The organism is Rhizobium sp. TH135 (assembly GCF_002855515.1).
Taxonomy (GTDB): Bacteria; Pseudomonadota; Alphaproteobacteria; order Rhizobiales; family Rhizobiaceae; genus Allorhizobium.
The window spans coordinates 1-112,445 of record NZ_PKRP01000003.1 but is presented as its reverse complement, the minus strand read 5'-3'; the positions used below and the strand labels follow the sequence as shown (position 1 = coordinate 112,445).

The 112,445-nt window shown below is 61.2% G+C and carries 105 protein-coding genes, 7 tRNA genes and 4 pseudogenes (1 of these 116 running past the window's edge); 42 read left to right on the top strand and 74 right to left on the bottom strand.

The window, feature by feature from the left end:
• From rpoB to C0V73_RS09355, 9 genes are all read right to left on the bottom strand, one after another.
• Positions 1-3,346 carry the 5' portion of a DNA-directed RNA polymerase subunit beta gene (rpoB, locus tag C0V73_RS09395; protein WP_102019760.1) on the bottom strand. 788 nt of this gene lie to the left of the window's left edge, so only the first 3,346 of its 4,134 coding nucleotides appear in the window; it begins with the start codon at positions 3,344-3,346; the stop codon falls past the left edge of the window.
• A gap of 248 nt (positions 3,347-3,594) precedes the next feature.
• Positions 3,595-3,972 carry a 50S ribosomal protein L7/L12 gene (gene rplL, locus C0V73_RS09390; protein ID WP_102019759.1) on the bottom strand — a complete coding sequence of 126 codons (378 nt, stop codon included), beginning with the start codon at positions 3,970-3,972 and terminating at the stop codon, positions 3,595-3,597.
• A gap of 68 nt (positions 3,973-4,040) precedes the next feature.
• Positions 4,041-4,559: a 50S ribosomal protein L10 gene (gene rplJ, locus C0V73_RS09385; RefSeq protein ID WP_076395901.1), complete on the bottom strand. Its 519-nt coding sequence runs from the start codon at positions 4,557-4,559 to the stop codon at positions 4,041-4,043.
• Between the two features lie 342 nt (positions 4,560-4,901).
• Positions 4,902-5,600 (bottom strand): 50S ribosomal protein L1, encoded by a 699-nt coding sequence (gene rplA, locus C0V73_RS09380; protein ID WP_102019758.1) that lies wholly within the window; start codon positions 5,598-5,600, stop codon positions 4,902-4,904.
• Between the two features lie 2 nt (positions 5,601-5,602).
• Positions 5,603-6,034: a 50S ribosomal protein L11 gene (gene rplK, locus C0V73_RS09375; RefSeq protein ID WP_006728786.1), complete on the bottom strand. Its 432-nt coding sequence runs from the start codon at positions 6,032-6,034 to the stop codon at positions 5,603-5,605.
• A 147-nt stretch (positions 6,035-6,181) separates the two neighbouring features.
• Positions 6,182-6,712, bottom strand: a complete 531-nt coding sequence (gene nusG / locus C0V73_RS09370; protein ID WP_102019757.1) for a transcription termination/antitermination protein NusG — start codon at positions 6,710-6,712, stop codon at positions 6,182-6,184.
• Between the two features lie 16 nt (positions 6,713-6,728).
• Positions 6,729-6,929 (bottom strand): preprotein translocase subunit SecE, encoded by a 201-nt coding sequence (secE, locus tag C0V73_RS09365; RefSeq protein WP_102019756.1) that lies wholly within the window; start codon positions 6,927-6,929, stop codon positions 6,729-6,731.
• Positions 6,930-7,109: 180 nt separating this feature from the next.
• Positions 7,110-7,185 (bottom strand) — tRNA-Trp (locus tag C0V73_RS09360).
• A gap of 118 nt (positions 7,186-7,303) precedes the next feature.
• A complete protein-coding gene (locus C0V73_RS09355) occupies positions 7,304-8,059 on the bottom strand; it encodes a hypothetical protein (RefSeq protein WP_143708326.1) in 756 nt (251 codons plus the stop codon).
• A 121-nt stretch (positions 8,060-8,180) separates the two neighbouring features.
• Between C0V73_RS09355 and C0V73_RS09350 the strand changes: the two genes are divergently transcribed.
• Positions 8,181-8,555, top strand: a complete 375-nt coding sequence (locus tag C0V73_RS09350) for a pentapeptide repeat-containing protein (protein WP_102019754.1) — start codon at positions 8,181-8,183, stop codon at positions 8,553-8,555.
• A gap of 266 nt (positions 8,556-8,821) precedes the next feature.
• Here C0V73_RS09350 and C0V73_RS09345 read toward each other — a convergent pair whose 3' ends face one another.
• The 4 genes from C0V73_RS09345 to C0V73_RS09330 form a co-directional block, all read right to left on the bottom strand.
• Positions 8,822-9,106, bottom strand: coding sequence for a hypothetical protein (locus C0V73_RS09345; RefSeq protein ID WP_143708325.1), 285 nt, complete (start codon positions 9,104-9,106; stop codon positions 8,822-8,824).
• 67 nt (positions 9,107-9,173) lie between these two features.
• Positions 9,174-10,349 carry an elongation factor Tu gene (gene tuf, locus C0V73_RS09340; protein ID WP_102019752.1) on the bottom strand — a complete coding sequence of 392 codons (1,176 nt, stop codon included), beginning with the start codon at positions 10,347-10,349 and terminating at the stop codon, positions 9,174-9,176.
• Between the two features lie 224 nt (positions 10,350-10,573).
• A tRNA-Gly gene (locus C0V73_RS09335) sits at positions 10,574-10,647 on the bottom strand.
• Positions 10,648-10,668: 21 nt separating this feature from the next.
• Positions 10,669-10,753: transfer RNA gene (locus C0V73_RS09330), tRNA-Tyr, on the bottom strand.
• A gap of 206 nt (positions 10,754-10,959) precedes the next feature.
• Here C0V73_RS09330 and rlmB point away from each other — a divergent pair.
• From rlmB to C0V73_RS09315, 3 genes are read left to right on the top strand one after another with little or no spacing between them, the layout of a single operon-like run.
• Positions 10,960-11,841: a 23S rRNA (guanosine(2251)-2'-O)-methyltransferase RlmB gene (gene rlmB, locus C0V73_RS09325; RefSeq protein ID WP_102019751.1), complete on the top strand. Its 882-nt coding sequence runs from the start codon at positions 10,960-10,962 to the stop codon at positions 11,839-11,841.
• Positions 11,841-12,632, top strand: coding sequence for an HAD-IIB family hydrolase (locus C0V73_RS09320; RefSeq protein ID WP_102019750.1), 792 nt, complete (start codon positions 11,841-11,843; stop codon positions 12,630-12,632). The genes rlmB and C0V73_RS09320 overlap by 1 nt, the downstream gene beginning before the upstream one ends.
• 38 nt (positions 12,633-12,670) lie before the next feature.
• A complete protein-coding gene (locus C0V73_RS09315) occupies positions 12,671-13,885 on the top strand; it encodes a glycosyl transferase (protein WP_102019749.1) in 1,215 nt (404 codons plus the stop codon).
• Positions 13,886-13,909: 24 nt separating this feature from the next.
• Here the strand turns inward: C0V73_RS09315 and C0V73_RS09310 are convergent, their stop codons facing one another.
• Together C0V73_RS09310 and C0V73_RS09305 are read right to left on the bottom strand one after the other, a co-directional pair.
• Complete coding sequence (locus tag C0V73_RS09310; RefSeq protein ID WP_102019748.1) at positions 13,910-14,884, bottom strand: MliC family protein; 975 nt, start codon at positions 14,882-14,884, stop codon at positions 13,910-13,912.
• A gap of 83 nt (positions 14,885-14,967) precedes the next feature.
• Positions 14,968-15,043, bottom strand: a tRNA-Thr gene (locus C0V73_RS09305).
• Positions 15,044-15,237: 194 nt separating this feature from the next.
• Between C0V73_RS09305 and C0V73_RS09300 the strand changes: the two genes are divergently transcribed.
• Both C0V73_RS09300 and C0V73_RS09295 read left to right on the top strand, forming a co-directional pair.
• On the top strand, positions 15,238-16,011 hold the full coding sequence (locus C0V73_RS09300) for an NAD kinase (protein WP_102019747.1): 774 nt from the start codon (positions 15,238-15,240) through the stop codon (positions 16,009-16,011).
• Between the two features lie 7 nt (positions 16,012-16,018).
• Positions 16,019-16,495, top strand: a complete 477-nt coding sequence (locus C0V73_RS09295) for a hypothetical protein (RefSeq protein WP_102019746.1) — start codon at positions 16,019-16,021, stop codon at positions 16,493-16,495.
• A gap of 82 nt (positions 16,496-16,577) precedes the next feature.
• Here the strand turns inward: C0V73_RS09295 and prfB are convergent.
• From prfB to C0V73_RS09280, 3 genes are all read right to left on the bottom strand, one after another.
• Positions 16,578-17,706 (bottom strand): peptide chain release factor 2 gene (gene prfB / locus C0V73_RS09290; protein WP_172450113.1). Its coding sequence is split into 2 segments (ribosomal slippage): positions 16,578-17,636 and positions 17,638-17,706, totalling 1,128 coding nucleotides; the frame shifts between segments, so codons are not numbered across the junction.
• A 106-nt stretch (positions 17,707-17,812) separates the two neighbouring features.
• Positions 17,813-20,266 (bottom strand): penicillin-binding protein 1A, encoded by a 2,454-nt coding sequence (locus C0V73_RS09285; RefSeq protein WP_102019744.1) that lies wholly within the window; start codon positions 20,264-20,266, stop codon positions 17,813-17,815.
• A 235-nt stretch (positions 20,267-20,501) separates the two neighbouring features.
• Positions 20,502-21,692, bottom strand: coding sequence for an N-acetylmuramoyl-L-alanine amidase (locus C0V73_RS09280; RefSeq protein WP_245407932.1), 1,191 nt, complete (start codon positions 21,690-21,692; stop codon positions 20,502-20,504).
• Between the two features lie 758 nt (positions 21,693-22,450).
• On the opposite strand from C0V73_RS09280, the gene C0V73_RS09275 reads away from it, so the two are divergent.
• Complete coding sequence (locus C0V73_RS09275; protein ID WP_102019742.1) at positions 22,451-25,363, top strand: ribonuclease E/G; 2,913 nt, start codon at positions 22,451-22,453, stop codon at positions 25,361-25,363.
• 77 nt (positions 25,364-25,440) lie between these two features.
• On the opposite strand, the gene C0V73_RS09270 is transcribed toward C0V73_RS09275, so the two are convergent.
• Together C0V73_RS09270 and C0V73_RS09265 are read right to left on the bottom strand one after the other, a co-directional pair.
• On the bottom strand, positions 25,441-25,998 hold the full coding sequence (locus C0V73_RS09270) for a GNAT family N-acetyltransferase (RefSeq protein WP_102020333.1): 558 nt from the start codon (positions 25,996-25,998) through the stop codon (positions 25,441-25,443).
• Between the two features lie 115 nt (positions 25,999-26,113).
• Complete coding sequence (locus tag C0V73_RS09265) at positions 26,114-27,280, bottom strand: pyridoxal phosphate-dependent aminotransferase (protein ID WP_102019741.1); 1,167 nt, start codon at positions 27,278-27,280, stop codon at positions 26,114-26,116.
• Between the two features lie 192 nt (positions 27,281-27,472).
• Here C0V73_RS09265 and C0V73_RS09260 point away from each other — a divergent pair, with 192 nt between their 5' ends.
• The 5 genes from C0V73_RS09260 (at position 27,473) to aat (ending at position 31,292) form a co-directional block, all read left to right on the top strand.
• Entirely contained in the window at positions 27,473-28,234 is a 762-nt protein-coding gene (locus tag C0V73_RS09260; protein ID WP_102019740.1) for a DsbA family protein, read from the top strand.
• A 141-nt stretch (positions 28,235-28,375) separates the two neighbouring features.
• Entirely contained in the window at positions 28,376-28,816 is a 441-nt protein-coding gene (gene aroQ / locus C0V73_RS09255) for a type II 3-dehydroquinate dehydratase (protein ID WP_102019739.1), read from the top strand.
• A 22-nt stretch (positions 28,817-28,838) separates the two neighbouring features.
• The gene (accB, locus tag C0V73_RS09250) at positions 28,839-29,315 is read left to right on the top strand and encodes an acetyl-CoA carboxylase biotin carboxyl carrier protein (RefSeq protein WP_102019738.1); all 477 of its coding nucleotides are present in this window, start codon (positions 28,839-28,841) and stop codon (positions 29,313-29,315) included.
• Positions 29,316-29,319: 4 nt separating this feature from the next.
• The gene (gene accC, locus C0V73_RS09245; RefSeq protein ID WP_102019737.1) at positions 29,320-30,672 is read left to right on the top strand and encodes an acetyl-CoA carboxylase biotin carboxylase subunit; all 1,353 of its coding nucleotides are present in this window, start codon (positions 29,320-29,322) and stop codon (positions 30,670-30,672) included.
• A gap of 5 nt (positions 30,673-30,677) precedes the next feature.
• Positions 30,678-31,292 carry a leucyl/phenylalanyl-tRNA--protein transferase gene (gene aat, locus C0V73_RS09240; protein WP_102019736.1) on the top strand — a complete coding sequence of 205 codons (615 nt, stop codon included), beginning with the start codon at positions 30,678-30,680 and terminating at the stop codon, positions 31,290-31,292.
• A gap of 41 nt (positions 31,293-31,333) precedes the next feature.
• Here aat and C0V73_RS09235 read toward each other — a convergent pair whose 3' ends face one another.
• Entirely contained in the window at positions 31,334-32,635 is a 1,302-nt protein-coding gene (locus C0V73_RS09235) for a hypothetical protein (protein WP_102019735.1), read from the bottom strand.
• 306 nt (positions 32,636-32,941) lie between these two features.
• Between C0V73_RS09235 and C0V73_RS09230 the strand changes: the two are divergent.
• Positions 32,942-33,252 (top strand): annotated as a pseudogene (locus tag C0V73_RS09230) (histidine kinase); the annotation flags it as partial.
• Here C0V73_RS09230 and C0V73_RS23250 read toward each other — a convergent pair.
• Both C0V73_RS23250 and C0V73_RS09225 read right to left on the bottom strand, forming a co-directional pair.
• A pseudogene (locus C0V73_RS23250) lies at positions 33,242-33,376 on the bottom strand (VOC family protein); the annotation flags it as partial. The pseudogenes C0V73_RS09230 and C0V73_RS23250 overlap by 11 nt on opposite strands.
• Positions 33,377-33,420: 44 nt before the next feature.
• Positions 33,421-34,905 (bottom strand): phospholipase D-like domain-containing protein, encoded by a 1,485-nt coding sequence (locus tag C0V73_RS09225; protein ID WP_102019734.1) that lies wholly within the window; start codon positions 34,903-34,905, stop codon positions 33,421-33,423.
• Positions 34,906-35,164: 259 nt separating this feature from the next.
• Here C0V73_RS09225 and C0V73_RS09220 point away from each other — a divergent pair, with 259 nt between their 5' ends.
• The 4 genes from C0V73_RS09220 (at position 35,165) to C0V73_RS09205 (ending at position 40,051) form a co-directional block, all read left to right on the top strand.
• Positions 35,165-36,247 carry a MerR family transcriptional regulator gene (locus C0V73_RS09220; protein ID WP_102019733.1) on the top strand — a complete coding sequence of 361 codons (1,083 nt, stop codon included), beginning with the start codon at positions 35,165-35,167 and terminating at the stop codon, positions 36,245-36,247.
• Between the two features lie 127 nt (positions 36,248-36,374).
• Entirely contained in the window at positions 36,375-38,654 is a 2,280-nt protein-coding gene (locus C0V73_RS09215) for an FdhF/YdeP family oxidoreductase (protein WP_102019732.1), read from the top strand.
• A gap of 153 nt (positions 38,655-38,807) precedes the next feature.
• Entirely contained in the window at positions 38,808-39,551 is a 744-nt protein-coding gene (locus C0V73_RS09210) for a cytochrome c oxidase assembly protein (protein ID WP_102019731.1), read from the top strand.
• Entirely contained in the window at positions 39,551-40,051 is a 501-nt protein-coding gene (locus C0V73_RS09205; RefSeq protein ID WP_102019730.1) for a CopD family protein, read from the top strand. Before C0V73_RS09210 ends, C0V73_RS09205 begins: the two co-directional genes overlap by 1 nt.
• Here C0V73_RS09205 and C0V73_RS09200 read toward each other — a convergent pair.
• Positions 40,029-40,535 carry a DUF2231 domain-containing protein gene (locus C0V73_RS09200; protein WP_102019729.1) on the bottom strand — a complete coding sequence of 169 codons (507 nt, stop codon included), beginning with the start codon at positions 40,533-40,535 and terminating at the stop codon, positions 40,029-40,031. The genes C0V73_RS09205 and C0V73_RS09200 overlap by 23 nt on opposite strands.
• A 42-nt stretch (positions 40,536-40,577) precedes the next feature.
• On the opposite strand from C0V73_RS09200, the gene coxB reads away from it, so the two are divergent.
• From coxB to C0V73_RS09185, 3 genes are read left to right on the top strand one after another with little or no spacing between them, the layout of a single operon-like run.
• Positions 40,578-41,276 carry a cytochrome c oxidase subunit II gene (coxB, locus tag C0V73_RS09195; protein ID WP_102019728.1) on the top strand — a complete coding sequence of 233 codons (699 nt, stop codon included), beginning with the start codon at positions 40,578-40,580 and terminating at the stop codon, positions 41,274-41,276.
• On the top strand, positions 41,273-43,798 hold the full coding sequence (gene ctaD / locus C0V73_RS09190; RefSeq protein WP_102019727.1) for a cytochrome c oxidase subunit I: 2,526 nt from the start codon (positions 41,273-41,275) through the stop codon (positions 43,796-43,798). The genes coxB and ctaD overlap by 4 nt, the downstream gene beginning before the upstream one ends.
• Before the next feature lies 1 nt (position 43,799).
• On the top strand, positions 43,800-44,135 hold the full coding sequence (locus C0V73_RS09185) for a hypothetical protein (RefSeq protein WP_102019726.1): 336 nt from the start codon (positions 43,800-43,802) through the stop codon (positions 44,133-44,135).
• A gap of 10 nt (positions 44,136-44,145) precedes the next feature.
• Here the strand turns inward: C0V73_RS09185 and C0V73_RS09180 are convergent, their stop codons facing one another.
• From C0V73_RS09180 to C0V73_RS09150, 6 genes and pseudogenes are all read right to left on the bottom strand, one after another.
• The gene (locus tag C0V73_RS09180; RefSeq protein ID WP_102020332.1) at positions 44,146-44,619 is read right to left on the bottom strand and encodes a VOC family protein; all 474 of its coding nucleotides are present in this window, start codon (positions 44,617-44,619) and stop codon (positions 44,146-44,148) included.
• Positions 44,620-44,711: 92 nt separating this feature from the next.
• Complete coding sequence (locus tag C0V73_RS09175) at positions 44,712-45,761, bottom strand: HWE histidine kinase domain-containing protein (protein WP_102019725.1); 1,050 nt, start codon at positions 45,759-45,761, stop codon at positions 44,712-44,714.
• 108 nt (positions 45,762-45,869) lie between these two features.
• Entirely contained in the window at positions 45,870-46,109 is a 240-nt protein-coding gene (locus tag C0V73_RS09170; protein ID WP_076395840.1) for a hypothetical protein, read from the bottom strand.
• A 510-nt stretch (positions 46,110-46,619) separates the two neighbouring features.
• Positions 46,620-47,054, bottom strand: a pseudogene (locus C0V73_RS23245) (DUF2155 domain-containing protein); the annotation flags it as partial.
• Between the two features lie 107 nt (positions 47,055-47,161).
• Entirely contained in the window at positions 47,162-47,560 is a 399-nt protein-coding gene (locus C0V73_RS09155; protein ID WP_102019722.1) for an NADH:ubiquinone oxidoreductase subunit NDUFA12, read from the bottom strand.
• 108 nt (positions 47,561-47,668) lie between these two features.
• Positions 47,669-48,136, bottom strand: coding sequence for a GNAT family N-acetyltransferase (locus C0V73_RS09150; RefSeq protein WP_102019721.1), 468 nt, complete (start codon positions 48,134-48,136; stop codon positions 47,669-47,671).
• 58 nt (positions 48,137-48,194) lie between these two features.
• Here C0V73_RS09150 and C0V73_RS09145 point away from each other — a divergent pair, with 58 nt between their 5' ends.
• The gene (locus C0V73_RS09145) at positions 48,195-48,629 is read left to right on the top strand and encodes a hypothetical protein (RefSeq protein WP_143708324.1); all 435 of its coding nucleotides are present in this window, start codon (positions 48,195-48,197) and stop codon (positions 48,627-48,629) included.
• A 27-nt stretch (positions 48,630-48,656) separates the two neighbouring features.
• On the opposite strand, the gene C0V73_RS09140 is transcribed toward C0V73_RS09145, so the two are convergent.
• Together C0V73_RS09140 and gatB are read right to left on the bottom strand one after the other, a co-directional pair.
• A complete protein-coding gene (locus C0V73_RS09140) occupies positions 48,657-49,154 on the bottom strand; it encodes a GNAT family N-acetyltransferase (protein WP_102019719.1) in 498 nt (165 codons plus the stop codon).
• A gap of 5 nt (positions 49,155-49,159) precedes the next feature.
• Complete coding sequence (gatB, locus tag C0V73_RS09135; RefSeq protein WP_102019718.1) at positions 49,160-50,665, bottom strand: Asp-tRNA(Asn)/Glu-tRNA(Gln) amidotransferase subunit GatB; 1,506 nt, start codon at positions 50,663-50,665, stop codon at positions 49,160-49,162.
• A gap of 148 nt (positions 50,666-50,813) precedes the next feature.
• Here gatB and C0V73_RS09130 point away from each other — a divergent pair, with 148 nt between their 5' ends.
• Complete coding sequence (locus C0V73_RS09130; RefSeq protein WP_245407931.1) at positions 50,814-51,125, top strand: DUF1294 domain-containing protein; 312 nt, start codon at positions 50,814-50,816, stop codon at positions 51,123-51,125.
• Here the strand turns inward: C0V73_RS09130 and C0V73_RS09125 are convergent.
• Entirely contained in the window at positions 51,107-51,616 is a 510-nt protein-coding gene (locus C0V73_RS09125; protein WP_102019717.1) for a GNAT family N-acetyltransferase, read from the bottom strand. The two genes, C0V73_RS09130 and C0V73_RS09125, sit on opposite strands and share 19 nt — an antisense overlap.
• A gap of 271 nt (positions 51,617-51,887) precedes the next feature.
• Between C0V73_RS09125 and C0V73_RS09120 the strand changes: the two genes are divergently transcribed.
• A complete protein-coding gene (locus C0V73_RS09120) occupies positions 51,888-52,145 on the top strand; it encodes a YjhX family toxin (RefSeq protein WP_054150665.1) in 258 nt (85 codons plus the stop codon).
• A gap of 260 nt (positions 52,146-52,405) precedes the next feature.
• Complete coding sequence (locus C0V73_RS09110) at positions 52,406-52,696, top strand: type II toxin-antitoxin system RelE/ParE family toxin (RefSeq protein WP_102019715.1); 291 nt, start codon at positions 52,406-52,408, stop codon at positions 52,694-52,696.
• Between the two features lie 24 nt (positions 52,697-52,720).
• Here the strand turns inward: C0V73_RS09110 and C0V73_RS09105 are convergent, their stop codons facing one another.
• The 4 genes from C0V73_RS09105 to C0V73_RS09090 form a co-directional block, all read right to left on the bottom strand.
• Entirely contained in the window at positions 52,721-53,176 is a 456-nt protein-coding gene (locus C0V73_RS09105; protein WP_143708323.1) for a GNAT family N-acetyltransferase, read from the bottom strand.
• Positions 53,177-53,196: 20 nt separating this feature from the next.
• Entirely contained in the window at positions 53,197-54,678 is a 1,482-nt protein-coding gene (gatA, locus tag C0V73_RS09100) for an Asp-tRNA(Asn)/Glu-tRNA(Gln) amidotransferase subunit GatA (RefSeq protein WP_102019713.1), read from the bottom strand.
• Between the two features lie 77 nt (positions 54,679-54,755).
• Complete coding sequence (gatC, locus tag C0V73_RS09095) at positions 54,756-55,043, bottom strand: Asp-tRNA(Asn)/Glu-tRNA(Gln) amidotransferase subunit GatC (RefSeq protein WP_102019712.1); 288 nt, start codon at positions 55,041-55,043, stop codon at positions 54,756-54,758.
• Positions 55,044-55,109: 66 nt separating this feature from the next.
• Complete coding sequence (locus C0V73_RS09090) at positions 55,110-55,814, bottom strand: metal-dependent hydrolase (protein ID WP_102019711.1); 705 nt, start codon at positions 55,812-55,814, stop codon at positions 55,110-55,112.
• Between the two features lie 146 nt (positions 55,815-55,960).
• Here C0V73_RS09090 and C0V73_RS09085 point away from each other — a divergent pair, with 146 nt between their 5' ends.
• Both C0V73_RS09085 and ruvX read left to right on the top strand, forming a co-directional pair.
• Positions 55,961-56,257 (top strand): alkylphosphonate utilization protein, encoded by a 297-nt coding sequence (locus C0V73_RS09085; RefSeq protein ID WP_102019710.1) that lies wholly within the window; start codon positions 55,961-55,963, stop codon positions 56,255-56,257.
• An 18-nt stretch (positions 56,258-56,275) separates the two neighbouring features.
• Positions 56,276-56,773 carry a Holliday junction resolvase RuvX gene (gene ruvX, locus C0V73_RS09080; protein WP_102019709.1) on the top strand — a complete coding sequence of 166 codons (498 nt, stop codon included), beginning with the start codon at positions 56,276-56,278 and terminating at the stop codon, positions 56,771-56,773.
• Here the strand turns inward: ruvX and C0V73_RS09075 are convergent.
• A complete protein-coding gene (locus C0V73_RS09075) occupies positions 56,707-57,042 on the bottom strand; it encodes a DUF6105 family protein (RefSeq protein ID WP_102019708.1) in 336 nt (111 codons plus the stop codon). The genes ruvX and C0V73_RS09075 overlap by 67 nt on opposite strands.
• Complete coding sequence (locus C0V73_RS09070; RefSeq protein ID WP_102019707.1) at positions 57,039-57,284, bottom strand: hypothetical protein; 246 nt, start codon at positions 57,282-57,284, stop codon at positions 57,039-57,041. The genes C0V73_RS09075 and C0V73_RS09070 overlap by 4 nt, the downstream gene beginning before the upstream one ends.
• A gap of 143 nt (positions 57,285-57,427) precedes the next feature.
• On the opposite strand from C0V73_RS09070, the gene C0V73_RS09065 reads away from it, so the two are divergent.
• A complete protein-coding gene (locus C0V73_RS09065; RefSeq protein ID WP_102019706.1) occupies positions 57,428-58,363 on the top strand; it encodes an AEC family transporter in 936 nt (311 codons plus the stop codon).
• Here the strand turns inward: C0V73_RS09065 and C0V73_RS09060 are convergent.
• Positions 58,345-59,988: an acyl-CoA dehydrogenase family protein gene (locus C0V73_RS09060; RefSeq protein ID WP_102019705.1), complete on the bottom strand. Its 1,644-nt coding sequence runs from the start codon at positions 59,986-59,988 to the stop codon at positions 58,345-58,347. The genes C0V73_RS09065 and C0V73_RS09060 overlap by 19 nt on opposite strands.
• Positions 59,989-60,207: 219 nt before the next feature.
• On the opposite strand from C0V73_RS09060, the gene C0V73_RS09055 reads away from it, so the two are divergent.
• From C0V73_RS09055 to dprA, 4 genes are read left to right on the top strand one after another with little or no spacing between them, the layout of a single operon-like run.
• Positions 60,208-61,164, top strand: coding sequence for an aspartate carbamoyltransferase catalytic subunit (locus C0V73_RS09055; RefSeq protein WP_102019704.1), 957 nt, complete (start codon positions 60,208-60,210; stop codon positions 61,162-61,164).
• Positions 61,161-62,453 carry a dihydroorotase gene (locus C0V73_RS09050; protein ID WP_102019703.1) on the top strand — a complete coding sequence of 431 codons (1,293 nt, stop codon included), beginning with the start codon at positions 61,161-61,163 and terminating at the stop codon, positions 62,451-62,453. Before C0V73_RS09055 ends, C0V73_RS09050 begins: the two co-directional genes overlap by 4 nt.
• Before the next feature lie 21 nt (positions 62,454-62,474).
• On the top strand, positions 62,475-63,086 hold the full coding sequence (gene plsY / locus C0V73_RS09045; protein WP_102019702.1) for a glycerol-3-phosphate 1-O-acyltransferase PlsY: 612 nt from the start codon (positions 62,475-62,477) through the stop codon (positions 63,084-63,086).
• A 9-nt stretch (positions 63,087-63,095) separates the two neighbouring features.
• Entirely contained in the window at positions 63,096-64,253 is a 1,158-nt protein-coding gene (dprA, locus tag C0V73_RS09040) for a DNA-processing protein DprA (RefSeq protein WP_102019701.1), read from the top strand.
• On the opposite strand, the gene C0V73_RS09035 is transcribed toward dprA, so the two are convergent.
• Positions 64,206-64,439, bottom strand: a complete 234-nt coding sequence (locus C0V73_RS09035; RefSeq protein ID WP_102019700.1) for a hypothetical protein — start codon at positions 64,437-64,439, stop codon at positions 64,206-64,208. The genes dprA and C0V73_RS09035 overlap by 48 nt on opposite strands.
• Positions 64,440-64,941: 502 nt before the next feature.
• On the opposite strand from C0V73_RS09035, the gene topA reads away from it, so the two are divergent.
• The 5 genes from topA (at position 64,942) to rpmG (ending at position 72,154) form a co-directional block, all read left to right on the top strand.
• On the top strand, positions 64,942-67,644 hold the full coding sequence (gene topA, locus C0V73_RS09030) for a type I DNA topoisomerase (RefSeq protein ID WP_102019699.1): 2,703 nt from the start codon (positions 64,942-64,944) through the stop codon (positions 67,642-67,644).
• A 101-nt stretch (positions 67,645-67,745) separates the two neighbouring features.
• Entirely contained in the window at positions 67,746-70,001 is a 2,256-nt protein-coding gene (gene rnr, locus C0V73_RS09025) for a ribonuclease R (RefSeq protein WP_280951003.1), read from the top strand.
• Between the two features lie 22 nt (positions 70,002-70,023).
• Positions 70,024-70,458: a DUF983 domain-containing protein gene (locus C0V73_RS09020; RefSeq protein WP_102019697.1), complete on the top strand. Its 435-nt coding sequence runs from the start codon at positions 70,024-70,026 to the stop codon at positions 70,456-70,458.
• A gap of 256 nt (positions 70,459-70,714) precedes the next feature.
• Positions 70,715-71,896: an MFS transporter gene (locus tag C0V73_RS09015; RefSeq protein ID WP_102019696.1), complete on the top strand. Its 1,182-nt coding sequence runs from the start codon at positions 70,715-70,717 to the stop codon at positions 71,894-71,896.
• A 90-nt stretch (positions 71,897-71,986) separates the two neighbouring features.
• Positions 71,987-72,154 (top strand): 50S ribosomal protein L33, encoded by a 168-nt coding sequence (gene rpmG, locus C0V73_RS09010; protein WP_003547442.1) that lies wholly within the window; start codon positions 71,987-71,989, stop codon positions 72,152-72,154.
• 757 nt (positions 72,155-72,911) lie between these two features.
• Here the strand turns inward: rpmG and C0V73_RS09005 are convergent.
• Together C0V73_RS09005 and C0V73_RS09000 are read right to left on the bottom strand one after the other, a co-directional pair.
• Positions 72,912-74,285, bottom strand: coding sequence for a PleD family two-component system response regulator (locus C0V73_RS09005; protein WP_102019695.1), 1,374 nt, complete (start codon positions 74,283-74,285; stop codon positions 72,912-72,914).
• 12 nt (positions 74,286-74,297) lie between these two features.
• The gene (locus C0V73_RS09000; RefSeq protein ID WP_102019694.1) at positions 74,298-74,669 is read right to left on the bottom strand and encodes a response regulator; all 372 of its coding nucleotides are present in this window, start codon (positions 74,667-74,669) and stop codon (positions 74,298-74,300) included.
• 139 nt (positions 74,670-74,808) lie between these two features.
• Here C0V73_RS09000 and C0V73_RS08995 point away from each other — a divergent pair, with 139 nt between their 5' ends.
• The 5 genes from C0V73_RS08995 to C0V73_RS08975 all read left to right on the top strand — a co-directional run bounded on the left by C0V73_RS08995 (position 74,809) and on the right by C0V73_RS08975 (position 79,288).
• Positions 74,809-75,102 (top strand): DUF3572 domain-containing protein, encoded by a 294-nt coding sequence (locus C0V73_RS08995; protein ID WP_102019693.1) that lies wholly within the window; start codon positions 74,809-74,811, stop codon positions 75,100-75,102.
• Complete coding sequence (locus tag C0V73_RS08990; protein WP_102019692.1) at positions 75,102-75,737, top strand: hypothetical protein; 636 nt, start codon at positions 75,102-75,104, stop codon at positions 75,735-75,737. Before C0V73_RS08995 ends, C0V73_RS08990 begins: the two co-directional genes overlap by 1 nt.
• 89 nt (positions 75,738-75,826) lie before the next feature.
• The gene (locus C0V73_RS08985) at positions 75,827-77,110 is read left to right on the top strand and encodes a DNA polymerase IV (protein ID WP_102019691.1); all 1,284 of its coding nucleotides are present in this window, start codon (positions 75,827-75,829) and stop codon (positions 77,108-77,110) included.
• A gap of 8 nt (positions 77,111-77,118) precedes the next feature.
• A complete protein-coding gene (locus C0V73_RS08980) occupies positions 77,119-77,916 on the top strand; it encodes a YoaK family protein (protein WP_245407930.1) in 798 nt (265 codons plus the stop codon).
• A gap of 139 nt (positions 77,917-78,055) precedes the next feature.
• Positions 78,056-79,288: a L,D-transpeptidase family protein gene (locus C0V73_RS08975; protein ID WP_102019690.1), complete on the top strand. Its 1,233-nt coding sequence runs from the start codon at positions 78,056-78,058 to the stop codon at positions 79,286-79,288.
• A gap of 3 nt (positions 79,289-79,291) precedes the next feature.
• On the opposite strand, the gene dnaE is transcribed toward C0V73_RS08975, so the two are convergent.
• The 26 genes from dnaE to C0V73_RS08845 all read right to left on the bottom strand — a co-directional run bounded on the left by dnaE (position 79,292) and on the right by C0V73_RS08845 (position 106,978).
• The gene (gene dnaE / locus C0V73_RS08970; RefSeq protein WP_102019689.1) at positions 79,292-82,792 is read right to left on the bottom strand and encodes a DNA polymerase III subunit alpha; all 3,501 of its coding nucleotides are present in this window, start codon (positions 82,790-82,792) and stop codon (positions 79,292-79,294) included.
• Between the two features lie 341 nt (positions 82,793-83,133).
• Positions 83,134-83,823, bottom strand: coding sequence for an ABC transporter ATP-binding protein (locus tag C0V73_RS08965; RefSeq protein ID WP_102019688.1), 690 nt, complete (start codon positions 83,821-83,823; stop codon positions 83,134-83,136).
• Between the two features lie 14 nt (positions 83,824-83,837).
• On the bottom strand, positions 83,838-85,145 hold the full coding sequence (locus tag C0V73_RS08960) for a lipoprotein-releasing ABC transporter permease subunit (protein ID WP_102019687.1): 1,308 nt from the start codon (positions 85,143-85,145) through the stop codon (positions 83,838-83,840).
• 63 nt (positions 85,146-85,208) lie between these two features.
• On the bottom strand, positions 85,209-86,531 hold the full coding sequence (gene proS / locus C0V73_RS08955) for a proline--tRNA ligase (RefSeq protein ID WP_102019686.1): 1,323 nt from the start codon (positions 86,529-86,531) through the stop codon (positions 85,209-85,211).
• Positions 86,532-87,041: 510 nt separating this feature from the next.
• Positions 87,042-87,314 carry a DUF1467 family protein gene (locus tag C0V73_RS08950; protein ID WP_102019685.1) on the bottom strand — a complete coding sequence of 91 codons (273 nt, stop codon included), beginning with the start codon at positions 87,312-87,314 and terminating at the stop codon, positions 87,042-87,044.
• A gap of 153 nt (positions 87,315-87,467) precedes the next feature.
• A complete protein-coding gene (mce, locus tag C0V73_RS08945) occupies positions 87,468-87,872 on the bottom strand; it encodes a methylmalonyl-CoA epimerase (RefSeq protein WP_102019684.1) in 405 nt (134 codons plus the stop codon).
• Positions 87,873-87,927: 55 nt separating this feature from the next.
• A complete protein-coding gene (locus tag C0V73_RS08940) occupies positions 87,928-89,595 on the bottom strand; it encodes a ribonuclease J (RefSeq protein ID WP_102019683.1) in 1,668 nt (555 codons plus the stop codon).
• Positions 89,596-89,613: 18 nt separating this feature from the next.
• Entirely contained in the window at positions 89,614-90,381 is a 768-nt protein-coding gene (locus tag C0V73_RS08935) for a biotin--[acetyl-CoA-carboxylase] ligase (protein ID WP_102019682.1), read from the bottom strand.
• A complete protein-coding gene (gene nuoN, locus C0V73_RS08930) occupies positions 90,378-91,823 on the bottom strand; it encodes an NADH-quinone oxidoreductase subunit NuoN (protein WP_102019681.1) in 1,446 nt (481 codons plus the stop codon). Before nuoN ends, C0V73_RS08935 begins: the two co-directional genes overlap by 4 nt.
• An 18-nt stretch (positions 91,824-91,841) precedes the next feature.
• The gene (locus tag C0V73_RS08925; protein ID WP_102019680.1) at positions 91,842-93,353 is read right to left on the bottom strand and encodes an NADH-quinone oxidoreductase subunit M; all 1,512 of its coding nucleotides are present in this window, start codon (positions 93,351-93,353) and stop codon (positions 91,842-91,844) included.
• The gene (gene nuoL / locus C0V73_RS08920; protein WP_102019679.1) at positions 93,353-95,347 is read right to left on the bottom strand and encodes an NADH-quinone oxidoreductase subunit L; all 1,995 of its coding nucleotides are present in this window, start codon (positions 95,345-95,347) and stop codon (positions 93,353-93,355) included. The genes C0V73_RS08925 and nuoL overlap by 1 nt, the downstream gene beginning before the upstream one ends.
• 7 nt (positions 95,348-95,354) lie before the next feature.
• The gene (gene nuoK, locus C0V73_RS08915) at positions 95,355-95,663 is read right to left on the bottom strand and encodes an NADH-quinone oxidoreductase subunit NuoK (RefSeq protein WP_102019678.1); all 309 of its coding nucleotides are present in this window, start codon (positions 95,661-95,663) and stop codon (positions 95,355-95,357) included.
• A gap of 28 nt (positions 95,664-95,691) precedes the next feature.
• The gene (locus tag C0V73_RS08910; RefSeq protein WP_102019677.1) at positions 95,692-96,306 is read right to left on the bottom strand and encodes an NADH-quinone oxidoreductase subunit J; all 615 of its coding nucleotides are present in this window, start codon (positions 96,304-96,306) and stop codon (positions 95,692-95,694) included.
• 153 nt (positions 96,307-96,459) lie between these two features.
• Positions 96,460-96,951, bottom strand: coding sequence for an NADH-quinone oxidoreductase subunit NuoI (gene nuoI / locus C0V73_RS08905; protein WP_102019676.1), 492 nt, complete (start codon positions 96,949-96,951; stop codon positions 96,460-96,462).
• A 39-nt stretch (positions 96,952-96,990) separates the two neighbouring features.
• Positions 96,991-98,034: an NADH-quinone oxidoreductase subunit NuoH gene (nuoH, locus tag C0V73_RS08900; protein WP_102019675.1), complete on the bottom strand. Its 1,044-nt coding sequence runs from the start codon at positions 98,032-98,034 to the stop codon at positions 96,991-96,993.
• 12 nt (positions 98,035-98,046) lie between these two features.
• Positions 98,047-100,128, bottom strand: a complete 2,082-nt coding sequence (nuoG, locus tag C0V73_RS08895; RefSeq protein ID WP_102019674.1) for an NADH-quinone oxidoreductase subunit NuoG — start codon at positions 100,126-100,128, stop codon at positions 98,047-98,049.
• Between the two features lie 143 nt (positions 100,129-100,271).
• Positions 100,272-101,018, bottom strand: coding sequence for a 5' DNA nuclease (locus C0V73_RS08890; protein ID WP_102019673.1), 747 nt, complete (start codon positions 101,016-101,018; stop codon positions 100,272-100,274).
• 12 nt (positions 101,019-101,030) lie between these two features.
• The gene (gene nuoF, locus C0V73_RS08885; RefSeq protein WP_006727574.1) at positions 101,031-102,335 is read right to left on the bottom strand and encodes an NADH-quinone oxidoreductase subunit NuoF; all 1,305 of its coding nucleotides are present in this window, start codon (positions 102,333-102,335) and stop codon (positions 101,031-101,033) included.
• A gap of 11 nt (positions 102,336-102,346) precedes the next feature.
• Positions 102,347-103,471 carry an NADH-quinone oxidoreductase subunit E gene (locus C0V73_RS08880; RefSeq protein ID WP_102019672.1) on the bottom strand — a complete coding sequence of 375 codons (1,125 nt, stop codon included), beginning with the start codon at positions 103,469-103,471 and terminating at the stop codon, positions 102,347-102,349.
• An 18-nt stretch (positions 103,472-103,489) separates the two neighbouring features.
• Positions 103,490-103,732 carry a hypothetical protein gene (locus C0V73_RS08875; RefSeq protein WP_102019671.1) on the bottom strand — a complete coding sequence of 81 codons (243 nt, stop codon included), beginning with the start codon at positions 103,730-103,732 and terminating at the stop codon, positions 103,490-103,492.
• On the bottom strand, positions 103,732-104,922 hold the full coding sequence (locus tag C0V73_RS08870) for an NADH-quinone oxidoreductase subunit D (RefSeq protein WP_102019670.1): 1,191 nt from the start codon (positions 104,920-104,922) through the stop codon (positions 103,732-103,734). The genes C0V73_RS08875 and C0V73_RS08870 overlap by 1 nt, the downstream gene beginning before the upstream one ends.
• Positions 104,923-104,939: 17 nt before the next feature.
• Positions 104,940-105,542, bottom strand: a complete 603-nt coding sequence (locus C0V73_RS08865) for an NADH-quinone oxidoreductase subunit C (protein ID WP_102019669.1) — start codon at positions 105,540-105,542, stop codon at positions 104,940-104,942.
• An 18-nt stretch (positions 105,543-105,560) separates the two neighbouring features.
• On the bottom strand, positions 105,561-106,142 hold the full coding sequence (locus C0V73_RS08860; RefSeq protein ID WP_054150616.1) for an NADH-quinone oxidoreductase subunit B: 582 nt from the start codon (positions 106,140-106,142) through the stop codon (positions 105,561-105,563).
• Complete coding sequence (locus tag C0V73_RS08855; protein WP_006727567.1) at positions 106,133-106,498, bottom strand: NADH-quinone oxidoreductase subunit A; 366 nt, start codon at positions 106,496-106,498, stop codon at positions 106,133-106,135. Before C0V73_RS08855 ends, C0V73_RS08860 begins: the two co-directional genes overlap by 10 nt.
• 262 nt (positions 106,499-106,760) lie before the next feature.
• Positions 106,761-106,837 (bottom strand) — tRNA-Asp (locus C0V73_RS08850).
• 64 nt (positions 106,838-106,901) lie between these two features.
• A tRNA-Asp gene (locus C0V73_RS08845) sits at positions 106,902-106,978 on the bottom strand.
• 337 nt (positions 106,979-107,315) lie between these two features.
• Between C0V73_RS08845 and C0V73_RS08840 the strand changes: the two genes are divergently transcribed.
• A tRNA-Val gene (locus C0V73_RS08840) sits at positions 107,316-107,391 on the top strand.
• Positions 107,392-107,419: 28 nt separating this feature from the next.
• On the opposite strand, the gene C0V73_RS08835 is transcribed toward C0V73_RS08840, so the two are convergent.
• The 5 genes and pseudogenes from C0V73_RS08835 to C0V73_RS08815 all read right to left on the bottom strand — a co-directional run.
• The gene (locus tag C0V73_RS08835) at positions 107,420-108,145 is read right to left on the bottom strand and encodes an NYN domain-containing protein (protein WP_102019668.1); all 726 of its coding nucleotides are present in this window, start codon (positions 108,143-108,145) and stop codon (positions 107,420-107,422) included.
• A 124-nt stretch (positions 108,146-108,269) separates the two neighbouring features.
• Positions 108,270-110,153, bottom strand: coding sequence for a hypothetical protein (locus C0V73_RS08830; protein ID WP_245407929.1), 1,884 nt, complete (start codon positions 110,151-110,153; stop codon positions 108,270-108,272).
• Positions 110,154-110,390: 237 nt separating this feature from the next.
• Positions 110,391-111,293 carry a dihydrodipicolinate synthase family protein gene (locus tag C0V73_RS08825; protein WP_102019667.1) on the bottom strand — a complete coding sequence of 301 codons (903 nt, stop codon included), beginning with the start codon at positions 111,291-111,293 and terminating at the stop codon, positions 110,391-110,393.
• A 98-nt stretch (positions 111,294-111,391) separates the two neighbouring features.
• Positions 111,392-112,090 (bottom strand): GntR family transcriptional regulator, encoded by a 699-nt coding sequence (locus C0V73_RS08820; RefSeq protein WP_102020328.1) that lies wholly within the window; start codon positions 112,088-112,090, stop codon positions 111,392-111,394.
• Between the two features lie 143 nt (positions 112,091-112,233).
• A pseudogene (locus C0V73_RS08815) lies at positions 112,234-112,445 on the bottom strand (UDP-glucuronate 5-epimerase); the annotation flags it as partial.

The following is a 112,445-nucleotide window of genomic DNA, read 5'->3' as shown; positions in this document are numbered from 1 at the left end:
CATGCGTGCCGTCTTCGAGGAACGGCATGTCCTCAGCCGGTACGATGCGCGACACGACGCCCTTGTTGCCGTGACGGCCGGCCATCTTGTCGCCTGGCTGGATCTTGCGCTTCACAGCGACGAAGACCTTGACCATCTTCATGACGCCCGGGGGCATTTCGTCGCCGCGCTGGACCTTCTCGACCTTGTCCATGAAGCGCTGTTCAAGGCGCGACTTGGATTCGTCGTACTGGCCACGGAGCGCTTCGAGTTCGCCCTGCACCTTTTCGTCTTCGACTGCAAACATCCACCACTGCGAGCGGGGATATTCGGAGACGACGGCGTTGGTGAGTTCGACGCCCTTCTTGAAGCCCTTCGGGCCTGCAATCGAGACCTGGCCACGCAGCATGTCGATCAGACGGCCGTAGACGTTACGGTCGAGGATCGCCTGCTCGTCGTCGCGGTCCTTGGCGAGGCGTTCGATTTCCTCGCGCTCGATCGCCATCGCACGTTCGTCCTTTTCAACGCCGTGGCGGTTGAAAACGCGAACTTCAACGACGGTGCCGAAGGTGCCCGGAGGCATGCGCATCGAGGTGTCGCGAACGTCGGAGGCCTTTTCACCGAAGATGGCGCGCAGAAGCTTTTCTTCCGGCGTCATCGGGCTTTCGCCCTTCGGGGTGATCTTGCCGACCAGGATGTCGCCAGGAGCAACTTCCGCACCGATGTAGACGATACCGGCTTCGTCGAGGTTCTTCAGAGCTTCTTCCGAAACGTTCGGAATGTCGCGCGTGATTTCTTCCGGACCAAGCTTGGTGTCGCGGGCCATGACTTCGAATTCCTCGATGTGGATCGAGGTGAAGACATCTTCCGAGACGATACGCTCCGACATGAGGATCGAGTCCTCATAGTTGTAGCCGTTCCAGGGCATGAACGCGACGAGCGCGTTGCGGCCGAGAGCCAGGTCGCCGAGGTCGGTCGACGGACCGTCCGCGATGATGTCGCCCTTGTTCAGGATGTCACCGACGGTGACCAGCGGACGCTGGTTGACGCAGGTGTTCTGGTTCGAACGCTGGAACTTCTGCAGGCGGTAGATATCGACGCCAGACTTCGACGGATCGAGATCTTCCGTGGCGCGGATAACGATACGCGTCGCATCGACCTGGTCGACCACGCCGCCGCGACGGGCACCGATGGCGGCGCCGGAGTCACGGGCCACGATCGGCTCCATGCCGGTTCCAACGAACGGGGCTTCGGCACGCAGAAGCGGCACGGCCTGACGCTGCATGTTCGAGCCCATGAGAGCGCGGTTGGCGTCGTCGTTTTCGAGGAACGGGATAAGAGCGGCCGCAACCGAAACCAGCTGCTTCGGCGAAACGTCCATCAGGTTGATGGTGTCGCGCGGGGACAGCATAACTTCGCCAGAGTGACGGCAGACGACGAACTCTTCAACGAACTGGCCATCGGCCGTCAGTTCAGAGTTCGCCTGGGCGACGTAGTACTTCGCTTCTTCCATAGCGGAGAGATAGACGACGTCCTTCGTCACCTTGCCGTCGATGATCTTGCGGTACGGGCTTTCGATGAAGCCGTACTTGTTGACCCGGGCAAAGGTTGCGAGCGAGTTGATCAGACCGATGTTCGGGCCTTCCGGCGTTTCAATCGGGCAGATACGTCCGTAGTGGGTCGGGTGAACGTCGCGGACTTCGAAGCCTGCACGCTCGCGGGTCAGACCACCCGGTCCAAGAGCCGAGAGACGGCGCTTGTGGGTGATTTCCGAAAGCGGGTTCACCTGGTCCATGAACTGCGACAGCTGCGAAGAGCCGAAGAATTCGCGGACGGCAGCAGCAGCCGGCTTGGCGTTGATCAGGTCCTGAGGCATGACGGTGTCGATTTCGATCGACGACATGCGTTCCTTGATCGCGCGCTCCATGCGGAGCAGGCCGAGACGGTACTGGTTTTCCATGAGCTCGCCGACGGAGCGAACACGACGGTTACCGAGGTTGTCGATGTCGTCGATCTCGCCCTTGCCGTCACGCAGTTCGACCAGCATCTTGACGACGGCGAGGATGTCGTCCTTGCGCAAAACGCGGACGGTATCCGGGCAATCGAGGTCGAGACGCATGTTCATCTTGACGCGACCAACGGCCGACAGGTCGTAGCGCTCGCTGTCGAAGAACAGCGACTGGAACATGGCTTCAGCCGAGTCCATGGTCGGCGGTTCACCCGGACGCATGACGCGGTAGATGTCGAACAGAGCGTCCTGACGGTTCTCGTTCTTGTCTGCCGACAGCGTGTTGCGGATGTAGGCGCCAACGTTGATGTGGTCGATGCCGAGGATCGGGATTTCCTCGAAGCCGGACTCAAGGATCTGCGGAAGCGACTTTTCGTCGATTTCCGCACCGGCTTCCATGTAGATTTCACCGGTCGACATGTTGACCAGGTCTTCAGCAAGGTAGTTGCCGAACAGGTCTTCGTCGGAGGCCTTCAGGAACTTGACGCCCTTGTCGGTCAGCTGACGCAGAAGACGCGGGGTGAGCTTCTTGCCACCTTCGACGACGACTTCGCCGCTATCGGCGTCGACGAGATCGGAAATGGCCTTCGCACCCTTGAGGGTCTCCGGGTTGAACGGGAAACGCCAGCCCTTGCCATCACGCTCGTAGACGGACTTCGAGTAGAAGGTGGACAGGATTTCTTCGCCGTCCATGCCAAGCGCCATCAGCAGCGAGGTCACGGGGATCTTGCGGCGACGGTCGATACGGGCGTGGACGATGTCCTTGGCGTCGAATTCGATATCGAGCCAGGAACCGCGATACGGGATGACGCGGGCAGCAAACAGAAGCTTGCCCGAGGAGTGGGACTTGCCCTTGTCGTGGTCGAAGAACACACCCGGCGAACGGTGCATCTGCGAGACGATAACGCGCTCGGTGCCGTTGACGATGAAGGTACCGTTGTTCGTCATGAGCGGCATGTCGCCCATGTAGACGGACTGTTCTTTGATGTCCTTGATCGAACGTGCGCCCGTATCCTCATCAATATCGAACACGATGAGGCGCAGCGTTACCTTCAGCGGTGCAGCGTAGGTCAGATCGCGCTGGCGGCATTCATCGACGTCGAACTTCGGCGGCTCGAATTCGTAGGATACGAATTCCAGCATGGATGCGCCGGAGAAATCGGTGATCGGGAATACAGATTTGAAAACGGATTGAAGCCCCTCTTCGGGACGGCCGCCCTGCGGCTCGTCGACCATGAGGAACTGGTCATAAGATGCCTTCTGAACCTCAATGAGGTTCGGCATTTCTGCGACTTCTGGAATTTTTCCGAAAAACTTGCGTACGCGCCTGCGACCGTTAAAGGTAAGGGTCTGAGCCATCGTCGCTCCTTGTCAGTTTGCACCCGGGCCTGCAACAGACGGTGACCGCTGGCCAGGCGGCTCCGTCAAAAAATGGATCGCTCAATCTCGTCTCGAGATCCGGGCGGCCGGCCGGTTTGCCGGGCACGCGGGTCAAGACCATCCTCTTGAGAACCCATTACCCAGGAACCGTTTTCATACGGTTCCTGGGTAATATGTTCGGAGGAAACCGGCGGGAGAAGGAAACCTTCCCCCGCCGCATTCCGATATTACTTAACGTCGACCTTAGCGCCGGCGTCTTCAAGCTTCTTCTTGAGGTCAGCAGCTTCAGCCTTGGAAACGGCTTCCTTGACAGCCTTCGGAGCGCCTTCGACGAGGTCCTTGGCTTCCTTGAGGCCGAGGCCGGTGATGCCACGAACTTCCTTGATGACGTTGATCTTGTTGGCGCCAGCGTCAACGAGGATAACGTCAAATTCGGTCTTTTCTTCTTCAGCCGGAGCAGCAGCAGCGCCACCGCCAGCAGCAGCAACGGCTACAGGAGCAGCAGCCGAAACGCCCCACTTTTCTTCCAGCAGCTTGGAAAGCTCAGCAGCTTCCAGAACGGTCAGAGAGGAGAGGTCTTCAACGATCTTTGCGAGATCAGCCATGTTACTATTTCCTTATAGATGTTCGGTTCGACACGAACGGGTTAGGGTATGAACAGCGAAAAACCGCCTTACGCGGCTTCGTCCTTCTTTGCATAGGCCGCAAACACGCGAGCAAGCTGAGCTGCCGGTGCTGCCACAACGCCTGCGATGCGGGTTGCCGGGGTCTGAATCATGCCCAGCAGCTTTGCACGCAGTTCGTCCAGCGAAGGCAGGGTCGCAAGCGACTTGACTGCATCTGCGGACAAGGTGGTTGTTCCCATGGCGCCACCGAGGACAACGATCTTGTCGTTGGTCTTGGCGAAATCCATGACGACCTTCGGAGCCACAATCGGATCAGCGCTGAATGCAATCAGCGTCTGGCCCTTGAAGAGATCAGTGATCCCTTCGGCTTCCGTGCCCTGAAGAGCGATCTTGGCCAGGCGGTTCTTCGCGACTTTGACGGTGCCGCCAGCAGCGCGCATCTTCGAACGAAAATCGTTCATCTGCGCAACCGTGACACCAGCATAGTGGGCCACAACAACCGAACCGGAAGCCTTGAAGACTTCGTTCAGTTCTGTGACGAATTCGCGTTTTTCCGCTCTTTCCACTGTCTGTCTCCAGTTGATGGGACCGCAATCCTGCAGGCCCCACCGGGTTTGCCTTTGCCTCAAGGGATCCATGTATCAGATCCCAAGCGACGCTTGAGGATCCTGTCCCCTCCGGCTGGACTTAACGTCCTGCCATAAGGCGAATAAGGCTCGAACCGAACTTCAAGACGTCATCAGACGTTTAAATACCGGATCTCACCCGTCTCATGCAGGCATATATTAAGGCCCTTCGGCCGCCCACAATCTCGGACAGGAGTGCCTGGTTTTGACACCAGGCATTTCCGGCCCCGAAAGGCCGGAAACTTGGTCAGGCCGGAGTTTGCACTCCGGCCGAATTCATGATCAGGCGACCGTAACGGTGGCCGGGTCAATCTTGACGCCCGGACCCATGGTCGAAGAGATGGCTACGCGCTTGACGTAGTTGCCCTTGGCGCCAGCCGGCTTTGCCTTGACGACGGCGTCAGCGAAAGCCTTGATGTTTTCTTCGAGCGCCTTGGCGTCGAAGGAAGCCTTGCCGATGCCAGCGTGGATGATACCAGCCTTCTCGACGCGGAACTCGACGGCACCGCCCTTGGAAGCCTTGACGGCGCCAGCGACGTCCATGGTGACCGTACCGACCTTCGGGTTCGGCATCATGCCACGCGGTCCGAGAACCTTACCGAGGCGACCGACGAGCGGCATCATGTCCGGGGTGGCGATGCAGCGATCGAAGTCGATCTTGCCGCCCTGGACGATTTCCAGCAGGTCTTCGGCGCCGACGATGTCAGCGCCTGCAGCCTTGGCTTCGTCAGCCTTGGCGCCACGTGCGAAGACGGCGACGCGAACGTCACGGCCGGTACCGTTCGGCAGGTTGACCACGCCGCGGACCATCTGGTCTGCATGACGCGGGTCGACGCCGAGGTTCATGGCGATTTCGATCGTTTCGTCGAACTTGGCGACGGCACGTTCCTTGACCATCGAGATGGCGTCGGACAGGGCGACCAGCTTGGTCGGGTCCACGCCTTCGCGGATCTTCTGAATACGCTTTGCTACCTTGGCCATGATCAACCTACCACTTCCAGGCCCATGGAGCGGGCAGAGCCCTCAACCATCAGCATTGCGCCTTCGATGTCGGCGGCGTTCAGATCCTTCATCTTGCCTTCGGCAATTGCGCGGACCTGCGCCTTGGTGATCGTACCGACCTTCGCACCCTTGCCCGGAGTCTTCGAGCCCGAGGTGATCTTTGCTTCCTTCTTCAGCCAGTAGGTGACCGGCGGCTGCTTCATTGCGAAGGTGAAGGACTTGTCCTGGTAGTAGGTGATGACGACCGGGATCGGCATACCCTTTTCCATTTCCTGCGTGGCGGCATTGAACGCCTTGCAGAATTCCATGATGTTAATGCCACGCTGACCAAGAGCCGGGCCGATCGGCGGGGACGGGTTAGCCGATCCTGCCTTGACCTGGAGCTTGAGCTGGCCTGCAACTTTCTTAGCCATTACTCTCTGCCTTTCATTTCAGACCGGTTGCCCGATCCCATATGCCAGCATTCGCTGGCGGCTGCGGTTGCGTGGTACGTCTGGACGGTCCGGCTTAGAGACCGCCATCCTCCCACGCGGGTCGGGGAGTTGCCTCCCCTTCTTCGATCAGACCTTTTCGACCTGACCGTATTCAAGTTCGACGGGTGTCGCGCGACCGAAGATCGAGACCTCGACCTTGAGGCGAGAGCGCTCTTCGTCCACATCCTGGACGATCCCGTTGAAGGAGGCGAAGGGACCGTCGGAGACGCGAACCTGTTCGCCGATTTCGAAGGACACGGAGGACTTCGGACGCTCTACGCCTTCCTGGACCTGACCCAGGATGCGCTCAGCCTCGAAATCCGGAATCGGAACCGGCTTGTTGTCGGAACCGAGGAAGCCCGTAACCTTCGGGGTATTCTTGATCAGGTGGTAGGCTTCGTCGGTCAGGTTTGCCCGCACCATGACGTAGCCTGGGAAGAACTTGCGTTCGCTATCCACCTTGCGGCCGCGACGAACCTCGACGACCTTTTCGGTCGGAACGAGGATCTTTTCGAAGAGATGATCAAGGCCCTTCTGCTTGGCCTTGTGCTCGATGTCTTCCGCGACCTTCTTTTCAAAATTCGAATACGCGTGGACGATATACCAACGTGCCGCCATGTTCGTTCCCGCCCGATTAATTGCCGACGCTCAGCACGAGGCTGAGCAACCAGCTGATCAGCTGGTCCGCGCCGAAGAAGAACAGCGCAGCGAAAAACACCATCGCCAGGACCATGAGCGTCGAAATCATGGTCTCGCGACGCGAGGGCCACGTCACCTTGGACGTCTCGGAGCGAACCTGCTGCAGAAACGCGAATGGATTACCCTTGGATGCCATTTAATGCCCACGCATTTACGGCGCGTAAAGCCGACCTTGGTCAGCCCCACGCACCGCGTGTCTGTTTGAACCCTACATAGAGACCGTTTCCCCTTTTCACAAGAGGAAATGTTCTCCAGCACTTTTTCGGCTTTGCCAGATCTTTACGCTCGTCGCGGCCCTAAAGCGCGCCGTGCGACTTGGCAGGGGCAGCCGGGCTTGAACCGACGACCTGCGGTTTTGGAGACCGCCGCTCTACCAACTGAGCTATACCCCTAAGCCTTACACCGGACAGAAACGCTCCCGTCCGAGGCATGACGCACCCTTTAAGGCGGGCGCGCCGGATTGGCAAGTGTCTTTTTTCGGCTTTTCACCACTGCCGTCAGTGACATTGCTTACCACTGTCGCTCGAAGCGCGCATTGACGCGGGCGTTGGGCTTGTGAGCCAGATCAGACAGGGTCGCATTGAGCCGGATACCGGGGCGAAGGTTCTTTTCCAGGCCGATCTCCGCGCGAAACGGCGCCTTGTTGTCCATAAGGATGCCGCCCGTCACGATGGTGTCGATATCAGTGAATGCCAGGCGCAGATCCTGCTTGGCCAAAAAGGCTGATTCTCCGTCGCTGCGGCGTCCGGCTTCGAAGGTCCGGTTGAGGGACAAGACCGCTGGCCCCTCGGCGGCGATGGTCCGTGACTGGCGCAGCGCCGCCCGGGCAGCGCCACTCACCAGATCAAGGCGGACACCGACGGACGCGGGCGCCACGTCGCTCTTTCTGACGTCTACCTCGCCCCACAGACGCAGCGGCGGCTGGACGGTCCCGGGTTGGCTTCCCGTTGAGAGGCGCAGATTTGATTCGGACCCGAATCGCGGACGCCCGGGCAAGTCGAGCGCAAGGCCGGTGCGAATGCCGAGATCCTCCGGCGAGCCCGAGGCGCTCCACACAAAGGGGCTCTCCTCCGCCTTCGCCGCAGTCAAATGGAGAGCGAGCGGCACGAGCAGGGAGATGCAGACAACGGTGACAGGTGATTTCAGGGCCATGTTTTGCGGGTCCACAGAATGGAGCGCGGACTTGGCACGCTCGCGAATCACGATCGTTTCAGTCGTAACCGCATACGCTACGGACCAGAAGGACCGCGGCTGCATGGGAGCCATGCGGCGGCTCCGTCAGGAATTTCCCGACACCGTGCCGGTTGAAAAATGGTCAGAGAGCCGCCGCTTGCCAGACTCTCCGCTTTGACTGATACTCGTTTGCGGCGCCCCGCGGAGGACAGACATGATCCGTATCAGCAATGCCGCCCTGCCCGGCTCGGAATTCGACGACAGTGACCTGACAGAAGCGCGCTTCACCGATGTCTCGCTGAAGGAGGCAGTGTTCAGCAATGTCGATCTCGGGCGCTGCCTGATCACCGATGCCAATGCCGACCAGATGGTCGTGCGCAACGTCGCCATGAACGCCGTGGTGATGGAGAATGTGGTGATGCATACCGCAAGCGTCACCCATGTGGATCTCAATGGCAGCACGATCCGCTTTGCGAGCCTTGCCGATACCTCGATCGCCGAATGCGATCTCACCGGCATGACGATCAATGGTTATCTGGTCACAGATCTGTTGCGGCTTGCGGAAGAGCAGCTCCTCGAACGGGCCTGAGCTCCCCTCACCCATCAGACGAGACGGCTCACCTCATAACCGCGCTCTCGGTAGCGGTCCCTCATTTTTGCAAACATGGGGTAGAGTAGAGCGCCACTCCTGAACCATGAAAGATAGGGTTCGGGATCGGCCAACCACCATCCAGGCTTCAACTGTCTGGACGCCTCTGCACGATCCCAGAAAACTTGATCAGGCACGCCTGTATAGGACACACCAGCCAGCCACGGGGTGATCAAGGGGTTATGTGCGGCAGTGAATTTCTGTCTCTATCTCAATGAGACATCGTCGCCCGTCGAGCAAACCGCGACATCTCGCCCCTCGCCGAACTGGTCGGCTGTGCCGTCTAAAATGACACCGTCATCAAGCATATTCCAAGAGTGGTAGAAGATCGGGCGGCCATCCGGCAATGCGTACACCCCATCAACCCGCCGCCAACCGAATTGATGCTCAATGAAGCAGGCCACCTCGTAACAGGCGCCCCAGCACCCGGCGCCCCTCATTTCGTGGCGAAAGCTCTGGATCGAATTAGTTTGCGCGGCGCTGATCTGCATCTTGATCCCCAACGAAAAAGGCCCCGCTGTTTCCAGCGGGGCCTTCATTATCCCTTGCGGGACACTATTACTCGATGATCGAGGCGACGATGCCGGCGCCGACGGTACGGCCGCCTTCGCGGATAGCGAAGCGCAGCTTTTCTTCCATCGCGATCGGAACGATCAGCTCAACAGCAACCGTGACGTTGTCGCCCGGCATAACCATTTCCGTGCCTTCCGGAAGCGACACGATACCGGTCACGTCCGTCGTACGGAAGTAGAACTGCGGACGGTAGTTCGTGAAGAACGGCGTATGACGGCCGCCTTCTTCCTTCGTCAGGATGTAGGCTTCTGCCATGAACTTCTTGTGCGGCTTGACCGAACCCGGCTTGCACAGAACCTGACCACGCTCGACGTCGTCACGCTGGATACCACGAACCAGTGCGCCGATGTTGTCGCCGGCCTGGCCCTGGTCGAGCAGCTTGCGGAACATTTCAACGCCGGTAACCGTCGTCTTCTTGGTGTCGCGGATGCCGACGAATTCGACTTCTTCGCCAACCTTGACGATACCACGCTCAACGCGGCCGGTCACAACCGTACCACGGCCGGAGATCGAGAACACGTCTTCGATCGGCATCAGGAAGGGCTGGTCAACCGGACGCTCAGGCGTCGGGATGTAGTCGTCAACAGCAGCCATCAGCGCGCGAACTGCGTCTTCGCCGATTTCCTTGTTGCTGTCGTTCAGAGCAGCCAGAGCCGAGCCCTTGACGAACGGGATGTCGTCGCCGGGGAAGTCGTAGGACGACAGGAGTTCGCGAACTTCGAGTTCGACGAGTTCCAGAAGTTCTGCGTCGTCGACCTGGTCAACCTTGTTGAGGAAGACAACGATCGCGGGAACGCCAACCTGACGGGCGAGCAGGATGTGCTCGCGGGTCTGCGGCATCGGGCCGTCGGCTGCCGAGCAAACCAGGATCGCGCCGTCCATCTGGGCAGCACCGGTGATCATGTTCTTGACGTAGTCGGCGTGGCCGGGGCAGTCGACGTGCGCGTAGTGACGGTTGGCCGTCTCATACTCGACGTGTGCCGTCGAGATGGTGATGCCGCGTGCCTTTTCTTCCGGAGCTGCGTCGATCTGGTCGTAGGCCTTGAACTCACCGAAGTACTTGGTGATCGCTGCCGTCAGAGACGTCTTGCCGTGGTCGACGTGGCCGATCGTGCCGATGTTGACGTGCGGCTTGTTGCGCTCAAACTTACTCTTTGCCATTTGAATGCTTCCTGTGAACGAAACGGGGTTGCCCCGGCGAACCGGTTTGGTCCCGCCGTTTAAGGCTTTCATGCGCAATGCGCAAGCGTTAAATGACAAGCCTTCCGGAGGCCGAAATGCAGGGTTTCCACAGCCGAATCCTGCCGCCGCGCAAAGCACTTCACGCAAGGAGAGGTAACGGTGGAAAACCGTTTGAAAATCGGATGTTAGGGTTGAAAGGTGTCTGGAGCGGGTAACGGGAATCGAACCCGTGTATTCAGCTTGGAAGGCTGCTGCTCTACCATTGAGCTATACCCGCATATTCAGATCCGAGGACGAATGGTGGAGAGAGTTGGATTTGAACCAACGTAGGCTGAGCCAACGGATTTACAGTCCGTCCCCTTTAACCACTCGGGCATCTCTCCATTCTTTCGTCCGGATCTGGCGACCAAGCTTTGTAGTCCAGACCAGAGTGCGTCGCCCCCTGATCTGCGGCGGGTATATGACGGCCCAACCGGCTCATGTCAACACGAAGTTTGATGAAAAATTCCGAAAAGTTTCATAGGCCCGACACACACGGGATTTTCCGCACAGGTCTATGCCCGCCCCTTGCCCATGGTTATAAGAGCGCATGGCCAAAGATCCGAAAATCGACAAAACCGCCCGTGACACCCATTATGCGACGCTGCGCCGACAGGTGCGCGATGCCAAGCGTGAGCGGGGCGAAATCCCCACTCCCGGGCCGCAGAAGCCACGCAAGAGCAATGCAGACTGGACGCCGCCGAAGCTCGCGCCGGAGCAGGTTTTGCTCTATGGCCTGCACACCGTGCGCGCTGCTCTCGACAATCCCGAACGCAAGCTGATCAAGCTTTCGGCGACGCAAAATGCATTGGTGCGGCTCGAGATTCCATCTGTGGAAAACCTTGGCATTCCCTTCGAGACGGTGACACCACAGGATCTCGACAAGATCCTTGGACCGGAAGCGATCCACCAGGGCGTCATGCTCGAGACGCGCCCCCTGCCCCCGCGCCGGCTTGAGGCACTGAAGGACAGCCCGCTGATCCTCGTGCTCGACCAGGTGACAGACCCGCACAATGTCGGCGCCATCATGCGCTCGGCAGTCGCCTTCGATGCAGGCGCAGTCATCACCACGCAACGGCACAGCCCGACGGAATCGGGCGTGCTGGCGAAATCTGCCTCGGGTGCGCTGGAACTGATCCCCTATATCCAGGTGACCAATCTCGCGGACGCGCTGAATGAACTGCACAAGCTCGGCTTCTTCTCGGTCGGCCTCGATTCGGAAGGGCCCGCGCCGATGGAAGGCACCCTCACCGGCGACCGCATTGCGCTGGTGCTGGGATCCGAGGGCAAGGGACTGAGGCAGAAGACACGGGAAACCGTCTCTGCCCTCGCCCGCCTCGACATGCCGGGCGCGATCAAGTCGCTCAACGTCTCGAACGCCGCGGCCATCGCGCTCTATGCGTCGCGCCAGCATCTGGCGACCAAGGGCTGATGAGGCTCGTCTTCACCGACCTCGACGGAACGCTGCTCGACCATGACAGCTATTCCTTCGAGGCGGCGCGGCCGGCGCTCGACCTTTTGGAGGCACGGGGCATTCCCGTGATCCTGGCGAGCAGCAAGACAGAAGCCGAGATGCGTCCGATCGCGGAAGCGATCGGGATTTCCTATTCTATGATCGTGGAAAACGGCGCTGGCGTTGTCGGTCTTGGCAAAGACGCTGCGCCTCCCGATCGGCATTCGTCGAGTCCTTACAACCACCTGAAGTCGCTTCTTAGGGAATTACCTAAGGAGCTTGGCGCCTGCTTCGAGGGCTTTGGCGACTGGGACGTTGCGCGGGTTTCCGAGGAGACCGGACTGCCACTCCCCGCGGCCGAACTTGCGCGCCAACGGCACTTTTCCGAGCCGGGGCGCTTTACCGGCACCGAAGCGCAGAAGCAGGCTTTCATCGCACTGCTCGATGCTCAGGGGTTCACCGCGGTCCAGGGCGGACGCTTCTTCACCCTGATGCCGAAGACCTCAAAGGCCGAGCGCATGGCGGAGGTGGTCGCGCATTATCAGCGGAGCGTCGAAGAACCTGTTCGGACCGTCGCGCTCGGCGATGCGCCGAATGATCTTGCGATGCTGGAAGCTGCCGATTGCGGCATCATCATTGCCAATCCCGCACACAAGGCCTTGCCCGTCACGGAACGGGAAAGACAGGGGGCGATCCTGCGCTCGGAACAATCCGGCCCACAAGGCTGGAACATCATGATCCATCAACTCGTTGCCACGGGGTTTCTCTGAGCCGGCCGCAACCGGCGTCATCACGAAAGGACTAGAACATGGCGGATTTTCACCAGAATGGCGTGGTTGCCACCCTGCACAATCTCAGGGAGCGCTCGCTGGAACGGATGGAGAAGGAGCTCTCGGTCTTTTCGGCATCGCGACCGATCACGCTGATTCTGCCGTCGCTCTATTCCGAGCTCGAGGCCCCGGCCCTCGAGAACATCGTTTCCGAACTTTCCCAGGCGCCTTACATCGCGGAAATAGTCATAGGCCTCGACCAGGCGGATGAGGACCAGTTCCGTCGCGCCAAACAGTATTTTTCACGCCTACCGCAGAAGCATACGATCCTCTGGCATGACGGGCCGCGGCTTCGCGCCGTCGACGAGAAGCTGAAGGCGGAGGATCTGTCGCCCGATCAGCCGGGCAAGGGGCGCAATGTCTGGTTCTGCATGGGCTATGTGCTGGCTTCCCGCCAGGCGGGTGTCGTGGCCCTGCATGACTGTGACATCACCACATATTCGCGCGACATGCTGGCACGGCTCGTCTATCCCGTCGCCAATCCGCGTTTTCCTTACGTCTTTTCCAAGGGCTACTACCCGAGGATTGCCGATCGCTCGCTGAATGGCCGGGTCACCCGCCTGCTGGTGACGCCGCTCCTTCTCAGCCTTGAAAAGGTTGTCGGCCACCATCCCTATATCGATTACCTCAAGGCCTTCCGCTATCCGCTCGCCGGCGAATTCGCCATGCAGACGCAGATTCTGTCTGACATCCGCATCCCCTCGGACTGGGGGCTGGAGATCGGCGTATTGTCGGAGCTGTGGCGCAATTATTCCAACCATGCGATTTGCCAGGTGGATATTGCCGACGCCTATGACCACAAGCACCAGCCGCTGTCGCCGGAAGATGCAGCCAAGGGCCTGTCGCGCATGTCGGTCGACATCACCAAGGCGCTGTATCGCAAGCTTGCGACCGATGGCGTGGTGTTCAGCCAGGATTCGTTCCGTACGCTGAAGGCGACCTATTACCGGACAGCACTGGATCTGGTGGAAACCTATTATCACGACGCGCGGATGAACGGGCTGACGACCGATCGCCACCGGGAAGAACAGGCGGTCGAACTCTTCGCCGCCAATCTGATCGAGGCGGGTCAGGTCTATCTCGACAAGCCGAACGCCACACCCTTCATGCCGAGCTGGAACCGCGTGCAGAGCGCCCTGCCCGACCTGTTGCGCGACATCCAGGAGGCCGCGCGCCTCGACGCCGAGGATTGATTCTCTTGCCTTCCTGTCGCCCTGTCACATGGACGGGCGGCAGGTCAGTTCGCCGTCGACGGCGACAAGCGACGTACCGGTGGTCGAAAGCTTGCGCTCGACGGGATAGTCGATGACGCTCGGCCAGGCCTCGATGTCCTTGGCTGCGTTCGGATCCGCGTCGATGGCCGGCTGGTAGGCGGCGCGGCAATCCGGCATGGCGCGATCCGGCTCGAGGCCAAGCTCCTTGCGAATGGTTGCCGCGCAGGTATCCGCGGCGGCGATGAGCGAGCAGGAGGCCGCGTAGGTGCGCCTGTAACGCAGGGTGAGATCCTCGCCGACCAGCGTCAGGCCGGCAAACTCGCCAGCCACCACGTCATCCATCAGGCGCGTCCCGGTGCGGGCATCATAGATCACGAACGGCAAGCCACCATTCCAGCCATCGGCACCGCGGAAGAAGGCGTAAGGGCCGACTGCGCCCCAGATATAGCCAGCCGTATCATCCTCGATCTTGCGATCAAGCGTGGGGTTGAGCTGGCATGGACCTTCCGAGGAGGCGATGTAGAGACCGGCCGCTCCCTTTTCGCCGAGGTCGAGTTGCTTCAGGGCGAAATTCGGGTAGCGCAGACAGGTGAGCTTGCCCTTCATGTCGAAGCCGGTGTCCTTTTCGGCCAGTTCGACCTCGGCGCGTGTCGCGCGATCGAACTGTCCGGTGGCCTCTCCGGCATCGCGACAGGTGACGGGCGCCATACGGCCGACGGCGAACTGCAGTTCCTCGCCCTTGCCTCGCAATTCGTAGCGACCGTCCGAATACCAGAAGCCGCTGGCGGCGGTCTGCTGCGGAAGCGAGAGTTTCATGCCATCGGGAAGCGTGACGTCTGCCGCCTTTTCGCTGAAGGTCACGGTCAGGGAGGTGCCGTCCTCACAGCTGTATTTGATATTAGCCGCCCGGCTTTCCGCCGGAAGGATCAAAACGGCTGTCGCGGCCAGAGCCAGGCCGGCCAAAATCGGTACGCGCATCGGGTCTCCCTCGGCTGTTGGCCGACCATGCCAAAGAATTGCCCGCAAGGACAATGGCAAATGCGATCAATTCTGATGAGAAGTGGTGCCCCCGGCAGGGTTCGAACCCGCGACCCCCTGATTACAAATCAGGTGCTCTACCAACTGAGCTACAAGGGCAGTGGCCGCTGTTTAGGCGGAAATCGATTTGCGGTAAAGCAAAAAATCAGCGCAAGGTTAGCGCAAATGGTGAATATCCACGCCTCTCCCAGGCTGATCACGCCACCGGGAGCCGAACCGTTTTGAGGGCGAAACGGCTTGTGGTTACAGGTAGATGTCATGTACCACTTGGCGACATTTCATCAGGGCTCGCCATGTCTCGCACGTTCCGGTCGCTCGCCTTCATCGCTTCCAACACGGACGAAGCCCAGGCTTCGTGCCAGGAACTGATTCGCCTCTACGGCCATACCGAGCCGGCAGAGGCCGATGTGATCGTGGCACTGGGTGGCGACGGCTTCATGCTGCAAACGCTGCATGACACGATGAACAGCGGCAAGCTGATCTACGGCATGAACCGGGGCTCGGTCGGCTTTTTGATGAACGAGTATTCGACGGACAATCTCACCGAGCGAATCGCGATCGCCGTCGAGAATGATTTTCACCCGCTGAAGATGACGACCAGCAATGCCGATGGTTCGAGCTCGTTTGCGCTTGCGATCAACGAGGTCTCGGTGCTGCGGCAATCCTATCAGGCGGCAAAGCTGCGAGTGGTGATCGATGGCAAGGTGCGGCTCGAAGAGTTGATCTGTGACGGGCTGATGGTGGCAACACCCGTCGGTTCGACCGCCTATAATCTCTCCGCCCATGGGCCGATCCTGCCGCTGGAGGCGCCGCTTCTGGCGCTCACGCCCGTCAGCGCCTTTCGTCCGCGCCGTTGGCGTGGGGCGCTGCTGCCGAACAAGGTGACGGTGGTGCTCGAGGTGCTGGAGCCGGAAAAGCGTCCGGTGAACGCGGTGGCGGATCATACGGAGGTCAAATCGGTTCTGAGGGTGGAGATTTCGCAGTCGGAGGAAACTACGGCACGCATCCTCTCCGACCCAGATCGATCCTGGTCCGACCGGATCATCGCCGAACAGTTTTCCGATTGAGGTTCCGATGAAGGTGTTCCGCTCAGCCGCTTTGCTGGTTTCGCTCATGCTCTCGTCTCCGGCGGCCGCAGACGAGATCGACCAATTGCCGCTGACGGCGACTTTCGTGATCAGCGGCGGCTATTGGGAATCGGGGCCTGAGGGCGTGCCCGGTGTCGAGACTGCCGTCGCTGCCGGCGAGCGCGGCTATTACAAGCTCGTCGCCATCCGCCAGCCGGACCGGACGGCGCGCATCCATCTGCAGATGGTCGCCTCTGCTGAAACCGGTCTGCGGCTTGTCGAGAGCGTGGAGCTGGAAGAATTCACGACGCTCAAGCCCTATGTCACCGGCATTCGACCGGAAAGCATGACGGGGGTCTCCGGCACGCCCGGCTTTTTCGCCACCGTTTATCTCAAAACTGCACCAGACACCGACCGGGTCGAGGAATGGACCGTATTGATCGACGAGTTGGGGGACATCCGGGTGGAGCGGGCGAGCAACTGAGCGGCTGCCCCGTCGACCGAATAGAAAAAAGGCGGAGCGCCCGGCGCCCCGCCTTTTGTCATTCATGAACCGATTGCAGCCATCAGTCGATGTCTGAAACCTCGGAAGCCTTGCCGCTGATGCGGTGCGCAAGCGCTGCTTCCATGAACTCGTTGATTTCGCCGTTCAGGACGCTATCCGGATCCGTACTTTCGACGCCGGTACGCAGATCCTTGACCAGCTGGTAGGGCTGCAGGACGTAGGAGCGGATCTGGTGACCCCAGCCGATATCCGTCTTGGAGGCGGCTTCGGCATTGGCGGCTTCTTCGCGCTTCTTCAGCTCAACTTCGTAGAGGCGGGCACGCAGCATGTCCCAGGCCTTGGCACGGTTCTTGTGCTGCGAGCGTTCCTGCTGGCAGGCAACCGCGATGCCGGTCGGGATATGGGTGATACGCACGGCCGAGTCGGTCGTGTTAACGTGCTGGCCGCCGGCGCCCGACGAACGATAGGTATCGATGCGGCAATCGCTTTCGTTGATCTCGATGTTAATCGAGTCATCGACAACCGGATAGACCCAGATCGACGAGAAGGACGTGTGGCGGCGGGCGTTCGAATCGTAAGGCGAGATGCGGACCAGGCGGTGAACCCCGGATTCCGTCTTCATCCAGCCATAGGCATTGTGGCCCTTGACCAGGATGGTCGCGGACTTGATGCCGGCTTCTTCGCCGTCATGCACTTCCAGCACTTCCACCTTGAAGCCCGAGCGTTCGGCCCAGCGGGTATACATGCGCAGAAGCATGTTCGCCCAGTCCTGGCTCTCGGTGCCACCGGCGCCGGAGTGAACTTCGATATAGGTGTCGTTGCTGTCGGCTTCGCCAGACAGCATAGCTTCGACCTGGCGGCGGGCCGCTTCGGTTTTCAGCGCCTTGAGCTGGTCTTCGGCGTCCTTGACGACGCTTTCGTCGCCCTCTTCCTCGCCCATCTCGATCAGCTCGATGTTGTCGTTCATCGCCTGTTCGAGACGCTTCACGCCAGCAATGCTGTCATCCAGCTGCTGGCGCTCGCGCATCAGCTTCTGGGCTTCCTGGGCATCATTCCAGAGGTTCGGGTCCTCTGCCTTGTTGTTCAACCAGTCCAGTCGTCTTATCGCCTGGTCCCAGTCAAAGATGCCTCCTCAGCAGGCTTATGGCCTGCTTGATTTCGTCGACGACATTCTCGATTTCATTGCGCATGCGTTGCGTTCTCAACCTCTGAAACTGGTGAAAATCTGGCCCCTCGCATAGTTGCGCCCGGCTCTGATGTAAAGAGCCGGGCAGCAACTGATGGCAATGAGGGGGGTTAGAACAGGCCGCCGGAACCCGAGGTCACGGCCTGATTGGCCTGCGGCGAGTCGCGCAGGATCTCTTCCGGTGGTGCATAGCCGTCCATGCCGATGATCGAGAGCGTATCGGCCGGACCTGTGCCAGGCTTGAAGGCTTCGATGATCGTGTCCTGCTCGCCCTCAAGAGCAAACATGCCGGTGGTACGATTGACCGGGATGAAGCTCATGCCTTCCGGAACGAAGAACTTGCCCGGCGGCGTGTTGGCGGTTGCCATCTGCATGAAGTCGTTGAAGACGGGCGCTGCGAGCGAGCCACCGGTCGAGCCACGGCCGAGAGGCGCCGGCGTGTCGAAGCCGATATAGACCCCAGCCACGAGATCCGGCGTGTAACCGACGAACCAGGCGTCCTTCTCGTCATTCGATGTGCCCGTCTTGCCGGCGACCGGACGGTCGAGCTTGATCTTGCCGGCGGCCGTTCCGCGCGTGACAACACCTTCCATCATCGACGTGATCTGGTAGGCGGTCATCGGATCGAGAACCTGATCGCGGTTGTCGACGACGAGAGGCTCTTCCTGACCATTGAAGGTTTCGGCGTTGCAGGCCTCGCAGATCCGGTCTTCGTGGCGGAAGATGGTCTTGCCGTGACGGTCCTGGATGCGGTCGATCAGCGTCGGCTTGATCTGCTTGCCGCCGTTGGCGAACACGGCATAGGCCGAAACCATGCGCAGCACGGTGGTTTCACCGGAGCCGAGCGACATGGCCAGCACCGGGTTCATCTTGTCGTAGATGCCGAAGCGTTCGGCATATTCGGCCACCAGGTTCATCCCCATGTCGTTGGCCAGACGGACGGTCATCAGGTTTCGCGACTTCTCGATGCCGAGACGCAGCGTCTGGGGACCGGCCGAGCCGCCACCGTAGTTCTGCGGGCGCCAGACCTGGCCACCGGAGACGAATTCGACCGGTGCGTCGAGAATCACCGAAGCCGGGGTGTAGCCAGTGTCGAGAGCGGCTGCATAGACGAAGGGCTTGAAGGACGAACCGGGCTGGCGCATCGCCTGAGTGGCGCGGTTGAACTCGGACTGGGAATAGGAGAAGCCACCGGCGAGCGCGAGCACGCGGCCGGTATGCGGATCCATGGCGACGAGGCCGCCCTGTACCTTCGGCAGCTGGCGAAGACGATAGGCGCTTGCGCCTTCTTCCAGGGCTTCGACATAGACGACGTCACCCGGCGAGAGGACGCCTTCCGGCGACTTGGCAGATTTGCGGTCACCGGTTGCCGAGCGATAGGCCCATTCCATGTTGTCGGGAGCAATGCGACCACGGGCGCGTTCGGCAACAACCTTGCCGCCAGCTTCCTTAGCAGGCTGCAGGCCGATGTCGACGCCATCTGCGGCCACGTCGAGAACGACAGCCACCTGCCACTCCGGCACATCGGCAAGTGCCGGAATTTCGGCGAGCGGAACGCCCCAGTCGCCTTCGACCGGGATCTGCTTGATCGGGCCGCGGAAGCCACGACGCTGGTCATAGGTCAGCAGTGCCGACTGCAGAGCCTTGCGGGCCGAGATCTGCATCTGCGGGTCAAGCGAGGTGCGGACCGAGAGGCCGCCTTCATAGAGCGACTTGTCGCCATACTTCTCGATGATCTGACGACGGACTTCTTCCGCAAAATAATCGGAGGCGAAGAGCGACGAGCCGGAGCGCCGCAGGTTGACGCCGAGCGGCTGCTTCTTGGCATCCTCGGCTTCTTCGCGGGCGACGAAGCCGTTCTCGACCATGCGGTCGATGACCCAATTGCGGCGCTCGAGCGCTGCTTCGGTGCGGCGGAAGGGATGATAGTTGTTCGGTCCCTTTGGCAGGGCCGCGAGATAGGCGGTCTCGGCAATCGTCAGTTCGGTGACCGACTTGTCGAAATAGGTGAGTGCGGCGCCAGCGATGCCGTAGGCGTTCAGGCCAAAGAAGATCTCGTTCAGATACAGTTCGAGGATCTTGTCCTTGGAATAGGCCTGCTCGATGCGGAAGGACAGGATCGCTTCCTTGATCTTGCGGTCCATGGTCTGGTCCGACGACAGAAGGAAGTTCTTCGCCACCTGCTGGGTGATCGTCGAAGCACCGACCGGACGGCGGCCGGAACCGAGGTTCTGGACGTTGACCAGGATGGCGCGACCGAGGCCGTAGATATCGACGCCCGGGTGATTGTAGAAATTCTTGTCTTCGGCCGAGAGGAAGGCAGCCTTTACGCGGTCCGGGATCGCCTGGATCGGCAGGAAGAGGCGGCGCTCGCGGGCGTATTCCGCTACCAGCGCGCCGTTGCCGGCATGGATGCGCGTTGTCACCGGCGGCGAGTAGCTGGCCAGTACCTCATAATTCGGCAGGTCCTTGGTCACCCCGTTCAGATAGACGGCGACAACGGCCGCGACGCCGAGCGCCAGCACGGACGCCAATCCGAAGAGATATCCAATCAGTCTGATCATGTTTCCGCTACCGGCTCTGCTTCAGGTTTCGCGCGCCGCGACGAGCTTCGCACACCCTGTGGCGTTTTGCACGTCATGCCATGGTTGGCAAGTCATGCAGATTTCCTGCACAGGCAGGACGATTCGACAATGCCCGACCCGTGCGATCTTCCTGAATAACGGGCACAATGTGAGGAAAATAGGGCCGCCTGCCGCCGAAGCGCGGCTCGCTCACAGGTTCATTCCGGGGTGTGGCCTAACCGCCATTGGCGAGATCAGGCTGCCGATAGCGCTTGATCGCGTCGACCAGCAAACCGGCCACCTTTTCCCGCCAGACAGGATCGAGCAGAAGCTTCTCGTCGTCCTTGTTGGAGAGGAAGCCTAGCTCAAGCAGCACCGAGGGCACATCGGGTGCCTGAAGCACGCGGAAGCCAGCATGGCGGTGGGGATTGTTGATCAGCGAAATCTGGCCGTCGAAGGAGCCGACCACGGCCTGGGCCATGGCGATCGAGAAGGCCTGGGTTTCGCGCCGGGTCAGGTCGAGCAGGATGTCGCCCACCTCGGCTTCCGTTTCGGTCGGAAGCTCGACGCCACCGATCGTATCGGAGAAGTTTTCACGCTCGGCGAGCTGGGCGGCCATGTGGTCGGACGCCTTGTCGGAGATCGTGTAAACGGTAGCACCTCGGATGTCCGCCTGGCGCAACGTGTCGGCATGCAGCGAGATCAAGAGATCCGCGCCCTTCTGCCTTGCGATCAGGACCCGCTCGGACAGCGACAGAAACTTGTCGGTGTCGCGTGTCATCACAGCGCGGATGCCCGGCAGGCCTTTGAGCTTTTCGTTGAGGATCTTGGCAAAGGCGAGCGTGATGTCTTTTTCCGACGCCTTGGTCGACGCCCCCGTGGCGCCGGCATCGATGCCGCCATGGCCCGCATCGATCGCGATGACGAACTCGTCTGCCGCTGCCGCAGCGACGGGCACCGCGTCGGTCACGGCCGCGTCGGACGACTGACCCGTCCAGGCCTGGCCGGACACGAGTGCTGCGAAATCCTGTTCCGGAACCAGTTCAGCATCCAGCACCAGTCGATAGCCGTCACCATTCTCGTTCGGCTTCACGTCTGCGGTCACGAGGCGTGCGGGACGGGCAGCCGTCAGAACGAGCCTTGCGGAGGCTGCATCCATCGAACCGTAGCGAATATCGCTGAACAGGCCGGTGGCCTTCAGGTCAGCCTCAGCAAAGGCAAAGGCGGTGGCCGGCAGATCGACGACGATGCGGTCGGGATTTGCGATGTAACGGGTCTCGATGGTCGGAGGCCGGTCGAAATCCAGAACGATGCGCGTGCGGGCTTCGTCACCGGCAATCCGCGCGCCAAAGGCGACCAGCCGGTCGGATGGCGCGGCCGCCGTCACGGCCCGGGCGAGATCGGGCACGACCAACAGGGGCGCCACGACAAATAGGCTCGTCGCCAGAACGATTCGGCTCCAGAGCGCGAGTTTTCGTCCCGCCGACCGCGCCAAAACTCTTCTCAAATCCTGCCCCCGTCATGGCAGCAACAAAACTGTGACATGAATCACAAGTCGCACAGTGCGCCATTTTCCCAGATTGTCCGCCGCATGCTTCGTTGTGCCGGCCCGATGGCTGTCAAAATTGCGGTTAACAACCGCTTTTTCCCTCGGAATCACACAGAGTGAAGCACTTCCCCTAATTCACTGCCATTATGGCATAAATCCGTTTGCTCTTGCTATTGTGACGTAGAAAACATACAAGGCAAACGAGGGATAAAAGTGCAAACGGGATAGAGTTTCCGCCTACGGCTGCCAACCTCAGACAATGGAATTGGCGCCTGTTCAACCGGACATTCATCTGCCGTCTCCGCATTTTTTCCTGAAACTGGTTCAACACGCCGGCAAGGGTCGGCACAGCATCGGTGGCTCTCCACCAAAAGCTCTTTACCGAGCATTCATCGGTCCCCGAGGGGTCCATATCATTGTCGTTGACGTACGGTTTTTGATGTCTTTGCAGCAGGTTGACATGACCAGGAACGGATCGGGATCAGAAAGTGTCCCGTTGTCCGTCCGTATGCTGCAAACCCGGTCCTCCGTGCGTCTACATCTATATCCGGCGCACAGTCCGCTAGGTTCCAGCCGCTTTAAAGTTCAGCGCGCGGGTGGACCACCGACCGAGGGCGCCGAGGAGCACAGCTTAAATGGCAGACAAAATGCTAATCGACGCGTCTCACGAAGAAGAGACGCGCGTTGTCGTCGTTCGCGGTAACCGTATTGAAGAATTCGACTTCGAATCCCAACACAAGAAGCAGATACGCGGCAACATCTATCTGGCGAAAGTAACGAGGGTTGAGCCCTCGCTGCAGGCCGCTTTCGTTGACTACGGCGGCAACCGCCACGGCTTCCTGGCCTTCGCCGAAATTCACCCCGACTACTACCAGATCCCCCTCGCCGACCGTCAGGCGCTGCTTCGTGCGGAAGCCGAAGAGCATCGCAAGGAAAACGACGTCGAAGGCGACGAGATCCTGAGCAGTGACCCTGCCCTGCAGGACCAGCCTGACATCGGCATCAACACCACCAATTCCGTTGCCTCGGCAATCGTCGACGACGTGGCGGCCGAACTTGCAGCCGAAGCCGACGCAGATGTCGCTGCTGCAGCCGCTGTCGAGGAAGAACCTGCCGCAGAAGAACCCGCCGCGAAGGCCAAGCCGAAGCGTGTTCGCAAGCCGCGCGCCAAGAAGGCAGCCGCTGAGGAGAACGCTTCCGAAGAAGGCAGCGAAGGCTCTGACGACGTCGAAGGCGGCACGATCGCTGCCATGGTCGACATGGACGAAATCTCCGAGGAAGCCGGCGGACGCCGTGGCGGCCGTCGCGACGATGATGACGGCGACGATGATGACGACGATCACATCGAGGAAAAGGAAGAAATCGAATCCGTCGGCGCCGAAGACGCCATGGAAGAGGTTCCGGATCGCGTCTCACGCAAGCCGCGCAAGCAGTATCGCATCCAGGAAGTGATCAAGCGCCGGCAGATCCTGCTCGTGCAGGTCGCTAAGGAAGAACGCGGCAACAAGGGTGCGGCGCTGACCACCTATCTGTCGCTCGCCGGTCGTTACTCGGTCCTGATGCCAAACACCGCGCGTGGCGGCGGCATTTCCCGCAAGATCACCCAGCCGACCGACCGCAAGCGTTTGAAGGAAATCGCTCGCGGCCTCGAAGTTCCGCAGGGCATGGGCGTGATCCTGCGTACCGCCGGTGCAAACCGCACCAAGGTCGAGATCAAGCGCGACTTCGAATATCTGATGCGCCTGTGGGAGAACGTCCGCACGCTGACGCTCGCTTCGACTGCGCCGTGCCTGGTCTATGAAGAGGGATCGCTGATCAAGCGCTCGATCCGCGACCTCTACAACAAGGACATTTCCGAGATCATCGTCTCGGGCGAAGAAGGCTATCGTGAAGCGAAAGACTTCATGAAGATGCTGATGCCGAGCCATGCCAAGGTGGTTCAGCCATATCGCGACCTGCATCCGATCTTCGCGCGCTCGGGCATCGAAGCCCAGCTCGACAAGATGCTGCAGCCGCAGGTGACGCTGAAGTCCGGTGGTTACATCATCATCAACCAGACGGAAGCGCTCGTCTCCATCGACGTCAACTCCGGTCGCTCGACCCGCGAATACTCGATCGAGGACACCGCCCTCCAGACAAACCTGGAAGCCGCTGAAGAAGTTGCCCGCCAGCTGCGTCTGCGCGACTTGGCCGGCCTCATCGTCATCGACTTCATCGACATGGAAGAAAAGCGCAACAACCGCGCTGTCGAGAAGAAGCTGAAGGATTGCCTGAAGAACGACCGCGCCCGCATCCAGGTCGGCCGGATCTCGCATTTCGGCCTGCTCGAAATGTCGCGCCAGCGCATTCGCGCCTCGGTTCTGGAATCGACCACGCAGGTCTGCCCGCATTGCGCAGGCACAGGCCTCATCCGCTCACAGTCTTCCGTTGCCCTGCATGTCCTGCGCGGCATCGAGGAATTCCTGCTGAAGGCGACGACACACGACATCATCGTGCACACGACGCCTGAGACTGCACTCTACCTGCTCAACCAGAAGCGCGACACGATCGTCGATTACGAAGGCCGCTTCGGCGTTTCGATCGTCATCGACGGCGGCATGCCGGCACAGCATGGCGGTTCGCAGCACTTCACCATCGAACGCGGCGAAGCCGTCGAGAACCCGGTGAAGATCGAAAGCCTGATGTCGCTCCTCCCCGAGATCGAGGAAGAAGACGACTACGTTCCGGAGCCGGAGGAGGAAGACGAGGAAGAAGTCGTCGTCGTCGCCGCCAAGGCCGAGAGCGCACCGCAGCCGGCTCGCGCCGACAGCGAAGAAGGCAATCGCAAGCGCAAGCGTCGTCGTCGTCGTCGTGGCAAGAATGGCCAGAACGGCAATGGCACCCACGCCGACGCCCAGAATGGTGACAACGGCGCCGACCTCGATGACGAGGATGGTGACGAGGGCGAGGATGATGCCGGCGAAAGCAATGGCGAAATCCGCGCCGTCGAGGCCGAAGGTGATGGCAATGGCGACGAAGCCCAGAAGCGCAAGCGTCGCCGTCGCGGCAAGCGCGGTGGCCGTCGCAATCGTCCGGGCGAAGAAGGCTCGATGGAAGCTTCCGACGATAACGACGACAATGGTGACGGCGACGATGCCGAAGACCAGTCGGATGACGCCGTAGCCGCAGAGGCCGTCGAGGCAGTTGCCGCCGACGTCGTCGTGGAGGCTCCGGAAGCAGACAAGCCGAAGCCGCGCCGCACACGCAAGGCAAAGTCTACCGCAGAGCCCGAAGCTGTGGCCGAGGTGGCACCTGCCGCCGTTGTCGCTGCGCCGGTGGCACCTGTTGCCGAGACCGTCGTCGAAAAAGCACCGGTTGCCGCACCTGCTCCGGTCGCTGCACCGGCCCCTGCCCCGGCTGCCGAAGAGGCAAAGCCGGCCCGCGCCAACCGCGAGTCCAACGTGGCTTCGTCCGAACCGGTCGTAACTTCGGTCAAGGCCACGGAAGACAGCGCCGATGCCAAGCCCAAGAAGGGCGGCTGGTGGCAGAAGCGCGGCGGTTTCTTCTGAGACCCGCGCAGTCATGATTGAATGCAAAAAGGGCCCTTCACCGGGCCCTTTTTTTGTTGTCTCCAGGATCCGACCCGTCAGGCGCGGGCACGTGCGCGTTTCATCACTGATGTCGGACCCCCGGCGAAGGTGGTGTCATAAGCGTGGGCATAGCCGCATTTCTCCGCCACGCGGATCGATGCAGCGTGTTCCGGTGCGAGGATACAGAGTGTGTGGTCATGAGGATTGTGTGAGTCCATCCAGGCATGGGCGGCCAGCATGACTTCGGTCGCAAGCCCGCGCCCCTGGACGGATGACACCAGCGCCCAGCCGGCTTCGGGTTCCGGCCCGAGCGGCGGATCCATGTCGCGACGGAAATCGGCGAAGCCTGCTTCTCCGATATAGTGGCCATCTGCCCGGTCCTCGATCACCCAATAGCCAAAGCCGAGCGCGTGCCAATGGCCGATGTAACGGAGAAGCCGCGACCAGGTTTCGCTGGCGGTCGAGGGGCGGCCAATGATGTAGCGGTAGATGGCTTCGTCCTGCCACATGGCGACCATCGGCTCGAAATCGTCGACACGGTGCGCCCGCAGGTGCGTGCGCTCGGTCAGAATGTCAGGAGCCGCAGCGAGCGAAGTGATCCGCTTGATTGTCATGTCCGGCTCCCCTTTCTGTTCAGGCCACATACTTCAGAGACTGAATCAGCTGGCTCTCACTCTGATTCAGCAACTCGCGCGAAGTCGTTGACCATGAATCCATTTCGCTCAATGCCTAAGCGCTTTTCGGAAGCCAATTTTCCAGCCGATCGGTCGCCTCGACCATCTCTGCCATGGTGCCGGCGTAGGACAGCCGCATCGCCAGATGGCCCTCCACCGGGTCGAAGTCGCGGCCAGGTGTGACCGCCACATCCGTTTCGGCGAGGATGCGTCTGGCGAAACCCATGCTATCGTTCGTGAACCGCGTCGCATCGACATAGGCGTAAAACGCGCCGTCCATTGGCGAGAGCAGCGGCAGACCGATTTGCGGCAGGCGGGCCATCAGGAAATCGCGGTTGGCCTGGCAGGCAGCCTTGTAGTGTTCCAGCTCGTCGGTCGCGCTCAAGGCCGCGAGCGCTGCGATCTGCGACAGTTCCGGAGCGGAGATATAGAGGCTCTGAGCGACACATTCGACCGGTCGCACCAGCTCTTGCGGCAGCACCATCCAGCCGATGCGCCAGCCGGTCATGCAATAATATTTGGAGAAGGAGTTGATGATGACGGCATCGTCGCCGATCTCCAGCGCCGTCGCCTCATCCGAGCCATAGGTCAGACCGTGATAGATCTCGTCGGAGATCAGCGTGATCCCCTGCCCCTGGCAATAGTCATAGACGGCCTTCAGCTGCGCCTTCGTCGTTACCGTGCCGGTCGGGTTGGCAGGGCTGGCGAGCAAGACGCCCTTGAGGCGAACGCCCGCCTCGGCTTGCGCCTTCTCCAGGCTCTCAGGCGTGAGCGTATAGCCTGTGTCTGGGCCAACGGCGACTTCGATCACCTTCAACCCGAGGGCTGCCAGGATGCTGCGATAGGCGGGATAGCCGGGCCTTGCGATCGCCACGGCATCGCCAACGTCGAAGAGCGACAGGAAAGCGAGGTTGAAGCCGGCAGACGAGCCGGTGGTGACGACGATGCGGTTCCAGTCGACGGAGACATTGTGGCGGCGGCGATATTCTTCGGCGAGCGCCTGGCGAAGGCCAGTCATGCCCAGCGCATCCGTATAGCCGATGCGGCCACCCTCCAGTGCCTTGCGGGCGGCCTCAAGCGCTGCCTGGGGTGCCGGATGGCCGGGCTGGCCGACGGCCATGGAGATGACCGGGCGCCCTTCTGCCTTGCGGCGGGTGGCCTCCGCCAGGATATCCATGGCGTGGAAGGGTTCGACGGCACTACGCTTGGAAATGGAAATCAACGGAAGGCTCCTCGGTCACATGCCAGACATTTGCCGCAAAGCGCGTGGCATCACAATGGAGAGGCTGGACAAGGCGGTGCAAAAAAGCCATTCCGCAGGAAAGCATCAGGCTTTAGGCTGGGCGAAAGCCGGCCTGCGGGATGAAACGCCTGTGGTCGAAGACGACGGACGGCAGCAAGGACGAGGAACGACATGGCCCTGAAATTCAAGATGATCGCCAGCGCGGGTATCGCGCTTCTCCCGGCCCTTATGCCGCTTCCGGCCAGCGCGCTTGACGAGGCGCAGAAGAAGGAGTTCGGCGAATTCATCCGCGAATACCTGATCGAAAACCCGGAGATCATGCTCGAGGTACAGGACGCCCTGCAGAAAAAGCAGGACGAGATCCGCTCGCAACGCTCGGCCGAGGCTCTCTCGACCAATCAGGATGCGATCTTCAACTCGGCTTATGATCTGGCCATCGGCAATCCAAAGGGTGACGTCACCGTCGTCGAGTTCTTCGATTACAATTGCGGGTATTGCCGCCGTGCCCATGCCGACATGGAGGCCGTGATCGAAGAGGACAAGAATGTCCGTTACGTCCTGAAGGAATTCCCGATCCTCGGCCCCGACAGTGAAGCGGCCCACAAGGTGTCGGATGCCGTGCGCAAGCTGTCGCCTGACAATTACGGCGCCTTCTTCCGCGCCATGATGACACAGGATGGCCGCGCCTCCGAAGAGAGCGCGATTGCCATTGCCGGCGAGCTTGGCATTGCCGAAGAGGCGATCCGCGCCAAGATGGAAGAGAGCCCGAACACCGACCAGGTGCAGGAAGCCTACAAGCTCGCAACCAGCCTTGGCATCACCGGTACGCCGTCTTACGTGATCGGCAACGAGACCGTTCCGGGTGCCGTCGGAAAAGAAGCGATCGAGGCCAAGGTCGCCAATATCCGTGCCTGCGGCAAGGCCACCTGCTGAGACAGATCCTGCAACACCTTACCCTCCGATCTTAACCCTTCCCCGGTTTTCCGGGGACGGTTTGGCGTGATCACGGCAAAGGGCTTTCCCTGCAGGGGCTCTCGGTCTATAGGAGGCGGTTGAAAGTCGACGGAAGCGTAGATGAGCAAAACCATTTTCGTGCTGAACGGCCCCAATCTCAACATGCTGGGAAAGCGGGAACCCGGGATCTATGGCGGCAAGACGCTCGCCGACATCGAGGCGGAGTGCATCGCCGCCGGTGCCGAGCTCGGCCTCACCATCGACTTCCGCCAGTCCAATCACGAGGGCACCCTTGTGGACTGGCTGCATGAGGCTGCCGACAAGGCGGCCGGCGTCGCCTTCAATGCTGGCGCCTACACGCATACCTCGGTCGCGCTGCATGACGCGATCCGTGCCATCTCGCCGATCCCGGTGATCGAGGTGCATATTTCCAACGTGCATGCACGCGAGGAATTCCGCCACAAATCGATGATAGCGCCCGCGGTAAAGGGCGTCATCTGCGGTTTCGGACCTCATAGCTACATCCTGGCGCTTCAGGCGCTGAAAACAATCACGCAATAACAAGAATACAGGACATCCACCCATGGCTGAAAAGAAGTCGGGCATCGATCAGAAGCTGATCCGCGATCTCGCAAACATCCTCAACGACACGGATCTCACCGAGATCGAAGTGGAGCAGGACGACCTGCGCATCCGCGTCTCGCGCAACGGCACGCCTGTGATGATGCCGCAGCAGATGCAGGGCTATGCCTTCCAGGCGCCGGCCGCACAGGCTGCTGCTCCGGCCGCCGTCGCTGCACCCGCTGCCCCTGCCGCCCGCGACCTCTCCAACGCTGTCACCGCACCGATGGTTGGCACCGTGTACCTCTCGCCGGCTCCGGGCGCACGCGCCTTCGTTGAAGTCGGCCAGATGGTCAAGGAAGGTCAGACGCTGCTGATCATCGAAGCCATGAAGACCATGAACCAGATCCCCTCGCCCAAGTCCGGCAAGGTCGTCGAGATCGTTATCGATGATGCCAGCCCGGTCGAATACGGCGAGCCTCTCGTGATCATCGAGTGATCCGATGAGCGGTATCTCGAAGATCCTCATCGCCAACCGAGGCGAAATCGCGCTGCGCGTGCTTCGCGCCTGCAAGGAGCTCGGCATTGCGACCGTGGCGGTTCATTCGACCGCCGACGCCAATGCCATGCATGTGCGCCTTGCCGACGAAAGCGTGTGCATCGGCCCGCCGCCGTCGCGCGACAGCTATCTCAACATCCACCAGATCGTTGCGGCCTGCGAAATCACCGGTGCTGATGCAGTCCACCCGGGCTACGGCTTCCTGTCGGAAAACGCCAAGTTCGCCGATATCCTCGACGCCCATGGCATCACCTTCATCGGACCGACGGCGGAGCATATCCGCCTGATGGGCGACAAGATCACGGCGAAGAAGACCGCGGTCGAACTCGGCATTCCGGTCGTTCCGGGTTCTGCCGGCGAAGTGAAGCCGGAAAACGCGCTGGAAATCGCCCGCGAAATCGGCTTCCCCGTGCTGATCAAGGCAACGGCCGGCGGTGGTGGCCGCGGCATGAAGGTGGCAAAGACCGAAGAAGAGCTGGAAGAGGCCGTTTCGACCGCCCGTTCCGAGGCGCTCGCTGCCTTCGGCAACGACGCCGTCTACATGGAAAAGTATCTCGGCAAGCCGCGCCATATCGAAGTGCAGGTTGTCGGCGATGGTGCGGGTAACGCCATCCATCTCGGCGAACGCGACTGCTCGCTGCAGCGCCGCCACCAGAAGGTCTGGGAAGAGGCAAACTCCCCTGCCCTCAATGTCGAGCAGCGGATGAAGATCGGTTCGATCTGCGCCGAAGCCATGAAGAAGATGAAGTACCGGGGCGCCGGCACGATCGAATTCCTCTACGAAAACGGCGAGTTCTATTTCATCGAAATGAACACCCGCCTGCAGGTGGAGCATCCGATCACCGAAGCCATTACCGGCATCGACCTCGTGCATGAACAGATCCGCGTCGCTTCCGGCGCCGGCCTGTCTGTCACGCAGGACGAGATCGTCTTCTCCGGCCATGCCATCGAATGCCGCATCAATGCCGAGGATCCGCGCACCTTTGTGCCGTCCCCCGGCACGATCACGCATTTCCATGCACCTGGTGGTCTTGGCGTTCGCGTCGATTCCGGTGCCTATGCCGGCTACAAGATCCCGCCTTACTATGACAGCCTGATCGGCAAGCTGATCGTGCATGGACGCACCCGCGTCGAATGCATGATGCGTCTGCGCCGCGTGCTTGACGAATTCGTCGTCGACGGCATCAAGACGACGCTGCCGCTCTTCCAGGATCTCGTGTCCAACCAGGACATCGCCAATGGCGACTACGACATCCACTGGCTGGAAAAATACCTGGCCGAAACCTCGGCCAAGTAAAGACAATGGCTGGGCGACGCAGCAGGGACCGAAGCATTACGCCGGAGCTCCTGCTGCGCGCCTATTCCATCGGGATGTTCCCGATGTCGGATGCGGCCGACGACCCCGAACTGTTCTGGGTCGAGCCGGAGATCCGGGGGATCATTCCCCTCGACGACTTCCACGTCTCCTCAAGCCTTGCCAAGGCGATCCGCAAACGCCCCTTCGACATCCGCTTCAACACCGCCTTCGACCAGGTGGTGGACAAATGCGCGGAAGCCGCCCCTGACCGGCCGAGCACCTGGATCAACCAGACCATCCGCGAACTCTACGGCGCCCTGCATCGCCTCGGCCATGCGCACAGCGTCGAGACATGGGAGGGCGACGAGCTGGTCGGCGGGCTCTATGGGGTGTCGCTCGGGTCGGCATTTTTTGGCGAGAGCATGTTTTCAAGGCGCACGAATGCGTCGAAGATCTGCCTCGTGCATCTCGTTGAACGCCTGCGGGAACGCGGGTTTACGCTCTTGGACACGCAGTTCACCACCGAGCATCTGAAGACGTTCGGGGCGGTGGATATCCCGAAGGAAGCCTATGGGCTGTTGCTGGACAAGGCGATGGAGAGTGAGACGCTGCGGTTTTGAGGGTGAGCGATCACTGACGAAACGAATTAAACTCACAAATTTTAAACATCGGTCGATTTCGCATTGATAGTGCGCCCGTGAAGTAGATCAAATATGCAACCTTGCTGAACCTGCCATCTACCATTATCGGTCGGCATTGCAACCTTTCCGTCCTCTGTGTGTTTGAACGCCAAAATCAAAAAGTCACCGTTCACGTTACCTGTCATAGTCTCGCCTATTAAACGGACTTTGGCCTCAGCGCGGGCAACAGTTGTCTGGGACACAGAAACGATTTCAAAATCGACGAGCTTAACGAGTTCGACATCTTCTCGCAGGCGCCCTGCTAGACGACCATGTTTCTGATGCGTCATATTGACTGCACGCGTTGCCATAACGCCAAAGTTCCGAGCCTTCCAGCCGCTAAGGAACTCCCAAAACGCAAATGGTGGATCGTTTTTGTCCGAATGTTCCGCAGGCAACTTCTCCCACTTAAGCGGTACAAACGACTCAATTGCAGCTTTATCAGCCTCGTTCTTGCGTAAAGATGCAGCCAGCTCGCGCCAATCAAGTGAGTTGCGCTCAGAGTCTTCAGCTCTCCTCGCTTCCTCTTTGAGTTTGTCTCCTGCCCAGTCAACCAGCGCAATCATAAGCATCCACGCCTTTCCGCATACAGTACGGTTGGCATACCCTAAGGACCGTCCATGAAGGATACCGTGACGCAATGGCAGCGAAAGCACCTCGTCGCTCGACTTGCGGATCCCCTTAGTTATCAACGCAATGGCAGCAGGGAGCGAAGACGAGTGACCCACCATAGAATCAAACAGGGTTAGATCTGCATTCTTTTCGAATGGTGATGTACCCAACACATCTGATGCAAATCCGTCGCAAGCAATGAGGATCAGAGGAACGGCAGACCAGTATCGGCCTTCCTCAGTCAGAGCTAAAGCTTCCCGTAACTGATGCCATCGCCCATGGACATCGCTGAATTGTTTACTACGTGAAATTGCAAAAAGCTTCAGGGTATCTGGATCGAGTATCCACTGAAGTAGCACCTCCTCAGCTGCATCAATGTCACCTTGATCATGCTTGCTCAAAGCACCTCGCATTGCATCCACCGACATTGATGAGGTGGCGAACCAGCCTCGTTCGGCGAACGCTGTGTTAAAGCGGTCAGGCATTTCTAGGATTTCAGACTGAGCTACCAACTCACCCGCACTATTCAGGATTTTGACTGCATTTTCTCCGCCAAAGCCAACTTTGACCGCAAAGGCGGCGATTTGCTGAACCACTTCTGCAACAGAGCGCGCAGTCGTAAGTCGTTTTACCGAAGGCAGATCGCCAATTTTATCACTGTTCTTAGTCATTCGACCCGTCCCTTCATGACAGTGACCGAAAGAATAACATATCCGATTAGTTGAGTGCAAAATAGAATACACACTTTGAGATGTTGGCGGATGGCACCATTTTCTAGCGCCAGTGTTGGTACTCCACGCAGTGTTAGTGAACTTCCGCTCCGCCCCCCCCCAACACACCCCCGTCGAATTCCAACAGAACCCTGCACGCCTCCCGCAACTGTGCTACACCACGACCAATCCTGATGCACTCCGCCATTTCGGCGATCACCGAGTGATGACTTGCTTCGTAAGTCTTCGGGCCCTGAGAGACATTCCATGTCAAAGGCACCGATCGTGTATTTCGAAGCGGCGAGCCTTCTGCCGTCGTCGTGTCCTCCAACGTACCGCTGCTTGCCGAGGATCTGACGATCATCGCGGCCAGTGCCTCTTTCTGCAGCGCCTTCGAGATCGATCCGGCGTCAGTTCCGGGCGCAAAGCTCGATGACCTGGGTGCGGGCGAATGGGCGATGCCAAAGCTCCGGTCACTGCTGATGGCGACGGCATCCGGCAGTACCAATATCCTGGCCTATGAGGTGGACCTGAAACGGCCGGGCAACCGCACGCGGCAATTGCTCGTCAATGCGCAGCGGCATCAATCTTCCGCATCGTCATCATCGCCGCGAAGGCCCGCTTGGCCTCTGCGCCGCCGGCTGCCAGCGCCTCTGTCAGCGCGCCCGGCGTGATCTGTCAGTTGATGCCTCGTCTGTCCTTTCAGCAACCGAAGTTGCCTTGTGTTACTCCGACAGCTGGGCACCCTACCCGCCGGCCTTCCGCCGCCTCGGCCGCTTCAGCCTCCCCCGAAACAGCCCCCGCTTCTCGATCGGCTCGAAGACCGCTTCGGATCCTTCCGGATCCAGGATCTCGTTATCGGCCAGCCATCGTTCGATGTCGGACATTTCGGGGGTCTCATATGGCTTCAGTGTCTCGACATGCGATCCTGCATTCTGCGCCCGCAGCATCTCGATGGCCGCAATCAGTGAGCCGCATTGATGGATCGCCTGATCGATGGCGTCAGGCGTGGTGCCCAGATGCTCGGCCAGCAGATCATTCCTGAAGCTCGCGATCCTCGTGGAGAGCTGCTCTGAGGCGCCCGCCTCCAGGGCGACGTCACATTCCTGGTCGAAGCGCATCGATCTGTTGTTGATGTTGGACGAGCCGACGCGAAGATATTGGTCGTCTGTGATCATCAGCTTGGCGTGCACGTAGATCGGCTGGCCCTTCGCCGTGATCGGGTGATAGATCCTGAACCGTCCGAACTTATCGTGGCGGCGCAGGGATTCGACGAGGCGGGCGCGGGCCGTGTCCATGGCGATCTGGCCCAGCCAGTTGTCCGAGGTGGTCGGATTGATCAGGACGAATTCCGGCCCCTCCGGCTCGGCGAGCCTTCGTGCGATCGTTTGCGCCACGGCACGCGAGGCGAAGTACTGGCTCTCGGCATAGACCACGCGTTGGGCCGCGTTGATCATGTCGATCGTGAGATGCTCGATCTCCGTGACGGCGGTCTCGTCCTGATAGGCTGGACTTGTGCGGGCAATGGCGAGATCGACCTTGCCGAAGGAGAAGTGCGGAGCGCTGTCCTCAGTCGTCGGGACCGTCTCCACCAGCGGCACGTCCTTGCCGCCTGCGCGGGTCCATCGCTGGCGGCAGAGTTCGCCGAGCGCATGGGCGGCCGACCCCGTGAAGCGGCTCGATATGTCATGCCAGGGACCATAGGGCTTGCCGTTGGGGCGGCGGCGGTCAGGGTTGTCGTCCAGATGCTCTCGCGTGTCCCATCGATCGAGCGTCACGTCGATGCCGCCGCAATAGGCAACGGCATCATCGATCACCAGCATCTTCTGATGGTGGGAGCTGCCCAAGGGGTGCTTGCCATCCAGGCGAACGGAGATCTGCCTGTTCCATTTCCAGCGCAGAAGATAAGGAAGGTTGGACGGCCTTGCCCAGCTGGCGAGCGGTGCCGGGCTCCACAGCAGGATCCTGATTTCGAGACCGGGGGTGCGACGCGCAAGCCAGAGGAGGAAGTCCCCCACCCCGCGCGGGGCTCCATCATCGACCTTGGGGTGACCAAGGGTGATGGACGCATCGAAATCCCAGCCAACAAAAAAGATCGACCGCTTGGCCGCCATCATCGACGCGCGGACCGACGCAAAATAGTCATTGGCATCGATGAGGATCGAGAACTCGTCGGCTTTCTCGATGCGCCAGCAGTTCTGGGAAGGCGAGAAGATCGTGGGAAGCGCCATCGGATACTCCAGACACGGGGTCGCCACACTCGGCTAGCGCAATGGGGGCGATCCGTCCAGTGTTTAGGATGGTGGCCAGGTCCCCTGCCAGCGCAGCGATGGATCACATTCGAGTGGCAAGATCGAAACATGCTCAGAATTGCCGGTCTAGACTTGACGCACTGCTCGACTGGATCGCCGTCGCGCCCGGCTGAAATTTCCTCTTGAGCCGGGCCCAAGGTCATAGCCTAAAACCGATTCATCCGAAGACGGAGGGATTATGGCTGACAACAAGACGAAGGAAATCTGGCTGACTGCTGCTCAGTGTGCGCGGCGTATCGGTCTGACCGTACGGGCGCTCAGGATCTATGAGGCGGCGGGCCTTCTTTCTCCGCGCCGGACGGACAAGAACTGGCGGCTATATGGGGCGCAAGATCTCGCGCGGCTCACCGAAATCCTGACGCTGAAGCGGCTCGGGATGACGCTGGAGCAGATCAGCAGGCTGCTGCGCGGGCAATCGACCGATCTGGAGCGGGTCCTCTCCGTTCAGGCGCGCGCCCTGCAGGAACAGCTCTCACGCGTCCAGCATAGTCTTACCCTCGTTGACAGCCTCCGAACGAAGCTCGCTGCCGGGGACATCCTCTCCACGGAGGATCTGCTGATGCTAGCAAAGGATACATCGATGACTGACACATCTCCGAATGCCATCGCCTGGCGACGTTACGAACAGATGCGGCCCCGCACCGAACGCCAAATCGATCCGTTGCTCTATGCTGATTACGCCGGGCATTATCTCCTCGGAACGGTCGCCTTCACCATCAGGCACGGCGATAGCAGGCTCTATGCCCGTGTCACCGGCCAGGCGGAACTGGAGATCTTCCCGGAAGACGTGGACCGGTTCTTCTACAAAGCGGTACCGGCACAAATCGTGTTCACCCGAGATGCTGACGGAAAGGTGACGGCCCTGACGCTCCATCAGGATGGCCATGAACAGGTAGCACTCCGCGTCGGGGAAGACGTCGTAAGCGCGCTGGAGCAAACGCTTGCCGACAGGATCAAGGAAAAACGGCCCGTGCCCAAGAGCCGGCTTCTCGTCGAAGATCTCGTGCGCCAGCATCAGCGGGGCGAACCCGACTATGCCAAGATGTCGCCACCGCTCGCCGCGATCGCACGAGAACAGGCAGAGGCTATCAGGGGAGAATTGCAGCGTCTGGGTCCAACGACAGATATCGCCTTCAGGGGTGTGACCGACGAGGGCTGGGATGTCTACGATGTCAGTTTCGAAAACGGGCGTCAGGAATGGAGTTTCTCGCTGGCGGCCGATGGGCGCTTCAACGGGATCTTCATTCGAAGATTGACCTGACGTCCTTCGGAGACAAGCCTCGCCGCACACTCACTGGCTCCTGTGGTTGATCCGCGACCATCCCGCGCAACCAAACTCTCCCCCAGTCGTTCCCCCTTCGAACCACCAGATGCGAAGGGAACAGACGATGGCAAAAGATGATGCGACGGTGACGTATGATGGGCCGGCCGGTGGGTGGGGGTCGCTTCGCGGGATCGCCCGTATCGTCCGTGAAGAAGGCATCAGCCCTGGCGCCATCGCCACCCTTCTGGAGCAGAACAAGCCGGGTGGCTTTGCCTGCGTCTCCTGCGCCTGGACGAAATCGGCCGATCACAAACCCGTCGAGTTCTGCGAGAACGGCGCCAAGGCAACGCTTTGGGAACTGACGGGGCGGAAGGCTGGGCCAGAGGTCTTTGCCCGGCACAGCGTGACCGAACTCAAGTCTTTCAGCGATTACGATCTTGAGCAGCTCGGACGACTGACGCATCCGATGCGCTACGACCGGGCGAGCGATCACTATGTGCCCTGTTCCTGGGATGAGGCCTTTGCCGCGATCGGGCAGGAGCTTCGCGGAATGGATCCGAAGAAGACAGTGTTTTACACCTCCGGGCGGGCGAGCCTGGAGACGTCCTATTGCTGGGCGCTGTTTGCCCGGGCCTATGGCCACAACAATCTGCCCGACAGCTCCAACATGTGCCACGAGACGACATCGGTGACCCTGAAGAAGGTGATCGGCTCGCCTGTTGGCACTGTCGTGCTCGACGATTTCAAGCATTGCGATGCGATCTTCTTCGTTGGCCAGAATACCGGCACGAACAGCCCGCGTTTTCTGCATGACCTGCAGGCGGCGGTAAAGCGCGGCTGCCGGATCGTGACCTTCAACCCGGTACGCGAGCGCGGGCTGGAGCGCATGATCAGCCCGCAGGATCCAGTGGCGATGGTGAGCGGTCACGCGACCGAGCTGTCCTGCCAATATCACCAGGTGAAGCCGGGCGGCGATATCGCGGTGCTGCTCGGGCTTTGCAAGCATGTGCTGGCCGCCGACGATGCTGCACAGGCCGACAATCGTCAGATTATCGACCGCGCCTTTATTGCCGAGCATACGGTCGGCTTCGAGGCGTTCGAGGCGCGCGTGCGGCAGGTCGAGTGGGCCGAGATCGAGGTGGTGTCCGGCCTCACCCGGGCTGCGATCGAGGCGGCGGGCGCGGTCTATATCGAGGCGGACAGTACCATCGGCATCTATGGCATGGGCCTCACCCAGCATGTGCACGGCTTCGAGAATATCGCGACCTATATGAACCTGCTGCTGATGAAGGGGAATATCGGGCGCAAGGGGGCCGGCATGTCGCCGGTGCGCGGGCATTCGAATGTGCAGGGGCAGCGCACGGTCGGCATTGCCGAGAAGCCGGAACTGGTGCCGCTCGACCGGCTGGCAGAGCTCTTCGATTTCGAGCCGCCGCGCGAGAAGGGCATGAACACGGTCGAGGCCTGCGAGGGCATCCTCAAGGGCGAGGTGACCGCCTTCATCGGGCTTGGCGGCAACTTCCTGCGGGCGATCCCGGAACAGCGGGCGATGGAGGAGGCCTGGCCACGCATGCGGCTGACGGTTCAGATCGCCACCAAGCTCAACCGCGGTCATCTGATCAATGGCGAGGTCGCCTATCTCCTGCCCTGCCTGGGGCGGAGCGAAATGGATCTGCTCACCGGCAAGCCGCAGGTGGTGTCGATGGAAGACAGCCTCAGTTCAGTTCACGGCTCGGTCGGCAAGCGCAAGCCGGCGAGCGATCAGCTGAAGTCCGAGATCGAGATCGTCAGCCGGATCGCTCAGGCAACGCTGCCGGAAAACCCGAAGATGATGTGGAGCCGCTGGGCGCAGGATACCGCTCTGGTGCGGGACCTGATCGAGCAGACCTATCCGGACCAGTTCAAGGACTTCAATGCCCGGATCTTCACGCCCGGTGGCTTCTACCGGGGCAATTCCGCCCGTGAGCGGCAGTGGAAGACGGAAAGCGGCAAGGCGGAGTTCGTCACGCCCGAGATGCTCTCGGCCACTGGTTTTGATGCGGCACCGGGCCGCATGAGCCTGATCACCATGCGCAGCAACGATCAGTTTAACACGACTATCTATGGCTATAGCGACCGCCTGCGCGGGATCGAGGGCAAACGCGACGTCCTGCTCATCAGCCCGCGCGAGATCGAGCGCCATGGATTGACGGTTGGGGAACGGGTGACCCTGGTCACCGATGCCGGCGACGGTATCGATCGGCGGGTGGGCGGGCTGGAAGTGCTGCCCTTCGATCTGCCGGATGGCTGTGTCGGCGGCTACTACCCGGAGCTCAACCCGCTGGTGCCCCTCTCCCACCATGACCGCGCTTCGAAGACGCCGGCCTACAAGTCCGTGCCTGTCCGGATCGAACGGACGGGCTGATCTCGTCCCACCGAACCGGCGAAATCCGGACCAGACATCAAAAGATGGAACAATGTCGCTCCGCGCGTGTTGCGCCGAAAGGTCGCGAGCGCAGCGGGGGGACAGTGTGCTCGGGGCAAACGACGAATTCTACGCCGGACTGGGGTGGCAAGCATGAACCTGGATATCTATTGCGGCCCCGCGCCGTCGCCTGAGACACTGTGGAGCACCTGGAATTTCGATCCGCCGCTGCTCGCCGCCATCGGCGCCGTCTTTGCGCTACTGGTCATTTCCGCCGACAACGGGCGTCAGCGGCTGGCGGCCATCACCGCCCTTGTCGTCATGCTGATCGCCTTCGTGTCACCGCTCTGCGGGCTGGCATCCGCGCTGTTTTCGGCACGGGTGCTGCACCACATCCTGCTCGTGACTTTCCTTGCGCCGCTGGTCGTGCTGTCGATCCCGCCACGGTCCAGGGAACGCCAGCTTATGCCGGCACAGCTCTCGTTCATCGTGCACACGATCCTGATGTGGGTCTGGCATGCGCCGGGTCCCTATCTCTTCGCCCTCTCCTCACCTGCCGCTTACTGGTTGATGGAGCTGACGCTGATCGGCTCGGCTCTCTGGCTCTGGGCGGATATCTTGTCGCCGCGTCGCTCCGCAGGGGCAGCGCTTGCGCTTCTGCTCGGCACCACGATCCAGATGGGCATGCTCGGGGCGCTTCTCACATTTTCGCGCGAACCCCTCTTTGCCGCGCATATGGACACAACGCATCCCTTCGGGCTTTCGCCGCTTGCAGACCAGCAGTTGGCCGGGCTTCTGATGTGGGTGCCGGCCGCCCTTCCCTATCTGCTGGCCGCCTTGCTCAGACTGCGCAGCGTGTTTGCCGGACGAAGCTTCGATAGCGAGGCGCCACGTTGATGATTGCGCTTTTGAAGTTCGTGCATATTGCGGCGATCGCCATCTGGACGGCCGGGCTGATCAGCCTTCCGAGCCTCTATGTTCAGCGGGCGCATGTGACAAGCGATGATGCGCTCTATCGCATGCAGCGCATGACGCGCTTTGCCTTCGTGGTGCTGATCTCGCCGGCGGCCTTCATTGCGGTGGCAAGCGGCATCGGCCTCAGCTTCCTGAGAGATGTGTTCTCGCCATGGTTTTCCTGGAAGCTGGCCTTTGTCGGCCTGCTGTCGATGTTCCACGTCTTTTCGGGGCTGGTGGTGATCCGGCTGTTCAAGGACGGCGAGGTTTATCCGGCCTGGCGCTTTGTGCTGGCGACCGCAAGCTGCTGTGCCGTCGTGCTGGCCATCCTGGTGCTCGTGCTTGCCAAGGAGGCGCCTCAGGTCTCCCTCCCGGCCGTGATGTACGAGCCGGGTGGGCTGAAGCGCCTGCTCGATCCGATCAATCCTTGGGCGACACCATGAGGCCGATACCGTGATCGAAGATCAGCTTGCCGCCATGCCAGCCGGCAATCCCCGTCAGAATGGCTGCCAGAACCGAGAGCAACATGCCATGCGGCAGAACGACGTTTGGATCGATGAGGCGCAGGCCCCAGTTCGCACCGGCAACGGAGATCAGGGTGATGGCCGCAATCGCATGGGCCCAGCTGGCGGCGCGTGCCCGGATGCCGGGCACGAGCAGAAGTTCAGCCGTTCCGACGAGGCCCGCGGCGACACCCGCTCCAAAGGCCGTGCCGGAGGACCAGAGGCCGACGCGCAGCCAGAAGGGATCGGCCGTGAACCAGTAGAAGACATCGACGGCCAGCGTGCCGAAGACGAGGGCGATCGGGAAATGCACGCTCATGGCATGCAAGGGGTGACCGGCGACGGCTACCGCGGAGGTCTTGTCCTTTTCTTCCAGCTGTTCAATGACGGGATTGGCAGCGTCGGTCTGCGATGTTTCGGCCATGGGGGTTCTCCGTTTGCGGGGAAAAGGTCGGTGACCGGTGGAATGTTCCATCGCCTTGCACCGCTCTCTCTGGGGGCTCTGTTTCTCACCTCCTGTTCCGGCGATCTCTCGGCGCTTGATCCGGCCGGGCCCTATGCCGGGGCGATCGCCAATCTCTGGTGGATCATGCTTTTCGGGGCCGGATTGATCCTGTCGCTGGTGCTTGTTCTCTTCTGCCTCGCCTTCTTCAAACCCGGCTTCGGTCGCAGTCTCTCGCCCAAGGGCTGGATGATTGCCGGCGGCCTGTTCCTGCCTGTTCCGGTTCTCATCGCGCTCATGACATACGGCATGGCGCAAGGGGAATATCTCATCGGGGCATGGCAGAACGAGCCTGTCGTCGCACGCGTCGAGGCGCGCGGCGCGATGTGGCGTTGGGAGTTCGGCTATCCCGACACCGGCGCCGATATCGCAACCGACGGGACGCTGCACATCCCGGCTGGTGGCGTGGTCGAGGTTCGGGTCACCAGCGCCGATGTTGTGCACAGTTTCTGGATCCCCAGGCTTGCCGGGAAGATCGATGCCGTGCCCGGACATGAGACCGTTCTGCGCATCCGGGCCGATGTGCCCGGGCGCTATGGCGGCATCTGCGCCGAATATTGCGGCATCGGCCATACCGGCATGCGCTTTGCCGTCGAAGCCCATCCGCCCGAAGTCTACCGCCAACGCCTGACCGCGCTTTCCGCAGGAGTGCCCGCACCATGACCGACGCCAGACCCGAGACCGGGTATCAGACACCAGGGTCGGCGATCCGGCTGCACCATCAGCTGGATGCGATCTGGGGATCGGGGCGCGGATGGCAACGATTTTCGGCCGTGAACCACAATGTGGTCGGCATGCGGTTTATGGTGACGGCGCTGGTGTTCTTTGCGATCGGCGGCGTGCTTGCCATGCTGATCCGGGCGCAGCTCGCCTCGACCAACAGCGCCTTCCTCGACGCCGCCCAATATGCCCAGGTCTTCACGATGCATGGCGTCATCATGATGTTCCTGTTTGCGATCCCCTTCTTCGAGGGACTGGCGATCTATCTGTTGCCGAAGATGCTGGGTGCACGCGATCTCGCCTTCCCGCGCATGTCCGCCTATGGCTACTGGTGTTATCTCTTCGGCGGCTCTTTCCTGGTCGCAGCACTCATCTTCGGCATTGCGCCTGATGGCGGCTGGTTCATGTATACGCCGCTCTCGTCGCGGCCCTATTCGCCCGGCATCAATGCCGATGTCTGGCTGCTCGGCATTACCTTTGTCGAGATCTCGGCCCTGTCTGCAGCGATCGAGATCATGGTGACCATCCTCAAGGTTCGCTCCCCGGGCATGTCGCTCACCCGCATGCCGATCTTTGCCTGGTACATGCTAGTGGTAGCGGCGATGATGCTGATCGGCTTTCCACCGCTGATCCTCGGCTCGATTCTGCTGGAAGTGGAGCGGGCCTTCGACCTGCCCTTCTTCGACCCGACGCGGGGCGGCGATCCCCTGCTCTGGCAGCATCTGTTCTGGCTGTTCGGGCATCCGGAGGTCTACATCATCTTCCTGCCAGCCGCCGGCGCGCTCTCGACCATCATCCCGGTTCTGTCGCGCACGCGGCTCGAAGGCTACGGCCTGATCGTCGCGGCGATCGTCGCCATGGCGTTCCTATCCTTTGGGCTGTGGGTCCACCACATGTATACGGTGGGTATTCCGCATGTGGCGCTCTCCTTCTTCTCGGCCGCAAGCGCGCTGGTCGCCATTCCCACGGGGATCCAGATCTTTGCTTGGCTTGCCACCATGGCGCATGGCAAGCCGCGTTATTCGATCCCGATGCTGCATGTGTTCGGCTTCTTCTTCGTCTTCGTGGCGGGCGGGCTCACCGGTGTCATGCTCGCCATGGTGCCGTTCGACTGGCAGGCGCATGACACGCATTTCGTCGTGGCACATCTGCATTACGTGCTGGTCGGCGGCTTCGTCTTTCCGATGATGGCGGCGGCCTATTACTGGCTTCCGCACATCACCGGGCGCCAGCCGGTGCAGCATCTGTCGAAGCCCGCCTTCTGGCTGATCTTCATCGGATTCAACGTCACCTTCTTCATCATGCACCTGACAGGCCTGCGCGGCATGCCGCGACGAGTGTTCGAATATCCGCAGGCGGCCGGATGGGAGGTGTTGAACTTCATCTCGTCGGTCGGCGGCTTCGTCATGACCATCGGCTTTGCGCTGGTGGCACTCGACCTAATCATGCTCATTCGCCACGGTCGACCATTTCGCCGTGATCCCTGGGAGGCCGGCACGCTTGAATGGGCAACCCCCACACCGCCGCCGTCCTATAATTTCGGCTCCCTGCCGCATATCGACCGCCGCGCCGATGCGCTCGAGCCGCGGAGCCTTGGCCCGGAGCTTGCCGCTGGGCGTGGCTATCTCGGCTTCGTGCGCAATGGCTGGATGGAAACGCTCACCGTCGACATGGTGACCGGGCGGCTCGACCATGTCGTCGTGCTTCCCCGTCCGACCTATCTGCCGCTCTGGACGGCGATGGCGACGGCCGTCTTCTTCGCGAGCCTGCTGACCAAGCTCTACTGGCTGACGCCTGTTGCCCTCGTCGCGGTCATCATCCTCTTCTTCCTCTGGACGCCGGATACGGGGCTGAAACAGGAGATCGGCCCGCTGGAGGTCGGCCTTGGCGAACGGGCACTGCATCACCAGGAGGTGGCGCAACCGCCCTCCTGGTGGGCTGTCGTTTTTGCGCTTGCTGCGGATGCGACGGCCTATACGTCGCTCATATTCGGCGCATTCTTCCTCTGGCTTTCCGCCCCGAACTGGCCGCCGCCGGATCTCGACTTTACCTTCGTAGCGCCCTCGCTTGTCGGAGGACTGGCGCTGGTCACCGCCGCCGTTGCCGGGCGGCTAGCCGACGGAACACCGGGCCGGACGGTCACAAGCCTCTCGATTGCGCTTGCAGCCCATCTCACAGGCGTTGCATCGGTTGCCGTGATCCTGATGTCGATCCCGGCACCGACGGGGCATGCCGCCTCAGCCGCTGCCTTTGCGGTTGCCGCCCATGTGGTGCTGCATGCGGGCATCGGGGCCGTGCTGGCACTCTATGGGCTGTGGCGCTGGCGAGCCGGGTTTATCGGGCCGGCGCGGGTGCTCGATCTCAGGATCGGTCAACTCTGGCATGACTATACGGCGGTCGCCGGCCTCATCGGGCTTGCCTTCCCCTTCGTGCTGCAAAGCCTGACCGGGATCGGAGGGCGATGAGATGAAGGCACCTGCGTTTGTGCTTCTGCTAACAGGCTTTGTGATCTGGGCCGGCGCCTTCCTGCTGCTCTACGCCACCCAGGCGACTGGCTGCCACCTCGGCTGGCACCGGGTCGAAGTCGGCCCGATCTCAGCGCTGCGGCTGTTGCTGGCAGTGATGCTCGTCCTGGTGCTGGCGCTGATCGGCGGGCTTCATTGGTATGGGCAGCGAGCGCTCGGTGAACCGCAGACCGATGAGGCGAAGCTGCTGATTAAGATTGGCGGCATGCTGCAGGCAGCAGCCCTTGTGTCGACGCTGATCACCTATGGCGGGGTGTTGTGGCTGACCTTGTGTTGAAGTCGGGCAATCATCCCCGTCTGGCGGCATCGATCTTCGCCACATCGATCTTGCCCATCTCCATCATCGCTTCGAAGGCGCGCTTCGCCTCCGCGCCCTCGGCGGCCATGGCTTCGGTCAGGGTTCGCGGCGTGATCTGCCAGTTGACGCCCCATTTGTCCTTGCACCAGCCGCAAGCGCTCTCTCGGCCACCATTGCCAACGATGGCGTTCCAATAGCGGTCTGTCTCTTCCTGGTCTTCGGTTGAGATCTGGAAGGAGAAGGCTTCCGAGTGCTTGAACGCGGGCCCGCCGTTCAGGCCCATGCAGGGAATGCCGGCGACCGTGAAGTCGACCGTCAACACGTCCCCCGCCTTGCCGGAGGGATAATCGCTCGGGGCGCGGTGAACGGCCTTCACCTCTGAGTCGGGGAAGACGGTCGAGTAGAAGCGCGCGGCCTCTTCGGCGTCGCGGTCGTACCAGATGCAGATGGTGTTCTTTGAAATGGTCATGGCTTTCCTCCCCGATGAGATTTCCAGTCACTCCAGGTGACGCCACCCCATCGAGCGCCGGCTGCGCAAGGTCGCCGTGATCCCGCTTACTGCGGGATCGGTGCCCTCATCGTGCAGACGAGGCCGGTCGGGAGATATTCGACGCTGACCTGGCCGTCGAAATCGGCGGCGAAGATCCGCGAAATGAGCTTCGAACCAAATCCTTCCGTCTTCGGCGGATGGACATGCGGTCCGCCGCTTTCCTGCCAGACGAACTGGAAGGCTTCGTCGGGATTCTCCGCCTTGCGATCGACCTTCCAGCGAATGTCAATCTTGCCATTGCCATCGGAAAGCGCGCCGTATTTGGTGGCGTTGGTGGCCAGCTCGTGGATGGTGAGCGCTACCGTCAGGGCGTGTTTGGCGGTCAGGTCGAGGTCGTGACCGGAGATTGAGAAACGCTGCTCGCTCTGCACATGCGGGCGCAGCGCGTTTTCGACCACGGCACGGATCGGTGCATCCTGCAGGGCCTTCGTCGAAATCATGTCATTGGCCTCGGCGAGTGCTTGCAAGCGACCGGTGAAGGCATCGCGGCGATCGCGGATATCGTCGCCTTTCAGCGTCTGACGGGCGATAGCGCTAACCACGGCGAGCGTGTTTTTGATGCGGTGTTGCAGTTCACCGTTCAATAGCTCGAGCCGCTGCCGGGCGCCGGTAACGTCGGAGATGTCCTTGGATATAGACAGAATATGGGAGGGGCTGCCATCGGCGTTGAAGATCGGTGCCACCTGAACATCCCAGAAGCGGCTATTGCCCTTCACGGTGTTCGCTTCACCCACAAAGCGGGAGGGCTTGCCGGCAATCGCCGCTTCCACTGCCTGCTTGGCGGCGGTATTGCCATCGCCACTCCAGAAATCTGGCCAGGGGCAGCCCTTGAGCGGCGCGAAATCGTCAACTTCCATGACCCGCTTGCCGCCTTCGCTCATGAACTGAAGGCGGCCCTGGAGATCGAGCACCTTGATGCAGTCGCCGGAGCCACTCAGGACCGCTGCAAGCAGCGCGTCATTGCGGACCAACAGCGGATCAGCGGCCGTCAGTTCGCCTACCATGCTGTCAACGGCACCAGCCGCCGTTGCGGACTGCATCACAGGGTCAGTCATCTCTCATATCAGCCCAATTGAGACAGAAAATCTCTGCCGGAATCCTTGCTATCAAAAACGACAAGTAGCAACCCAGAAACGTCACTCCGGGGCACGTGAAGTGCTCCGTCAGTTCACGGTCAGGTCTGCCGTTTCGCCGAAGGCGATGATCAGCTTGGGGCTGGTCATGTCGCCGCTCTCCTCGTCGACCTGGATGGAATAGGCGGCGACGCCGAGGTGGCGGGCGGACATGGCGGTGGCGATCTTCTCCGCTGAGGCGGCGCTAGAGGCCTGCCGCATCTCGCCGGGCACGATGTTGCCCCGGTTCTTCTTGAACGGCAGGACGATAAATTTTTCGGAGAGAGACATGGGAGAACTCCTGTTCGTTCGCTTCTTGTTCTCCCTATTGGGGAGGAAGTCAACCACGAAGCGTCTTGCAGTTGAGGCGTCGGCAGGGAGCCGCTGTCGTTTCGCGGAGAACGTTTCTTCTCCGGCCACAGACCAGTCTGAGGACGGATTGCGGAAAATACAGGTGCTGCGCCCGGCGGTCCGCGAGCGCAGCTATCGCGTCTGGCTTGACCGACCGTGATGGCTTCAGAAGAGGCCGACGCCCGGAGGTGGGGTCACGGGGGTCGTCGGTGGCGGCAGGGGCTGGCCTTCAGGGACCAGATCGTCCTGCTGGAGGATGTCTGCCTCCGGCAGAGGACCGCCGATCACCTCGTTGGGGACTTCCACAGGCGCATCAAGCGGCGGCAAAGCCGTCTGGTTGGGATCTCCGCCCGGGACCGTCGCGAGAGACGGGTCCGTGGCAGGCTGTGTCGGATCGGTGGTCGGGGCCGGCGCTGCAGCAGAAGCCGGCTTGGCGGGCTCAGGGGCCGGCTTTGCCACGGCTTCGACGCCCGGCGGTGGCGGAACCTCCGACGTCGTCTTGCAGCCGGTCAGCCAGACGTCATAGATCGGGTGTTCTACGGCATTGAGTGCCGGGCTGTCGGCAAACATCCAGCCAGAGAAGATACGGCGGATCTTGCGGTCGAGCGTGATTTCATCGACCTCGATGAAGGCGTCGATCTTCTGGGCTTCGCTTTCGTCACGCGAATAGCAGATCTTCGGCGTCACCTGGAGGGCGCCGAACTGGACCGTCTCATTGACATAGACGTCGAAGGTGGTGATGCGGCCGGTGATCTTGTCGATTCCGGCGAATTCGGCGACGGGATTCTCGAGGCGGGCGGCATCGGCCTTGCCGGCCAAGCCGACTGATGCTGCGGCGGCAAGTCCGACAACCGGAACGGCCCATGCCCATGCACTCAATTTCATCGTCACGCTCGCTTTCGTGGATCCACTGGCCCAAATCGACCGGAAGCCAGATACAAGAAGGGCCTCGTTCAAGAGGCCCTAATGCCGGATTATGGCCAAATCGGGTATCAGCCGCCCGGCGTCCATGCGTCGTAGTCGCCGGTGACGCGCGGACGCTCGCCGGTGGCGGAGATGGAACCCTGCGGACGGTAAGCGGCAGCCGTGCCCGTCGGATTCGGGCGATGCGCCTTTTCCCACTCGCGCGGCTTGTAGTCTTCCTTCGACGGCGGGGTGTCGGTGCGGTAATGCATCCAGCCGTGCCAGCCAGAGGCAATCTTCGAGGCTTCGGCATAACCGTTGTAAATGACCCAGCGCTTCGGCTGGCCCCAGCTCGTCATCGGGCCTTCATAGTAGACATTGCCAAACTCGTCTTCGCCGACGCGCTTGCCATGACGCCAGGTGAAGAAGCGGGTCCCCATGGTCTGACCGTTCCACCAGGTGAAGATCTGCAAGAGAAGCTGCTTCATCGTGTATCCTTGGGCAATTACCGCAGGCCGCAGGACGGCCTTGTCGATCCTGTCTCGCTTATGCCGCCTCACTCTCGGCTTGTCCAGTGATTCCCCGTCGCACCCCCTTCATTTCAGCTTCAACTTGAAGCCGATATGGGAGGGCGTGAAGCCGAGCCGCTGGTAGAAGCGGTGAGCGTCCGTGCGCACCGCATTCGAGGTAAGCTGTACAAGACGCATGCCGTCGGCACGGGCCTTGTCGATGGAGAAATTGATCATGACAGCCCCAATGCCCCTGCCCCGCATGTCGGCCCGTGTCTGCACAGCCTCGACGATCAGGGATGTTGCGCCCCGCGCTGTCATGGTGGTTGTCACCATGGTTTGGAAGGTGCCGACGACTTCGCCGTCAAGCTCCGCGACATAGAGCGTTTCAGTCGGAGACGTCGAGATCTTGCGGAAGGCGGCGCTGTAGTCGGGCAGCGCCTGTGGATCGTTTGTGTCGCCATGGCCGCCGAGCGGGTCGTCGGCGAAGAGTGCGATGATCGCCTCCAGATCATTCTCGGTGGCTTCCCGGATCGTCGCTGTTTGCACTTGCATGCCTACCCTGTCCTTGCGCTAGTTAGGCTTTCCATAGCGACCCCGGGGGGACTTCTTGATGACAGGCATGCGACGACTGGTGACAATTCTGTGCGTAACCCTTTCTGCCATGGCGGCCGAAGCTCAGGAGGGCGGACGCAAGGCGATTGCCTATGTGCAGGCGCCGGAGATGAGCTCGGGGCTCTGCGCGGAAAAGGATGCGGCCAGCGCCATCGACTGTGCCGTCAAGCAGTGCATCGAGGGCGGCGGGACTGTCGAGGCCTGCGAGGTGAATGCGGTCTGTTCTCCCGGCAACTGGAGCGTCGACATCTTCATGATGGCCGATGGCGGGCCGCACTGGCACCAGTTTTCCTGCGGATGGCAGACGAAGGAACTCGCCATCAAGGCCGCCGACCTCGCCTGCAGCAATGCCAAGGAAGACGGTCTCATCGAGTGCACGGCCGTACAGCTGATCGACGAAGACGGCAAGGTGACGGAACCGCCCTTCAACTGAGCGAAAGGCAGACAAGAAAAAAGCCGCTCACTTGAGCGGCTTTTCCATGATCACAGCCTCGATCCCGCTGTCGGGACCGCCGCAATTCCTCGTTCGGTCGACCTCGACGAAATCATGTGCCTCATAGAAGGCTATCGCGCCGGCATTCTGGGGCTCGACTTCCAGCCGCAGGATCTCGGCATCGGGAAAGCAGGTCTCGATCTCGGCAAAGAGATCGCGGCCGATGCCCTGGCGCTGATGGTCCGGGTGAACATAGAGCTGGTGCAGGATCGCGGTCTTGGTCAGCTTTTCCGACACGGCCGCGAAGGCCATGCCGCCGATCCGCTTGCCGTCGTCGGCGACGAGATATTCGCCGCCCTTCACGTGAATACGCCGCTTGATCTCGGCCGGCGAATGCCAGGCCGCGATCAGCTCGGCGACCTTGGCCGGTCCGTAGAACCGGTCATAGGTCGCATGGAAACTCTGCGTCAGCAGGGCGCGTAGCGGTTCGACATCCCGGTCGTTGGCCGTGCGGACGAAGAACACCGATCTTACTCCTCGACGATGCCGAGCTTGGCTTTGACGAGTGCCTGGACGGCCTGCGGATTGGCCTTGCCGCCGGTCGACTTCATCACCTGACCGACGAACCAGCCAGCGAGTGTCGGCTTGGCCAGCACCTTGGCGACCTGGTCGGGGTTGGCCGCGATGATTTCATCGACGGCCTTTTCGATGGCGCCGGTGTCGGTCACCTGCTTCATGCCGCGGCTCTCGACGATTTCGGCCGGATCACCACCCTCGTTGAAGACGATCTCGAAGAGATCCTTGGCGATCTTGCCGGAGATGGTCTCGGCCTTGATCAGGTCGATGATGCCGCCGAGCTGAGCGGGCGAAACCGGAGTCTCTTCAATGGTTTTGCCAGCTTTGTTCAAGGCGCCCAGCAAGTCGTTGATGACCCAGTTGGCGGCCGTCTTGCCGTCGCGGCCTTCGGCCACGGCTTCGAAGTAATCGGCAATCGCCTTTTCCGAAACGAGCACCGAGGCGTCGTAGACGGAGAGGCCGAGTTCGGCAACAAAACGTGCCTTCTTGTCGTCGGGCAGCTCCGGCAGGTCCTTCTTCAGGTTCTCGATGAAGGCGTCGTCGAATTCGAGCGGCAGCAGGTCCGGATCGGGGAAGTAGCGATAGTCATGCGCGTCTTCCTTCGAGCGCATGGAGCGTGTCTCGCCCTTGCCCGGATCGAAGAGGCGGGTTTCCTGATCGATCGAGCCACCGTCCTCGAGGATCGCGATCTGGCGACGGGCTTCGTATTCGATGGCCTGGCCGATGAAGCGGATCGAGTTGACGTTCTTGATTTCGCAGCGCGTGCCGAATTCCCCGCCCGGCTTGCGCACGGAGACGTTGACGTCGGCGCGCATCGAGCCTTCGTCCATGTTGCCGTCGCAGGTGCCGAGGTAGCGCACGATCGAGCGCAGCTTGGTCATATAGGCCTTGGCTTCGTCGGACGAGCGCATGTCGGGCTTCGACACGATTTCCATCAGTGCGACGCCGGAACGGTTCAGGTCGACATACGACATGGTCGGATGCTGGTCGTGCATCGACTTGCCGGCATCCTGTTCCAGATGCAGGCGCTCGATGCCGATCTCGATATCCTCGAAATTGCCCTGACGGTCGGGGCCGAGCGAGATGATGATCTTGCCTTCGCCGACGATTGGGTCCTTGAACTGCGAGATCTGGTAGCCCTGCGGCAGGTCCGGGTAGAAGTAGTTCTTGCGGTCGAAGATCGAGCGTTTGTTGATCTGCGCCTTCAGGCCGAGACCGGTGCGCACGGCCTGGGCCACGCATTCCTCGTTGATGACGGGCAGCATGCCGGGCATGGCAGCATCGACAAGCGAAACGTTGGAATTGGGCGCATTGCCGAAGACGGTCGAGGCGCCGGAAAACAGCTTGGAATTCGACAGCACCTGGGCATGGACTTCCATGCCGATGATGACTTCCCAGTCACCGGTGGCACCGGGGATGAAGCGTTTCGGATCGGGCGTGCGGGTGTCTACCAGGGTCATCGGATGCTCGTGTCATGCGTGGACGTGTTGTCTCGTGAGGTAGAGCAATTGGGCCGAAGGTGCAAGGCTGGAGAGGCCGCAACAGCCTGCGTTTCAGGACTGGGCCAAGTGAAGCCGAACTTTAAGTCTTCACGGGCTAGGAAGGATCATGTCTGTCACCATGCTCCCCTTGCCGGCCTTGCTGGGCATCCTCTTCATTGTCTGGAACTTGGGCGTGCTCTGCCTCTTCGGTCTCGACAAGCGCGCGGCGATCCGTGGCCTATGGCGAGTGCCTGAGCGACGGCTTGTGATCGCGATCATTCTGTTCGGGGCCCTCGGCGCCTTCATCGGTCAGCGATTGTTTCGTCACAAAACGCGCAAGGCACCGTTCAACTGGCTGGTCCCGGCGATGCTTACCATCCAGATCGTCGCGTTGGCAGCGCTCGGCCTCATGCGCTTCTCTCAGAATTCCTGGCCGTAGCCGGTGCCGCCTTCGTCCGACAGCAACTTGGAAAGACCGACCGATTGCACATCCCGGTCGAGCTTCGGATTGTAGCTGACAGTCAGCCAGTTCACCGAATAGCCGCGCTTTTCGAAGAATTTCAGGGCATCGCCGTTCATGGCGTGCGTCTGGAGGCGGGCGACGGAAAAGCCTTGCGCCTTCATGCCCTCCTCCACCGCATCCAGGAGAGCCGTGCCGAGACCGCGACCCTCAAAATCCGGATCGATCCAGAAGTCGGTGATTGTCTCGTCCATGTCCTCGCGGGCCGCCCAGCCCGCTGGGATGCCTGATGCTTCGACGACGGTGATAGTGATCCAGCCCTCTTCTGTGAAGCGCGCAAAGGCATCGCGAGCGTTGGCGACCATCTCGGCAGCCTCGCCGACCGAGGCCATCGCCTTGCGCCAGGCGCGCATGCCGATCTCCGTCAGGAGCCCTGCATCACCCTCTCGAGCCTTGCGGATCGTGACCATCCTCACCTCTTCGTTGTGATCAGTAAAACACCGGTGATGATTCTTGACCAGAGTGTGTGTCCTCAACGCAATGGACGCGAAAGTCGGCGCTGTGCTATCTGCATTCCGTCTACAGGAGTTTTGATGTTCGGTTTGTCCGAGTCCCGGTAAAGGCCCTGCCCCGCTCCTTTCGGAGCGAACGGCCAGGGCCAGAAAACGAAGCCCCGACGCCCTGCGGCGCCGGACACGTTTTCATGCGCGCTTTTCAGCGCGCTTCTCCGGACATCACACCATGGACATTTCACGCACGGATCAGCGTATCCTTCATCTCATGGCTCAGGGCGGATGGATCGAACTCCACCGCGATGACAGACGCAAGATCGAGAAGGCCCTGTGCTTCTCCCGCGACGGCTGGCTCTATCCCGGCTTCGACATCGAACTCTTCCGGCGGCTGAAACGCCTGAAGGCGATCAGCTCGAAACAGGGCAAGCCTTATCGGATAACCGAACGGGGCTTGAGGCTTGTCAGGGCTGAGCTGGACAATAGGTGAGCTTAGTCGCCAGCACTGCTTGTTGCGGTGCTGGCGTCTCTTTCACTCAGTTGGCCCGGTTGCAAACATGCGCTATGCTGCAAGGATGATTGGGCCAAAATCGAAACCTTCGGATGAATTAGACTTCGCGCCCCCGTCTGGGGACGCGTCTGCGAAGGAATACGAAGCCTGGAAACTCCAGAAAGTCACCAAGGCGCTCAAACAGTGCGAGGATCGTGAGGCCATGATCCCGGCTGCTGAGGTTTGGGAGAGCTTTGGCTTTGAACGTTAAGTTCTCACCACAAGCTAAAGCAGATCTCATCGCCATTCATGCGTATATCGCCGACCAAGACGCTTTGGCCGCGGCACGGATCCTGTCGCGGCTTCGGCAGGTGACAGACACTCTAGGTCATTTCCCGACGCTCGGGAGACCGGGTGCAATCTCGGAAACCCGGGAGTTTGCAGTCCCTGGCCTCCCCTACACCGTCGTCTATCGGGTCGTGTCCACGGCAGAACTCGACATCGTGACAATTCTTCATCAGCGCCGGCTCTATCCGCCGTCGGAGGAATGAGCCACCGTCCAGCTTAGAGAGCTTTCAGAACACCTGCTGCATCTTCACCTTTTCCACCATCATGCCCATGGATGGGGAATGCTGCATACCGCGCCAGACGATGGAAAATCCTAAGTCCTTGTAGAGCCGGATGGCGCTTTCGTTTGCGGCGTGGGTATCGATCCGCGCCCGCTTCAGGCCTTCGGAGCGCATCTCCCGCAGCGTTGCCGAGACAAGGGCGGAGCCGATGCCCAGCCCCTGATGGGCGGGGCTGACCCAGAGATCGGAGATGTAGTCCCGCGCGCCTTCGCGGGCGGTCCAGCCGGCGATCTCGCCACCGAGTTCGCCGATGGTGATCAGGCTGAAACGGTCCTGGGCAAAGCGGCGGAAGCTCAAGCGAATGCGCACCATCATGTCGACGCCATAGGCGTTCAACACCGGATTGGCCGCCCATGCCTCGAAACCGACACGGCCGACGCTGTCTGCATCGGCCGCTATCATGTCCCTGATGACGAAGTCCTTTACCACCACTTGGCCGGCGTGAACTTGCCGGCTGCCTGTTCTATGACGTGGGCGGTCTTGAAGAGGGTTTCCTCCTCAAAGGGCTTGCCGATGACCTGAAGGCCGAGCGGCAGGCCCCGGCTGTCGAGGCCCGCGGGAACGGAGATACCCGGCAGGCCCGCCATGTTCAGCGTGATGCTGAAGACGTCCTGCTGGTACATCTTGACCGGATCGGCCGCGAGTTCCTTGTCGCCGATGGCGAAGGCAGACGACGGCGTGATCGGCGTCAGGATCGCGTCGACGCCGGCTTCGAAGGCGAGTTCGAAGTCGCGCTTGATCAGCGTGCGGACCTTCTGGGCCTTCAGGTAATAGGCGTCGTAGTAACCGGCCGACAGCACATAGGTGCCGATCATGATGCGGCGCTGAACTTCCTTGCCAAAGCCGGCAGCGCGGGTCTTTTCGTACATGTCGGCAATGTCCTTGCTGTCAACGCGCAGGCCGTAGCGGACGCCGTCGTAACGGGCGAGGTTCGACGAGGCTTCGGCAGGCGCCACGATATAATAGGCCGGAAGGGCGTATTTCGTGTGCGGCAGGGAGATGTCGACAATCTCGGCTCCGGCTTCCTTCAGCCAGGCGATGCCCTGTTGCCAGAGCGCCAGGATCTCTTCCGACATGCCGTCAATGCGGTATTCGCGGGGGATGCCGATCTTCATGCCCTTCACGGAGCCGCCGATGGCCTTTTCATAGTCCGGCACGGGTAGATCGACTGACGTCGTGTCCTTCGCATCGGTGCTGGCCATGGACTTCAGCAGGATCGCGGCATCGCGCACGTCACGGGCGATCGGACCGGCCTGGTCGAGCGACGAGGCGAAGGCGACAACACCCCAGCGCGAGCAGCGGCCGTAGGTCGGCTTGATGCCGACGGTGCCGGTGAAGGCGGCCGGCTGACGGATAGAGCCGCCGGTATCGGTTGCAGTCGCACCTGCGCAGAGATGGGCGGCGACGGCAGCGGCCGAACCACCGGACGAGCCACCCGGAACAAGCTTGTCGTCGGAGCCCGAAGCCTTCCAAGGGTTCACGGCCGGGCCGTAATAGGAACTCTCGTTCGACGAGCCCATGGCGAATTCGTCCATGTTAAGCTTGCCGAGCATGACGGCGCCGGCGTCCCACAGATTGGTGGTGACGGTCGATTCATATTCCGGCTTGAAGCCGTCGAGGATGTGGCTGCAGGCCTGGGTGTGCACGCCCTTGGTGGCGAAGAGATCCTTGACGCCGAGCGGAATGCCTTCCAGCACACCAGCCTTGCCGTCGGCGATACGCGCGTCGGACGCCTTTGCCATGTCGCGGGCGATGTCGGGCGTGACAGCGACATAAGCGTTCAGCGCGCCATTCGCTGCCTCGATCGCGGAAATATAAGCATCCGTCAGTTCGACGGCCTTGATCTCCTTTGCGGCGAGTTTCGCGCGGGCTTCGGCGATGGTGAGGCTGGTCAGTTCGCTCATGGTCGTTTCACTTCAGACTGTCTTCGCCCTTCGGGGCGGAAAATTCGGGAGGCTGGCTCAGGGGGCAGAGGTCGGTCTTATTCGACGACCTTCGGCACCTGGAAGAAATTGCGGTCGGTGGCCGGCGCATTGGCGACAATGGCATCGGCCTTGTTGCCGTCGGTGACCACGTCTGCACGCTTCTTCATCGCCATGGGCGTAACCGATGTCATCGGCTCGACGCCCGTGACATCCACTTCGTCCAGCTGCTCGACAAAGCCCAGAATGCCGTTCAGCTCTCCGGTCATGCGCGCAGCATCCTCCGCACTCACGGCGAGGCGGGCAAGGCGGGCGACGCGCTTGACGGTGGCGAGGTCAACAGACATGGCATTCTCCGGATAAGCTGTTTTCTTCGCTATAATGGCCGTCAAGCGCTGAGGCAACGGGGTTTGTCAGACCTCGACGGCTGAGCCTGCCTGCGGGGCGACGACGCGGGTGCGGGTTCCGTCCATGCCAGCGACGAATTTCTCCGGCGTCTGGTCGATGATCGGGAAGGATCCGTAGTGGCAGGGGATCGCCGTCTTGAAGTCGAAGAAGCGCTGGCAGGCCAGTGCCGCGACCGCACCGCCCATGGTGAAGCGGTCGCCGATCGGAACGAGACCGACATCCGGCTGATGCAGTTCGTTGATCAGCTTCATGTCGGAGAAGATGTCGGTGTCGCCCATGTGCAGGACCGAGGCTTCGTCCTCGAAATGCATCATCAGGCCGTTTGCATTGCCGAGCGCGTGGGAAACGCCGTCTTCGGTCACTTGCGCGGAGGAATGCAGTGCATTGGTGAAGGTGACCGTGAAGCCTTCGAAATGGATCGTTCCGCCGGTGTTGCCCATTTCCAGCTTGTCGACGCCCTTGGTGCCGAGCCAGGCGGCAAGATCGGCATTGGCCAGAACCGTGGCGCCGGTTTCCTTGGCGAGCTGGACCGTGTCGCCGACATGGTCGCCATGACCGTGGGTCAGCAGGATATGGGTGATGCCCTTGGTCATGTCCTTCCGGTCGAGACCGGCAAAGCCCGGATTGTGGGTCAGGAAGGGGTCGATGAGGATCGAGGCCTTGGCCGAGTCGAGGCGGAAGGCGGCATGGCCGAGCCAGGTGATTTTCATGATGTCAGTCTCCGGTCTTGAAATGTCGGTCGGAATATATGGCAAGCCGGGCCTTCGGCAACGGGGCGTCGAGTTGCCTCGCCGGTCCGGACGGTTTAAGCGACGAGCATGACAGCCGTAGCGCTGAGTGCAAGAAAGGAACGACCATGGCCGATGACGACTACGTGTATGACGAGGCGACCGGCGAATGGCGTCCGGCGTCCGAGGTTGCAGCTGCAGCAGCGGCCAAGCCCACTGCCCGCGACGCCTCCGGAACCGAGCTTGCCGATGGCGATTCGGTGGTTCTAATCAAGGACCTCAAGGTCAAAGGTGCCGGCCAGACGCTGAAGCAAGGCACAGTCATCCGCTCGATCCGGCTGACGGATGATCCCGAGGAAATCGACTGCCGCTTCGACGGGATCAAGGGCCTCGTGCTCAGAACCGAATTCGTGCGCAAGCGCTAAAGAACAGGACGGGTGGGCATGGCGACGCTGACGATCGAGGAACTGGCAGCACAGTTGAAACCCGGTGAGGCAATTGCCGGGCTCGACCTCGGCACGAAAACCATTGGGCTATCTGCCTCCGATCTCGGCCGGCGCTTCGCCACCCCTCGCCCCGTGATCAAGCGTGTGAAGTTCACGCAGGATGCCGAGGTGCTTCTCGCCTTTGCTGCCAAAGAGAAGATCGTCGCCTTCGTGATCGGACTGCCGGTCAATATGGACGGCTCATCCGGACCGCGTGTACAGGCGACGCGCGCCTTCGTGCGCTCGATGTCGGAAAAGACCGACATCCCCTTCGTCTATTGGGACGAGCGGCTGTCAACGGTGGCGGCCGAACGGGCGCTGCTGGAAATGGACGTGTCACGTGCCAAACGCAGCGAACGGATCGATTCCGCCGCTGCGAGCTTCATCCTTCAAGGCGCGCTGGACAGGCTTTCGGGACTTGCCCGCACTTCGGACAGCGCTGCCGACTTTTCCTGACGGGCAATCCACCAGGCCTTGATCTGCTTGCGGCGGCGGAAGCCGATGATCGCAAACAGGATCAAGCTGTCGACGATGATCGCGCGCAGGACCAGCGGCGGGATTGTTTCGGGCGCGATGCCGAGCACGTTTCCATAGATCTGGAAGACGAGATCATGGGCGTCGCGTGTCAGCATGAAGATGCCGAAGCTCATGTCATAGTAGGACAGACCGTACCAGGCGCCCAAGATCGTGATGGGCAAAGCCCACAAGAGCAGAAGTGTCTTCATGCCGTTTCCGCCTTTTGATCGAACGGCAAATCATTTGCCGCCGGCCAGCTTTCCACCAGCCATTTCAGTGACGCCATCGCCGTCAGCACGGTCGCAGGGACGGCGATATCGAGCGCCAACCCCGAGAAAAACACCATCATCATGATGGTCGCCACCGGCCGTGCACAAACAGCGTCCGTCACCACTGTACCCTTTAACGTCTGTCCCGCCCAAAAGGTGGCCCGTTCGGCGTCGCTGCGCAACGCAAACCCTTTGTTAAGGTTAACAGCGCCTGTGGATGAGCAGTTTCAGCCACTTGGCTGAAAATGTCGCCCGGACACGAATTTCGATTGAATGCAGGGTTTTCCGGGTCTACCCCTCCCCTGCCCGCCATCCTGGACCCGCCATGCTGATCATCTTCGAAAGCATCCTGCCGATCTTCCTGCTCGTGATTCTCGGCGTGGTGCTGAAGCGAACGTCACTGATCAATGAGAGCTTCTGGGGCGGGCTCGAGCAGTTCGGCTATTTCGTCCTCTTCCCGGCGCTTCTGTTCCAGACGCTGTCATCGGCCGACTTCTCCGCCTTGGACAGTGGCAGCGTGGGTTTTGTCTCCTTGCTCGCCGTTGGCGTGATGACGGGTCTTGTGCTGGCGCTCTGGCCACTTCTCAAGCGGAGCGGCATGGGCGGGCCTGCTTATACCTCCGTCTTCCAGACCTCGACGCGCTGGAACGGTTTCATGGCGCTCGCCATTGCGGAAAAGTTGACCGGTGCGACAGGTCTGACGGTCATCGCGGTGATCATGGCCTCCATCATCGTGCCGCTCAACCTGATCAATGTCGGCATCATGGTCTGGTTTTCCGGCGAAAGCCGCAATCTCAAGACCTTCGTCGTGCGAATCGTCACCAACCCCATCATCATCGGTGCGGCACTGGGCGTTGCCGTGAACCTTGCTGGGCTGACCGTCTATGCGCCGCTGATGACTGCGGTTGACCTGGTCGCCAGCGCCTCGCTGGGCTTGGGTCTTGTGACCGTCGGTGCGGGGCTGAGGATCGCCGACGCGCTGAAGCCGCAGCCGAGCGTTTTGCTGACACTGCTGCTCAAGCTGATCGTTTTTCCAGTCGTCGCGGTCGCCCTTGCCCTCGCCTTCGGGCTCTCAGGCGAGATCGTCGTGATGATCGCGCTGGGTGCAGCCGTGCCGACCGCGATGAACGGCTATGTGCTCGCCAAGCAGATGGGCGGTGATGCCGATCTCTATGCGGCAGCGGCCACCGTGCAGACGGTCGCTGCCTTTTTCACGATCCCTGTGATCCTCTATCTCGCGGCTCAGGTGGCGGGCGGATAAAGCAGGTCGAGCACGTAGCGGGAATCGAAGCGCGCATCGAGCACGCCATAGGTATGGCGCCAGCCGCCAGCCAAGCGTGATTCGAGGAAGGCATCGGCGATCTTGCCGGCGCCCAGGCGATAAAGCTCGGCGGCACCGGCCGCGAGCGCCAGTTGCTCAATCAGCAGACGGCCGGCGGCCTCGTCGCGCTCGGCAAGCGCCGTTGCGGCACGCAGGACTTCCACGGTCTTCTTGCCCGAGGGACCGAGATCCCGCTCGAGACCGGCAAACAGCGTTTCGAAGAGATCCTTGCCGCGGCTCAGCACACGCAAGACATCCAGCGCCATGACATTGCCGGAGCCTTCCCAGATCGCATTGACCGGGGCTTCGCGATAATGCCTCGCAATCGGGCGTTCCTCGACATAACCACTGCCGCCGATGCATTCCATGGCTTCGTAGATCAGCGATGGCGCGATCTTGCAGATCCAGTATTTGGCGACGGGCGTCATGACGCGGGCGTAGGCTGCATCGACAGGGTTTTCACGCGCCTTGTCGAAGCTGTCGGCCAAGCGGAAGGCAAGTGCGGTGGCAGCAGCAACATCGAGCGCCATGTCGGCCAGGACACGCGTCATCATCGGCTGATCGATGAGGTTCTTGCCGAAAACGGCGCGGCCGCGCACGTGATGCACGGCTTCGGCCATCGATGCACGCATCATACCAGCAGAGGAGAGCGCGCAGTCGAGGCGTGTCAGCGTCACCATGTCGAGGATGGTGCGCACGCCGTCGCCCGGTGTGCCCAAGAGGAAACCGAAGGTCTCGGAGAACTCGACTTCGGAAGAGGCATTCGAGCGGTTGCCGAGCTTGTCCTTCAGGCGCTGGAATTCCAGCCCGTTGGCGGAGCCATCTTCCAGAAGGCGCGGCACGAGGAAGCAGCCCATGCCATCCTTGGTCTGGGCGAGCATGACGAAGGCGTCGCTCATCGGGGCGGACATGAACCACTTGTGGCCAGCGAGGCGGTAGATCCCCTCGCCCACCCGTTCGCCAGTCGTGGTGTTGGCGCGGACATCCGTGCCGCCCTGCTTCTCGGTCATGCCCATGCCGATGGTGACGGCGCTCTTCTGCATCGGCGGCTTGTTGCTGCTGTCGTATTTGCGCGACAGGATACGCGGCGTCCATTCCTTCTGGACAGCCGGCGATGCAACAAGGGCAGCGACCGAGGCACTGGTCATGGTGAGCGGGCAGAGATGACCCGATTCGAGCTGGGCGGTGAGGAAGAAACGGACGGCACGCGCCTTGTGCTCATGGCCACGGGCTTCCGGCGCATTTTCCCAGACGGAGGAGTGCAGGCCGGAGGCCATCGAGCGGCGCATCAGGGCGTGCCAGGCGGGGTGGAATTCGACGACGTCGAGGCGTTCGCCGCGCACGCCATGGGTTCTGAGCTGCGGCGGGCTGGCATTGGCCATACGCGCCAGTTCCTGGGCTTCCGGCGAAGTGACGTATTTGCCGATTACGTCATATTCCTCGCGCAGCGGGCGCGACAGCGAGGATGTCAGATCGACGAGCAACGGATCGGACCGGTAGGCATTGACGCCGGACCAAGGTTTGGGCTGGTTCAGCGCTGCGAGTTTTTCTTCCGTCCGGTTCATCAATCCTGCCGATCTCATGAGAAGGCGCGCGCTGGGCCGCCAACGCTTCGCCTTCATAATTCCACTGCGGTCGAAGCATCCAGGGCGCATCAAGGCGCCGGTGTTCCCTACCTTCTGTTCGCTCTATTACATGGGGACCGTGCGTCAATCCACCTAGCATGTGCTTGCCCGGCCCGATCCCACACTTTATAGACCGCGTGACATCTCAGGAGGACGTCCATGGTCTTCTTTCCCCATCGCCATCTCATCGGCATCAAGGGCCTTACCGAGCAGGACATCACGTTCCTTCTCGACAAGGCAGACGAAGCCGTCAAAATCAGCCGCCAGCGGGAGAAGAAGACTTCCACGCTGAGGGGCCTCACCCAGATCAACCTCTTCTTCGAAGCCTCGACGCGGACACAAGCCTCGTTCGAGCTCGCAGGCAAACGCCTTGGCGCCGACGTGATGAACATGTCGGTCGGCAACTCGTCTGTCAAAAAGGGCGAAACGCTGATCGACACGGCCATGACGCTGAACGCCATGCGGCCGGATGTGCTTGTGGTGCGCCACTCCTCTGCGGGGGCTGCCGCCCTACTCGCGCAGAAGGTCGCCTGCTCGGTGGTCAATGCCGGTGACGGGCAACACGAGCATCCGACCCAGGCGCTGCTGGACGCGCTCACCATCCGGCGCGCCAAGGGCAAGCTGTCGCGCATCATCGTCGCGATCTGCGGCGACGTGCTGCATTCGCGCGTGGCGCGCTCCAATATCCTGCTGCTCAATGCCATGGGTGCCCGCGTCCGCGTCGTCGCACCCGCGACGCTGCTGCCAGCCGGCATCGCCGACATGGGCTGCGAGGTCTTCCATGACATGAAGGAAGGGCTGAAGGATGCTGATGTCGTGATGATGCTGCGTCTGCAGCGTGAGCGCATGTCGGGCTCCTTCGTGCCGTCGGTGCGTGAGTACTTCCACTTCTACGGCCTTGATGCTGAAAAGCTGAAGGTCGCCAAGGAGGATGCACTCGTCATGCATCCGGGACCGATGAACCGCGGCGTCGAGATCGCTTCGGAAGTCGCCGACGGTCCGCAAAGCGTGATCGAGAGCCAGGTCGAGATGGGGGTCGCGGTTCGCATGGCCGTCATGGAGACGCTGCTGGTGTCGCAGAACCAGGGACCGCGTTCGGAGGGAATGGGCGCATGAGAAAGCCTCTTCTTCTCAAGAATGTCCGGATCGTTGATCCCTCGCGCACGCTCGACGAAGTCGGCACCATCATCGTCGGCCATGACGGACTGATCGTCGCTTCTGGCGCGGATGCCCAGAACCAGGGCGCGCCTGAGGGCGCCGAAATTCGGGATGCCCGAGGCCTCACCGCCGTTCCGGGTCTCGTCGATGCCCGCGTCTTTGTCGGCGAACCGGGTTCGGAACATCGCGAGACGATCGCGTCGGCGAGCCGTGCGGCAGCAGCTGGGGGCATCACCTCCTTCATCATGATGCCGGAGACGGACCCTGTCATCGACGACATCGCGCTTGTCGAGTTCGTCAAGAAGACCGCCCGAGATACCGCCAGTGTCAATGTCTATCCGGCAGCGGCTCTGACCAAGGGCATGACGAGCGCCGAGATGACCGAGATGGGTCTCTTGCAGCAGGCCGGTGCGGTTGCCTTCACCAATGGTCGCTACGGGCTGAACGACACACAGGTGCTGCGGCGCGCGATGACCTATGCGCGCGAATTCGGGGCCGTCATCGCGCTCGAAACGCGGGAGAAATATCTCGCCGCCAATGGCGTAATGAACGAGGGGCTGCTCGCCAGCTGGCTCGGGCTTGGCGGCATCCCGCGCGAAACCGAGATCATTCCGCTCGAGCGTGACCTGCGCATCGCAGCACTGACGCGGGCAAAGTATCACGCGTCGCAGATCTCGGTGCCGGAATCGGTCGAGGCGATCCAAGTGGCCCGCAAGCGTGGCGCCAAGGTCACCTGCGGCATCTCGATCAATCACCTGAGCCTCAACGAAAACGACATCGGCGAGTATCGGACCTTCTTCAAGCTCTACCCGCCGCTGCGCTCGGAAGACGATCGCATGGCGATGGTCGATGCGCTGGCCAAGGGCCAGATCGACATCATCGTCTCCTCGCATGATCCGCAGGACGTCGACACCAAGCGCCTGCCCTTCGGCGAGGCTGCCGACGGGGCGATCGGGCTCGAGACCATGCTCTCGGCTGCCCTTCGCCTGCATCATGCCGGCCAAGTGCCGCTGATGCGGCTGATCGATGCCATGTCGACGCGGCCGGCTGAGATCTTCGGACTGCCGGGCGGCACGTTGAAGGTGGGTGCACCAGGCGACATCGCGCTTATCGATCTCGACGAGCCGTGGCTGGTGTCGCGCGACAGCCTGCTTGCGCGCTCGAAGAACACGCCCTTCGAAGATGCTCGCTTCTCGGGCCGGGCCGTTGCGACCTTTGTCGACGGCCAGTGCGTCCATAGTCTTTAACGAACAGGGACACGGATACCCATGATCGACTTTTCCGCTCTCGGCTGGGCCAATCTCGCCATCGTTCTCCTGTTCGGTTACCTGCTCGGCTCCATCCCCTTCGGTCTCGTTCTGACGAAGATGGCCGGCCTCGGCGACCTGCGCTCGATCGGCTCGGGCAATATCGGTGCGACCAACGTCTTGCGCACCGGCAACAAGAAGCTCGCGGCTGCGACGCTTCTTCTCGACGCGCTGAAGGCGACGGCGGCAGCGCTGATCGCGCATGCGGTGTTCGGGCATAATGCGGCGCTGTTCGGTGGTTTCGCCGCCTTTATCGGCCATCTCTTCCCGGTCTGGCTGGGCTTCAAGGGTGGCAAGGGTGTCGCGACCTATATCGGCACCCTGCTCGGCGTTGCTCCGCTGATGGTACTCGTCTTCGCCGTCGCCTGGCTCTCGGTCGCTTTCATCACCCGCTACTCTTCGTTGTCCGCGCTCGTCGCCACACTTGTCATTCCGGTTGTATTGTGGATACTCGGGGTTGAAGAAGCGGCCGTCGTGACAGCCGTGATGACGATCATCACCTACTGGCGTCACAAGCAGAATATCGAGCGGCTGATCGCGGGAACAGAAAGCAAGATCGGCAAAAAAGGCTAGAGGAAAGCCATGAGGTCAGACAGCGCAAGACGAAAAGGGATTGCGCTGACGGACCGCCAGAGGATCGCCTGGCTGAGGCTGATCCGCAGCGACAATGTCGGCCCGGCGACCTTCCGGGACTTGATCAACCATTTCGGCTCGGCCGAGGCTGCTCTCGACGCGCTTCCCGAACTCTCACGCCGAGGCGGCTCGACCCGCGCCATCCGCATTGCGACCGTCGCGGATGCCGAACGAGAGATCGAAACGGCCCACCGCTTCGGTGCGCGCTTCATCGGCATCGGCGAGCCGGACTATCCCTCGGCTCTCAGACAGATCGATGCTGCCCCTCCCCTGATTGCGGCCAAGGGTGATCTTGATGTCGCCACCCTACCCGCAGTCGGCATTGTGGGATCGCGCAACGCCTCGATCAGCGGCACCAAATTCGCAGCGATGATGGCGCGGGAGATCGGTCGCGCCGGCTATTCCATCGTGTCGGGCCTTGCGCGGGGGATCGATGCGGCGGCGCATCGGGCAAGCCTTGAGACCGGCACGATTGCGGCCATGGCCGGCGGGCTCGACCAACCCTATCCGCCCGAGAATATCGATCTGCTCGACCAGATCTGCAGCGGACGGGGACTTGCCATCTCCGAAATGCCCTTCGGCTGGGAGCCGCGGGCGCGGGATTTTCCCCGGCGCAACCGGTTGATCGCGGGTGTTGCGCTTGGGGTCGTGGTGATCGAGGCGGCCGCGCGCTCAGGCTCACTGATCACGGCAAGGCTTGCCGGTGAGTTCGGGCGGCTGGTCTTTGCTGTGCCCGGCTCGCCGCTCGATCCTCGTTGCGAGGGGACAAACGGGCTGCTCAAGGATGGCGCGACGGTTACCACCAAGCCGCAGGACGTGTTGCAGGCACTCGCCCCGATTTCAGAGCTCGATCTCTTCAGTGCAAGTGAGGCCGACGAACCCGGAAGAGACGATGGCGGTGAACGGCCACTGGCGCCGCCCCCGAATGACGACGAGCGTCTGGTCATCATCCAGGCATTGGGCCCGACACCTGTCGAGATCGACGACATCATCCGGCATACGGGGCTCGCTGCTTCATCCGTCTATCTGGTGCTGCTGGAACTCGATATCGCCGGACGGCTAGAGCGGCATGCGGGAGGCTTTGTCTCGCTGAGCATGATGGATTGACAGCGCGCGACGGCCGGACTGGACGTCTCCCGCCTCCACATAGGCCATCTCGATCAGGTAGCACAGCATCTCGGCGCCTTCGTTTTCCGCAACCAGCCGCAACTCCGCGAGCATCTGGCGGATGTAGGCAATATTCTCCATCGTGCGGGTACCGCGACCATTCGTCTCGACTGTGTCTCGTGCCATCGCTCTCGCCCGTCAACAACGGAGGCCGCTACAACCTGGCCTCGCCTTTCCCTGCAAAATACAATAGATCATTTATCTCAGATTGCAATCTACCCAGCATCTCCCAAAAGTTGCATTGTGTTGCGAGCCAATGCCAGAGATCATCGATTAAAAATAACCAAGGGTCGGCGGTTTCGGGTTCATCCCTGGAAAAAATTGTGGGCGGAGCGGAAGGCCCGGTCTTGGAATTCGGCAACCACGGAACACCAAGGGCGAACAGCCCTTCGGGCAATCTCGAAATCGGCAACCTGAGGGCGTCGGTCTCGTCAGGCGGTGAGGCTTGCTTGCTCTCCCGTTTGCTGTCCCCGGAGGCTCAATTCAGGGTTATTGCATGGGTTCTAATCCACGATCTTTGGTCTCAGCCTCTTGACCGCAGGCGTTTCGCCCTCCATGTCGGAAAACCGTGTTCCGAAGACTGTGGTGCGGTGCCGCGGATCGGATGCGTTGAAGGTACATCTGTCCAATGAACGTCGTAGTCGTAGAATCCCCGGCCAAGGCCAAGACGATCAACAAGTATCTGGGTCCCGGATACAAGGTGCTCGCCTCGTTTGGCCATGTGCGCGATCTGCCAGCCAAGGATGGCTCCGTTCTGCCGGACCAGGATTTCGAGATGTTCTGGGAGGTCGATACGGCCTCGCAAAAGCGGATGAAGGACATCGCCGATGCGGTGAAGTCCTCTGACGGCCTGTTCCTCGCGACCGACCCGGATCGCGAAGGGGAAGCCATTTCCTGGCATGTGCTCGACCTCCTGAAGAAGAAGCGCGTGATTGGCGACAAGCCTGTGAAGCGCGTCGTCTTCAACGCGATCACCAAGAAGGCCGTGCTCGATGCCATGGCCAATCCGCGCGACATCGACACACCGCTGGTCGATGCCTATCTCGCACGCCGTGCTCTGGACTATCTCGTCGGCTTCAATCTCTCGCCGGTTCTCTGGCGCAAGCTTCCCGGCGCTCGCTCTGCCGGCCGCGTGCAGTCGGTGGCGCTGCGCCTCGTCTGCGACCGAGAGACCGAGATCGAGCGCTTCGTTGCTGAGGAATACTGGAACATCTCCGCGCTTCTGAAGACGCCGCGCGGTGACGAGTTTGAGGCGAAGCTCGTTTCGCATCAGGGCAAGCGCATGCAGCGCAACTCGGTCACCAATGGTGATCAGGCCGCTGGTATCAAGGCCCTGCTCGAAGGTGCAGCCTTTGCCGTCGACAGCGTTGAGGCAAAGCCGGTCAAGCGCAATCCGGGCCCGCCCTTCACCACCTCCACCCTGCAGCAGGCAGCCTCCTCTAAGCTCGGCTTCTCGGCATCGCGCACCATGCAGGTCGCGCAGAAGCTCTATGAAGGTATCGATATCGGCGGCGAGACCGTCGGTCTGATCACCTACATGCGTACCGACGGCGTACAGATGGCGCCCGAAGCGATCGAGGCTGCCCGTTCGGCCGTTCTTGATCAGTTCGGTCCGCGCTACGTGCCGGAAAAGGCACGCATCTATTCGACCAAGGCGAAGAACGCCCAGGAAGCCCACGAAGCGATCCGCCCGACCGACTTCAACCGCTCGCCGGACAAGGTGCGCCGTTTCCTTGATGCCGACCAGCTGCGGCTCTACGACCTGATCTGGAAGCGCGGTATCGCCAGCCAAATGGCGTCTGCCGAAATCGAGCGTACGACGGTCGAGATCCTGGCTGACAACAAGGGCGACAAGGCCGGGCTGCGTGCCGTGGGCTCCGTCATCCGTTTCGACGGCTTCATCGCCGCCTATACCGACCAGCGCGAAGAGGGCGAACCGGCGGAGGATGGCGACGACGAGGATGGCCGCCTGCCCGAGATTAATGCCCGCGAGGCCTTGGCCAAGAACAAGATCAATTCGAGCCAGCATTTCACTGAGCCGCCGCCGCGTTACTCGGAAGCCTCGCTGATCAAGAAGATGGAAGAGCTCGGCATCGGCCGTCCGTCGACCTATGCCGCGACGCTGAAGACGCTCAGCGATCGCGAATATGTCATCATGGACAAGCGCAAGCTGATCCCGCATTCCAAGGGACGGCTGGTCACGGCCTTCCTCGAAAACTTCTTCACCAAATATGTCGAATACGACTTTACCGCCGATCTCGAAGAGAAGCTCGACAAGATCTCCGCCGGTGAATTGAACTGGAAGGACGTGTTGCGTGCCTTCTGGCAGGACTTCTTCGCCCAGATCGAAGACACCAAGGAACTGCGCGTCACCAACGTGCTCGACGCCCTGAACGAGGCGCTCGCTCCGCTCGTCTTCCCGAAGCGCGAAGACGGGTCTGATCCGCGCATCTGCCAGGTCTGCGGCACGGGCAATCTTTCGCTGAAGCTCGGCAAATACGGCGCATTCGTCGGCTGCTCGAACTATCCGGAATGTAACTTTACCCGTCAGCTATCCTCTGAAGGTGGTGCCGAGGCAGAGGCCAATGGCAGCAACGAACCGAGGGCGCTGGGCAAGGATCCGGTGACCGAGGAAGAGATCACGCTGCGCTCGGGACGTTTCGGACCTTACGTCCAGCGTGGCGATGGCAAGGAAGCCAAGCGCTCCTCGCTGCCGAAGGGCTGGGCGCCGGCTGACATCGACTTCGAGAAGGCGCTCTCGCTGCTGTCGCTGCCGCGCGACGTCGGCGCGCATCCGGAAACCGGCAAGATGATCTCTGCAGGTCTCGGTCGCTACGGACCCTTCGTGCTGCATGACGGCACCTATGCCAATCTCGAAGGCATCGAGGATGTGCTGTCGATCGGTCTCAACCGCGCCGTCACCGTGCTTGCCGAAAAGAAAGCCAATCCGGGTGGCCGTGGCCGCGCGGCAGCGGTGGCTCTGAAGGAACTCGGCGACCATCCCGATGGTGGCGCGATGACCGTTCGTGACGGCCGTTTCGGACCCTACGTCAATTGGGGTAAGGTCAACGCGACGCTGCCGAAGGGCAAGGATCCGCAGGCGATCACCGTCGAGGAAGCGCTTGTGCTGATCGCGGAGCGCGCGGCGAAGGATGGCGGCGGCAAGGCCAAGGCGAAGAAGGCTCCGGCCAAGGCTGCCAAGGCAAAGTCGGAAGACGGTGCAGCGGCAAAGCCGAAGAAGGCTGCTGCCAAGCCAAAGGCTACAGCCGCCAAGAAGGCTCCGGCCAAGGCCGCTGCCAAGGCGAAAACAACAAAGAAGAGTGCGACTTGAGCAAGAGATTCCGCGACCCCTCCGAGACACCCGGCTCCGGCAACCGCAAGAGCCGGCGAGCGGAAGGCGCGGCCAAGTCGAGGAGCGAGAACCCCACCGCCCTGATCCACGGTGAGGTCCCGCCGCGTGAAGTGCTGATGCAGTTCATCACGGACAATCCGGAGCGCGCTTCGAAGCGGGAGATCGCCAAGGCCTTCGGGCTCAAGGGCGAGCAGCGGGTGGAGCTCAAGCAGGCGCTGAAGGATCTCGAAAACGACGGGCTGGTGCAGAAGAGCCGCAAGTCGCTGACACGACCGGGCGCCCTGCCCCCGGTTACCGTGCTCGACATCACCACCCGCGACAAGGACGGCGAGCTGATCGGCCGCCCGGCGGAATGGCCCGACGAGGCCGGTGCGGCACCCGCCGTGCTCATCCGCCAATCAAGCTCCGACCGCTCGAAGGGCAAGACGCCAGTTGGCGGCCTGGGCGACCGGGTGCTTGCCAAGATCTTCGCCAACAAGGACCGTTCCGGTCCTGCCTATACGGCCCGTGTGATCAAGATCCTCGACCGTCAGGTCGGTGCGGTCATGGGCGTCGTGCGGATGATGCCGGATGGTGGCGCACGCCTGATGCCGATCGAGCGGCGCGGCGAGGAAATGCAGATCGACGCCACCGATATCGGCGAGGCCAAGGATGGCGATCTCGTCGAGGTAGAAGTCGGGCGTGCGAGCCGCCTTGGGCTGACGCGGGCCAAGGTGCTCAACGTCGTCGGATCGGTCGCCTCGGAGAAGGCGATCTCGATGATCGCGATCCATGCGCATGGCATTCCGCATATATTTCCGCAATCGGTGATATCAGAGGCCGAAGAGGCGAAACCCGCCTCCATGTCGCATCGGGAAGACTGGCGCGACCTGCCGCTGATCACCATCGACCCGCATGATGCCAAGGACCATGACGACGCCGTCTATGCCGAGCTGGACACGTCACCCGACAATCCTGATGGCGTGATCGTGACGGTGGCGATCGCCGACGTCTCCTATTACATCCGGCCGAAATCGGCGCTGGATCGCGAGGCGCTGAAGCGCGGCAACTCCGTCTATTTCCCGGACCGCGTCGTGCCGATGCTTCCCGAACGGATATCCAACGATCTCTGCTCGCTGCGCGAGGGCGTCGACCGGCCGGCGCTTGCCGTGCGCATGGTCTTCTCGCATGAGGGCCGCAAGGCGAGCCACACCTTCCACCGCATCATGATGAAGAGTGCGGCCAAGCTGTCCTATCAGCAGGCGCAGGCGGCGATCGACGGCAAAACGGACGAGAAGACCGGCCCGCTGCTGGAGCCGATCCTTAAACCCCTGTGGCATGCCTATGAGGTCATGAAGCGCGGGCGCGACCGGCGCCAACCGCTCGAGCTCGATATGCCCGAGCGCAAGATCATTCTGCGGGAAGACGGCACGGTCGACCGCGTGCATGTTCCGGAACGCCTCGACGCACACAAGCTGATCGAGGAGATGATGATCCAGGCCAACGTCTCGGCTGCCGAGACGCTGGAGAAGAAGCGCCAGGCGCTGATCTACCGCATCCATGACGCCCCGACGCTTGCCAAGCAGGAAGTGCTGCGCGAGTTCCTCGCCACCCTCGGCATGTCCCTGGTCAAGGGCGGCAATATGCGGTCCAATTCGTTCAACGGCATTCTGTCCAAGGCGCAGGACACGCCGCACCAGACCATCGTCAACGAGATGGTGCTGCGCAGCCAGAGCCAGGCGATCTACAGTCCCGACAATATCGGCCATTTCGGCCTCAACCTGATGAAGTATGCCCACTTCACCTCCCCCATCCGCCGGTATGCCGACCTGATCGTGCACAGGGCGCTGGTGGGGTCGCTGGGCTTGGGCGAAGGCGGGATCACGCCAGACGAGGAAGCGAGCCTCGAGGATATCGCCGCCGAGATCTCGACCTTCGAGCGCCGGGCGATGGCCGCCGAGCGTGACACCGTCAACCGGCTGATCGCGCACCACCTTGCCGGGCGCATCGGCGATGAGTTCGAGGGACAAATCCGGGGCGTGACAAAGTCCGGTCTGTTCGTCGCCCTGCCGCAATTTGGCGCAGATGGCTTTATCCCGGTTTCAACACTGGGCCGGGACTACTATATCTACGATGAAGCACATCAGGCCCTGACGGGCGAAAAGTCCGGGCTGGGTTATCAGCTGGGCGATACCATCGAGGTCAAGCTGGTGGAGGCCGTGCCTCTTGCTGGCGCTCTGCGCTTTGAAATGCTGAGCGAGGGGCGCAAGATGCCAGCGGGCACGCGGTCCTTCCACAAGTCGGGACGACGTGGCCAGAAACAGCCAGGCACACGCCCGCCGCGCTCGCGACGTTGACACTCTCGCCCCGGAGGCAACCATGACCGCCAACCAGACCCATGTGACGATCCAATACGGCGCAGAGGAGAAGATCGAACGCCCGCTCGGCCGGTCGATCAAGCGCGGCATGCTGAACCAGTGCCCGGCCTGTGGCTCGGGCAAGCTGTTTCGCAGCTATCTGAAGGTCGTCGACAATTGCGCGGCCTGCGGCGAGGACTATCACCATCATCGGGCAGACGATCTGCCGGCCTATCTGGTGATCCTGATCCTCGGCCATGTGCTCGTCGGCGGCTTCATGGCGACCGATCTGGTCTTCGTGCTGCCGGCCTGGGTGCATTTCGCGATCTGGGCACCAATCGGGGTCATCACCTCGCTGCTCTGCCTGCAGCCGATCAAAGGCGGCGTCGTGGGCTTGCAATGGGCCCTGCGCATGCACGGCTTTGGCGGCGAGGCTGACGACGTCGAGCCGTCCTGACGGCCGGCTTGAGCCCACAAAAAGCCGTCACCTGACTTTGGTCGTTTACCGATAGGACTGAGATTTACGGTACACCGTGATTCGCGGTGCCGGGTGCCAAGCAACTTGACAGTCGGACCATTTCCAGTCTGAACATGCCGCGCCGATCATGGACGCCTCGGGAGCTCGTAAGCGAAAATGCCATTGACCATGCCGACATCTTGCCCGCAGCCGGCCGCTGTCTCCCCCGAGGTCCAGTCGGTTCGCGAGGTGACAGATGTCTGAGACCAATGGGCTGAACGGTCACCGCGAGGAAATCCACTGGCCTTCGCTGGTTGCGGCCATCTCGGCGATCTCCGCCGTCGGCATTGCGATCGGCCTTGGCCTTCCGCTGCTCAGCATCATCCTGGAAAAGCGGGGCATCTCCTCGACCCTGATCGGGCTCAATTCCGCGATGGCCGGCATTGCCGCCATGGCGGCAGCACCCGTCACCACCAAGCTTGCACACAAGCTGGGCGTCGTGCCGACCATGCTGTGGGCGGTCGTGCTGTCCGCCATCAGTGCCATCGGCTTCTACTATGCCACCGAGTTCTGGATGTGGTTCCCGCTGCGCATCGTCTTTCATGGCGCGACGACCACGCTCTTCATCCTGTCCGAATTCTGGATCAATGCAGCAGCCCCATCGCGCAAGCGCGGGCTTGTCATGGGTATCTATGCCACCATGCTCGCCGTCGGCTTTGCCTGTGGCCCCCTGCTCTTCTCCGTGCTCGGCAGTGATGGCCTTCTTCCCTTTGCGGTCGGCGCCATCGCCATCATGGCTGCGGCCATCCCGATCTATATCGCGCGAAACGAAAGCCCTGTTCTGGGCGACAAGCCGGAGATGCACTTCCTGCGATACATCTTCCTGGTGCCGACCGCGACGGTGGCCGTTTTCGTCTTCGGCGCTGTCGAGGCGGGCGGCCTGTCGCTGTTTCCGATTTACGCGACCCGCACCGGCTTCACGGAGACGGAGGCAGCCCTGCTGTTGACCGTGATGGGCATCGGCAACATGGTCTTCCAGATCCCGCTCGGGCTTCTCTCGGACCGCATGCGAGACCGGCGCTTGCTGTTGTCGATCCTCGCTGCCGTCGGCCTTGCAGGTTCGCTGACACTTCCGTGGCTGTCTGGCCACTGGCATCTGATGGCGATCGTGCTGCTGTTCTGGGGTGGATGCGTGTCGGGTCTCTACACGGTGGGCCTCAGCCATCTCGGTTCGCGACTCACTGGCGCTGATCTCGCTGCCGCCAACGCCGCCTTCATTTTCTGCTATGCGGTGGGCACGGTTGCCGGTCCACAGGCCATCGGGGCTGCCATCGACATTACCGGAAATGACGGATTCGCCTGGGCAATCGCGGGTTTCTTCGCACTCTACGTGGTGCTTTCCCTGGGGCGCCTGCTTTTTAACCCGAAACGCACTTGACTTTTCGGGCGCGATTTGTAGTTTCGCGCCAGATTTGCCGTGGGCCTCGTTCGGTCGTCCACGGCTTCGTTTATTAGAGGCAGGACGACCATGGCCAAGGCTACAACCATCAAGATCAAGCTTCTGTCGACGGCTGACACGGGTTTCTTCTACGTTACTACGAAGAACAGCCGCACCATGACGGACAAGATGACGAAGACCAAGTACGACCCGGTTGCTAAGAAGCATGTCGAGTTCAAGGAAACCAAGATCAAGTAAGATTTGATCTGAGGCTTTTAAAAAGGCGTGCCGCTTCCTGCGGTGCGCCTTTTTCTTTTGCCCTGCTCCCTGCCCCGCCACCTGATCGTCATGAGCCCAAACGAAAAACACCGGCTTCCTTGCGGAAACCGGTGTTTTTACAATAGGGGGTCGGTCGGTATGTGACACGGCACGAGGAACCGTTTTGACGTCGCATACCAACCGACCGACCCCACGACCCAGGAGATGCGGCGGACCTGAGCATCATGGGGTATCCAGAACCTCCGTAGAGGCCTTGTCTGCTGGGTTCAAGTTCTCCCAAGTAGAGACAAAAATCAACAGTTTATTAACCGGTTGGCGGAACATCGCTCCAATATGGTTAAATTAGCCTCCATTGAACTTGCGATATGCAGACGATAGTCAGTTCTACACACATTAAAACTTGAGAATACCGTCAGTGATTTCTCGAAACCTCAAGATTAGTTTTGAACCCGCAGAGAGAGAGCCGTGCGACGGACATGTCTTCCCCACGAAGCAGAGCCTAATATTCAATTAAATACAAAACAGACTAAGCACATGTGGGCGCATGAGGGCTGAGGCCAACCTCTCGGACGCTAAAGACTATTCCGAAGGCAGGAGATAACTCCCTTTGTAACTGCTCAAAAACGCAGCAAGATTTGGCCAGCATGCACAGCGCAGCGCCACGGAAAAAGCTGTGTACATTGTCTGAGACAGTTGTCCTGATTTCCGCAAAGCCAGATTTGCGGGTCCGCTACAGTCAGGCTGCCGCGGCCACAACCCTGTTGCGGCCGGAATTCTTGGCCTCATAGAGGGCGCGGTCCGCCTGCTTCAGGAGCTGCTCCGGCGTATCGACGCCCGGGCCCAATGTGGCAATGCCCATAGACGCCGTCAGCATCAAGGGGGTTTCACCGGATCGCAGCTGGAAGGGTCGCGCCTCGATCATGCCACGCAGCCGCTCGGCAACGGCGGCCGCCATGTCTGCCGGCGTGTCTGGCATGACGACGACAAATTCCTCGCCACCGAAACGGCAGGCGAGATCGGCACCGCGCACGGTGGAGCGGATCCGGCCGGCGAATTCCTTCAGCACCTCGTCGCCGGCATCGTGGCCATAGACGTCGTTCACCTGCTTGAAACGGTCTATATCGGTGATGCAGATCGTTAGCGGTCGGCCACGGACCTTGGCGCGGGCAAAGAGTGTGCGCAGATGCGTGTCGAGGTAGCGGCGATTGTGGAGGCCCGTGAGACCATCGGTGACGGCGAGCTCGATTGTCTGGCGCACACTGTTGCGCAGGCGATCATTGTAGCGCTTGCGGCGAACCTGGGTGAGCGTGCGGGCAATCAGCTCATTGGGATCAAGCGGGCGGACGATGTAGTCGTTCACGCCGAGATCGAGCGCGCGGATAATCATCTGTTCGTCGCCCTGCTCGGTGATCAGCAGGATCGGGATGAAACGTGTGCGCTCCAGCGACCGGATCTGCGAGCAAAGGCGGAGTGGATCGTAGTCATCGAGATTGCCGTTGACGATGACGAGATCGAAGGCGTTTTCGGCCGCCTCAAAAACGGCTGCCTGCGGATCGGACATGGCCGAGACTTCGGCGATCGGCTTCAGGGCCTTGATGATGCGCTCCTGAGAGGCGCCACGGCTATCGACCAGCAGCACCTGCGCCTGCTCTTCCAGCCGGCCATCCTGGAGCCGCAGCACGTCACCGATGCCGGCCTCGCGGGTCGTATCGTGGCGAATGCGCAGTTCGTCGCTCAGCGTCTTCAGACGGACCAGGCTTTTCACTCGGGAGATCAGCTGCAGATCGTTGACCGGCTTGGTCAGAAAGTCATCGGCACCGGCCTTCAGGCCGCGGACACGGTCGGACGGCTGATCGAGTGCGGTGACCATGACAACAGGGATGTGGGCTGTGCGTGGATTGGACTTCAGGCGCTCGCAGACTTCAAAGCCGTCCATCTCCGGCATCATGATGTCGAGCAGGATGACGTCCACCTGGGTGCGATCACAGATATCGAGCGCGTCGCGACCATTGCTCGCGGTCAGGACGTCGAAATACTCCGCCATCAGCCGCGCTTCGAGCAGCTTCACATTGGCAGGGATATCGTCGACGACCAGGATGCGGGCAGTCATGTCACTTAATCCTCACGCATCTCCGAGATAGGTCTTGATCGTCTCGATGAATTTCGGAACGGAAATCGGCTTGGAAACATAGGCTTCGCAACCACCCTGGCGGATACGCTCCTCATCGCCCTTCATCGCAAAGGCGGTGACCGCGATTACCGGGATGACATGGAGCTCCGGATCATCCTTCAGCCATTTGGTGACCTCAAGACCGGACACTTCCGGCAACTGGATGTCCATCAGGATGAGATCGGGATGGTGGCGACGTGCGAGATCCATGGCTTCCATGCCATTGCGTGTCTGCACGGTTTCATAGCCGGATGCCTCGATCAGATCGCGGAAGAGCTTCATATTCAGCTCATTGTCTTCGACAATCATCACCTTTTTCGGCATTCACCCGGTCCCTTGTCCCGCGCTTGAAGGCTTCCGGGGAATGGATTTCCCGGCGCGAGTTGCTTCTTCCGTCATCAAGCATGCTAGTGCAATTTGGTTTCGAAATCGGTAATTTGCCAGAGCAACAGGAAAAGACTTTATGAAAAACAGAGATATACCGGCCGATGCCGAAGCGACTGCCGTGGCAGTGCTCGGCTGGCTGGCCAATGAACCGGATATGCTCTCGCGTTTCCTCGCGCTGTCCGGCGTTCAGCCAGGGCAATTGCGCCAGGCGGTGGGCGACCCGGCATTCCTTGCCGGCATGCTGGAATTCCTGATGCAACACGAGCCGACGCTGATGGCATTTTGCGAGGCGACCGAAACCAAACCCGAATCGGTGGTTGAGGCCTATCACCGCTATGCCGGTCCGAGCTTCGACTCTGCGGACTTCTGATGCTGACCGATCTCAATCACATCCGCCTTTCGGATCGGCCACTTGTTGTCTGCGACGTTGATGACGTTGTGCTGCAGTTTGCAACACCCTTTGAGGCCTTTCTCGAAACACGCGGCCACCGGCTTCTGCCCCGCTCGTTCAAGCTGACCGGCAATATCGTGAGCGGAACGGACGAAAGCGTGGTGGACGCGCCTGCGGTCAAGGCGCTGATCGACGACTTCTTCATGGAGCAGGAGCGATGGCAGACGCCATTTGCCGATGCTGTCGACAGTCTCCATGCCTTGGGCAAGGATGCCGACCTCGTCTTTCTCACGGCCATGCCACAGCGCCATGCGGAGGTGCGGCGCCGGTTGCTTGACCAACTGACGCTCAGCTTCCCGATGATTGCCACCGAGGAAGCCAAGGGGCCTGTGCTGGCCGCTCTCCACGGCGCGAGGCCCCTGCCCGTCGCCTTTGTCGATGACATGGTCCACAATCTGCACTCGGTCGGCGATCATGTGTCAGACTGCCTGCTGGTCTATCTTCCGCCGCCGCTGGAGATCTTCCGCTTCGCGCCCAAGCCGCAGGAGACAGTCCAGCGTGTCGAGACCTGGCCGGAGGCGGCGGCCGTCATCCGGACGCATTTCACGGCTTAGGGACGGTACGTCACTGTCATCGCGACGGGGTCTCTTGCCTCGCCTTGCTGACCGGCTTATGGTCGAGATGTTCAATATTTGTTCCTGCCATGACCCGCATCGACCCTGTTCATTCCGGCTTCTGTCGAGACTGCCTGACCGGGCAGGCTGAGGGTTCGCGCCGTTGCCGATCTTGCGGCAGCCCGAGGCTCGTCTACCATCCCGAACTCTTTGACCTTTCGATCGCCCACATCGACTGCGACGCCTTCTATGCCTCGGTCGAGAAGCGGGATAATCCCGACCTGATCGACAAGCCTGTTATCATCGGCGGCGGCAAGCGTGGGGTTGTCTCCACCGCCTGCTACGTGGCCCGCATCCACGGGGTGCGTTCGGCCATGCCGATGTTCAAGGCGCTGGAGGCCTGTCCGCAAGCGGTGGTCATCAGACCCGACATGGAGAAGTATGTGGCGGTTGGTCGCCAAGTACGGGCCATGATGGAGGAACTGACGCCACTCGTGCAGCCGATCTCGATCGACGAAGCCTTTCTCGATCTGAGAGGCACGGAGCTGCTGCATCACGACCCGCCGGCCCGGGTGCTCGCCCGGCTTGCCCGACGCATCGAGCAGGAGATCGGGATTACCGTCTCCGTCGGGCTCTCCTACTGCAAGTTCCTCGCCAAGGTCGCTTCCGATCTGCAGAAGCCGCGCGGCTTCTCGGTGATCGGCGAGGCAGAGGCTCTGACATTCCTGGCGGACAAGCCGGTGACGATGATCTGGGGCGTCGGCAAGGCCTTTGCGGCGACCCTGCAGGCCGATGGCATCCGGACGATTGGCCAGTTGCAGATCATGGACGAAACCGAGCTGATGCGGCGCTACGGGGTCATGGGGCAGCGCCTCGCGCGGCTCTCCCGTGGCATCGACGATCGCACCGTGCATCCGAACGATCCGGCCAAGAGCGTTTCGGCGGAGACCACGTTTTTCGAGGATATCCACCGGCTTGACGATCTCGTCGTTCATCTGCGCGCCCTTTCCGAAAAGGTTGCCTGGCGGCTGAAGCGCCACGAGATTGCCGGGCAGACTGTCGTCCTGAAACTGAAGACCGCCGACTTCAAGCAGCGCACCCGCAACAGGCGGCTGGATGATCCGACACAGCTGGCCGACCGGATCTTCCGCACGGGCATGGCTCTGCTGGAGAAAGAGACCGACGGGACGAAGTTCCGGCTGATCGGGATCGGGGTCAGTGACCTCGGGGATCCCGCACGCGCCGATCCGCCCGATCTCGTCGACGAACAGGCGACACGGCGGGCAGCGGCGGAAGCGGCGATGGACAAATTGCGCGACAAGTTCGGCAAGGGTACCGTGCAGACGGGTTACACCTTTCCATCCAAACGATAGGCCCACCCGTGACGCATGCAGCCATCGGCATCGACAAAGACCAGCCTCGGCGTGCGGGCCATCCGACCGGACGGCTGCGGCTGTTTCGGATTGCGGCGGCCCATCGACGCACGGGCCGCAACGACCTGATGCTTGGCGCCATCCTCGCCTTTGTCGCCGGGGCCATGAATGCCGGCGGCTTCCTGGCCATCGGGCACTATACCTCGCATATGACCGGTATCGTCTCCTCGATTGCCGACAACCTGGCACTCGGGCTCTTTGGCCTCGTTGGCTCAGGCATCGCGCTTCTCATCAGTTTCACGCTTGGGGCTGCCTGTTCGGCCATCCTGATCAACTGGGCACGGCGTCATGCGCGGCGACAGCAATATGCATATCCGCTGGCGCTCGAATCCGGGCTGCTGATTGCCTTTGCGGGGATAGGCGCTGTCGTGTCCCCTGCGGCGGCGGCCCCGGTTACCGCGGTGCTCCTCTGCTTCGTGATGAGCCTGCAGAACGCGACGATCACCAAGATATCGGGCGCGCGCATCCGCACGACCCACCTCACCGGCATGATCACCGACATGGGGATCGAGCTTGGCAAGCTCGCCTATCGTGCGCTCGCCCGCGTTCTCGACCACCCCCCGATCGTGGCGGACGGCCGAAAGCTCTCCATCCTCCTGCCGATCGTCGGCATGTTTTTCCTGGGCGGGCTTGTGGGGGCGCTGGGCTTCAAGCACCTCGGCCATGCGTTTTCGCTGCCGATCGCTGCCCTGCTGCTGGCCGTCGCCTCTCCGCAGCTTAGGCCACGCCCGACTGCTGGCCTTTGATCTCGAAGTTCGATGTGACATCTGTGGACAGCTGATCACAGCGACGTGACAGGGCAAAGCGCCGCCGTTTCACAAAACTTTTCTTAAACATCGTCTCATACACTTCGAGCGTTCAGTTTTGCGTTTCAAGTGGTCGACCATGTTCCAGCGTTTCGTCCTTGCCTTCAGCCTTTCCCTCATGACCAGCACGGCGCTTGCCGCAGACGGTCCCCTGCAGATCTATGTGTCCAAGGCGGACCAGACGCTCACCGTCTATGACGGCGATGTGGTGGTTGCGACATCCAAGGTTTCGACCGGCAAGCCGGGCCATACGACGCCATCGGGCATCTTCTCGATCCTGGAAAAGCGCAAATATCACGAGTCCAATCTCTATTCGAACGCGCCCATGCCCTTCATGCAGCGGTTGACCTGGTCCGGCATCGCGCTGCACGAGGGCAAGGTGCCGAACCATCCGGCCTCGCATGGCTGCGTGCGCCTGCCGAATGGGTTTGCGAAGACGCTCTTCCAGATGACCGAGCGCGGGGCGCATGTGATCATCACCGATGATCCAGTAGCGCCGCGGCCGATGACCCATGCCAACCTTTTCACGCCGAGGCTACCCGTCGATGACGGGGGGCTGCTGTCGGATGTCGAATTGCGTCCCGGACGCGTAGAAGCGGCGCTCAAGCCAGTGGAAGTGGCGATGAATTCCGTGCCGCCGCGCAGCGGGGCCGAGGTGAAGCTGGTCATCGAGGAACCGCCGCCGCTCCGCATCCTCATCACCCGCCGCACCCAGCGCGACGTGGCCATGGATGTCCAGCGGCTGCTGAACCAGCTCGGTTTCGACCCCGGCATTCCGGACGGCTTGCTTGGCACGCGCACGATTGCAGCGATCAAGGACTTCAAGGAAAAACATGCCGTCGCCAAGGATGGCGAGATCCTGTCGAAGCCTTTCCTTGCCGCTCTCTACATCGAGGCCGGCGAAGACCATCCGCCGATGGGTCAATTGATGATCCGACAGAAATTCCAGCCACTCTTTTCTGCGGCCATCGACATCAAGGAGCCTGAAAAGGCGCTCGGCACGCATTTCCTCGAGGCAACAGCCGTAGATCGGTTCAAGCGCAAGGCCGACTGGCGCGGCGTGACGCTGGACGATCACCTGGCCGCCTCCACACAGGAGCGGCTCGGCATTACCGAGCCTGCAGACGACCCTGCTATCTTCACGGCCGAAGCGGCCCTCTCGCGTATCGTCATCCCGGACGAGTTGCGCGCCCGGATCGAGACCATGCTGAGCGAAGGCTCGTCGATCACAATCCAGGACACGGGTCTTGGACCCGAGACCGGCGATGGTACGGATTTCATCACGGTGACCCGGAGCAAGCCGCGGGTTTAAGCCTTACACAAGCTCCACATCGAGCACGCCTGGCGTCGAGCGCATGGCGGCGGCGATTTCGGGTGAGATGCGGAAGCGCTCGGTCAGTTCGACCTCGATCTCGCGCTGCCCCTCGTCCTTGATGACGATGAAGGAGACGAGGCCGTCGCCTCTCGCATTCAGACGCGCGGCCACGGCGCGCAAGGGGCCGGAATCGCGGACATAGACGCGCATGGCCTTCTGCATGCGGATCGACTGTTCCTCCAGCGACTGGGCCGTCTGGACGCGCAGTCCGATACCCTCAGGGCGCTCCTCGGCCTGGACGGTCAGCACCAGCGACTTACCGGGCTCGAGCAGGTCGCGGTACTGGTTGAGACCTTCCGAGAAGAGTACCGCTTCATATTGTCCGGAAGCATCCGAGAAGGTGATGATGCCCATCTTGTTGCCGGTGCGGGTCTTGCGCTCCTGGCGGGAGATAACGGTGCCGGCGAGACGGCCTGCAGAGGCGCCCTGTTTCACCGCGACCGAGAAGTCCGCGAAATTCTGGACGCGCAGCTTGTCGAGCAAATCCCGGTAAGCATCGAGCGGATGGGCAGACAGGTAAAAGCCGAGCACCTGGAATTCGCGCATCAGCTTTTCGGAGGAGAGCCAAGGCGTATAGGGCGCAAAGGCGATGCGCTCGGGCCCACTTGCGCCGCCGGAGCCGAACATGTCCGACTGGCCGCTGACGGCATTTTCCTGGGCGCGCTGGGCATAACCCATGATGCGGTCGATGCTGCCGACGAGTTCGGCGCGGTCGCGACCGAAGCAGTCGAAGGCGCCGGCGGCGATCAGGCTTTCAAAGACGCGACGGTTGATCTGCTTCGGGTCGATCCTGAGGCAGAAATCCTCGATGCTCTCAAAATGCTTATCGCCGCGCACCTCGACGATGTGGTCAACGGCGCCTTCGCCGACGCCCTTAAGGGCGGCAAGCGCGTAGTAGATGCGGTTCGGCCCGGTCTGGAAGTGCCGGTAGGAGGTCTGCACCGAAGGGGGCACGACTTCGATGCCAAGGCGGCCGGCGTCCTGGCGGAAGTCGACCAGCTTTTCGGTGTTCGACATGTCGAGCGTCATCGAGGCGGCGAGAAACTCGACCGGATAATGCGCCTTCATATAGGCGGTCTGGTAGGAGACGATGGCGTAGGCTGCGGCGTGTGACTTGTTGAAGCCGTAGTTCGCAAACTTTGCGAGCAGTTCGAAGATGTTGTTGGCCTGCGGCTTGGAGACGCCATTCTTCATCGCGCCGTCGACAAAACGGGCCGACTGCTGGTCCATCTCCGCCTTGATCTTCTTACCCATGGCGCGGCGCAGAAGGTCGGCTTCGCCGAGCGAATAACCCGACAGGACCTGCGCGATCTGCATGACCTGTTCCTGGTAAACGATAACGCCCTGGGTTTCCTTCAGCAGATAGTCGATCTTCGGATGGATCGAGGCGACTTCTTCTTCGCCGTGCTTGCGGGCGTTGTAGACCGGGATGTTTTCCATCGGGCCCGGGCGATAAAGCGCCACCAGCGCAATGATGTCCTCGATGCAGTCGGGGCGCATGCCGATGAGGGCCTTGCGCATGCCGGCACTTTCCACCTGGAAGACGCCGACCGTTTCGCCGCGTGACAGCATCTCGTAGGTCAAGGTGTCATCGAGCGGGATGGCTGCCAAATCGACCTTGATGCCGCGCTGCTCCTCGACGAAGTCGACGGCCGTCTTCAGGACCGTCAGCGTCTTCAGGCCGAGGAAGTCGAACTTCACGAGGCCGGCCTGTTCGACCCACTTCATGTTGAACTGCGTGACCGGCATGTCGGAACGCGGATCGCGATACATGGGCACCAGCTTCGACAGCGGGCGGTCGCCGATGACGATACCGGCGGCGTGTGTCGAGGCGTGGCGGTAAAGGCCCTCGATCTTCTGGGCAATCTCGAGCAGACGGGCGACTACCGGCTCTTCTGCGGCGGCCTCCTGCAGCTTGGGCTCCTCCTCGATCGCCTTGGAGAGAGGCGTCGGGTTGGCCGGATTGTTCGGCACGAGCTTGCAGATCTTGTCGACCTGGCCATAGGACATTTCGAGCACACGGCCGACGTCGCGCAGCGCCGCACGGGCCTGCAGCGATCCGAAGGTGATGATCTGTCCCACCTGCTCGCGACCATATTTCTTCTGGACGTAGCGAATGACCTCTTCGCGACGTTCCTGACAGAAGTCGATATCGAAGTCGGGCATCGAGACGCGTTCCGGATTGAGGAAGCGTTCGAAGAGCAGCGAGAAGCGCAGCGGGTCGACGTCAGTAATCGTCAGTGCATAGGCGACCAGCGAGCCCGCACCCGAACCACGGCCAGGGCCAACCGGGATATCATGCTGCTTCGCCCATTTGATGAAGTCCGCAACGATCAGGAAGTAGCCGGGGAACTTCATGCGCTCGATAACCGAGAGCTCGAATTCCAGGCGTTCGCGATATTCTTTCTCTTCGTAGCCGGGCGCCATGCCGAGGGCTGCAAGACGGTGGTCGAGCCCCTCCTCCGCCTGACGGCGGAGCTCCAGCGCCTCCTCGCGTTCTGCTTCTTCCGGATCATCGCTGCCGCCGGTGAAGCGCGGCAGGATGGGCTTTCGGGTATCCAGCACAAAGGAGCAGCGACGAGCGATCTCGACCGAATTCTCCAGCGCTTCCGGCAGATCGGCGAAGAGCTTCATCATGTCCGCCCGGCTCTTCAGATAGTGATCGGGCGTCAGGCGGAACCGGTCGTCATTCGAAACAATGGCGTTGTGGGCCACGGCCATCAGGGCATCATGGGCGTCATAGTCGTCCCGCGACGGGAAAAAGGCCTCGTTGGTTGCGACCAGCGGCAGGTCATGTTCATAGGCCAGCTGGACCATGCGGCGCTCATGCGTACGGTCGTAGTCACCGTGGCGCTGCAACTCGACATAGAGGCGATCGCCGAACAGGCGCTTCAGCGACAGAAGACGGCTTTCGGCCTGGGCCTTGTGGCCATCCTTGAGAATACGATCAATTGGCCCGCCGCCCGCGCCCGTGAGCACGATCAGGCCTTCGGTCCCGCTCTCCTCGAGCCAGGAGAGCTTCACATGGGTCGGTTGCCCCGCATCGCCGCCGAGATAGGCACGGCTGACGAGATCGACGAGCCGCTCATAGCCATCGGCATCCGATGCCAGGACGACAACGGCCGGCAGATCCGGCATATGGCCATTGCCGCCGCGCTTCTCACCGGTCGAGTCCTCCATGTCGATCGACAGCTGGCAGCCTATGATCGGCTGGATGCCATCGCCGAGCGCCTTCTGGGAGAACTCAAGCGCAACGAAGAGATTGTTGGTGTCCGTGATCGCGATCGCCGGCTGTTCGTCGGCGACTGCCTTGCCGAGGATCTTCTTGAGCGGCAAGGCGCCCTCAAGCAGCGAATAGGCGGAATGCACCCGCAAGTGCACGAAACCCGGGCCATCACCGAGTCCACCGGACGCCTGCCTGTCGACGTTGTCCTCGCCCATACCGCTTCATTCCTCATTACCTGAATCGGTCGGGATTTTCGGTCTTTGCGGCTGTGAAGTCCAGAAGGAAGTCGGGCGGCAAGAGCTTGGTCACCAGCTTTGCCGCCGCAGAATGTCAGAGCGCCATCATCAGCAAAGCCATGCTGGATACGAATACCGCCATCGAGGCAAATGCAGCAACGTCACGAAGAATTTCGGTCATTTCTGTCTCCTTGTCCCTTTATGTTTTTAGTTTGTTCTTCTCTTGTTCCAATGTCAACCTAAAAAAACCGCAGCCTCGGTGGAACAAAATCCACCGAGGCGCAGCGGCATCGGGAAAGGGAAAAGAAAAGGGGCTGAGATCAGACGTCGAGTTCGACGACCTTGCCGTCGACCAGGGTCACACAGCGATCCATCCGACGGGCGATGTCATGATTGTGGGTCGCGATCATCGCCGACAGGCCCGACTGTCGCACCAGCGCCTCAAGCGCCGAGAAGACGTAGCTTGCCGTTTCCGGATCGAGATTTCCGGTTGGCTCGTCGGCGAGCAGGACGAGCGGGGCATTGGCGACGGCGCGGGCGATTGCCACACGCTGCTGCTCACCGCCGGAGAGTTCGGCCGGACGATGTTCGGCGCGATGGCCGACACGCATGTAGTCGAGAAGCTGCTTGGCCCGTTCCGCGGCTTCGCCCTTCGAGAGGCCGGCAATCAGCTGCGGCATCATGACGTTTTCCAGCGCCGAGAATTCCGGCAGGAGGTGGTGAAACTGGTAGACGAAGCCGACCGACTTGCGGCGGATCGCGGTGCGCTCTTCGTCACCGAGCTCCTGGCAGGCGACGCCGCCAAGAGTGACCTCACCGCCATCCGGATGCTCAAGCAGGCCCGCGACATGCAGGAGTGTCGACTTGCCGGTGCCCGAGGGGGCGACCAGTGCGACGGTCTCGCCGGTCCGAAGCGTGAAGTCGGCGCCCTTGAGGATCGACAGCACAGTCTCACCCTGACCGTAATGACGATCGATGCCGGCGAGCGAGAGAACCACGTCTTTTGCCATTGAATTCGGCATCCTCATTCGTAACGCAAGGCCTGGACAGGATCCAGGCGCGAGGCCCGCCAGGCCGGGAAGATGGTGGCCATGAAGGACAGGCTGAGCGCCATGATGACCACGGACACGGTTTCACTGGCATTCATGTCGGCCGGCAACTGACTCAGGAAATAGAGTTCGGGATCAAAGAGCACGGTGCCCGAGACCCAGGAGAAGAACTGGCGGATGCTCTCGATGTTGAGACAGACGACGACGCCCATTACGACGCCGGCAAGCGTGCCGGCCGTGCCGATGGCGGCCCCGGTCATGAAGAAGATCCGCATGATCGCGCCCGAGGTCGCCCCCATGGTGCGCAGGATGGCGATATCGCTCGACTTGTCCTTCACCAGCATGATCAGGCCCGAGATAATGTTGAGGGCTGCCACAAGCACGATCAGCGTCAGGATCATGAACATGACGTTGCGCTCGACCTGAAGGGCGGAAAAGAAAGTCTGATTGCGCTGGCGCCAGTCGGTCAGGAATATCTGGCGGCCGGCGGCCTCCTCGATCTGCGGACGCAGTTCATCGACGGCATCGGGATCGGAGATGAACAGCTCGATCGACTGAACGATGCCTTCGACGTTGAAATAGAGCTGCGCTTCCTCGAGCGGCATATAGATGATCGAGGCATCGTATTCTGACATGCCGATCTCGAAGATCGCCGAGACCGGATAGGATTTGACGCGCGGATTGACGCCCAGCGGCGTGACGTCGCCTTCCGGCGAGACCAGCGTGATGGTGTCGCCGGCGGAGAGCCCCAGCTGGGCTGCCATGCGCGAGCCGATCAGAACACCCTGCCCCGTGGCAAAGCCGACCATGTCGCCCGAACGGATGTTGGACGAGACGACCGACAGCTTGGTGAGATCATCCGGACGGATGCCGCGAACGAGGGCGCCGGTGCCGGCCCCTTCGCGACCGGACGCAAGCGTCTGCCCCTCAACCAGCGGCAGCGCCATAGTGACACCCGGGACAGCGGCGAAGCGCTCGGCGAGACCGGCATAGTCGCTGAGCGGCTGGTCAACCGCCTGGACGATCATGTGGCCATTGATGCCGAGGATGCGCGACACGAGCTCGGTGCGGAAACCATTCATCACCGCCATGACGATGATCAACGTCGCCACACCAAGCATGATGCCGATGAAAGAGAAGCCGGCGATCACGGAAATGAAGGCTTCCTTGCGGCGGGCACGCAGATAACGCCAGGCCACCATGCGCTCAAAGCCGGAAAAGGCGCGCGCCGATCCGGCCTTGCCCGTTTCCACCGTCTCGTTGCCAGCGGCCGTCGTCGCCATGGTCTCTCCTTGCCTCGGGATCCCGGTTTCGGTCACCCAACCTCAATCCGGCCTGAGTTTACCTCAGGCCGTCAGCTTGTTGATCGCGGCTTCGATCGTCAGCGTCTCGCGAGCGCCGGTCTTGCGGTCCTTGAGCTCGACCTCGCCAGCGGCGGCAGCGCGCGGACCGGCGATGACCTGCGTCGGAACACCGATCAGGTCAGCGGTCGCGAACTTGGTGCCCGCACGATCGTCGGTGTCGTCATAGAGCACGTCCTTGCCGGCATTCTGCAGGGCGACATAGAGACGATCGCAGGTGCTGTCGCAGCCTTCGTCGCCCGGCTTCATGTTGATGACAACAGCATCGAAAGGCGCAACCGAGGCCGGCCAGATGATTCCGTTCTCGTCATGCGAGGCTTCGATGATGGCGGGAACAAGGCGCGTCGGGCCGATACCATAGGAGCCCATGTGGACAAGGTGTTCCTTGCCATCAGGACCCTGCACCTTGGCACCCATCGGCTCGGAGTATTTGGTGCCAAAATAGAAGATGTGGCCAACCTCGATGCCGCGTGCCGAAAGGCGTTCATTCTCGCCGATGGCGTCGAAGGCTGCCTCGTCATGCATTTCCGACGTGGCGGCGTAGACCGAGGTCCACTTGTCGAAGATCGACTGCAGGCCATCGACGCTGTCGAAATCGGTGTCAGCGGCCGGAATGTCGAAATCGACGAAGCTCTTGTGGCAATAGACCTCGGACTCGCCGGTGTCGGCGAGGATGATGAATTCGTGGCTGTGATTACCGCCGATCGGGCCGGTGTCGGCGCGCATCGGGATGGCGCGCAGGCCAAGGCGATCGAAGGTGCGCAGGTAAGCGACGAACATCTTGTTGTAGGAATGGATGGCGTCGGCCTGGGTCAGGTCGAAGGAATAGGCGTCCTTCATCAGGAACTCGCGCGAGCGCATGGTGCCGAAGCGCGGGCGGATCTCGTCGCGGAACTTCAGCTGGATGTGGTAGAGGTTGAGCGGCAGGCTCTTGTAGGACTTCACCGACGAGCGGAAGATGTCGGTGATCATCTCCTCATTGGTCGGGCCGTAGAGCATCGGGCGGTCCTGCCGGTCGCGAATGCGCAGCATTTCCTTGCCGTAATCCTCGTAACGGCCGCTTTCCTGCCAGAGTTCTGCGGACTGCAGCGTCGGCATGGAAAGCTCGATGGCGCCTGCACGGTTCTGCTCTTCGCGGATGATCGCGTTCACCTTGTCGAGCACGCGCTTGCCGAGCGGCAGCCAGGAATAGATGCCCTGGCTCTGCTGGCGGATCATGCCCGTCCGCAGCATCAGGCGGTGGGAGACGATCTCGGCTTCCTTGGGGTTTTCCTTCAGGATCGGCATGAAATAGCGCGACAGACGCATAACGAATTCCAGATGGTTGTCGATGCCGCCAGATCGGCGGAATCAGCGATTGAAACGGGTTGTCAGGAAGCGTTCATAGCCGGTTGAACATGAGAAGAAAACCCGCAAGCGCCGTTCGGTGCGCTCGCCCACAGAGAGGCATTGGCAAAGGCCATTCTGGATTGGAGAACGACAGTATGCGGGCCGACAAACACGAGAAAACCGGTGCTTAAGTGACCGCCATGCGACAAAACGATGACGCTATTTTTTTTTGGATGAGTGTAACAATTCTGCAAGATTCAGGGGTGACAACGGTCACTGATTGGGCTAGGTTCAGCCCATAAAAGAGGCAGGGAGTACAAATCTTTGCCACACTCGCGGTCAAGTCTTGGGAGGATCAGATCTAGGCGCGCCCGTTCGCAGCCCCTTAATTGGTGAAGGATCACGCGAAGCTTCGAACAAGGTCTTTTGACCTTGTTTTTTTTTGCCTTGTTTTCTGATGTGACGGTTTTGGCCGCCTAGAAGGGCCTTTTAAGGCTCGACGCCCGGCATGATGATCGGCAGATCCTTGAAGCCGATGCCGAAATAGGTGCCGGCAACATACCAGGCGCCATAGATAAGACCTGACACAACAGTCGTCGTGAGGAATATCCGAGCCGCCCGGAATCGGGTCGGGGCGCTTGCAACCGTACCCGGAACGACATTCTCGTCCTCATCCTGGGTGCGCAGGCCGATCGGCAGGACCGCAAACAGGGTCAGCCACCAGATTACGAAATAAACCGCCAGTCCCGACAGGATCGCCATGATGTCTCGCTCCAGACTTGATCGGGCATAGGCTTGCGCGCTCATGCCGTTTGTCACCCTATAATCGCGGAAACCGGCGGGCACAAAGACAAAAGCGTCGCAGGCAGCGTCGCCCCCCGATCAACAAGATATCAGAACTGCGTCATCGCAGCGTCAGACCTGTTCGAGTTCGATCAGTGTGCCGAAGAAATCCTTCGGATGAAGGAACAGCACCGGCTTACCATGGGCGCCGATCTTGGGCTCACCGCTTCCGAGCACGCGAGCGCCTGTCGCTGAAAGCTGGTCACGGGCGGCCAGGATGTCGGTCACCTCGTAGCAGATGTGATGCATGCCGCCGGACGGGTTCTTTTCCAGAAAGGCCGCAATCGGAGAAGCTTCGCCGAGCGGCTCCAGCAGCTCAACCTTGGTGTTTTCCAATTCGACGAAAACGACGGTCACGCCATGTTCTGGCAAGGCCTGCGCCTGGGCCACCTTGGCGCCGAGCGTATCACGATAGCTGGTGGTCGCGGCAGTAAGATCCGGGACAGCGATGGCGATGTGATTGACGCGGCCGAGCATGGTTTCCTCCTGGCGTTGCGGGCAAAGATTAGGTCATCCCTGCCCGCCTCGTCCCTCAGACTTTGGTCAGGAACACCGTGACGATCGGCTTCTTGCCCCAGACCTCGTTGGCCGTGGAGCGAACCGCGCGGCGAATGGCTTCGCGAACGGTGTCCAGATCCTTGCGGCGGCTGCGCGGAATGCTTTCGACGGCGCCGAGGACAGCGTCATACAGCGTGTCTTCCATCAGCTCGCCCTCGTGATCCACTTCCGGCAGGCCGAAGGGAACGACGTCGGGATCACCGAGGAAATCGAAGCGGCTGTCGAGAAGCACGCTGACGGCAACGTGGCCGACATAGGAGAGCTTCTTGCGATCGGCGATGCCCATTTCCTCGATATCGCCGACGAGCTTGCCGTCCTTATAGACGCGGCCGAAGGGAGCCTGGTCGATCACTTCGGCGGGGCCCGGCGCGATGCGCAGGATATCGCCGTTGCGGACATGGGGAACGGTGGGGATGCCGGCCTGCAGTGCTAGATCCTTCTGGGCAACCAGATGGGCGGCTTCGCCATGGACGGGCACGAGCATTTGTGGGCGAACCCACTCGTACATCTTCAAGAGTTCGTTGCGGCGCGGGTGACCCGACACGTGAACCAAGGCTTCACTGTCCGTGATGATGTGCACGCCCTGCTCGATGAGGCCATTCTTGATCTCGAGGATCGCCTTCTCGTTGCCTGGGATGGCGCGCGAGGAAAAGACCACGGTGTCGCCGGCGGTGAGCGCCACGTTGCGCATCTCGTCGCGCGAGAGCTTGGCGAGTGCTGCGCGTGCCTCGCCCTGGCTGCCCGTCAGGATGACGACGACCTTGTCGCGCGGGATGAAGCCGTATTCGTCCTCGGCGATGAAGGGGCGAATGCCCTCCATGATGCCGATGTCCTGGGCCACGTTCGTTACGCGCTTCAGCGAGCTGCCGAGCAGCAGGACTTCACGGCCTGCTGCTTCTGCGGCGAGCGCGATCGAGCGGATGCGGCCGACATTCGAGGAGAAGGTGGTGATGGCGACGCGGCCTTCGGCAGCCTCGATGATCTTCTGCAGGCCAGCGGAGACCTCTTCCTCGGAGGGAGAGACACCATCGCGCATGGCATTGGTGGAATCGCACAGCAGTGCGAGCACGCCTTCGTCGCCGACCGCACGGAAGCGTCCTTCGTCGGTCAGCGGTCCAAGCGAGGGGTTATGGTCGATCTTCCAGTCACCCGTGTGCACGACATTGCCGAGCGGCGTCCGGATGACCAGCGACATCGGCTCGGGGATCGAATGGTTGACGCCGATCGCTTCGATCTCGAAGGGACCGACATTGATGCGGTCGCCCTGCTTGAAGGGCGTGATCGGGATTTCGGCGCGCGAGCCTTCGTAGTCACGCTTGGCTTCCAGCATGCCGGCGGTGAAGCGAGAGGCATAGACCGGCACGTTGAGGCCAGGCCACAGGTCGTTCAAGGCGCCGTAGTGGTCTTCGTGGGCATGGGTGATGATGATGCCCTTGAGGTTCTTCTTCTGCTTCTTGATGAATTCGATATCGGGAAGCACGAGGTCCACGCCCGGCAGATCGGGACCGGCGAAGGTCACGCCGCAGTCGACCATGATCCACTGGCGATTGGACGGCGGGCCATAGCCGTACAATGCGAGGTTCATGCCGATTTCACCCACGCCGCCCAGCGGCAGGAAAACCAGTTCGTCGTTCTTGGCCATTCTTCTTTCCGATCCAGTCTACCCGAAAAACACATCTCCGGCGGCAACCGACATCATTCCGTCGGGGCCCCGGTCGAGCAATAAAATTCCCTTATCATCGATTCCGGAAAAGATACCGGAAATCGAGCGATCCGGCAGGTTCACCGTGATTTTCTCGCCGATGCCGCAGGCGGCAGCGCGCCACCGCCGGACGATCTCGGCAATGCCCCTGCCCTCGTCCCAGACATCAAGCACGTCCGCCATCTCGACGAAAAGGCGGGCGAAGAATTCCGGCGGCGAGATCGACACGCCCTGATCGGCGAGCGACGTGACCGGATAGAGCGTCAGATCCGGGCGATGGGCAATGTTGATGCCGATACCGATCGCAAGTGCCATGCGGCCCTCGGCGACGCGTTCTGCTTCCAGCAGGATGCCCGAGGTCTTCTTGCGGCCGATCAACACGTCGTTCGGCCACTTTATGTCGACGGGCTCACCACCCGGCGGCATCACCGACTGCACGGCGGCATGGACCGCAAGCGCCACTGCAAGGGGCAAGGAGCCGAGTTGCTCTGAAGGGGCCGGATCGATCAACAAGAGGGACGAATAAAGATTCCCGCGCTCGGACACCCAGGGGCGCCCACGACGGCCACGGCCTCCGGTCTGGCGCTCGGCTGTGAGCCATAGAAAACCGGAATCGCCCGCGCGAGCGCGGGCGAATGCTTCCGTATTGGTGGACGAGACTTCGTCTAAGGCTTCGTGCCGGAAATCATCGAGGGAAATCCGGCGCGGTCTTCCGAGGCTGGTCAATTAAACAACGTCTTTGCAGCGGCTTCCGCAGCGGTCCCGAGCGGGCCGCCGAAGAGGACATAACCGAGGACGAAGAAGCCAGAGAGGCCAAAGACGAGGCGCAGCTCGACCGAGGTGCGGGCGAATTCACCCTTGGCTTCGTCGAACCACATGACCTTGATGATGCGCAGGTAGTAGTAGGCACCAATGACCGAGGCCAGAACGCCGATGATGGCGAGCGCGTAGAGCTTGGCTTCGATGGCCGCCACGAAGACGAAGTACTTGGCGAAGAAGCCTGCAAGCGGCGGAATGCCGGCGAGCGAGAACATCAGCGCGGTCAGCACGAAGGCCATGAAGGGACGCGTGGTCGAAAGGCCAGCGAGATCGTCGATGCTTTCTACATTGCCGCCTTCCTTCTGGCGCATCGCCATGATGCAGGCGAAGGTGCCGAGCGTCATGACCAGATAGATCATCATGTAGAGCAGAACACCGGCAACACCGGTGTCATTGCCGGCGGCAAGACCGACGAGCGCGTAGCCCATGTGACCGATGGACGAATAAGCCATCAGTCGCTTGATGTTCTTCTGTCCGATCGCGGCGACCGAGCCGAGTACCATCGAAGCAATCGCGATGAAGACGACGATCTGCTGCCATTCGGCGAAGATCGGCAGGAAGGCGTCGATGACGATACGCACAAAGATGGCCATGGCGCCGATCTTCGGGGCAGCCGCCAGGAAGGCGGTGACCGGTGTCGGGGCGCCTTCGTAAACGTCCGGCGTCCACATGTGGAACGGAACGGCCGAAATCTTGAATGCCAGACCGGCGAGGACGAAGACCAGACCGAAGATCAGGCCGAGCGAGGGTTCGCCCTGCGAGAGAACGGCGGAGATCTGTTCAAAGCCGGTGTTGCCGGTGAAGCCGTAGACCAGCGACATGCCGTAGAGCAGCATGCCCGAGGAGAGTGCGCCGAGCACGAAGTACTTGAGGCCGGCTTCCGTCGAGCGCAGGCTGTCGCGGTTGATGGCAGCGACGACGTAGAGCGCGAGCGACTGCAGTTCGAGCGCCATGTAGAGCGTGATCAGGTTGTTGGCCGAGATCATCAGCATGACGCCGAGGGTCGCCAGCACCAGCAGGACCGGGAATTCAAACTTATCCAGGTGGTCGAAGCGGGCGTGACCGACCGCCATGATCATCGCCGTCACCGAACCGATGAGGGCGAGGATCTTCATGAACGTCGCATAGCCGTCGGCGATATAGGCACCGTTGAAGGCTTCGCCTTCGGCGCCCGAAAACACCAGCCAGGCGCCGGAGAAGATCAGGAGCGCGATCGCCAGCCCGGTGACGACACTGTTCGACTTATCGCCCGAAAACACGCCGATCATGAGCAGCACCATGGCGCCCACGGCCAGGATCAGTTCCGGCGTGACCAGATGCAGGCTTGCAATGAGAGTTTCAACGGTCATGTCCAAAGGATCCTGTCGTCAGTTCGCAATCAGCGCCAGAGACTGGGCTGCTTGCAAGGCTGCGGAGTAGTTGTTCACCAGATTGTCGACGGAGGCTGCGGTCGCATCGAGGATGGGAGCCGGGTAGACGCCGAAGAAGATGGTGAGTGCGATCAGCGGGTAAAGCACGAGCTTTTCGCGGGCATTCAAGTCGAGCATGGCCTTCAGGCTCTCCTTCTCAAGCGCACCGAAGACGACCCGGCGATAGAGCCAGAGCGCATAGGCGGCCGAAAGGATGACACCGGTGGCGGCAAAGAGCGCGACCCAGGTGTTGACGCGGAAGACGCCGATCAGGGTCAGGAATTCACCGACGAAGCCCGAGGTGCCTGGCAGGCCGACATTGGCCATGGTGAATACCATGAAGGCGAGCGCATATTTCGGCATGTTATTGACCAGGCCGCCATAGGCCGCGATCTCGCGGGTATGGAGACGGTCGTAGATCACGCCAACGCAAAGGAAGAGCGCGCCGGAGACGAAGCCGTGGCTGATCATCTGGAAGATCGCACCCTGCACGCCCTGCTGGTTGGCGGCAAAGATACCCATGGTCACGTAACCCATGTGGGCGACGGACGAGTATGCGATCAGCTTCTTGATGTCTTCCTGCATCATCGCGACCAGCGAGGTGTAGATGATGGCAATGACCGACAGCGTAAAGACGAAGGGCGCAAAGAAGTCGGACGCCAGCGGGAACATCGGCAGCGAGAAGCGCAGGAAGCCGTAGCCGCCAAGCTTCAGGAGGATGCCCGCCAGGATGACGGAACCCGCCGTCGGTGCCTGAACGTGTGCGTCTGGCAGCCAGGTATGAACAGGCCACATCGGCATCTTCACCGCGAACGAGGCGAAGAAGGCAAGCCATAGCCAGGTCTGCATCTGCGGCGGGAAGTCGTGCTGCAGGAGCGCTGCGATATCGGTCGTGCCGGCATCCCAGTACATCGCCATGATGGCGAGCAGCATCAGCACCGAGCCGAGCAGCGTGTAGAGGAAGAACTTGTAGGACGCGTAGACGCGATCCTTGCCACCCCAGACGCCGATGATGATGAACATCGGAATGAGGCCGGCTTCGAAGAAGACGTAGAACAGCACGATGTCGAGCGACACGAAGACGCCGATCATCAGGGTCTCGAGGACCAGGAATGCGATCATGTATTCCTTCAGGCGCTTCTCGACCGAGGTCCAGCTCGCGAGAATGCAGAAGGGCATGAGCAACGTCGTCAGGATGACGAACAGCATCGAGATGCCGTCGACGCCGACATGGTAGGAGATGCCGGTCCCGAGCCAGGCGTGCTTCTCCACCATCTGGAAGCCGGTGTTCGAATTGTCGAAGTTGATCCAGATGAAGAGCGACACGACGAAGGTGAAGACCGTCGTCAGCAGCGAGACGTTCAGGATGTTGCGGCGGCCGAGAGAGGTGTCACCACGGGTCAGCAGGAGCAGAGCCACGCCGACCAGGGGAAGGAAGGTGACCGTCGAGAGAATGGGCCAATCGGTCATCAGAGGGAGCTCCCGAGCATCATCCAGGTAACGAGGGCCGCAATGCCGATCAGCATCGCGAAGGCATAGTGGTAGAGGTAGCCAGACTGCAGGCGGACGACCCTCTGGGTCAGGCCACCGACGGCCGAGGCAACACCGTTCGGGCCATAGGCGTCGATGGTGGCAACGTCACCCTTCTTCCAGAGGAAGCGGCCGAGCGCCTTGGAGGACCGAACGAAGAGGAAGTCGTAGAGCTCGTCGAAGTACCACTTGTTGAGCAGGAACTGGTAGAGCATCCACTGCTGTTCAGCGAGCTTCTTCGGCGCCGACGGGTTCTTAATATACATGTACCAGGCGGTGACGAAGCCGAGTGCCATGGCGACGAACGGGCTCCACTTCACCCACTTCGGCACGTCATGGAACTCTTCGAGAACCGTGTTGGTCGGCAGCGTGAAGAGCGCGCCCTTCCAGAATTCGGCATAGTGATGGCCGAAGAAGTAGTCGTGGAAGATCACGCCAGCGACGACTGCACCGATGCCGAGCAGCAGAAGCGGCAGCAGCATAACCATCGGCGACTCGTGGACGTGGTGCATGACATCGGCGGAAGCGCGCGGCTTGCCGAAGAAGGTCATGAACGCCAGACGCCACGAGTAGAAGCTGGTGAAAAGGGCTGCGATCACGAGCAGGGTGAAGGCGAAGACGCCGACCGAGGTATGGGAAGCGAAGGCCGATTCGATGATGGCGTCCTTGGAGAAGAAGCCAGCAAAGCCGATGATCGTTCCGGGGATGCCCACGCCGGTCAGCGCGAGCGTACCGATGGTCATCGCCCAGAAGGTATAGGGGATGTGCTTACGCAGACCGCCCATATAGCGCATGTCCTGCTCGCCATCGACGGCGTGGATAACGGAACCTGCGCCTAGGAACAGGAGCGCCTTGAAGAAGGCGTGCGTGAAGAGGTGGAAGACGGCCGCGCCATAGGCGCCGACGCCGAGTGCCACGAACATGTAGCCGAGCTGCGAGCAGGTCGAATAGGCGATGACCCGCTTGATGTCGTTCTGCACCAGACCGACGGTCGCGGCGAAGAAGGCGGTGATCGCACCGACGATGGTGACGAAGGTCAGCGCATCCGGCGACAGCTCGAACACAGGCGACATGCGGGCGACGAGGAAGACGCCGGCGGTGACCATGGTTGCGGCGTGAATGAGCGCCGAAACCGGGGTCGGGCCTTCCATGGCGTCCGGAAGCCAGGTGTGCAGCAGGAACTGCGCAGACTTACCCATCGCGCCCATGAAGAGCAGGAGGCAGGCGCCGGTCAGCGCATGGCTGCGGTCGAGCTGCATGCCGAAGAGGTTGAGGACAACTTCCGGAGCGGCTGCAGGATCGGTCGGCAGATAGGACTGGGCCGAGGCAAAGATCGTCTCGAGGTTGATCGAGCCGAACATCACGAAGAGCGCCGAGATGCCGAGGATGAAGCCGAAGTCACCGACGCGGTTGACGATGAAGGCCTTCATGGCGGCAGCCGAAGCCGACGGCTTCTTATACCAGAAGCCGATCAGCAGATAGGACGCAAGACCTACGCCTTCCCAGCCGAAGAACATCTGCAGCAGGTTGTCCGACGTGATGAGCATGAGCATCGCGAAGGTGAAAAGCGAGAGATAGGCAAAGAAGCGCGGCCGATGCGGGTCGTGATGCATGTAGCCGATCGAGTAGAGGTGCACGAGGCACGACACCGAGTTGACGACGACAAACATGACGGCCGTCAGCGTGTCGATGCGGAAGGCCCACTCGACGTCGATGCCGCCGGACTGGATCCAGCGCAGCACGGGGACCTTGATGACCTCGTGGGCCTCATGGCTCATTGCGACGTTGAAGAAGACGATCCAGGACAGAACGGCCACGATGATCATCAGACCGGTGGTCACATATTCCGACGCCTTGGCACCGATCTGGCGGCCGAAAAGGCCGGCGATCAGGAAGCCGATCAGGGGGAGAAAGACGATAGCCTTGTAGATCATGACCCAATCAGCCCTTCATCATGTTGACGTCTTCGACGGCGATGGAGCCGCGATTACGGTAGAAGACCACCAGGATCGCGAGACCAATAGCCGCTTCGGCGGCTGCCACCGTCAGGATAAACAGCGCGAAGACCTGGCCGACGAGATCGCCGAGGAAGGTCGAGAAGGCGACCATGTTGATGTTGACCGCGAGCAGGATCAACTCGATCGACATCAGGATGACGATGACGTTCTTGCGGTTCAGGAAGATGCCGAAGACCCCGAGGGTGAAGAGCATGGCACTGACCGTGAGGTAGTGGGAAAGACCGATTTCCATAATTCTGTTCCTTGACCTCTTGCTCGGCTCAGACGCCCTGGCCCGGCTTGACCTTGACCACCTTGACGGCAGTTTCAGGCGTGCGGGCGACCTGGGCGGAGATGTCCTGGCGCTTGATGTTGGTGCGGTGGCGCAGTGTCAGCACGATCGCGCCGATCATGGCGACGAACAGGACGAGGCCCGCGATCTGGAAGAAGAAGACGTAGTCGGTATAGAGCACGTCGCCCAGCGCCTGCGTGTTCTGACGTTCGGCCACAGCCGGGATCGGCTGGGTGATCGCGTTCAGCGCTTCCGGGCTGATCGCGCTGCCGCCAATCACGACGACAAGCTCGACTGCCACGATGAGGCCGATCAACGCGCCGATGGGGGCGTATTTCGCAGCCCCTGCCCTCAGTTCCGTGAAGTCGATGTCGAGCATCATCACGACGAAGAGGAAGAGAACCGCAACCGCGCCGACATAGACGACCAGAAGGATCATCGCCAGGAATTCAGCTCCCGTGAGGAGCAGAAGGCCCGAAGCGTTGATGAAGGTCAGAATGAGGAACAGGACCGAATGGACCGGGTTCCGAGCCGATATCACCATGAAGGCCGAAGCCACCGCGACAAAGGCGAAGAGATAGAAAAAGAGAGCCTGAAGACCCATGTTGGTGCCTTTTCATCTTCCCCCGGACGAGGGCCCTGCCCCGCCGCCCGATAAGGCGTGACCGATATCCCCATCGGCACGCCCGTTACAAAATTCATTCATGTGCCCCGGCGAAGCCCCGCGCTCCGCCCAAGGCGATCGATCCCTAAGGGATCAGCGGTAGGGAGAGTCCATCGCGATGTTGCGCGCGATTTCACGTTCCCAGCGGTCGCCATTGTCAAGCAGGCGTGCCTTGTCGAAATAGAGTTCTTCGCGGGTCTCGGTGGCGAACTCGAAGTTCGGTCCCTCAACGATCGCGTCGACCGGGCAGGCTTCCTGGCAGAAACCGCAATAAATGCACTTCACCATGTCGATGTCGTAACGGACCGTGCGGCGCGTGCCGTCATTGCGGCGCGGGCCGGCTTCGATGGTGATGGCCTGGGCAGGACAGATCGCCTCGCAGAGCTTGCAGGCGATGCAGCGCTCTTCGCCGTTCGGATAGCGGCGCAGCGCATGCTCGCCGCGGAAGCGGGCCGATACCGGGCCCTTTTCGAACGGGTAGTTGATCGTTGCCTTCTGCTTGAAGAAGTAGCGCATCGACAGGAAGAATGCGCCGACGAACTCCTTCAGGAAGATCGAATTGATAGCCTGGGTCAGAGCAGCCATCTTGTTCTCCTAATCAGCCAAGTGTCCGGGCGGGCGTCATTACGCCCAACCCATCAGCTTCAGCACGAATGCAGTGATGATGACCATGGCGAGCGAGATCGGAAGGAAGACCTTCCAGCCGAGACGCATCAGCTGGTCATAGCGGTAGCGCGGAACGAATGCCTTCACCATGGCGAACATGAAGAAGACCATGGTCGCCTTCAGCACGAACCAGATGATGCCCGGGACCCAGTTCAGGAACCAGACGTCGACCGGCGGCAACCAGCCTCCGAGGAAGAGGATCGTGGTCAGCGAGCACATCAGGACGATGGCCGCGTATTCGCCGAGCATGAACATCATGTACGGGGTCGAGCCGTATTCGACCATGAAGCCGGCAACGAGTTCGGATTCGGCTTCCGGAAGATCGAAAGGCGGGCGGTTGGTTTCTGCCAATGCCGAAATGAAGAAGATCACGAACATCGGGAAGAGCGCCAGCCAGTGCCAGTCGAGGAACGAGGCCGGGAGACCCATCATCGTGCCGAGGCCGTTGTTCTGGGCAACCACGATGTCGGTCAGGTTGAGCGAACCGACGCAGAGCAAAACGGTGACGATGACGAAGCCCATCGAGACTTCGTAGGAAACCATCTGCGCTGCCGAACGAAGGGCACCGAGGAACGGGTACTTCGAGTTCGACGCCCAGCCCCCCATGATGATGCCGTAGACTTCGAGCGAGGAGACGGCGAAGACGAAGAGGATGCCGACATTGATGTTGGCGATCACCCATCCGGCGTTGACCGGGATGACGGCCCAGGTTGCGAGCGCCAGTGTGACGGCGACGAGCGGAGCGAGCAGGAAGACGCCCTTGTTGGCGCCTGCCGGGATGACCGGCTCCTTGAAGACGAACTTCAGAAGGTCGGCGAAGGACTGGAAGAGACCCCAGGGGCCGACGACGTTCGGACCGCGACGCAGCTGAACGGCTGCCCAGATCTTGCGGTCTGCGAGCAGGATATAGGCGATGAAGACCAGAAGGCAGACGAGCAGCAGAAGGGACTGCCCGATCATGATGGCCGCCGGCCACACATAGGTGGAAACGAAATTATCCATGGTCCCCTGCCCTTACTCTGCCGCGGCCTTGAAATTGTTGCGGGCCAATGCCGAGCACTCTGCCATGACGGCCGAAGCGCGTGCGATCGGGTTCGTCAAATAGAAGTCTTTGACCGGCGACGCAAACAGAGACTTGCCCATCGTCCCGGGTTTTTTCGCCAGTGCAGCAATATCGGCCGAAGAGCCGGCTGCGATCTCGTCGATCTCGGCGAAATGCGGGTAGGCTTCATATAGCTGGCCACGCAGCTGCAACAGCGAATCAAACGGCAGCTTCTTGCCGAGCACGTCGGAGAGCGCACGCAGGATCGCCCAGTCTTCGCGGGCCTCGCCCGGCGCGAAGCCGGCACGGTTGCCCATCTGGACGCGGCCTTCGGTGTTGACCCAGGTGCCCGACTTTTCGGTATAGGTCGCGCCCGGCAGGATGACGTCGGCGTAATGCGCGCCATTGTCGCCGTGGCTGCCGATATAGACGACGCACTTGGCTGTCTTGGCCGAGAAATCGAGTTCGTCGGCGCCGAGCAGGAAGACGACGTCGAGCAAGGACAGCATCTGACCGGCAGCAACTGCCCCCTCGCCCGGCACGAAGCCGAGGTCGAGAGCGCCGACTCGCGAGGCTGCGGTGTGCAGGACGCAGAAGCCATTCCACTCGTCGGTCACTGCGCCAACATCGGCTGCCAACTTGGCGGCGTTCGCGAGAACGGCCTTGCCATCAGGACCCGACAGGGCGCCCTGGCCGATGATGATCATCGGGTTCTTGGCGGCCTTCAGCGCTTCGGCGAAGTTGTTCTTGCCCGAGACGAGTTCGGCCAGAGTTTCGGTGCCAGCACCGAGATATTCGTAAGGGTAGCGCAGGTCGCCGCCTTCGCCGATCAGGGCGATAGGCAGGCCACCGCGGCGCCAACGCTTGCGGATGCGGGCGTTGAGAACGGCTGCTTCGTAGCGCGGGCTCGCACCAACGATGAGGATCGCATCAGCGGCTTCGATGCCTTCGATACCGGCATTGAAGACGTAGGTCGAACGGCCGAGCGACGGATCGAGTGCCGTCCCGTCCTGGCGACAGTCGGTATTCGAGGACCCGAGAGCGTTGAGGAGCGACTTCAGCGCGAAGATTTCTTCGACGGAAGCGAGGTCACCGGCGACAGCACCGATCTTGTCAGCCGAGGTCGACGCAACTGCCGACTTGATGGCGGCGAATGCTTCAGCCCAGCTTGCAGGCTGCAGACGGCCATCCTTCTTCACGTAGGGGCGGTCGAGACGCTGGGTCTTCAGGCCATCCCAGATGAAGCGGGTCTTGTCGGAGATCCACTCTTCGTTGATCTGCTCGTTGACGCGCGGCATGATGCGCATGACTTCGCGACCACGCGTATCGACGCGGATCGCTGAACCCAGCGCGTCCATGACGTCGACCGATTCGGTCTTGTTCAGTTCCCACGGACGAGCCGTGAAGGCGAAAGGCTTCGAGGTCAGCGCGCCGACCGGGCAGAGGTCGACGACATTGCCCTGCAGCTCAGACGTCATTGCCTGCTCGAGATAGGTCGTGATCTCGGCATCTTCGCCACGGCCGATCAGGCCGAGTTCGGCAATACCGGCCACTTCGGTGGTGAAGCGGACGCAGCGCGTGCAGTGAATGCAGCGGTTCATCACGGTCTTGACCAGCGGTCCGATATACTTGTCTTCGACGGCGCGCTTGTTCTCGGTATAGCGCGAGCTGTCGATACCGAAGGCCATGGCTTGGTCCTGCAGGTCGCATTCGCCGCCCTGGTCGCAGATCGGGCAATCCAGCGGATGGTTGATCAGCAGGAATTCCATCACGCCTTCGCGAGCCTTCTTGACCATCGGCGTGTTGGTGAAAACTTCCGGAAGTTCGCCGTTCGGGCCGCCACGCACGTCGCGCACGCCCATGGCGCAAGAGGCTGCCGGCTTCGGCGGGCCACCCTTTACTTCGACAAGGCACATCCGGCAATTGCCGGCAACCGACAGTCTTTCATGGAAACAAAAGCGCGGAACCTCGGCGCCGGCTTCCTCGCACGCCTGCAACAGCGTGAAATGATCCGGAACCTCGATCTCTTTACCGTCGACCTTCAGCTTTGCCATATTCGCCTTCCTGCCTCACGCTTCCGCGCATCTTGCCGTGGCATTCCTGCCGCGACTGACGACCCTCGTCCCTTCCGGATGAAAAGCCGCCCGTTTTATCCCTCAAGCCCAGCGCATCGCCCCCGCGCCGCCGGACCCTAATCTCACTTGCCTGACCGAGCCTTGCCGCCCGCCAATCGGCGCGCCTGGCCTGCCCAGTCGTCTCGCAGCACGCGGCCGTCGAAACCCAATTCCTTGTCCAGCGCAACAAGCGCCGCCTCGTCCATCGCCACCAGATCCTGATAGCGGGTTATGCCCCTGCCCTTCAGGACCTGCTCGACCTTCGGGCCGATACCGTCGATCTTCTTCAGATCGTCGGCTTTGCCGGAGGCCTTTTTCGGCTTCGGTGCCGGAACGGCGACCTCGACCTTCGGCTCTGGCTTCGCCTTGACCTTCGGTGCGGCCGCAGGTTTCGCGACAGCCTTTGCCTTTGGTGCCGGCTTCGGCTTTTCCACCTTGGCAGCGACCGGTTTAGCCGGCCCCTCAGCCTTGGCCTTCACCTTCGACGCAACAGGCTTTTCCACCTTCACCTTCGCCGGAGTAGGCGCTGGTTCTGGGGTCTTAGCAGGCACCTCGACCTTGGTCTCGGGCTCGGCCACCGTATTTGCTTCGGCCGCCTTGCGTTCTTCTTCCAGCTGCCGCGCGAGCTGGCCTGTCACTTCCATGGCGCCTTGGAGGGAGCCGAGGAAGAACTTGCTCATCTGCGCCGCCATGCCGAAGCCGAAGGCGGTTGCGGCGGCCATTGCGGCCGCCGGATTGGTCATCAGGTCGTCGAGACCTTCGGGAGCGCGAGTTTCCGACGCCGGTTCGTCCGACCCCTTCTTCCCGCCCTTGTCCGAAGAGCTCGTCATCCCTTTTGTCCCTTACTCTGCCGCTTCCATGACCACCCCGTGCGCGATCGCGTTGCGGGTGTACTGGTCGATGCGCTTCTCCATCTCGGGACGGAAATGCTTGATCAGGCCCTGGATCGGCCATGCGGCGGCGTCACCGAGCGCACAGATCGTGTGGCCCTCGACCTGCTTCGTCACCTGGAAGAGCATGTCGATTTCACGCTTCTGGGCATTGCCCTTCACCATGCGTTCCATGACGCGCATCATCCAGCCCGTGCCTTCACGGCACGGCGTGCACTGGCCGCAGCTTTCGTGCTTGTAGAAGGCCGAGAGGCGCCAGATCGCCTTCACGATGTCGGTCGACTTGTCCATGACGATGACAGCGGCGGTGCCGAGGCCGGAGCCCAACTCGCGCAGACCGTCATAATCCATGATGGCGTCCTTCATCTGGGCGCCCGGTACGCAAGGTACCGACGAGCCGCCCGGGATGACGGCGAGCAGGTTGTCCCAGCCGCCGCGAATACCGCCACAGTGCTTTTCGATCAGCTCCTGGAAGGTGATCGACATGGCTTCTTCGACCGTGCACGGCTTGTTGACGTGACCGGAGATCGAAAACAGCTTGGTGCCGGCATTGTTCGGGCGACCGAAGCTCGAATACCAGGACGCACCGCGACGCAGGATGGTCGGCGCAACCGCGATCGATTCGACGTTGTTGACCGTCGTCGGGCAGCCATAGAGACCCATGTTGGCCGGGAATGGCGGCTTCAGGCGCGGCTGGCCCTTCTTGCCTTCAAGGCTTTCCAGAAGTGCGGTTTCTTCGCCGCAGATGTAAGCGCCGGCGCCATGATGCACGACGATGTCGATGTCATAGCCGAGCTTGTTGTTCTTGCCGAGCAGTCCGTAGTCATAGCATTCGTCGATCGCGGCCTGCAGGGCTTCGCGTTCGCGCATGAATTCGCCGCGGACATAGATGAAGGCATGATGCGCGCCCATGGCGAAGGAGGCGATGACGCAGCCTTCGATCAGGGTGTGCGGATCATGGCGCATGATCTCGCGGTCCTTGCAGGTGCCAGGCTCCGACTCGTCGGCATTGACCACGAGGTAATGCGGGCGACCATCCGATTCCTTCGGCATGAAGGACCACTTGAGACCGGTGGGGAAGCCTGCGCCGCCGCGACCGCGAAGACCGGAAGCCTTCATCTCGTTGATGATCCAGTCCCGGCCCTTTTCGAGGATTTGCTTGGTGCCGTCCCAGTGGCCACGGCTCATGGCGCCCTTCAGGGACTTGTCCTTGAGGCCGTAGATATTGGTAAAGATGCGATCCTGATCTCTCAACATAACCTAACCTCTCAGCGTGGCTTCTTGCCGAAGACCTTGATGTATTCCGCTTCGCCGCCCTTGGCGAGCGCCTTGGCCTGCTTTACCCAGTCGTCCCGCTCGATGCGGCCGGAGAACTTGAGGTAGGTGTCGACCCACTCGCGTTCTGCCTTCTTCCACTTGGCGATCTGCTCGAACGTGTAGATGCCGAGGCCGTTCAGTGTCGCTTCGATCTTCGGACCGACGCCCGAGATCATCTTTAGATCATCGGGAGCTGCCGGACGCTCGATGCCAGCAGGACGGTTTTTCTCGTCCATGACCGGAGCAGGAGCCGGTGCGACTTCCTTTTCGACCGGGCGTGCCGTGTCGGCGGAATCGCCCTTCTGCTTGACGTTTTCCGCTGCCGCCTTTTTGGCGGTAGCAGGCGTCTTCAGGCTCTTGTCTGTTTCGGGCGCATCGGTCACCGGCTTTGCGGCGTTGGCCGGCGGAACGGACGTTTCCTCGGGCTTGGCAGCAGCAGGCGTGTCGCTGAAGCGGATCGGTTGGATGTCATCGGTCAGCGTCGTCGGGCCACCGACAGGTGCCGAGAAGATGCGATCGACCTGCGGGCCCGGCTTGACGTCGGAACCCTTGCCTGCGGCGAAGCGATCGATGATGTGCTCGAGCTGGGTCACGGTCAGGTCTTCATAGGCGTCCTTGAAGATCATCACCATCGGCGCATTGACGCAGGCGCCCTGACACTCGACTTCTTCCCAGGAGAGCGTGCCGTCGGCGTTGCGCTCGAAGGGCTCCGGATGGATCTTCGACTTGCAGACGTGGATCAGATCTTCCGCGCCGCGCAGCATGCAAGGCGTCGTGCCGCAGACCTGGATATGGGCCCGGGTGCCGACAGGCTTCAGCTGGAACTGGGTGTAGAAGGTCGCGACTTCCAGGACGCGGATGTAAGCCATGTCGAGCTTTTCAGCGACATACTCGATAGCAGCCTTGGTGACCCAGCCTTCCTGTTCCTGTGCGCGCATCAGAAGCGGAATGACAGCCGATTGCTGGCGCCCCGCCGGATACTTGCGAATGGTGGCCTCAGCCCAGGTGGCGTTTTCCGCGTTGAACGAAAACGCTGCGGGCTGGAATTGCTCTTCGGCTAGTCGACGAACGGACATACTTCCTCACGCCTTGTCTCAGTTTATGGAACCACACCGCGTATTCGTCACATTGGCGAATTCGCAGGCATAGGCCGAATTGTCTTTCTGAACGAATACGAAGAGCTTCGAGCCGGTCCAGCTGGAACTCTTAATCTCGTATCCATCCTGGATCAGCTTGGCCATCGATACAGTCTCGCGCGACGATACGTTACCCTGTTCCTGGGCCACCACCTGGGTGGCACCGAGACAGATCAACGTTGCGGCGAGTAGCTTCAGCATCAGCGGTCAACTTCCCCGAACACGATGTCGAGCGAGCCGAGGATCGCCGAGACGTCGGCCAGCTGGTGGCCGCGGCACAGGAAATCCATGGCCTGCAGATGTGCATAACCCGGGGCGCGGATCTTGCAGCGATAGGGCTTATTTGTGCCGTCGGAGACGAGGAAGACGCCGAACTCGCCCTTGGGGGCTTCGACAGCGGCATAAACCTCACCGGCCGGCACGTGATAGCCTTCGGTGTAGAGCTTGAAGTGGTGGATCAAGCCTTCCATCGAACGCTTCATCTCGCCACGCTTCGGCGGAACGACCTTGCCGTCCAGCGACGAAACCGGGCCGGTCTTGGCATCGCCGAGCAGGCGATTGACGCACTGCTTCATGATCTTCACCGACTCGCGCATTTCGAACATGCGGATCAGGTAACGATCGTAGCAGTCGCCGTTCTTGCCGACCATGATATCGAAGTCGAGATCGGCATAGCACTCGTAGGGCTGCGACTTGCGCAGATCCCAGGCAGCGCCGGAACCGCGGACCATCACGCCCGAGAAGCCCCAGGCCCAGCAGTCGTCAAGGCTGACAACGCCGATATCGACGTTACGCTGCTTGAAGATGCGGTTGCCGGTGAGAAGATCGTCGATGTCGTCCAGCTTTTCCGGGAACTGATCGCACCACTTGCCGATATCCTCGACGAGATCATGCGGCAGGTCCTGATGCACGCCACCCGGACGGACATAGGCTGCGTGCATACGGGCACCGGAGGCGCGCTCGTAGAACACCATCAGCTTCTCGCGCTCTTCGAAGCCCCAGAGCGGCGGCGTCAGCGCGCCGACGTCCATGGCCTGCGTCGTGACGTTCAAGAGGTGCGAGAGGATACGGCCGATCTCCGAATAGAGAACGCGGATCAGCTGACCACGGATCGGGATCTGGATGTCGAGGAGCTTTTCGACGGCCAGCGAATAGGCATGTTCCTGGTTCATCGGCGCGACATAGTCGAGACGATCGAAATAGGGCAGCGCCTGCAGATAGGTCTTGGTCTCGATCAGCTTCTCGGTGCCGCGATGAAGCAAGCCGATATGCGGATCGACGCGCTCGACGATTTCACCGTCAAGTTCCAGCACCAGGCGGAGAACGCCGTGGGCGGCCGGATGCTGCGGACCGAAGTTGATGTTGAAGTTGCGGACGTTGTGTTCGTTCATGGTCTCTGCCCTTCCGCTCACTTGGCCGCTTTTTCATCGCCGGGCAGCACGTAGTCCGTGCCTTCCCAGGGCGAGAGGAAGTCGAAATTGCGGAATTCCTGCTTGAGCTCCACCGGTTCGTAGACGACCCGCTTGGCGTTGTCGTCGTAGCGAACTTCGACGAAACCGGTCGTGGGGAAGTCCTTGCGCAGCGGATGGCCTTCGAAGCCGTAGTCGGTAAGGATACGACGCAGGTCCGGGTGATCCGTGAAGAGGATGCCGTACATGTCCCAGGTTTCGCGCTCGAACCAGTCAGCGCCGGGGAATACCGAACAGGCGGACGGGACCGGCTTAAACTCACCAGTCGCGACCTTGATGCGGATGCGCAGGTTCTGGCGCGGCGACAGCAGGTGGTAGACCACGTCGAAGCGGTCTTCGCGCTTCGGGTAGTCGACGCCGCAGATGTCGATCAGGTTGACGAAGCCACACTGGACGTCGTCGCGCAGGAAGGTCAGGAGCGAGATCAGGTTTTCCGACTTGGCCGTCAGCGACAGCTCGCCGAAATTGATTTCGCTCGACGCGATCAGCGCACCACGCATTTCTGCGAGGTAGGAGGCAAGCTCGTTCAGGGCTTCACTCATGTTTTCAGTCCCTTCGCCTTACCGCTCGATCGTGCCCGTGCGCCGGATCTTCTTCTGCAGGAGCATCACGCCATAAAGCAGAGCTTCTGCCGTGGGGGGACAGCCCGGCACGTAGATATCGACCGGCACGACGCGGTCGCAGCCGCGCACGACGGAATAGGAATAATGGTAGTAGCCGCCGCCATTGGCGCATGAACCCATCGAGATCACGTAACGCGGCTCCGGCATCTGGTCATAGACCTTGCGGAGCGCGGGCGCCATCTTGTTGGTCAGCGTGCCGGCGACGATCATGACGTCGGACTGACGCGGGCTCGCGCGAGGCGCAAAGCCGAAGCGCTCGGCGTCGTAACGCGGCATGGACAGCTGCATCATTTCGACGGCGCAGCATGCCAGACCAAAGGTCATCCACATCAGGGAGCCGGTACGGGCCCAGTTGATCAGCTCGTCGGTCGAGGTGACCAGAAAGCCCTTGTCGGCGAGCTCATTGTTGATCTCGCCGAAGAAGCGGTCATCGGCGCCGATCGGCTTGCCGGTGTTGGGATCGATGATACCCTTCGCCTGCGGCGCGATCATCGTCGTATCGGACTGGATCACTCCCATTCGAGCGCCCCCTTCTTCCATTCATAGATAAAGCCGACGGTGAGAACACCGAGGAAAACCATCATCGACCAAAAGCCGAACCAGCCGATCTCACCGAACGACACTGCCCAGGGGAACAGGAAGGCGACTTCGAGGTCGAAGATGATGAAGAGAATCGACACCAGGTAGAAGCGGATGTCGAACTTCATGCGGGCATCGTCAAACGCATTGAAGCCGCACTCGTAGGCCGAAAGCTTCTCCGAATCGGGCGCCTTGTAAGCCACGGCAAACGGCGCCACCAGAAGCGCGATACCGATAATCAAGGATATGCCGATGAAGATGGCGATCGGAAGGTAAGAACCGAGCAGTTCAGTCATCATATCACCCTGCTTGTCTCGCATGCCATGAGGCATCTAGGGCGGAGTCGACAAGCCGTAAAGAGAGTTGCAACGCGCCGTGGTTAGCGCAGGCAGCCACCCAGCGCAAGTCCAACCAAAGCCTTTTCACCGATACCGGATAGCACCTTACCAGCGGGTAAAATGCCTGTCTCGCGCAATCGCGCGTGCAGCGCAAAAAGACACAGCAATGATGCCGGCACCGGAGGCGCAAGACATCATAAAATCACCTGGAGAAAAGAAGTGGCGCGAGTGACGGGGCTCGAACCCGCGACCTCCGGCGTGACAGGCCGGCACTCTAACCGACTGAGCTACACCCGCGCATTTCATGGGGTTGGCCCCATGTCTTCGCTGCCTTAAGCAGCATGCCCTGAAGGCTTTGGAATGGCGCGAGTGACGGGGCTCGAACCCGCGACCTCCGGCGTGACAGGCCGGCACTCTAACCAACTGAGCTACACCCGCGCATTTCCAAATCGGGGTTCAAGGCGATCCCCGTCGAGCGGCTTGCCGTTCGATGAGCGGCTCTCTACGGGGTTCATCTGGAGGTGTCAAGCAGCTTTCAAGACAAAACCGTGACCGCCCGATTTTTTGCCCAGCGCCCTCCCCCGGGCTTGCCGGGAGCCTCCTGTTCGCGACAACGCGCCGCAGGCGGAAAACAAGGATTCTCGTCGCTTATCCACATGACGCTGATGGCCGGATGACAAAAAAACAAAAAATCTGCACAAACGCTCTTGCAGATTTTGCGCGATCCGCATAGATCACGGCCACCGACGCGGCGGACATGATCCGGTCAGCGCACGGGCGATTAGCTCAGTTGGTAGAGCGCCTCGTTTACACCGAGGATGTCGGGAGTTCGAGTCTCTCATCGCCCACCATTTTTCCTCCTCGTATTCTTCTCTGCATTCAATCCTTGGTCCTACGGTTTCGGATGTGCATGCCCTTGCCTTCCCTGATCTCCACCTCGAATGCACCCGCCTTGCGCACGAGATCGCTGAGCTTTGTGGAGCCGTAGGTGCGAGAATCAAAATCTGACTTGAGGTTTGAAAGCTGTGTGCCGAGGGCGGCTAGAGCTACCCAGCCATCATCGCTGTCAATATCGGCCAAAAGACGCCTGATGATTGGGACTGCAGCGCTGGCTGGCTTCAAGGACGGTGGAGGCTTCACATCACCTTCGCCCGAAGGCTCAATGGCCAAATTTTCCGTGTAGATGAAGCGGCTGCAGGCTTGGCGAAAACTCTCCGGCGTCTTCTGTTCACCGAAGCCATAAACATCTGCGCCCTGTTCGCGAATGCGCGAGGCAAGCCGGGTAAAGTCGCTGTCAGAGGATACGAGGCAGAAGCCAGCGAATCTGTTGCTCTGGAGCAGATCCATGGCGTCTATTACGAGCGTGATGTCAGAGGCATTCTTTCCGGTCGTGTAAGCAAACTGTTGCTGCGGCACGATGGCATGGCGCGTCAAAGTCTCTCTCCAACCCTTCATGCGGGCATCAGAGAAATCGCCGTAGATGCGCCGGACGCTCGCCTCGCCGAGTCGCGCAATTTCTTCAAAGAGCCGATCCGCAATCTTGCTGGACGTATTGTCTGCATCAATTAGGACGGCGAGCCGTTCCGTCTTCTCTTTCGTTGCCATGCACGCCTCCCAGCATCGTGGATCCAGACAACGCTGAAACCAGAGCGTAGTCGACTGATTGCATCACAACCAGTCGACACATGATTGGCAAGGGCTACCGCAGAAATGAATAGTGCGTGGGCCCTCAGTCCTGCGCCAGGACGATCACCATGTCTTTCTCTGTGTAAGCGAGCAGCTCCGAGCGGTTCGGGTTCACGACGACGCCGCCGAGATTGCGCTCGTCTGCATCCCCTGCCCGCTGGCGGCGGTGGCCGATGGCGATTTCGCCTCGACGGAGCGCCGAGAGGGCGACAGTGAAGAAATTCACAGGCTGCGAGATATCCACATAGTCGCTCATGGGGCGCATGTAGATCTCGGAGCCTTCTACATCCAGCAACTCGTCGAAGATCGCCGCCATGAACTCGTTCTCGGAGGCCTGGGCCAGCATCAAGCTGACAAGCTTGTTGCTGACGACAAAATCATCGGCGCGGGTGACTTCCGCAAGCTCGCGGTTGCGGACATCCGTCATCTCGCTCACCACATTGATGTGGAGGCCGGCGCGCTCGGCGATCTTGCGCAGGTGCAGAAGCGTGATCAAGGTGCGGGTATCGGCCGATTGCATCGACATGTCGTCGCTGTAACCCAGGACCAGCACGTGGTCGTAGGACGGGATGTCGAGCGCTTCGAGTGCCGACCGGCTGCTGGTATCGATCACCACATGGGATACGCTCATATTGTCGTTCGGCAAGGTCAACGCGGCGATATCGGCCTCGAATTTCGGGGTGCTGGCAGCCACCGTGAGAACGGATCCAGGGGCGACGTAGCGACCGAGCTCGGACGCGATGATCGGACCACGGCGGTTCCAGCCGAGGACCAGGGTGCGTTCTGCGGTCGGGGCTTGAGGATTCGCCTGGAGGATCGCGCCCTGGGCAATCTGCGGGGCACCGTTCCATGTCTGAATGGATGCGTCGTCCTCGGCAATGATCACCAGCCGCTCACCGGGAGCGATCGTGCGATTCGGAGACGGGTTGAGATGGATCTTGCCTTCTGCATCGCAGATGCCGATCAGGGTGCTCGTTTCGTAAGACATGACCGCCGCACCGAATGGCTTGCCCTCCAGTGCCGGCTGGGGGAGCGTGTAGATCTCGCAACCGTTGAAATCGAGCAGTTCGGTATAGACTGCGGACAGGCCCGACTGGCGGCTCGTATGGACCACGATCCTGGAAATGAGATCGTCGGCCAGCACCAGCTGCAACTCGCTGCCGCCGACGATTCGCGCGACCTCCGTATTCTGCGCATCCCGGATCTCGCCCGCGATCGTATAAGGCTCGGGACGGCGGTTAGGGTCGTTCACCAGAGCGAGAACCGACTTGATGACCTGGGAATCGGGATCCTCGCTCTCGGGCGACAGGACGATGATCGAGCGGGACGTGTGCGGGTTGACGATCGACAGATCGAAGAGATCGGTCGGGTCGCCGCTGCGGCAGATGATCTTGGTGTTCTTGAGATCGCCCACCTTGTCGGCGATCTCCTCTTCCATCTCCACCTTGTCCTTGTTCGCCATGATGACAATGCGCGGACGATGACGGCTCTGGTTGGCGATGACGAGCTCGGAAATGACGTCGAAAATCGAGGCCGACCAGTTGAGGATAATCGTGTGGTCGCTTTCGAGGACGCGCGAGCGGCCCTTGCGCAATTCGTCGAGCTTGTTTTCCAGGCCTGAACTGATGACACCGATCAAGGCTGAGAAGACGAAGATGCCGGCCAGCGTCACGACCAGCGCGACGAGCCGGAAGCCCCAGCCCTGGTCGCCGCCCATGGTGCCTGCATCGAAGGTTCGCATGAGCGATTCCCAGGTGCCTTCGATGAAGCTCACCGGTTCGCCGCCTTCCGGCGCAATGCCGGTGAGCGCGAGGAAGGCGCCGGCCAGGCTGATGACCACCAGCGAGATCAGCGCCAGCCAGCCAATCAGCGCGATCGCACCACCGGCCATGCTCTTGTCGAACTCATAGCGCAACCACCGCGCCAATCTGCACTCGTCTTCTTCGTCATATCCCGACCCCCTGATGGAACGTAGAACGCCGGGATCGCAGGCGGGCCGTTAACATTCGGTGAGAATGGGAAGCAGGGTGGCCGATGGACCCTGAAAAAGTCACAGGCGCGTGAGTTGCTGGTGATCGAGAGGCTGGCGGCAAATGCAGGCACCACGCAAAAGACCCGCAGACTTGCATCTGCGGGTCCTCCAAAATTCGCAGTCTGTCAGGCCTTACTTGCCGCCAATCGGGCGGGTCGCAGCGGCCTTTTCGACCATGGCAGTGACTTCCGCACGGCGCGCGCCCTGAAGCGGCATGCGCGGCATACGGACGCGCTCGGAGCCGCGGCCCATGATCTGTTCGGCGAGCTTGATCGACTGGACGAGGTCGTGTTCGGCATCGAGATGCAGAAGCGGCATGAACCAGCGGTAGATGCGGCGGGCTTCCATCCAGTCGCCACGGTCGGCGGCAGCGACCAGCGCCACCGATTCGGCCGGGAAAGCGCTGGTGAGACCAGAGACCCAGCCCTTGGCGCCGAGCATCAGGCCTTCGAGTGCCACGTCGTCGAGGCCGGCAAAGATGTCGTAGCGGTCACCGAAGGCGTTGATCAGGTCGGTGAAGCGGCGCGGATCGGGCGCGCTTTCCTTGACGGCCTTGATGTTCTTCACGCCGTCGAGCGCTTCCAGCACTTCGGCACCGATGTTGACGCGGTAGGCCGGCGGGTTGTTGTAGAGCATGATCGGCAGGCCGGTCGCTTCGGCGACCGTCTTGAAATGGGCGACCAGTTCATGCGGCTTCGGCACATAGACCATGGCCGGCAGGAGCATCAGGCCATCGGCGCCGATCTTTTCCGCATCGCGGGCATAGGCCGAGGCGCGGCGGGTGTCGAATTCCGATACGCCAGTGACGATCGGCACGCGGCCATTCACCACCTCGACGGCGGCCTTCAGGATGGTGCGCTTTTCTTCCGGATCGAGCGAGTTGTTCTCGCCGCAGGTGCCCATGACGATCAGGCCGTTCACGCCATCGTTGACGAGGGCGTCGAGCACGCGCTGGGTGGCGTCGATGTCGACCGAGAGATCTTCATGGAATTGGGTCGTTGCGGCGGGGAATACGCCGTGCCAGCCAGTGGTCATGGGAAGCTCCTGTTGATGAGGTGAATTCACCGTATACAGTTTGTCGACAAAAGCAAGGGGCGTGTTTCAGGGACTGCTGAAACGGTGGATTTGCGGGGTCAGAGGTTCGGGAGTTTGGCGGCAGCAGTGATGTTGCGCGCTACGTAATCCTGGATCTGGCGGACGATCTGGTCGGCATGGGCAATCGACAGCCGGTCCGCCTCTTCCACATCGCCGGAGCGGATCGCCTCGATGATCTTCTCGTGCTCCTCGACATAGCGGCGCGGCAGACGGTCATCGAAGGTCTGGTAGTAGAGCCTGAGGATCCGGCGCCCCTCGTCGAGCAGGCGGGCAAAGAAGGTCGTGTAGTAGGGATTTCCGGCGCGCTCGGCGATGGCGACGTGGAATTCCCTGTTCGCCTCGATCATGGCGAAGGCGTCCTGCGCCTCGACCGCCTGGGCAAAGGCCTCCTGGTGGCGGACGATTTCTGCCATGCATGCCTCGCCGGCGCGCTGGGCAGCACCCCGCGTGGTGACGCGGTACATCAGGCAGAGCGCCTCGAAATAGGTCGGCAGGCTGGAGAAATCGATGACGGCGACGATCGTGTTTCGATTGGGCAGGCTGGTGACCAAGCCTTCGGAGGTCAACCGGAGCAGCGCTTCGCGAATCGGTGTGCGGGACATGCCGAAATGTTCGGAGAGACGCGTTTCGTCGAGCGGACTGCCCGGTGGGCGCTCCATGGTGAGGATTTCGTGGCGCAGCGCCTTGTAGACCGATTCGGTGCCGGAGCCGCGGGCGCGGGGCCCCTCGCCCTTCATGGTCTCGGTGTCTGCGCTGCTTGCCTCGTCCATGCCTGTCGTCCCGCTCTATCGGCAACCGCCGCAGCCTACCGTTCGGCGCCAGAACAGCTGTTAACGGTCGCGAAAGTCAAGGCTGGCATTCACGGGGCGGTATGACGGCCTCACGCTTGGAGTTCGCGGCGGGCCTCGAGATACCATTCGACGAAGGCTTTTACGCCGTCTTCGAGCTTGGTGGTCGGCGTGTAGCCGGTCAACGCCTGCAGGAGATCCGGGGCTGCATAGGTGCGCGGCACGTCGCCCTTCTGCATCGGCAGCATGTGGCGGATCGCCGGCTGGCCGAGCGCCTTTTCTACCAATTCAACGAAGTCCATCA

What these genes read in the sequence shown, in the direction of transcription:
- gatB (WP_102019718.1), bottom strand. Translation starts at nt 50,665, where the DNA reads ATGACCCTGGTAGACACCCGCACGCCCGATCCGAAACGCTTCATCCCC.
- C0V73_RS08825 (WP_102019667.1), bottom strand. Translation starts at nt 111,293, where the DNA reads ATGACCACTGGCTGGCACGGCGTATTCCCCGCCGCAACGACCCAATTC.
- rplA (WP_102019758.1), bottom strand. Translation starts at nt 5,600, where the DNA reads ATGGCCAAGGTAGCAAAGCGTATTCAGAAGATCCGCGAAGGCGTGGAC.
- C0V73_RS09345 (WP_143708325.1), bottom strand. Translation starts at nt 9,106, where the DNA reads ATGCAGATCAGCGCCGCGCAAACTAATTCGATCCAGAGCTTTCGCCAC.
- C0V73_RS08965 (WP_102019688.1), bottom strand. Translation starts at nt 83,823, where the DNA reads ATGGCAAAAGACGTGGTTCTCTCGCTCGCCGGCATCGATCGTCATTAC.
- mce (WP_102019684.1), bottom strand. Translation starts at nt 87,872, where the DNA reads ATGCTCGGCCGCGTCAATCACATCGCCATCGCTGTCCCGGATCTTACT.
- ctaD (WP_102019727.1), top strand. Translation starts at nt 41,273, where the DNA reads ATGACCGACGCCAGACCCGAGACCGGGTATCAGACACCAGGGTCGGCG.
- C0V73_RS09315 (WP_102019749.1), top strand. Translation starts at nt 12,671, where the DNA reads ATGGCGGATTTTCACCAGAATGGCGTGGTTGCCACCCTGCACAATCTC.
- C0V73_RS08985 (WP_102019691.1), top strand. Translation starts at nt 75,827, where the DNA reads ATGACCCGCATCGACCCTGTTCATTCCGGCTTCTGTCGAGACTGCCTG.
- C0V73_RS09270 (WP_102020333.1), bottom strand. Translation starts at nt 25,998, where the DNA reads ATGACAATCAAGCGGATCACTTCGCTCGCTGCGGCTCCTGACATTCTG.
- rlmB (WP_102019751.1), top strand. Translation starts at nt 10,960, where the DNA reads ATGGCCAAAGATCCGAAAATCGACAAAACCGCCCGTGACACCCATTAT.
- C0V73_RS09015 (WP_102019696.1), top strand. Translation starts at nt 70,715, where the DNA reads ATGTCTGAGACCAATGGGCTGAACGGTCACCGCGAGGAAATCCACTGG.
- nuoH (WP_102019675.1), bottom strand. Translation starts at nt 98,034, where the DNA reads ATGGATAATTTCGTTTCCACCTATGTGTGGCCGGCGGCCATCATGATC.
- C0V73_RS09320 (WP_102019750.1), top strand. Translation starts at nt 11,841, where the DNA reads ATGAGGCTCGTCTTCACCGACCTCGACGGAACGCTGCTCGACCATGAC.
- coxB (WP_102019728.1), top strand. Translation starts at nt 40,578, where the DNA reads ATGTTCCATCGCCTTGCACCGCTCTCTCTGGGGGCTCTGTTTCTCACC.
- tuf (WP_102019752.1), bottom strand. Translation starts at nt 10,349, where the DNA reads ATGGCAAAGAGTAAGTTTGAGCGCAACAAGCCGCACGTCAACATCGGC.
- C0V73_RS09275 (WP_102019742.1), top strand. Translation starts at nt 22,451, where the DNA reads ATGGCAGACAAAATGCTAATCGACGCGTCTCACGAAGAAGAGACGCGC.
- C0V73_RS09235 (WP_102019735.1), bottom strand. Translation starts at nt 32,635, where the DNA reads ATGACTAAGAACAGTGATAAAATTGGCGATCTGCCTTCGGTAAAACGA.
- C0V73_RS09020 (WP_102019697.1), top strand. Translation starts at nt 70,024, where the DNA reads ATGACCGCCAACCAGACCCATGTGACGATCCAATACGGCGCAGAGGAG.
- C0V73_RS09350 (WP_102019754.1), top strand. Translation starts at nt 8,181, where the DNA reads ATGATCCGTATCAGCAATGCCGCCCTGCCCGGCTCGGAATTCGACGAC.
- nuoL (WP_102019679.1), bottom strand. Translation starts at nt 95,347, where the DNA reads ATGATCTACAAGGCTATCGTCTTTCTCCCCCTGATCGGCTTCCTGATC.
- nuoK (WP_102019678.1), bottom strand. Translation starts at nt 95,663, where the DNA reads ATGGAAATCGGTCTTTCCCACTACCTCACGGTCAGTGCCATGCTCTTC.
- C0V73_RS09170 (WP_076395840.1), bottom strand. Translation starts at nt 46,109, where the DNA reads ATGTCTCTCTCCGAAAAATTTATCGTCCTGCCGTTCAAGAAGAACCGG.
- C0V73_RS08890 (WP_102019673.1), bottom strand. Translation starts at nt 101,018, where the DNA reads ATGACGAGCTCTTCGGACAAGGGCGGGAAGAAGGGGTCGGACGAACCG.
- C0V73_RS09310 (WP_102019748.1), bottom strand. Translation starts at nt 14,884, where the DNA reads ATGCGCGTACCGATTTTGGCCGGCCTGGCTCTGGCCGCGACAGCCGTT.
- C0V73_RS08835 (WP_102019668.1), bottom strand. Translation starts at nt 108,145, where the DNA reads ATGGCAACGAAAGAGAAGACGGAACGGCTCGCCGTCCTAATTGATGCA.
- C0V73_RS09145 (WP_143708324.1), top strand. Translation starts at nt 48,195, where the DNA reads ATGACAGGCATGCGACGACTGGTGACAATTCTGTGCGTAACCCTTTCT.
- C0V73_RS08995 (WP_102019693.1), top strand. Translation starts at nt 74,809, where the DNA reads ATGAAAAACAGAGATATACCGGCCGATGCCGAAGCGACTGCCGTGGCA.
- C0V73_RS09055 (WP_102019704.1), top strand. Translation starts at nt 60,208, where the DNA reads ATGGTCTTCTTTCCCCATCGCCATCTCATCGGCATCAAGGGCCTTACC.
- C0V73_RS09210 (WP_102019731.1), top strand. Translation starts at nt 38,808, where the DNA reads ATGAACCTGGATATCTATTGCGGCCCCGCGCCGTCGCCTGAGACACTG.
- C0V73_RS08860 (WP_054150616.1), bottom strand. Translation starts at nt 106,142, where the DNA reads ATGGGAGTGATCCAGTCCGATACGACGATGATCGCGCCGCAGGCGAAG.
- C0V73_RS09090 (WP_102019711.1), bottom strand. Translation starts at nt 55,814, where the DNA reads ATGAAAATCACCTGGCTCGGCCATGCCGCCTTCCGCCTCGACTCGGCC.
- C0V73_RS09035 (WP_102019700.1), bottom strand. Translation starts at nt 64,439, where the DNA reads ATGGCACGAGACACAGTCGAGACGAATGGTCGCGGTACCCGCACGATG.
- nuoN (WP_102019681.1), bottom strand. Translation starts at nt 91,823, where the DNA reads ATGACCGTTGAAACTCTCATTGCAAGCCTGCATCTGGTCACGCCGGAA.
- C0V73_RS08820 (WP_102020328.1), bottom strand. Translation starts at nt 112,090, where the DNA reads ATGAAGGGCGAGGGGCCCCGCGCCCGCGGCTCCGGCACCGAATCGGTC.
- C0V73_RS09285 (WP_102019744.1), bottom strand. Translation starts at nt 20,266, where the DNA reads ATGATCAGACTGATTGGATATCTCTTCGGATTGGCGTCCGTGCTGGCG.
- C0V73_RS09000 (WP_102019694.1), bottom strand. Translation starts at nt 74,669, where the DNA reads ATGCCGAAAAAGGTGATGATTGTCGAAGACAATGAGCTGAATATGAAG.
- C0V73_RS09075 (WP_102019708.1), bottom strand. Translation starts at nt 57,042, where the DNA reads ATGAAGACACTTCTGCTCTTGTGGGCTTTGCCCATCACGATCTTGGGC.
- C0V73_RS08880 (WP_102019672.1), bottom strand. Translation starts at nt 103,471, where the DNA reads ATGTCCGTTCGTCGACTAGCCGAAGAGCAATTCCAGCCCGCAGCGTTT.
- C0V73_RS09355 (WP_143708326.1), bottom strand. Translation starts at nt 8,059, where the DNA reads ATGGCTCCCATGCAGCCGCGGTCCTTCTGGTCCGTAGCGTATGCGGTT.
- gatA (WP_102019713.1), bottom strand. Translation starts at nt 54,678, where the DNA reads ATGAGCGAACTGACCAGCCTCACCATCGCCGAAGCCCGCGCGAAACTC.
- C0V73_RS09220 (WP_102019733.1), top strand. Translation starts at nt 35,165, where the DNA reads ATGGCTGACAACAAGACGAAGGAAATCTGGCTGACTGCTGCTCAGTGT.
- topA (WP_102019699.1), top strand. Translation starts at nt 64,942, where the DNA reads ATGAACGTCGTAGTCGTAGAATCCCCGGCCAAGGCCAAGACGATCAAC.
- C0V73_RS09085 (WP_102019710.1), top strand. Translation starts at nt 55,961, where the DNA reads ATGGCCGATGACGACTACGTGTATGACGAGGCGACCGGCGAATGGCGT.
- C0V73_RS08950 (WP_102019685.1), bottom strand. Translation starts at nt 87,314, where the DNA reads ATGGCGATCCTGTCGGGACTGGCGGTTTATTTCGTAATCTGGTGGCTG.
- dnaE (WP_102019689.1), bottom strand. Translation starts at nt 82,792, where the DNA reads ATGGGCGAGGACAACGTCGACAGGCAGGCGTCCGGTGGACTCGGTGAT.
- rpmG (WP_003547442.1), top strand. Translation starts at nt 71,987, where the DNA reads ATGGCCAAGGCTACAACCATCAAGATCAAGCTTCTGTCGACGGCTGAC.
- C0V73_RS09005 (WP_102019695.1), bottom strand. Translation starts at nt 74,285, where the DNA reads ATGACTGCCCGCATCCTGGTCGTCGACGATATCCCTGCCAATGTGAAG.
- rplK (WP_006728786.1), bottom strand. Translation starts at nt 6,034, where the DNA reads ATGGCTAAGAAAGTTGCAGGCCAGCTCAAGCTCCAGGTCAAGGCAGGA.
- C0V73_RS09215 (WP_102019732.1), top strand. Translation starts at nt 36,375, where the DNA reads ATGGCAAAAGATGATGCGACGGTGACGTATGATGGGCCGGCCGGTGGG.
- C0V73_RS09130 (WP_245407931.1), top strand. Translation starts at nt 50,814, where the DNA reads ATGTCTGTCACCATGCTCCCCTTGCCGGCCTTGCTGGGCATCCTCTTC.
- C0V73_RS08990 (WP_102019692.1), top strand. Translation starts at nt 75,102, where the DNA reads ATGCTGACCGATCTCAATCACATCCGCCTTTCGGATCGGCCACTTGTT.
- C0V73_RS08925 (WP_102019680.1), bottom strand. Translation starts at nt 93,353, where the DNA reads ATGACCGATTGGCCCATTCTCTCGACGGTCACCTTCCTTCCCCTGGTC.
- gatC (WP_102019712.1), bottom strand. Translation starts at nt 55,043, where the DNA reads ATGTCTGTTGACCTCGCCACCGTCAAGCGCGTCGCCCGCCTTGCCCGC.
- accB (WP_102019738.1), top strand. Translation starts at nt 28,839, where the DNA reads ATGGCTGAAAAGAAGTCGGGCATCGATCAGAAGCTGATCCGCGATCTC.
- C0V73_RS09200 (WP_102019729.1), bottom strand. Translation starts at nt 40,535, where the DNA reads ATGGCCGAAACATCGCAGACCGACGCTGCCAATCCCGTCATTGAACAG.
- rplL (WP_102019759.1), bottom strand. Translation starts at nt 3,972, where the DNA reads ATGGCTGATCTCGCAAAGATCGTTGAAGACCTCTCCTCTCTGACCGTT.
- nusG (WP_102019757.1), bottom strand. Translation starts at nt 6,712, where the DNA reads ATGGCGGCACGTTGGTATATCGTCCACGCGTATTCGAATTTTGAAAAG.
- C0V73_RS09065 (WP_102019706.1), top strand. Translation starts at nt 57,428, where the DNA reads ATGCTGATCATCTTCGAAAGCATCCTGCCGATCTTCCTGCTCGTGATT.
- C0V73_RS08870 (WP_102019670.1), bottom strand. Translation starts at nt 104,922, where the DNA reads ATGAACGAACACAACGTCCGCAACTTCAACATCAACTTCGGTCCGCAG.
- C0V73_RS08875 (WP_102019671.1), bottom strand. Translation starts at nt 103,732, where the DNA reads ATGCTGAAGCTACTCGCCGCAACGTTGATCTGTCTCGGTGCCACCCAG.
- plsY (WP_102019702.1), top strand. Translation starts at nt 62,475, where the DNA reads ATGATCGACTTTTCCGCTCTCGGCTGGGCCAATCTCGCCATCGTTCTC.
- nuoI (WP_102019676.1), bottom strand. Translation starts at nt 96,951, where the DNA reads ATGGCTGCTCTGACCCAGGCTATCAATTCGATCTTCCTGAAGGAGTTC.
- proS (WP_102019686.1), bottom strand. Translation starts at nt 86,531, where the DNA reads ATGCGTCTGTCGCGCTATTTCATGCCGATCCTGAAGGAAAACCCCAAG.
- dprA (WP_102019701.1), top strand. Translation starts at nt 63,096, where the DNA reads ATGAGGTCAGACAGCGCAAGACGAAAAGGGATTGCGCTGACGGACCGC.
- C0V73_RS09300 (WP_102019747.1), top strand. Translation starts at nt 15,238, where the DNA reads ATGTCTCGCACGTTCCGGTCGCTCGCCTTCATCGCTTCCAACACGGAC.
- C0V73_RS08865 (WP_102019669.1), bottom strand. Translation starts at nt 105,542, where the DNA reads ATGAGTGAAGCCCTGAACGAGCTTGCCTCCTACCTCGCAGAAATGCGT.
- C0V73_RS09185 (WP_102019726.1), top strand. Translation starts at nt 43,800, where the DNA reads ATGAAGGCACCTGCGTTTGTGCTTCTGCTAACAGGCTTTGTGATCTGG.
- ruvX (WP_102019709.1), top strand. Translation starts at nt 56,276, where the DNA reads ATGGCGACGCTGACGATCGAGGAACTGGCAGCACAGTTGAAACCCGGT.
- C0V73_RS09225 (WP_102019734.1), bottom strand. Translation starts at nt 34,905, where the DNA reads ATGGCGCTTCCCACGATCTTCTCGCCTTCCCAGAACTGCTGGCGCATC.
- accC (WP_102019737.1), top strand. Translation starts at nt 29,320, where the DNA reads ATGAGCGGTATCTCGAAGATCCTCATCGCCAACCGAGGCGAAATCGCG.
- nuoG (WP_102019674.1), bottom strand. Translation starts at nt 100,128, where the DNA reads ATGGCAAAGCTGAAGGTCGACGGTAAAGAGATCGAGGTTCCGGATCAT.
- C0V73_RS09205 (WP_102019730.1), top strand. Translation starts at nt 39,551, where the DNA reads ATGATTGCGCTTTTGAAGTTCGTGCATATTGCGGCGATCGCCATCTGG.
- C0V73_RS09260 (WP_102019740.1), top strand. Translation starts at nt 27,473, where the DNA reads ATGGCCCTGAAATTCAAGATGATCGCCAGCGCGGGTATCGCGCTTCTC.
- C0V73_RS08940 (WP_102019683.1), bottom strand. Translation starts at nt 89,595, where the DNA reads ATGGCCAAGAACGACGAACTGGTTTTCCTGCCGCTGGGCGGCGTGGGT.
- C0V73_RS09050 (WP_102019703.1), top strand. Translation starts at nt 61,161, where the DNA reads ATGAGAAAGCCTCTTCTTCTCAAGAATGTCCGGATCGTTGATCCCTCG.
- C0V73_RS09105 (WP_143708323.1), bottom strand. Translation starts at nt 53,176, where the DNA reads ATGATAGCGGCCGATGCAGACAGCGTCGGCCGTGTCGGTTTCGAGGCA.
- C0V73_RS09120 (WP_054150665.1), top strand. Translation starts at nt 51,888, where the DNA reads ATGGACATTTCACGCACGGATCAGCGTATCCTTCATCTCATGGCTCAG.
- aat (WP_102019736.1), top strand. Translation starts at nt 30,678, where the DNA reads ATGGCTGGGCGACGCAGCAGGGACCGAAGCATTACGCCGGAGCTCCTG.
- C0V73_RS09125 (WP_102019717.1), bottom strand. Translation starts at nt 51,616, where the DNA reads ATGGTCACGATCCGCAAGGCTCGAGAGGGTGATGCAGGGCTCCTGACG.
- secE (WP_102019756.1), bottom strand. Translation starts at nt 6,929, where the DNA reads ATGGCATCCAAGGGTAATCCATTCGCGTTTCTGCAGCAGGTTCGCTCC.
- C0V73_RS09150 (WP_102019721.1), bottom strand. Translation starts at nt 48,136, where the DNA reads ATGCAAGTGCAAACAGCGACGATCCGGGAAGCCACCGAGAATGATCTG.
- C0V73_RS09060 (WP_102019705.1), bottom strand. Translation starts at nt 59,988, where the DNA reads ATGAACCGGACGGAAGAAAAACTCGCAGCGCTGAACCAGCCCAAACCT.
- C0V73_RS09155 (WP_102019722.1), bottom strand. Translation starts at nt 47,560, where the DNA reads ATGAAGCAGCTTCTCTTGCAGATCTTCACCTGGTGGAACGGTCAGACC.
- C0V73_RS09295 (WP_102019746.1), top strand. Translation starts at nt 16,019, where the DNA reads ATGAAGGTGTTCCGCTCAGCCGCTTTGCTGGTTTCGCTCATGCTCTCG.
- C0V73_RS09175 (WP_102019725.1), bottom strand. Translation starts at nt 45,761, where the DNA reads ATGACTGACCCTGTGATGCAGTCCGCAACGGCGGCTGGTGCCGTTGAC.
- C0V73_RS08910 (WP_102019677.1), bottom strand. Translation starts at nt 96,306, where the DNA reads ATGGGTCTTCAGGCTCTCTTTTTCTATCTCTTCGCCTTTGTCGCGGTG.
- C0V73_RS08855 (WP_006727567.1), bottom strand. Translation starts at nt 106,498, where the DNA reads ATGACTGAACTGCTCGGTTCTTACCTTCCGATCGCCATCTTCATCGGC.
- C0V73_RS08960 (WP_102019687.1), bottom strand. Translation starts at nt 85,145, where the DNA reads ATGGCGACGACGGCCGCTGGCAACGAGACGGTGGAAACGGGCAAGGCC.
- C0V73_RS08975 (WP_102019690.1), top strand. Translation starts at nt 78,056, where the DNA reads ATGTTCCAGCGTTTCGTCCTTGCCTTCAGCCTTTCCCTCATGACCAGC.
- aroQ (WP_102019739.1), top strand. Translation starts at nt 28,376, where the DNA reads ATGAGCAAAACCATTTTCGTGCTGAACGGCCCCAATCTCAACATGCTG.
- nuoF (WP_006727574.1), bottom strand. Translation starts at nt 102,335, where the DNA reads ATGTTGAGAGATCAGGATCGCATCTTTACCAATATCTACGGCCTCAAG.